This is a genomic window from Collimonas fungivorans, from assembly GCF_001584145.1.
In the GTDB taxonomy this organism is placed as follows: Bacteria; Pseudomonadota; Gammaproteobacteria; order Burkholderiales; family Burkholderiaceae_D; genus Collimonas; species Collimonas fungivorans.
Window position 1 is genome coordinate 1,897,158 of record NZ_CP013232.1, and the last position, 115,343, is coordinate 2,012,500.

96 protein-coding genes, 1 tRNA gene and 5 pseudogenes (2 of these 102 cut by a window edge) are annotated in these 115,343 nt (G+C 58.3%); 53 read left to right on the forward strand and 49 right to left on the reverse strand.

The features are described 5' to 3' along the window. Together CFter6_RS08115 and CFter6_RS25955 are read right to left on the reverse strand one after the other, a co-directional pair. Positions 1 to 1,582 carry the 5' portion of an MFS transporter gene (locus CFter6_RS08115; protein ID WP_061539498.1) on the reverse strand. Its footprint begins 104 nt before the window's first position, so 1,582 of the gene's 1,686 nt are visible here — the first part of the coding sequence; it begins with the start codon at positions 1,580 to 1,582; its stop codon lies off the left edge, out of view. A 330-nt stretch (positions 1,583 to 1,912) separates the two neighbouring features. Then, entirely contained in the window at positions 1,913 to 2,083 is a 171-nt protein-coding gene (locus CFter6_RS25955) for a hypothetical protein (RefSeq protein ID WP_167351369.1), read from the reverse strand. A gap of 85 nt (positions 2,084 to 2,168) precedes the next feature. Here CFter6_RS25955 and CFter6_RS08120 point away from each other — a divergent pair, with 85 nt between their 5' ends. Continuing rightward, entirely contained in the window at positions 2,169 to 2,810 is a 642-nt protein-coding gene (locus tag CFter6_RS08120; protein WP_061539499.1) for a 4'-phosphopantetheinyl transferase family protein, read from the forward strand. 76 nt (positions 2,811 to 2,886) lie between these two features. Next, positions 2,887 to 3,135, forward strand: a complete 249-nt coding sequence (locus tag CFter6_RS08125) for a hypothetical protein (protein WP_014005376.1) — start codon at positions 2,887 to 2,889, stop codon at positions 3,133 to 3,135. Positions 3,136 to 3,252: 117 nt separating this feature from the next. On the opposite strand, the gene CFter6_RS08130 is transcribed toward CFter6_RS08125, so the two are convergent. Beyond that, positions 3,253 to 3,474, reverse strand: coding sequence for a hypothetical protein (locus CFter6_RS08130; protein WP_041741441.1), 222 nt, complete (start codon positions 3,472 to 3,474; stop codon positions 3,253 to 3,255). 189 nt (positions 3,475 to 3,663) lie between these two features. On the opposite strand from CFter6_RS08130, the gene CFter6_RS08135 reads away from it, so the two are divergent. Beyond that, a complete protein-coding gene (locus CFter6_RS08135; RefSeq protein WP_061542266.1) occupies positions 3,664 to 4,026 on the forward strand; it encodes a hypothetical protein in 363 nt (120 codons plus the stop codon). A 169-nt stretch (positions 4,027 to 4,195) separates the two neighbouring features. Next, positions 4,196 to 5,236, forward strand: a complete 1,041-nt coding sequence (locus CFter6_RS08140) for an oxidoreductase (RefSeq protein ID WP_061539500.1) — start codon at positions 4,196 to 4,198, stop codon at positions 5,234 to 5,236. Positions 5,237 to 5,851: 615 nt separating this feature from the next. Here the strand turns inward: CFter6_RS08140 and CFter6_RS25960 are convergent. Both CFter6_RS25960 and CFter6_RS08145 read right to left on the reverse strand, forming a co-directional pair. Next, complete coding sequence (locus CFter6_RS25960) at positions 5,852 to 6,010, reverse strand: hypothetical protein (RefSeq protein ID WP_167351370.1); 159 nt, start codon at positions 6,008 to 6,010, stop codon at positions 5,852 to 5,854. Between the two features lie 60 nt (positions 6,011 to 6,070). Beyond that, entirely contained in the window at positions 6,071 to 6,940 is an 870-nt protein-coding gene (locus tag CFter6_RS08145; protein ID WP_061539501.1) for a LysR family transcriptional regulator, read from the reverse strand. A gap of 108 nt (positions 6,941 to 7,048) precedes the next feature. On the opposite strand from CFter6_RS08145, the gene CFter6_RS08150 reads away from it, so the two are divergent. Beyond that, positions 7,049 to 7,486 (forward strand): multidrug/biocide efflux PACE transporter, encoded by a 438-nt coding sequence (locus tag CFter6_RS08150; protein ID WP_061539502.1) that lies wholly within the window; start codon positions 7,049 to 7,051, stop codon positions 7,484 to 7,486. A 56-nt stretch (positions 7,487 to 7,542) separates the two neighbouring features. On the opposite strand, the gene CFter6_RS08155 is transcribed toward CFter6_RS08150, so the two are convergent. The 7 genes from CFter6_RS08155 to CFter6_RS08185 form a co-directional block, all read right to left on the reverse strand. Next, complete coding sequence (locus CFter6_RS08155) at positions 7,543 to 7,800, reverse strand: DUF1488 family protein (RefSeq protein WP_082814660.1); 258 nt, start codon at positions 7,798 to 7,800, stop codon at positions 7,543 to 7,545. Between the two features lie 183 nt (positions 7,801 to 7,983). After that, positions 7,984 to 9,039, reverse strand: coding sequence for an adenosine deaminase (locus CFter6_RS08160; protein WP_061539503.1), 1,056 nt, complete (start codon positions 9,037 to 9,039; stop codon positions 7,984 to 7,986). Positions 9,040 to 9,152: 113 nt separating this feature from the next. Next, on the reverse strand, positions 9,153 to 9,881 hold the full coding sequence (locus CFter6_RS08165) for an amino acid ABC transporter ATP-binding protein (RefSeq protein WP_061539504.1): 729 nt from the start codon (positions 9,879 to 9,881) through the stop codon (positions 9,153 to 9,155). Further along, positions 9,862 to 10,518, reverse strand: coding sequence for an amino acid ABC transporter permease (locus tag CFter6_RS08170; protein ID WP_061539505.1), 657 nt, complete (start codon positions 10,516 to 10,518; stop codon positions 9,862 to 9,864). The genes CFter6_RS08165 and CFter6_RS08170 overlap by 20 nt, the downstream gene beginning before the upstream one ends. Then, positions 10,515 to 11,195, reverse strand: a complete 681-nt coding sequence (locus tag CFter6_RS08175; RefSeq protein WP_061539506.1) for an amino acid ABC transporter permease — start codon at positions 11,193 to 11,195, stop codon at positions 10,515 to 10,517. The genes CFter6_RS08170 and CFter6_RS08175 overlap by 4 nt, the downstream gene beginning before the upstream one ends. A gap of 35 nt (positions 11,196 to 11,230) precedes the next feature. Beyond that, positions 11,231 to 12,010 carry a transporter substrate-binding domain-containing protein gene (locus CFter6_RS08180; protein ID WP_061539507.1) on the reverse strand — a complete coding sequence of 260 codons (780 nt, stop codon included), beginning with the start codon at positions 12,008 to 12,010 and terminating at the stop codon, positions 11,231 to 11,233. Between the two features lies 1 nt (position 12,011). Beyond that, on the reverse strand, positions 12,012 to 12,734 hold the full coding sequence (locus CFter6_RS08185; protein WP_061539508.1) for a GntR family transcriptional regulator: 723 nt from the start codon (positions 12,732 to 12,734) through the stop codon (positions 12,012 to 12,014). 226 nt (positions 12,735 to 12,960) lie between these two features. On the opposite strand from CFter6_RS08185, the gene CFter6_RS08190 reads away from it, so the two are divergent. Both CFter6_RS08190 and CFter6_RS08195 read left to right on the forward strand, forming a co-directional pair. After that, a complete protein-coding gene (locus CFter6_RS08190; protein ID WP_061539509.1) occupies positions 12,961 to 13,440 on the forward strand; it encodes a GNAT family N-acetyltransferase in 480 nt (159 codons plus the stop codon). Between the two features lie 223 nt (positions 13,441 to 13,663). Next, a complete protein-coding gene (locus CFter6_RS08195; protein WP_061539510.1) occupies positions 13,664 to 14,731 on the forward strand; it encodes a mechanosensitive ion channel family protein in 1,068 nt (355 codons plus the stop codon). Here the strand turns inward: CFter6_RS08195 and CFter6_RS08200 are convergent. Continuing rightward, a complete protein-coding gene (locus CFter6_RS08200; protein WP_061539511.1) occupies positions 14,728 to 15,648 on the reverse strand; it encodes a choline sulfate utilization transcriptional regulator in 921 nt (306 codons plus the stop codon). The two genes, CFter6_RS08195 and CFter6_RS08200, sit on opposite strands and share 4 nt — an antisense overlap. A 107-nt stretch (positions 15,649 to 15,755) precedes the next feature. On the opposite strand from CFter6_RS08200, the gene betC reads away from it, so the two are divergent. Both betC and choX read left to right on the forward strand, forming a co-directional pair. After that, complete coding sequence (gene betC / locus CFter6_RS08205) at positions 15,756 to 17,291, forward strand: choline-sulfatase (protein WP_061539512.1); 1,536 nt, start codon at positions 15,756 to 15,758, stop codon at positions 17,289 to 17,291. A gap of 17 nt (positions 17,292 to 17,308) precedes the next feature. After that, positions 17,309 to 18,253 carry a choline ABC transporter substrate-binding protein gene (choX, locus tag CFter6_RS08210; RefSeq protein ID WP_061539513.1) on the forward strand — a complete coding sequence of 315 codons (945 nt, stop codon included), beginning with the start codon at positions 17,309 to 17,311 and terminating at the stop codon, positions 18,251 to 18,253. Between the two features lie 107 nt (positions 18,254 to 18,360). On the opposite strand, the gene ppc is transcribed toward choX, so the two are convergent. Then, positions 18,361 to 21,234: a phosphoenolpyruvate carboxylase gene (gene ppc, locus CFter6_RS08215; RefSeq protein ID WP_150118679.1), complete on the reverse strand. Its 2,874-nt coding sequence runs from the start codon at positions 21,232 to 21,234 to the stop codon at positions 18,361 to 18,363. A gap of 264 nt (positions 21,235 to 21,498) precedes the next feature. Here ppc and hemC point away from each other — a divergent pair, with 264 nt between their 5' ends. The 11 genes from hemC (at position 21,499) to CFter6_RS08260 (ending at position 31,527) form a co-directional block, all read left to right on the forward strand. Further along, positions 21,499 to 22,440 carry a hydroxymethylbilane synthase gene (hemC, locus tag CFter6_RS08220; protein ID WP_082814661.1) on the forward strand — a complete coding sequence of 314 codons (942 nt, stop codon included), beginning with the start codon at positions 21,499 to 21,501 and terminating at the stop codon, positions 22,438 to 22,440. After that, positions 22,440 to 23,219, forward strand: coding sequence for a uroporphyrinogen-III synthase (locus tag CFter6_RS08225; protein ID WP_167351371.1), 780 nt, complete (start codon positions 22,440 to 22,442; stop codon positions 23,217 to 23,219). Before hemC ends, CFter6_RS08225 begins: the two co-directional genes overlap by 1 nt. Further along, entirely contained in the window at positions 23,216 to 24,400 is a 1,185-nt protein-coding gene (locus CFter6_RS08230) for a uroporphyrinogen-III C-methyltransferase (protein WP_061539516.1), read from the forward strand. Before CFter6_RS08225 ends, CFter6_RS08230 begins: the two co-directional genes overlap by 4 nt. A gap of 4 nt (positions 24,401 to 24,404) precedes the next feature. Next, on the forward strand, positions 24,405 to 25,601 hold the full coding sequence (locus CFter6_RS08235) for a heme biosynthesis protein HemY (RefSeq protein ID WP_061539517.1): 1,197 nt from the start codon (positions 24,405 to 24,407) through the stop codon (positions 25,599 to 25,601). A 188-nt stretch (positions 25,602 to 25,789) separates the two neighbouring features. Beyond that, positions 25,790 to 27,112, forward strand: a complete 1,323-nt coding sequence (locus CFter6_RS08240; protein WP_061539518.1) for a hemolysin family protein — start codon at positions 25,790 to 25,792, stop codon at positions 27,110 to 27,112. A gap of 461 nt (positions 27,113 to 27,573) precedes the next feature. Continuing rightward, a complete protein-coding gene (locus CFter6_RS26380) occupies positions 27,574 to 28,002 on the forward strand; it encodes a PAAR domain-containing protein (RefSeq protein WP_061539519.1) in 429 nt (142 codons plus the stop codon). A 23-nt stretch (positions 28,003 to 28,025) separates the two neighbouring features. After that, positions 28,026 to 28,838, forward strand: coding sequence for a hypothetical protein (locus tag CFter6_RS26385; protein ID WP_236904574.1), 813 nt, complete (start codon positions 28,026 to 28,028; stop codon positions 28,836 to 28,838). Between the two features lie 7 nt (positions 28,839 to 28,845). Beyond that, positions 28,846 to 29,352, forward strand: a complete 507-nt coding sequence (locus tag CFter6_RS25550; protein ID WP_150118680.1) for a hypothetical protein — start codon at positions 28,846 to 28,848, stop codon at positions 29,350 to 29,352. Positions 29,353 to 29,723: 371 nt separating this feature from the next. Next, positions 29,724 to 30,299 carry a hypothetical protein gene (locus CFter6_RS08255; RefSeq protein ID WP_150118681.1) on the forward strand — a complete coding sequence of 192 codons (576 nt, stop codon included), beginning with the start codon at positions 29,724 to 29,726 and terminating at the stop codon, positions 30,297 to 30,299. 99 nt (positions 30,300 to 30,398) lie between these two features. Further along, a complete protein-coding gene (locus CFter6_RS25555) occupies positions 30,399 to 30,653 on the forward strand; it encodes a hypothetical protein (RefSeq protein ID WP_150118682.1) in 255 nt (84 codons plus the stop codon). 217 nt (positions 30,654 to 30,870) lie between these two features. Beyond that, positions 30,871 to 31,527 carry a DsbA family oxidoreductase gene (locus CFter6_RS08260; protein ID WP_061539522.1) on the forward strand — a complete coding sequence of 219 codons (657 nt, stop codon included), beginning with the start codon at positions 30,871 to 30,873 and terminating at the stop codon, positions 31,525 to 31,527. Positions 31,528 to 32,191: 664 nt separating this feature from the next. On the opposite strand, the gene CFter6_RS08265 is transcribed toward CFter6_RS08260, so the two are convergent. After that, on the reverse strand, positions 32,192 to 32,770 hold the full coding sequence (locus tag CFter6_RS08265; protein ID WP_061539523.1) for a TetR/AcrR family transcriptional regulator: 579 nt from the start codon (positions 32,768 to 32,770) through the stop codon (positions 32,192 to 32,194). A gap of 156 nt (positions 32,771 to 32,926) precedes the next feature. On the opposite strand from CFter6_RS08265, the gene CFter6_RS08270 reads away from it, so the two are divergent. The 3 genes and pseudogenes from CFter6_RS08270 (at position 32,927) to CFter6_RS08275 (ending at position 34,542) form a co-directional block, all read left to right on the forward strand. Beyond that, entirely contained in the window at positions 32,927 to 33,679 is a 753-nt protein-coding gene (locus CFter6_RS08270; protein ID WP_061539524.1) for an SDR family NAD(P)-dependent oxidoreductase, read from the forward strand. A 17-nt stretch (positions 33,680 to 33,696) separates the two neighbouring features. Beyond that, a pseudogene (locus CFter6_RS26390) lies at positions 33,697 to 33,849 on the forward strand (NADP oxidoreductase coenzyme); the annotation flags it as partial. 60 nt (positions 33,850 to 33,909) lie between these two features. Continuing rightward, on the forward strand, positions 33,910 to 34,542 hold the full coding sequence (locus tag CFter6_RS08275) for a class I SAM-dependent methyltransferase (RefSeq protein ID WP_061539525.1): 633 nt from the start codon (positions 33,910 to 33,912) through the stop codon (positions 34,540 to 34,542). Between the two features lie 270 nt (positions 34,543 to 34,812). On the opposite strand, the gene CFter6_RS08280 is transcribed toward CFter6_RS08275, so the two are convergent. From CFter6_RS08280 to CFter6_RS08295, 4 genes are all read right to left on the reverse strand, one after another. Next, the gene (locus CFter6_RS08280; RefSeq protein WP_061539526.1) at positions 34,813 to 37,017 is read right to left on the reverse strand and encodes an OsmC domain/YcaO domain-containing protein; all 2,205 of its coding nucleotides are present in this window, start codon (positions 37,015 to 37,017) and stop codon (positions 34,813 to 34,815) included. Between the two features lie 172 nt (positions 37,018 to 37,189). After that, positions 37,190 to 38,146, reverse strand: a complete 957-nt coding sequence (locus tag CFter6_RS08285; protein ID WP_061539527.1) for a hypothetical protein — start codon at positions 38,144 to 38,146, stop codon at positions 37,190 to 37,192. A gap of 108 nt (positions 38,147 to 38,254) precedes the next feature. Further along, complete coding sequence (locus CFter6_RS08290) at positions 38,255 to 39,037, reverse strand: 3-hydroxybutyrate dehydrogenase (RefSeq protein WP_061539528.1); 783 nt, start codon at positions 39,035 to 39,037, stop codon at positions 38,255 to 38,257. 30 nt (positions 39,038 to 39,067) lie between these two features. Then, on the reverse strand, positions 39,068 to 39,808 hold the full coding sequence (locus tag CFter6_RS08295; RefSeq protein ID WP_061539529.1) for an acetoacetate decarboxylase: 741 nt from the start codon (positions 39,806 to 39,808) through the stop codon (positions 39,068 to 39,070). 563 nt (positions 39,809 to 40,371) lie between these two features. Between CFter6_RS08295 and CFter6_RS08300 the strand changes: the two genes are divergently transcribed. Then, positions 40,372 to 41,700: a dicarboxylate/amino acid:cation symporter gene (locus CFter6_RS08300; RefSeq protein WP_061539530.1), complete on the forward strand. Its 1,329-nt coding sequence runs from the start codon at positions 40,372 to 40,374 to the stop codon at positions 41,698 to 41,700. Positions 41,701 to 41,840: 140 nt separating this feature from the next. Here CFter6_RS08300 and CFter6_RS08305 read toward each other — a convergent pair whose 3' ends face one another. Then, on the reverse strand, positions 41,841 to 43,529 hold the full coding sequence (locus CFter6_RS08305; protein ID WP_061539531.1) for a peptide chain release factor 3: 1,689 nt from the start codon (positions 43,527 to 43,529) through the stop codon (positions 41,841 to 41,843). Positions 43,530 to 43,811: 282 nt separating this feature from the next. On the opposite strand from CFter6_RS08305, the gene hrpA reads away from it, so the two are divergent. The 4 genes from hrpA to CFter6_RS08325 all read left to right on the forward strand — a co-directional run bounded on the left by hrpA (position 43,812) and on the right by CFter6_RS08325 (position 50,062). Beyond that, positions 43,812 to 47,852, forward strand: a complete 4,041-nt coding sequence (gene hrpA / locus CFter6_RS08310) for an ATP-dependent RNA helicase HrpA (RefSeq protein ID WP_061542268.1) — start codon at positions 43,812 to 43,814, stop codon at positions 47,850 to 47,852. A gap of 121 nt (positions 47,853 to 47,973) precedes the next feature. After that, positions 47,974 to 48,540, forward strand: coding sequence for a dCTP deaminase (gene dcd / locus CFter6_RS08315; protein ID WP_014005410.1), 567 nt, complete (start codon positions 47,974 to 47,976; stop codon positions 48,538 to 48,540). Between the two features lies 1 nt (position 48,541). Further along, the gene (locus CFter6_RS08320; protein ID WP_061539532.1) at positions 48,542 to 49,762 is read left to right on the forward strand and encodes a DUF2863 family protein; all 1,221 of its coding nucleotides are present in this window, start codon (positions 48,542 to 48,544) and stop codon (positions 49,760 to 49,762) included. Between the two features lie 87 nt (positions 49,763 to 49,849). Beyond that, on the forward strand, positions 49,850 to 50,062 hold the full coding sequence (locus tag CFter6_RS08325) for a DUF1653 domain-containing protein (protein ID WP_061539533.1): 213 nt from the start codon (positions 49,850 to 49,852) through the stop codon (positions 50,060 to 50,062). Positions 50,063 to 50,200: 138 nt separating this feature from the next. Here the strand turns inward: CFter6_RS08325 and CFter6_RS26920 are convergent, their stop codons facing one another. From CFter6_RS26920 to CFter6_RS08335, 3 genes and pseudogenes are all read right to left on the reverse strand, one after another. Further along, positions 50,201 to 50,686, reverse strand: a complete 486-nt coding sequence (locus CFter6_RS26920; protein ID WP_417924803.1) for an Orn/Lys/Arg family decarboxylase — start codon at positions 50,684 to 50,686, stop codon at positions 50,201 to 50,203. A 36-nt stretch (positions 50,687 to 50,722) separates the two neighbouring features. Then, positions 50,723 to 52,410, reverse strand: a pseudogene (locus tag CFter6_RS08330) (Orn/Lys/Arg decarboxylase N-terminal domain-containing protein); the annotation flags it as partial. A 257-nt stretch (positions 52,411 to 52,667) separates the two neighbouring features. Next, positions 52,668 to 53,180: a dihydrofolate reductase gene (locus CFter6_RS08335; protein ID WP_061539534.1), complete on the reverse strand. Its 513-nt coding sequence runs from the start codon at positions 53,178 to 53,180 to the stop codon at positions 52,668 to 52,670. A gap of 363 nt (positions 53,181 to 53,543) precedes the next feature. On the opposite strand from CFter6_RS08335, the gene CFter6_RS08340 reads away from it, so the two are divergent. The 6 genes and pseudogenes from CFter6_RS08340 to CFter6_RS08365 all read left to right on the forward strand — a co-directional run bounded on the left by CFter6_RS08340 (position 53,544) and on the right by CFter6_RS08365 (position 64,147). After that, positions 53,544 to 55,097 carry a glucan biosynthesis protein G gene (locus tag CFter6_RS08340; RefSeq protein WP_082814662.1) on the forward strand — a complete coding sequence of 518 codons (1,554 nt, stop codon included), beginning with the start codon at positions 53,544 to 53,546 and terminating at the stop codon, positions 55,095 to 55,097. A gap of 131 nt (positions 55,098 to 55,228) precedes the next feature. Beyond that, positions 55,229 to 57,678 (forward strand): annotated as a pseudogene (mdoH, locus tag CFter6_RS08345) (glucans biosynthesis glucosyltransferase MdoH). Between the two features lie 34 nt (positions 57,679 to 57,712). Then, positions 57,713 to 59,308 carry an OpgD/OpgG family glucan biosynthesis protein gene (locus tag CFter6_RS08350; RefSeq protein ID WP_061539536.1) on the forward strand — a complete coding sequence of 532 codons (1,596 nt, stop codon included), beginning with the start codon at positions 57,713 to 57,715 and terminating at the stop codon, positions 59,306 to 59,308. A gap of 207 nt (positions 59,309 to 59,515) precedes the next feature. Continuing rightward, positions 59,516 to 61,387, forward strand: a complete 1,872-nt coding sequence (locus tag CFter6_RS08355; RefSeq protein ID WP_061539537.1) for an ABC transporter ATP-binding protein — start codon at positions 59,516 to 59,518, stop codon at positions 61,385 to 61,387. Between the two features lie 61 nt (positions 61,388 to 61,448). Then, positions 61,449 to 62,696, forward strand: coding sequence for an efflux RND transporter periplasmic adaptor subunit (locus CFter6_RS08360; protein ID WP_061539538.1), 1,248 nt, complete (start codon positions 61,449 to 61,451; stop codon positions 62,694 to 62,696). Positions 62,697 to 62,707: 11 nt separating this feature from the next. After that, positions 62,708 to 64,147 (forward strand): efflux transporter outer membrane subunit, encoded by a 1,440-nt coding sequence (locus CFter6_RS08365; RefSeq protein WP_061539539.1) that lies wholly within the window; start codon positions 62,708 to 62,710, stop codon positions 64,145 to 64,147. A gap of 71 nt (positions 64,148 to 64,218) precedes the next feature. Here CFter6_RS08365 and CFter6_RS08370 read toward each other — a convergent pair whose 3' ends face one another. Continuing rightward, positions 64,219 to 65,013, reverse strand: a complete 795-nt coding sequence (locus CFter6_RS08370; RefSeq protein ID WP_061542269.1) for a thymidylate synthase — start codon at positions 65,011 to 65,013, stop codon at positions 64,219 to 64,221. A 358-nt stretch (positions 65,014 to 65,371) separates the two neighbouring features. Between CFter6_RS08370 and CFter6_RS08375 the strand changes: the two genes are divergently transcribed. Continuing rightward, positions 65,372 to 65,899, forward strand: coding sequence for a bactofilin family protein (locus tag CFter6_RS08375; RefSeq protein WP_061539540.1), 528 nt, complete (start codon positions 65,372 to 65,374; stop codon positions 65,897 to 65,899). A 195-nt stretch (positions 65,900 to 66,094) separates the two neighbouring features. Then, the gene (gene purU, locus CFter6_RS08380; protein ID WP_061539541.1) at positions 66,095 to 66,964 is read left to right on the forward strand and encodes a formyltetrahydrofolate deformylase; all 870 of its coding nucleotides are present in this window, start codon (positions 66,095 to 66,097) and stop codon (positions 66,962 to 66,964) included. Between the two features lie 72 nt (positions 66,965 to 67,036). On the opposite strand, the gene tal is transcribed toward purU, so the two are convergent. From tal to CFter6_RS08405, 5 genes are all read right to left on the reverse strand, one after another. Then, positions 67,037 to 67,972, reverse strand: a complete 936-nt coding sequence (tal, locus tag CFter6_RS08385; protein WP_061539542.1) for a transaldolase — start codon at positions 67,970 to 67,972, stop codon at positions 67,037 to 67,039. A 171-nt stretch (positions 67,973 to 68,143) separates the two neighbouring features. Next, entirely contained in the window at positions 68,144 to 69,289 is a 1,146-nt protein-coding gene (locus CFter6_RS08390) for an ABC transporter ATP-binding protein (protein WP_061539543.1), read from the reverse strand. 85 nt (positions 69,290 to 69,374) lie between these two features. Further along, a complete protein-coding gene (locus CFter6_RS08395; RefSeq protein ID WP_061539544.1) occupies positions 69,375 to 70,268 on the reverse strand; it encodes a carbohydrate ABC transporter permease in 894 nt (297 codons plus the stop codon). After that, positions 70,258 to 71,136: a carbohydrate ABC transporter permease gene (locus CFter6_RS08400; RefSeq protein ID WP_167351453.1), complete on the reverse strand. Its 879-nt coding sequence runs from the start codon at positions 71,134 to 71,136 to the stop codon at positions 70,258 to 70,260. Before CFter6_RS08400 ends, CFter6_RS08395 begins: the two co-directional genes overlap by 11 nt. Positions 71,137 to 71,372: 236 nt before the next feature. Next, positions 71,373 to 72,626, reverse strand: coding sequence for an ABC transporter substrate-binding protein (locus tag CFter6_RS08405; protein WP_014005430.1), 1,254 nt, complete (start codon positions 72,624 to 72,626; stop codon positions 71,373 to 71,375). Positions 72,627 to 73,010: 384 nt separating this feature from the next. On the opposite strand from CFter6_RS08405, the gene zwf (CFter6_RS08410) reads away from it, so the two are divergent. Further along, positions 73,011 to 74,474, forward strand: coding sequence for a glucose-6-phosphate dehydrogenase (gene zwf, locus CFter6_RS08410; protein ID WP_061539545.1), 1,464 nt, complete (start codon positions 73,011 to 73,013; stop codon positions 74,472 to 74,474). 91 nt (positions 74,475 to 74,565) lie between these two features. Further along, on the forward strand, positions 74,566 to 76,539 hold the full coding sequence (locus tag CFter6_RS08415; protein ID WP_061539546.1) for a glucokinase: 1,974 nt from the start codon (positions 74,566 to 74,568) through the stop codon (positions 76,537 to 76,539). A gap of 285 nt (positions 76,540 to 76,824) precedes the next feature. On the opposite strand, the gene CFter6_RS08420 is transcribed toward CFter6_RS08415, so the two are convergent. The 6 genes from CFter6_RS08420 to pgi form a co-directional block, all read right to left on the reverse strand. Then, positions 76,825 to 77,955: a porin gene (locus CFter6_RS08420; protein WP_061539547.1), complete on the reverse strand. Its 1,131-nt coding sequence runs from the start codon at positions 77,953 to 77,955 to the stop codon at positions 76,825 to 76,827. Positions 77,956 to 78,336: 381 nt separating this feature from the next. After that, on the reverse strand, positions 78,337 to 79,302 hold the full coding sequence (locus CFter6_RS08425; protein WP_061539548.1) for a carbohydrate kinase family protein: 966 nt from the start codon (positions 79,300 to 79,302) through the stop codon (positions 78,337 to 78,339). Positions 79,303 to 79,345: 43 nt separating this feature from the next. Further along, positions 79,346 to 80,578: an AGE family epimerase/isomerase gene (locus CFter6_RS08430; RefSeq protein ID WP_061539549.1), complete on the reverse strand. Its 1,233-nt coding sequence runs from the start codon at positions 80,576 to 80,578 to the stop codon at positions 79,346 to 79,348. A gap of 42 nt (positions 80,579 to 80,620) precedes the next feature. Continuing rightward, positions 80,621 to 81,475, reverse strand: a complete 855-nt coding sequence (locus tag CFter6_RS08435) for an SIS domain-containing protein (protein ID WP_041741462.1) — start codon at positions 81,473 to 81,475, stop codon at positions 80,621 to 80,623. Between the two features lie 21 nt (positions 81,476 to 81,496). Continuing rightward, a complete protein-coding gene (gene zwf / locus CFter6_RS08440) occupies positions 81,497 to 82,969 on the reverse strand; it encodes a glucose-6-phosphate dehydrogenase (protein ID WP_061539550.1) in 1,473 nt (490 codons plus the stop codon). A 117-nt stretch (positions 82,970 to 83,086) separates the two neighbouring features. Next, positions 83,087 to 84,748, reverse strand: coding sequence for a glucose-6-phosphate isomerase (gene pgi, locus CFter6_RS08445; RefSeq protein WP_061539551.1), 1,662 nt, complete (start codon positions 84,746 to 84,748; stop codon positions 83,087 to 83,089). Between the two features lie 302 nt (positions 84,749 to 85,050). Between pgi and edd the strand changes: the two genes are divergently transcribed. The 8 genes from edd to CFter6_RS08485 all read left to right on the forward strand — a co-directional run bounded on the left by edd (position 85,051) and on the right by CFter6_RS08485 (position 94,621). Beyond that, positions 85,051 to 86,919, forward strand: a complete 1,869-nt coding sequence (edd, locus tag CFter6_RS08450; RefSeq protein WP_061539552.1) for a phosphogluconate dehydratase — start codon at positions 85,051 to 85,053, stop codon at positions 86,917 to 86,919. After that, positions 86,916 to 87,572, forward strand: a complete 657-nt coding sequence (locus CFter6_RS08455) for a bifunctional 4-hydroxy-2-oxoglutarate aldolase/2-dehydro-3-deoxy-phosphogluconate aldolase (protein ID WP_061539553.1) — start codon at positions 86,916 to 86,918, stop codon at positions 87,570 to 87,572. Before edd ends, CFter6_RS08455 begins: the two co-directional genes overlap by 4 nt. Before the next feature lie 329 nt (positions 87,573 to 87,901). After that, the gene (locus CFter6_RS08460) at positions 87,902 to 89,443 is read left to right on the forward strand and encodes a catalase (RefSeq protein ID WP_061539554.1); all 1,542 of its coding nucleotides are present in this window, start codon (positions 87,902 to 87,904) and stop codon (positions 89,441 to 89,443) included. Between the two features lie 650 nt (positions 89,444 to 90,093). Further along, positions 90,094 to 90,786 carry an ABC transporter permease gene (locus CFter6_RS08465; RefSeq protein WP_061542270.1) on the forward strand — a complete coding sequence of 231 codons (693 nt, stop codon included), beginning with the start codon at positions 90,094 to 90,096 and terminating at the stop codon, positions 90,784 to 90,786. Between the two features lie 27 nt (positions 90,787 to 90,813). After that, complete coding sequence (locus tag CFter6_RS08470) at positions 90,814 to 91,722, forward strand: glycine betaine ABC transporter substrate-binding protein (protein ID WP_061539555.1); 909 nt, start codon at positions 90,814 to 90,816, stop codon at positions 91,720 to 91,722. Between the two features lie 59 nt (positions 91,723 to 91,781). Then, positions 91,782 to 92,435, forward strand: coding sequence for an ABC transporter permease (locus tag CFter6_RS08475; protein WP_061539556.1), 654 nt, complete (start codon positions 91,782 to 91,784; stop codon positions 92,433 to 92,435). After that, positions 92,432 to 93,550: an ABC transporter ATP-binding protein gene (locus CFter6_RS08480; protein WP_061539557.1), complete on the forward strand. Its 1,119-nt coding sequence runs from the start codon at positions 92,432 to 92,434 to the stop codon at positions 93,548 to 93,550. The genes CFter6_RS08475 and CFter6_RS08480 overlap by 4 nt, the downstream gene beginning before the upstream one ends. 210 nt (positions 93,551 to 93,760) lie before the next feature. Next, entirely contained in the window at positions 93,761 to 94,621 is an 861-nt protein-coding gene (locus tag CFter6_RS08485; protein WP_061539558.1) for a DMT family transporter, read from the forward strand. 105 nt (positions 94,622 to 94,726) lie between these two features. On the opposite strand, the gene CFter6_RS08490 is transcribed toward CFter6_RS08485, so the two are convergent. The 4 genes from CFter6_RS08490 to gloB form a co-directional block, all read right to left on the reverse strand. Then, the gene (locus CFter6_RS08490; RefSeq protein ID WP_061539559.1) at positions 94,727 to 96,139 is read right to left on the reverse strand and encodes a DEAD/DEAH box helicase; all 1,413 of its coding nucleotides are present in this window, start codon (positions 96,137 to 96,139) and stop codon (positions 94,727 to 94,729) included. Between the two features lie 530 nt (positions 96,140 to 96,669). Further along, positions 96,670 to 97,452 (reverse strand): enoyl-ACP reductase FabI, encoded by a 783-nt coding sequence (fabI, locus tag CFter6_RS08495; RefSeq protein ID WP_061539560.1) that lies wholly within the window; start codon positions 97,450 to 97,452, stop codon positions 96,670 to 96,672. Positions 97,453 to 97,661: 209 nt separating this feature from the next. Then, on the reverse strand, positions 97,662 to 99,170 hold the full coding sequence (locus CFter6_RS08500; RefSeq protein WP_061539561.1) for a transglycosylase SLT domain-containing protein: 1,509 nt from the start codon (positions 99,168 to 99,170) through the stop codon (positions 97,662 to 97,664). Positions 99,171 to 99,384: 214 nt separating this feature from the next. Then, on the reverse strand, positions 99,385 to 100,185 hold the full coding sequence (gloB, locus tag CFter6_RS08505; RefSeq protein ID WP_061539562.1) for a hydroxyacylglutathione hydrolase: 801 nt from the start codon (positions 100,183 to 100,185) through the stop codon (positions 99,385 to 99,387). Positions 100,186 to 100,207: 22 nt separating this feature from the next. Between gloB and CFter6_RS08510 the strand changes: the two genes are divergently transcribed. The 4 genes from CFter6_RS08510 (at position 100,208) to CFter6_RS08525 (ending at position 102,420) form a co-directional block, all read left to right on the forward strand. Then, the gene (locus tag CFter6_RS08510) at positions 100,208 to 100,993 is read left to right on the forward strand and encodes a class I SAM-dependent methyltransferase (RefSeq protein ID WP_061539563.1); all 786 of its coding nucleotides are present in this window, start codon (positions 100,208 to 100,210) and stop codon (positions 100,991 to 100,993) included. A 42-nt stretch (positions 100,994 to 101,035) separates the two neighbouring features. Beyond that, the gene (gene rnhA, locus CFter6_RS08515) at positions 101,036 to 101,470 is read left to right on the forward strand and encodes a ribonuclease HI (protein ID WP_014005453.1); all 435 of its coding nucleotides are present in this window, start codon (positions 101,036 to 101,038) and stop codon (positions 101,468 to 101,470) included. Positions 101,471 to 101,539: 69 nt separating this feature from the next. Further along, a complete protein-coding gene (gene dnaQ / locus CFter6_RS08520) occupies positions 101,540 to 102,277 on the forward strand; it encodes a DNA polymerase III subunit epsilon (protein ID WP_061539564.1) in 738 nt (245 codons plus the stop codon). 66 nt (positions 102,278 to 102,343) lie between these two features. Further along, positions 102,344 to 102,420, forward strand: a tRNA-Val gene (locus CFter6_RS08525). Positions 102,421 to 102,572: 152 nt separating this feature from the next. Here CFter6_RS08525 and CFter6_RS26925 read toward each other — a convergent pair. Continuing rightward, positions 102,573 to 103,130 (reverse strand): annotated as a pseudogene (locus tag CFter6_RS26925) (site-specific integrase); the annotation flags it as partial. Between CFter6_RS26925 and CFter6_RS08530 the strand changes: the two are divergent. Then, entirely contained in the window at positions 103,104 to 103,322 is a 219-nt protein-coding gene (locus tag CFter6_RS08530) for a hypothetical protein (RefSeq protein WP_061539565.1), read from the forward strand. The pseudogene CFter6_RS26925 and the gene CFter6_RS08530 overlap by 27 nt on opposite strands. A gap of 162 nt (positions 103,323 to 103,484) precedes the next feature. On the opposite strand, the pseudogene CFter6_RS26930 reads toward CFter6_RS08530, so the two are convergent. Then, a pseudogene (locus tag CFter6_RS26930) lies at positions 103,485 to 103,634 on the reverse strand (Arm DNA-binding domain-containing protein); the annotation flags it as partial. Between the two features lie 353 nt (positions 103,635 to 103,987). Here CFter6_RS26930 and CFter6_RS08535 point away from each other — a divergent pair. Further along, a complete protein-coding gene (locus CFter6_RS08535) occupies positions 103,988 to 104,386 on the forward strand; it encodes a hypothetical protein (RefSeq protein ID WP_061539566.1) in 399 nt (132 codons plus the stop codon). 91 nt (positions 104,387 to 104,477) lie between these two features. Here CFter6_RS08535 and CFter6_RS08540 read toward each other — a convergent pair whose 3' ends face one another. Together CFter6_RS08540 and CFter6_RS08545 are read right to left on the reverse strand one after the other, a co-directional pair. Further along, a complete protein-coding gene (locus CFter6_RS08540; RefSeq protein WP_061539567.1) occupies positions 104,478 to 104,714 on the reverse strand; it encodes a hypothetical protein in 237 nt (78 codons plus the stop codon). 49 nt (positions 104,715 to 104,763) lie between these two features. Then, on the reverse strand, positions 104,764 to 104,991 hold the full coding sequence (locus CFter6_RS08545) for a hypothetical protein (protein ID WP_061539568.1): 228 nt from the start codon (positions 104,989 to 104,991) through the stop codon (positions 104,764 to 104,766). A gap of 745 nt (positions 104,992 to 105,736) precedes the next feature. Between CFter6_RS08545 and CFter6_RS08550 the strand changes: the two genes are divergently transcribed. Beyond that, positions 105,737 to 108,067, forward strand: a complete 2,331-nt coding sequence (locus CFter6_RS08550) for a P-loop ATPase, Sll1717 family (protein ID WP_061539569.1) — start codon at positions 105,737 to 105,739, stop codon at positions 108,065 to 108,067. Positions 108,068 to 108,347: 280 nt separating this feature from the next. Here CFter6_RS08550 and CFter6_RS08555 read toward each other — a convergent pair whose 3' ends face one another. The 6 genes from CFter6_RS08555 to CFter6_RS08585 all read right to left on the reverse strand — a co-directional run. Continuing rightward, on the reverse strand, positions 108,348 to 109,550 hold the full coding sequence (locus tag CFter6_RS08555; RefSeq protein ID WP_082814666.1) for a TIR domain-containing protein: 1,203 nt from the start codon (positions 109,548 to 109,550) through the stop codon (positions 108,348 to 108,350). Positions 109,551 to 109,868: 318 nt separating this feature from the next. Further along, complete coding sequence (locus CFter6_RS08560; RefSeq protein WP_061539571.1) at positions 109,869 to 110,732, reverse strand: DUF4231 domain-containing protein; 864 nt, start codon at positions 110,730 to 110,732, stop codon at positions 109,869 to 109,871. 15 nt (positions 110,733 to 110,747) lie between these two features. Beyond that, the gene (locus CFter6_RS08565; protein ID WP_061539572.1) at positions 110,748 to 111,218 is read right to left on the reverse strand and encodes a TIR domain-containing protein; all 471 of its coding nucleotides are present in this window, start codon (positions 111,216 to 111,218) and stop codon (positions 110,748 to 110,750) included. 86 nt (positions 111,219 to 111,304) lie between these two features. Continuing rightward, a complete protein-coding gene (locus CFter6_RS08570; RefSeq protein ID WP_061539573.1) occupies positions 111,305 to 112,198 on the reverse strand; it encodes a hypothetical protein in 894 nt (297 codons plus the stop codon). 673 nt (positions 112,199 to 112,871) lie between these two features. Next, a complete protein-coding gene (locus tag CFter6_RS08580; RefSeq protein ID WP_061539575.1) occupies positions 112,872 to 114,134 on the reverse strand; it encodes a PAAR domain-containing protein in 1,263 nt (420 codons plus the stop codon). A gap of 414 nt (positions 114,135 to 114,548) precedes the next feature. Beyond that, positions 114,549 to 115,343: the 3' portion of an MBL fold metallo-hydrolase gene (locus CFter6_RS08585; protein WP_061539576.1), read on the reverse strand. 198 nt of this gene lie beyond the right edge of the window; only the last 795 of its 993 coding nucleotides appear in the window; its start codon lies off the right edge, out of view; it ends in the stop codon at positions 114,549 to 114,551.

Sequence of the window (115,343 nt, forward strand, 5' to 3'; positions counted from 1 at the left end):
AGTAGATATCGCCCTTGAACGCCACCAGGGCGAAGGCGGTGGTCGGCAGCAAGCCGCCGAACCAGCCGTTGCCGATGTGGTAAGGCATGGACATCGAGGTATAACGGATGCGGGTAGGGAACATTTCCACCAGCATCGCCGCGATCGGGCCGTAGACCATGGTCACGTAGATCACCAGGATGAACAGCAGCAGCAGCACCATCGGCTTGTTCATCTGCTCCGGATCGGCCTTGCTTGGATAACCCGCGCCCTTGATGTCGCCGGCCAGTTCAGCCGAGAACGCCTTGTCCTTGGCGGCGGCGTCTTCTTTCGACAAGCCCTTGGCGTCATACGAAGTCAGGATCTTTTCGCCGATCTTGATGGTGGCCACCGAACCGGGAGCGCCGATGACGTTCTCGTAGTTCACCGAAGCCGCCGACAGCTTGGCTTTGGCGATATCGCAGGACGACGTGAATTTCTTGGTGCCGGTAGGATTGAACTGGAACTGGCAAGTGGCCGGATCGGCAGTGACGATCACCGGTGCGTTTTTCAGCGCGGCTTCCAGCGCCGGATTGGCGTAGTGGGTCAGGCCGGAAAAGATCGGGAAGTAGGTCAGCGCTGCAATCAGGCAGCCGGCCATGATGATCGGCTTGCGGCCGATCTTGTCGGACAGCGTGCCGAAGACCACGAAGAACGGCGTGGCCAGCAGCAGGGCCAGTGCGATCAGGATGTTGGCGGTCGACATATCCACCTTCAGCGATTGCGTCAGGAAGAACAGCGCATAGAACTGGCCGGTGTACCAGACCACGGCCTGGCCGGCGGTCAGGCCGATCAGGGCCAGGATCACCAGCTTCAGGTTTTTCCATTGGCCGAAAGCTTCTGTCAGCGGCGCCTTGGAGGTCTTGCCTTCAGCTTTCATCTTGGCGAAAGCCGGCGATTCGTTCATCGACAGCCGGATCCAGACCGATACCGCCAGCAAGACGATCGACACCAGGAAAGGAATGCGCCAGCCCCATGACGAAAACGCTTCTTCACCGACTGCGCTGCGCACCCCCAGGATCACCAGCAGCGACAGGAACAGGCCCAGCGTCGCGGTAGTCTGGATCCATGAAGTGAATGCACCGCGCTTGTCGTCCGGTGCATGCTCGGCGACATAGGTCGCCGCGCCGCCATACTCGCCGCCCAGCGCCAGGCCTTGCAGGATGCGCAGGGTGATCAGGATGATAGGAGCGGCAATGCCGATCGTGGCGTAGTTCGGCAGGATGCCGACGATGAAGGTCGAGGCGCCCATGATCAGGATCGTCACCAGGAAGGTGAACTTGCGGCCGATCATGTCGCCCAGGCGGCCAAACACCAGCGCGCCGAAGGGCCGCACGATAAAGCCGGCGGCAAACGCCAGCAAGGCAAAGATGAAGCCGGTGTTTGGATCGGTGCCGGAGAAGAACTGCTTGGCGATGATGGCCGCCAGCGAACCGTACAGGTAAAAGTCATACCATTCGAATACGGTGCCCAGCGACGAGGCAAAAATGACTTTGCGCTCCTCCGGTGTGATGCCTCGTGCAGCAGGTTTAAGCCCGCCAGCGGTAGGTTGTGTTGTGGCCATGCCGGTCTCCTTGATTATTTATATTTGGTACAGCTGAGTTGGAGTGTGCAGCCAAAACCTTACGCGGGACTTGCTTGAAACTTACGAGAAACTTACGTGGTGGAAATGCTCAAAGGGAAAAGTTGCTACCTGTTAACAATAACAGCTGTGCAGGCCTGCCGGGAACGCTACAATGGCTACGTCTTCTACAACTCTCCCGAGTTTGGATTCAGCCCGTGACCGCAAGGTTCACGGGCTTTTTTTTGCTGGTCCGGCATAGGTAAAACCGGCAGTTGTCATGGCGCAGTCATGCCGCTGTCATGTTAGGCGGGTAGCATACGAGGTGTTGATTTAGTGCTCACTTATAAAGCCCGGCCAGGGTTTTTCGAAGAGTGTTTTGCCATCAGCAGGTTGGCCGGTAGCCTCGATCACCGGCACCAGTTTTGTTGCATCCAGATTAACCCGCTGCCGCAAGGTGCGCGGGTTTTTCGTTTTCGGGCCGTTATAATGTTTTGTCCACACGCCACAGCCGTTTATCCCGGAAACCCATGCAAATTCCTGCTGATGATTTGAGCCAGATTGTTTTGCCGGAAATGCCCGAATCGATTTGCCGGCCGGCTTGCGTTATACGGTCGACGCCGCTCAACTGGAGCGGCTGCAGGCCAGCGGCATTGTCTTGCCGGATACCCTGGGGCGCGCGGTGCTGAAACGCCAGGTGGAGTTCGCCGCCGGCAGGTTCTGCGCCCGCGAGGCGCTGCAAAAGCTCGGCCACGACAGCCAGGCGACGCTCGCCATCGGCCAGCATCGGGCGCCGCTGTGGCCCGCCGGCTACCTGGGCTCGATCAGCCACGGCGACGGCCTGGCGCTTGCGGTCGCGGCCAGCACCCGGGATTGGCGCGGGCTGGGCATCGATATTGAACGGATCCTCACCGACGAGGCGGCACGGCCGCTGCACGAACATCTGATGAAGGCGCCGGAGCTGGCTATAGGCGAAGCTGCCGGCCTGGCTCTCGGAGAATGGCTGAGCCTGGTTTTTTCGGCCAAGGAAAGCCTGTTCAAGGCGCTTTATCCTTTTGTCGGGCGTTATTTCGATTTCCTCGACGCCGAAGTGTGCGAATTGCAAGAGCGGCAATCCTGCATCACGCTGAGGCTGGCGCTTACCTTGTCGCCGTCATGCGTCAAAGGCAGCCTGTACGACGTCCGCTACAGTTATTTTCCCGGCAATGTAGCGACGCTGTGCCTGCTCTGACAGCCGCGGCAATTGGCGCCAGGCACTGGATATTTGCGGGGCGGCATCTATAATAAAAAGTCTTCTGGAGGGTTTTATGAAGGCTGCCAAGATCATCGAGATGTGGGGTAGGGCAAGTCGCCAGGTACCGCTCACCAGCGACGACGATATCGTACAGATGTTTGCCAACGAAATCGCAAAATTGTCTTACAAGCTGACAGAGGAAGAACTTTACCGGCTGATCGCGGTGGGGGCGCTGGTTTACCAGCGTGGTTTCCGCGAATTCGACGGCAACATCATGGCGGACCTGCTGATCAGGACTTTGCGCGACGGTGGGCGAGCGTAGGGCGGATCCGGTTCCGATACATTCCCGTTTCTCCAATAAAAAAGCCTGCTTCCTCATCGGTCGCAGGCTTTCAGAATGTTGGCTAAAGCTTAGACGGGGTCGCCTAGACGGGATCGCCTAGACCCGTACGATTTTTTCGCCGGTCTGGTCAATCACGAATTTTCCTTCCGCATACGGAGTCAGCGCACGTCCGTCCGCCAGCTTGTAGATTTCACGTCCCGGCAGGGAAGCGACGGTGCCGTTTGCTGCAGCCCTTTCAATTGAGTCTTTATAGCACTCGACATGATAGGCGTTCCCTGTTTCTTTGCCTTTGGCGTCGAATTTTTCTGTTAAATCCATAAAATGTCTCCTTGTGCGCGAGGTTGGAATACCTGCGGTAACGATACCAGATTTTATTTAACGGCGGAGTAATCAATCCACTGTAATCAATGCGCCGCGCCCTCCGCTTTGCTGCTGGCGATTGCCGCTATCCTCGGCGGCGCGTACCATGAGGGTCTCAGCAAGGCAAATTCTACAGAGGAAGCAGTAATGAACGACGGTTTGACAAGAGATGAATACGACGCCCTGGAACAGATCCGCAAGGGCGCGCACGGCAGGGTGACTGCTTGCGTGGCAAGGAACACCAAGCGCCTGGCCGGACTCAAGTACATTGCATATGAAAAGAACGGCGGCCTGTCATTGACCGAGAAAGGGCAGCAGACCCTGTTCATCAGGAATTGCATTGAAGGCCTGCGCGCGGTGGCCAGCGATCCTGGCGCCAAGCTGGCGGCTGACGTCGCCATGTTCCTCGGCAAAAAAGGGCATGTCAGCGCCCGGCCTGCCGGCGACGGTTACGATATCACCGAAAAAGGGCGCGAATCCCTGGCGGATATCGATTCTTCGGCGGCTTGAGCGGCCATACCGGCGCGGCACAGCTTATGCTCGTGGTATCAAGTTTGTGCGCTTAGTAAAAAATCATATAAATCAAACACTTGATTAAAATTCTTGATGGTTATCCACAGGACTGTCCACAATTTCTGTGGGTAACTTTCGGTCCATCATGCAATTGAAAGAGAAACCCATGTTGAACATAGGCCTATTAGGCTACGGCTTTGCCGGCGCCACTTTCCACGCACCGCTGATCGGGCATTCCGGCCGCACCGCGCTCGGCGCGATCGCCAGCAGCCAGGCCGAGGCCGCCGCCCAGGCTTGGCCAGAGGCGCGCATCGTTGCCGATCTCGACGCCTTGCTGGCCGATGGCGGACTCGACTGCATCGTGATCGCGACGCCGAACGATACCCATTTTGAATTCGCCCGGCGCACGCTGGCTGCCGGCAAGCATGTGGTGGTCGACAAGCCGGTCACCCTGAGCGCGCAAGAGGCGCGCATCCTGGCGCGCACGGCAGCCGACAGCAAGCTGTTGCTGGCGCCGTTCCATAACCGGCGCTGGGATGGCGATTTCCGCACCGTGCAGGCGCTGATCGCCAGCGGCCGGCTGGGCCACGTCACGCATTTCGAGTCGCATTTCGACCGTTTCCGGCCCGCGGTGCGGCAGCGCTGGCGCGAAGACGCCTCAAACGGTGGCGGCCTGCTGTATGACCTTGGGCCGCACCTGGTCGACCAGGCACTGACATTGTTTGGCGCCCCGCAAAACGTCAGCGCGACTATCGGCACCTACCGCGAACACGCCAAGGCTGACGATTATGTCCACTTGCAGCTGGGCTATGCGGACAAGCAGGTGGTATTGCATGCCAGCGCCCTGAGCGCGCTGGAGGCGCCGCGTTTCACGATCCACGGCCGCCGCGGCAGTTATCTGAAAACCGGGCTCGACAGCCAGGAAGACCAGCTCAAGGCTGGTTTGCGCCCCGGACATCCGGGCTGGGCCAAAAACCCGCCGGGCTTGATTCGCGAAGTCGACGGCGAACTTGACCTGCGTGGCGAACTGGCCACCCTGGATGGCGCTTACGTGGAATTTTACCGGGCCCTGGCTGCCTCGATCCAGGAAGGCGCGCCGTTTCCGGTCACTGTGGACGCCGCGGTCGACGTCGCCGAAATCCTCGAGCTGGCGCGCCAAAGCGCCACGGAAGGGCGCCGCCTGCCTTATGTGGCGACTGGATGGTAGCGCTATCATCCTGGTGAATAACTGTTATGCGTTAAATAAATTGGCTGTCCCCGGGCCGGGTCTATATAGTTGCACCTGTCTCCTCCAACACCTCCCAAGGTTTGGATTCAAGCCCGCGCCGCAAGGTCTCGCGGGCTTTTTTTTGCCTGCGGGATTTGTGGCGATGTGGTGTAAATACACACGGCCTTTGGCTTTAGCTTGCATTTCCTGAAAGTTCTGTGTATAATTCAGAAATTGCCTGTCGCATATCAAGTAATTCAATGCGATCCGGGCCAATACAAGAGTAGATTCGTTACACGTCGGGGCCACTTTCCAGATAGGACTGGGTTTCGGGAATCTTCTCCTGTATTGAAGAATATGAAAACCTGCTTACCTCACGGTCGCAGGTTTTTTTGCGTCTGGTACCGTATTTTTACTATATTGCGGTGCGCCATATTTCACCTTATAGTGGATTTGTCTCCTCCAACCCCCTATGGTTTGGATTCAGCCCGCGCCGCAAGGCTCTGCGGGCTTTTTTTTGTCCGTCGGAAAAGAGAAATCAAGCCAGCCTAGGTATCGGCATTTGTTGGCAGGTAGTGACGTTAACTTTCACGCATCGCAGTTGCCTATATCGCTTCACTGGTGCGGCTTGGTCGTCCGGCTGCGTTGCAATCGGGCGTCGGAACGGACGTTGCGGTTGTAGCTCGACAGGAAACCGCGTGTCTTGAGTTCCTTGTGCAGCAGGAAAGCGGCGAGCAGGGCGGCAAAAGTGATGGAGGCGAGGATGATTAACATTTTTTGTCTATCTTTCGAGTGATACCCGATAGCAGCAAAATTCGCGCCAGCTATGCCGTTTCAGCTTTCCTGGCGCGCCATCAGGGTATCCAGCAGCCAGCTGCCGGCCGGCCCCAGCCCGCGCTGGCGCGACCAGACGGCGTCGACCTGTATGCTTTTCGGCCAGCCGCGCACTTGCAGTTCGAGCAGGCTGCCGGCGGCAAAACGCTTGGCCATCCAGTGCGGCAGTTCGGCCCAGCCAAACCCCAGTTCCGTCATTTCCAGCAGCAGCAGGTAGCTGGACGCGGTCCAGCATTTGCCGCGCCGGCGCTGCACCGCGTCATCGGCAAAGGTGCTCAGGCGCAGTTCGCGCGCCGCATGCAGCATCTCGGTCGAGATATGCCTGGCTTTTGCCAGCGGGTGCTGCTTGCCGACATACAGGCCGATCGCCGAGCGGTCAGGCACCGACTCGAAGCCGATATCCGGCGGATAATCCGCCTGCGCCGCCACCAGTCCCAGGTTGGCGCGCCCTTCCTGCACCAAAGACACCACGTCGTTACGCTCCGCAATCATGCACTCCAGCTCCAGCTCGGGATAGCGCTGTTCGAAACTGGTGAGGATATGCTCGAAGCGGTCCGACTGGTAGGTGTCGGACAGCACCAGCGTCAGTTGCGGCTCCAGTCCGCCTGCCAGCCGGTGCGCCGATCGTTCCAGCCGGTCGGCAGCTTCCATCACCTGCTGCGCGTGGACCAGCATGGCCCGGCCTTGTTCGGTCAGCGTCGGGCGGCGGGTGCTGCGGTCGAACAAGGTCAGTCCGAGGTCGATTTCCAGGTTGGCGATCGCTTCGCTGACGGTGGACTGCTGTTTGCCCAGTTTGCGCGCCGCGGCGGAGAACGAACCCAGCGTGGCAGCCTCGGCAAACATGAAGAGCGTTTCCAGCGAATGGCGCATGGCTGCTGATTCCTATATATCGGTTTATCCGATGGTTATCAGTTTTATAGTATCAGGAAAATCGAAGAAAATAAGACCATCAGATCTTTCTGTGGCAATGGAGCTTATATGAATGCAAATAAAACATGGCGCGAGCGTGCTGTCCACGCGCTGATTTTCGAGGTGCTGGCGGTGGCGCTGACCGCGCCGGTATTGTCGTGGGTGATGAAGATGCCGATGGCGCACGCAGGTTTGCTGACGCTGATGATCTCGCTGGTGGCGATGACCTGGAACATGATTTTCAACAGCCTGTTCGACCGCATCGAGCGCCATTGGCGCCTGGTGCGCACCATGGCCATGCGGATGGTGCACGCCACCGCGTTCGAAGCAGGGCTGGTGGCGATCGTGGTGCCTTTGGTGGCGTGGTGGCTGGACATGAGCCTGCTCGACGCCCTGATCCTGGATATCGGCTTGCTGCTTTTTTTCCTGCCTTACACCTTTGTCTTCAACCTGGTGTACGACAAGCTGCGCGCTTCCCTGCTGAGGAAGCGCATGTTTGCCGGCTAGCGATCATCCATCGCATGCACGTAATGCATGCGGCGGACCAAAGCAGGGTTTTGGAGTTACTGGAAATAGCCGCTGCCGATAACCAGCGGCTTGCCGACGATGCCGGCGCTGATCAGGCGTCGTGCGACGCCTTCGATTTTTGTCTGGAACGCCCGGTAGGTGCCGAGCAAATCAAGCTTGGGGTCTTTCGAATGCGACAGGTCCGAGAGTGTGGTTGCCGGCACCAGGCACTGATACTGCTGGAATTCGACCGTCACCGAAAACAGGATGCCGGCGTTGGTCAGGCGAGGTGCGGCAAGTACGTTGTCCATCATGGTCTCCACGATAATACGGTTGCGCAGAGTCAGACGGGATCGGATAGGGCAGGTTATCTGGCTGCTTGTCCATGGTGCCCGGAAACCGGCCGGCTGGCAAGGACAATACAGGGCCGGCGTCTGGTGCCGAGTAGATTTATCACGGGCGGCGGCTTGCGGGCCGGGGCTGGAGAGGCTGCCGGCTCAGTGCGCCATGCAGTAGCCATCCAGCTCCAGCAACAGTTGCCTCTTTGCTGCCGCCGGCAGGAATGTCGCTTCGAACGCATTCCGCGCCAGCATCACCAGCTCGGTGCGGCTCAAGCGCAGCGACGCCGCCACCGCCAGGAAATTGGCGTTCATGTAGCCGCCGAAATAGGCCGGATCATCGGAGTTGACGGTGACTGCCAGGCCGGCATGCAGCATGCGCGCCAGGTTGTGCTTGCGCATGTCGTCGACCACGCACAGCTTGAGGTTGGACAGCGGGCACACCGTCAGCGGAATGCGCTGCTGCGCCAGCCGCTTCATCAGGGCAGGGTCTTCCTCGCTGCGCACGCCATGGTCGATGCGCTCTACATGCAATACATCAAGGGCGTCCCTGACGTATTCCGGCGGACCTTCTTCGCCGGCGTGGGCCACCAGGTGGAAACCGAGCTCGCGGCAGCGCGCGAAGACGCGGGCAAATTTTTCCGGCGGATTGCCGCGTTCGGCCGAATCCAGGCCTATGCCTATCCACAGGTCGCGGTACTGGGCGCGCAAGGGTAGCGCTTGCTCCAGCGTGGCGAACGCTTCTTCTTCCGACAAGTGGCGCAAGAAAGACATGATCATGGCGCTGCTGAAGCCGTACCTGTCGCGCGCTTCGCGCAGGGCGCGGGCGATGCCGGCGAACACGACGTCGATGCCGATGCCGCGTTCGGTATGGGTTTGCGGATCGAAGAAAATCTCGGAGTGGCGCACATTGTCTGCCCGTGAGCGTGCAATGTAGGCCATCGTCATGTCGTAGAAATCCTGTTCAGTCTGCAGCACGGCGGCGCCGGCGTAATACAGGTCGAGAAACGATTGCAGGTCGGTGAAGGCGTAGGCGGCGCGCAGCTCTTCTACCGAGGCGTAGGGCAGTTCGACATTATTGCGTTGCGCCAGCGCAAACAGCAATTCAGGTTCCAGCGTGCCTTCGATATGCAGGTGCAATTCCGCTTTCGGCAAACCTTCGATGAAGGAGATCAGGTCGGCAGCGAGCGGCGGGGTGGTGCTGATTGAATTCATGGGTACGTCCATGGTTAACGGGAGAAAATCAGGAGAAAATCAGGAGCCAATCCTCAATTTTACAGAATTGCGATACGGCCCCCTCCGTTTACCAATTTCCAGTCAACTTTTCTTCAATGCGATGCCCCCAGAAACTGCTGCAGTTCGATGGTCTTGGGGTTGGCGAAAATTTCTTCCGGCGGACCGATTTCATGCACTTTCCCTTGATGCATGAACACCACGCGATCGCAGACTTCGCGCGCAAACCGCATTTCATGGGTCACCATCAGCAAGGTCATGCCTTCCTCCGCCAGTCCGCGCACCACTGCCAATACTTCGTTCACCAGTTCCGGGTCGAGCGCAGAGGTGATTTCATCGCACAGCAGGGCTTGCGGCTGCATCGTCAGCGCACGGGCAATCGCTACCCGCTGCTGCTGCCCGCCTGACAGCTGGTCCGGATAGGCGTCGAATTTTTCCGCCAGGCCGACCCGCGCCAGGTTCTCCTGCGCCGACTTGCGCGCTTCGCTCTCCGTGGCACCCTTGACGATTATCGGCGACAGCATGACGTTGCGGCCGACCGTCAGGTGCGGAAACAGGTTGAACTGCTGGAAGATCATGCCGACCTTCAGGCGCAGCGCCCGCAGCTCCAGCTCGGTCTTGCCCAGGTGTGCGCCGGCGACGCTGATATTGCCTTCGTCTATGCTTTCCAGGCCGTTGATACAGCGCAGCAGGGTGCTCTTGCCGGAGCCACTCTTGCCGATGATGGCGATCACTTCACCGGCTTCGACGTCGAGTCTGATGCCCTTCAGCACCTGGTTGTCGCCGAAGCTTTTTTTTACATTGTCAATGGCGATTAGCGGCATTGAATTTCCTTTCCAGAGACTGGCTGTATTTGGACAGCGGCCAGCACAGCGCAAAATACATCAGCGCCACCAGTGCATACACGGTGAACGGCTGAAACGTGGCGTTGGTGATCATGGTGCCGGCTTTCGACAGTTCGACGAAGCCGATGATGGAGGTCACCGCCGTGCCTTTGACGATCTGCACGCTGAAGCCGACCGTAGGCGGAATCGCGATGCGCAGCGCCTGCGGCAGGATCACGTGGCGCATCTGCTGCAGGTAGCTCATGGCCAGGCAAGACGAGGCTTCCCACTGGCCGCGCGGGATGGCGTCGACGCAGCCGCGCCAGATTTCCGCCAGGAAGGCGCTGCTCCAGCAAGTCAGCGCCAGCGCGGCGGCCAGCCAGGCCGGCACTTCCAGGCCAAACAGGGCGAGCCCGAAAAAAGCCAGGAACAGCTGCATCAGCAAGGGCGTGCCTTGGAACAGCTCGATGTACATCTTGGTCAGGCGCCGCAGCCAGGCTTGCTTCGAGGTGCGCATGAAGAGGACGATCAGCCCCAGCAGGCCACCCAGGGCAAACGAGGCCAGCGACAGCAAGACAGTCCAGCGCAGCGCCAGCAGCAGGTTGCGGACGATATCCCAGACAGAGAATGAAATCATGCGGCCTCCTTGGCGGCGGGCCGGCCGAACAGGCGGTCGCCGGCCAGCCGCAACAGTTGCCGCAAGCCGATCGCCAGCAGCAGGTAGATCGCGGTCGACAGCAGGTAGGATTCAAATGAGCGGAAGTTGCGGCCCTGGATGAAGTTGGCGGCATACGCCAGTTCTTCCACCGCAATCTGCGAACATACGGCGGAACCGAGCATCACGATCACTACCTGGCTCGACAGCGCCGGCCAGATTTTCTGCAGGGCGGGCGGCAGGATCACATGCCGGAATATCTGCATCCTGGTCATCGCCAGGCTGAGGCCGGCTTCGATCTGGCCGCGGGCGACGGCGGCGATGCCGGCGCGGATGATTTCGCAGCTGTAGGCGCCGAGATTGATCACCATCGCCAGCAGCGCTGCCTGCATTTCGCCTATCTGCACGCCTATCCCCGGCAGTCCGAAGAAAATGAAAAACAGCTGGATCAGGAACGGTGTGTTGCGGATCAGCTCAACATAGGCGCTGACCAGCGGCCGCAGCCAACGTGGTCCCTGGGTGCGGGCCCAGGCGCCGAAGATGCCGACCGCCACCCCCAGCACGCCGCCGATGGCGATCAGTTCGATCGTCACCAGCACGCCTTTGACCAGCACGGCGGGGTAGTCGAACGGCGCCAGGAAATCGAAGTGATAACTCATGTCTGCCTTAGGCTAATCGATGCGGCAAGCGGCGCTTACAGGTTGGCCGGCAAAGGCAGGCCCAGCCACTTCACGCTCAGCGCGTTCAGTTCGCCGTCCTTCTTGGTTTGCGCCAGGATGGCGTTGACCTTGTCGAGCAGTTTCGGTTCATCCTTGCTGAGGCCGATCGAGCACGGCGAATTCTTGATCAGGAATTTGGTTTCCGGTTTCTTCGGTGGATTCTTGGCGATGATCGCTGCCGCCACCACGTTACCGGTCGCTACCAGCTGCACCTGGCCCGAGAGGAAGGCGCTGATGGTGCCGTTGTTGTCTTCATAGCGCTTGATGGTGGCGCTGGCGGGAGCGATCTTAGTCAGTTCCAGGTCTTCCACCGCGCCGCGGGTCACGCCTACGGTCTTGCCGGCCAGGTCGGCCGCGCTGCTGACCTTCTGGTCGGCGCCGCCGAACACGCCGTTATAAAACGGCGCGTAGGCGTCGCTGAAGGCGATCACTTTTTCGCGTTCCGGATTTTTACCCAGGCTGGAAATGATCAGGTCGACTTTCTTGGTTTGCAGGTAAGGCACCCGGTTGGCGCTGGTGACCGGGATCAGTTCGATCTTGACTCCCATTTTCTTGGCGATCAGGGTGGCGACATCGATGTCCAGGCCCTGCGGCTTGAGGTCGCTGGTGACCGAACCGAACGGCGGGAAATCCTGCGGCACGGCGACCTTCAGTACGCCGCTCTTGACGATGTCGTCAAGCGCATCGGCTCTGGCCGTGCTGCTGAAAAGGGCTGCGGCGGCGGCCAAGGCGAGCAAAATCTTTGGAAATTTCATCTTAAAACTCCTTCAGCGGGGGTGATGTTGCAAAGTCGGCATTCTCGGAAAGTGGGGCCAGCGCCTGTCGTAGCGGCGACAGGGAATCGCTGCGCAGCGATTGGTCCAGGCCTGCTTCGACATTGCATAAATGGTTGTGCATCAGTTGCTCCGCCAGCTCCAGGTCGCCGCCTTCCAGCGCGGCGACGATGCCGACGTGTTCGGCGCAGGATTGCCTGGCGTGGTGCGAGGACTGGTATTGCATGGCGGTCAGGGTGGTGCGGGTAGTGAGGTCGCGCAGGGTATCGGCCAGCAGGGTATTGCCGAACGATTCGCACAGGCAGACATGGAAATCGCCCAGAAGGAAGCTGCGGGTGGCGACATCGTCGCCTTCCAGCGCAGCCTGTTCACGTTCGACATGCTGGCGCAGTTTGCGGATGGCATCGGCGCCGATCGGCCGCGCATGGCGCAGCAGCCCCAGCTCCAGCACCCGGCGCGCTTCGAAAGCGTCGCGCGCATCTTCCGGCGTCGGTTCGATCACATACCAGCCGCGGCGCGCGCTGACGGTGACGATGCCGCGTGTCACCAGGCGCGTCAGGGCTTCGCGGATCTGGGTGCGGCTGACCCCGAACAGTTCCGCCAGCTGCTGCTCCCCCAGCCGGGTGCCGGGGGCGAGCTTGCGCGCCAGCATCGCTTCGGTAATCCGTTCGGCGATTTGGGTGGACGATTTGGCGGCGGCGGTCATGCTGCTGTATCAGCAAGTCGTATGCCAGGCGCCTTCCCGGACTGATGCACCAATCTGATATACAAGTTTGGTGTATCAGTTCACCAAATTGGTAAGCGCTGCCGCTTATTGACACTTAATGTCACTAAAAAGGGGCGCGGCTGCGCTTTTTTGGCACTCGCCCGGCATTGCCCGCCGCTGATATAAAATCGGAAACATCAATCAATACTGAACCAGGAGCAGGAACATGACTCAGATAGTGAATGCCGATTTTGCCAATGCCCGCCACGCCAGCGCCATCGTGGAACTGCTGGACGGCTACGCCATGGATGCCATGGGCGGCGGCCAGCAGCTGGCCGATTTCGTCAAAAGCAACCTGATCGCCGCCATCAGCAAAAGGAACGATGTCCACGTGGTGCTGGCTTTTGTCGATGACGAGCCAGCGGGGGTGGCGATCTGCATCGAAGGATTTTCGACATTCGCCTGCCAGCCGCTGCTGAATATCCACGACCTGGCGGTCGCCGCGAAATTTCGCGGCCGCGGGATTTCCAAGCTGCTGATGGCGCAGGTCGAGCAGGTGGCGCTTGGCCTGGGCTGCTGCAAGATCACGCTCGAAGTGCTGGAAGGCAACCTGCGCGCCCAGGCGCTGTACAAGTCGACCGGGTTTGCCGGCTACGAACTCGATCCGGCCATGGGCAAAGCCATGCTGATGCAGAAAAAACTTTAGTGTCCTGAGTTAGAAGTTCGTCGAAGAAAAGCGATGAAATCGGTGCCATACGTCGTTGCAAATACTCGCAAGGGGCCACACCCTTGCTCCGTTTTGCGCCTAGCCTGACACCGATTTCATCACTTTTCTTATTCAACGAACTTCTAACTCAGGACACTAATCCGACGCCAGCCGGAAACAATGGGGGCGGCGCCGGATTCGACCAACCAATGGGAGTCCATGGATGAATCTGAGCATTTTCCCCGAGTTGCAATACCTGGAAACCAGCCTGTACGTATTCGGCGCTGCCTTGCTGGCAGCAGTACTGGCCGGCGTGCTGCATCGCGTGGGCATCATGCTGCTGCGGCGGCTGGTGCGCAACCGGCCTTACATCACCAACGCCAGCTTTATCGCTTACCGCGCCAGCCAGGTGTGCCTGATGCTGTTCGCGGTGCGCCTGGTGCTGACCGGGGCGCCGGACGATACGCCATGGCTGGTGCCGCTGTCCTACCTGACCTCGGTGGCGCTGATCATCGCCTTGACCTGGCTGGCGATGCGCTGCATCCGCACCTTGAGCGCCACCGTGGTCCAGCTCAACCCGGTGAGCGCCGCTGATAACCTGAAAGCCCGCCGCATCCTGACCCAGACCAGGGTCCTGACACGCAGCGCCTACTTCATTGCGGCGCTGCTTGGCCTGGGGTTTGTCTTGCTGACCTTGCCCGGTGCGCGCCAGTTCGGTGCCAGCCTGCTGGCCTCGGCCGGGGTGGCGGGCCTGGTCGCAGGGATTGCGGCGCGGCCGGTGCTGGGCAATTTCATCGCCGGCATGCAGATTGCGTTTTCGCAGCCGATCCGCATCGACGATGTCTTGATCGTCCAGGGCGAGTGGGGGCGGGTCGAGGAAATCACCGGCACCTTCGTGGTGGTGCGGATCTGGGATGAACGGCGCCTGATCGTGCCTTTGCAGTGGTTTATCGAAAATCCTTTCGAGAACTGGACCCACACCTCTTCCACCATCCTCGGCACGGTGTTCCTGTGGCTCGATTTCAGCGTCCCGGTGCCGGCCGTGCGGACCGAATTCGAGCGCATATGCAAGCAATCTTCCTTGTGGGATGGCCGGGTTTGCGTCTTGCACGTGACCGACGCCAATGAACGCGCCATGCAATTGCGGCTGCTGGTCAGCGCCAGGGATTCCGGCACCGCCTTCGATCTGCGCTGCGCCATCCGCGAGGCCATGCTGGCTTTCATTGCCGGGAACTATCCGGACAGCCTGCCGCGGTTGCGCGCAGCGCTCGATCCCCGGCCTGCCGCTTAGGCGGTTGCGGCAGGATCGCCGCACTCACCGATGATCCACTGGCGGAACAAGTCGATGGCGGCGGTCGTCCGCTGTGCGTTGGGGCGCACCAGGAAGTAGCCATTATCGGTCTGCACCGGGTTGGCAGCGGCGCGCACCAGCTGGCCGCCGCGCAGCAAATCCTCGACCAGCGGCAGCCAGCCCAGCGCCAGGCCCTGTCCGGCGATGGCGGCCTGGATCACCAGCGGGTAGTTGTTGAAGCTGAGGTCGTGCGCGCCATCGCTGGCCGCCAGCTGGTGCCGGGCGAACCAGCTGTCCCAGCTCAGCCAGCGCATCGGTTCCTCGCTTTCCAGGTGCAGCAGCGGCAATGCCGTCAGTTCGCTGATATCTGCGCCAGCGGCATGGCTGGCCAGGAAACCCGGGCTGCACACCGGAACCACGATTTCGGGGAACAGCAGTTCTGCCTCGCAGCCCGGCCACCGACCGGCGCCGAAAGCGATCGCTACGTCGACCGCTTCCTCGCGGATGTCGAAAGCTTTCTGTGACGTGACTATGCGCACGTCGAGGTCGGCCACCAGTTTGCGCAGGGCGCCCAGCTGGGGCATCAGCCAGTAAGCGGCGAAGCCGAAGTCGGTTGCCACCGTCAGCATCCGGCGCGAACGCTGCGCGCGGATTTGCGCCACGGCGCTGCCGATGGTGCCTAGGCTCTCGTGCACCGCTTCGAACAGGCGCACGCCGTCAGCGCTCAATGAGACGCCGCGGTGGGCGCGCTTGAACAGAGGTACGCCCAGGTCTTCTTCCAGCATGCCGATGCGGTGGCTGACCGCCGGCTGAGTGGTGCCGAGTTCCTGCGCCGCCGCGGTGAAATTCAAGTGACGAGCCGCGGCTTCGAAGAACACCAGGTTTTGCAAGGGCGGCAATCGGTGCGGCTTAGCCATAAGCTCTCTTTATGGTTGCATAACGATTTACGGGCTTCACACCCATGAAATCACGATGCTAGACTAATTCATTACATAAAGCCAATCAATGCCAGGAGAGAAAAACGATGAGCCGCAAGCCGAATATTCTGATCCTGATGGCAGACCAGCTGACGCCAGCCGCGCTGGCGGCTTACGGCAACCGTGTCTGCAAGACGCCCAATATCGACGCGCTGGCGGAGGATGGCGTGGTATTCGATTCCGCCTACACCAACAGCCCGCTATGCGCGCCGTCGCGTTACGTATTCATGGCCGGCAAGCTGCCGTCGGCGATCGGCGCCTACGACAACGCCGCCGAGCTGGGCGCGGAGGTGCTGACCTTCGGCCATTACCTGCGCCACGCCGGCTACCGCACCATCTTGTCCGGCAAGATGCATTTCTGCGGCGCCGACCAGCTGCACGGCTTTGAAGAGCGCCTGACCACCGACATCTATCCCGCGGATTTCGGCTGGACTCCTGACTGGGACCATCCGCAGCAGCGCCCGAGCTGGTACCACAACATGAGTTCGGTGATCGACGCCGGGCCATGCATACGCACCAACCAGCTCGATTTCGACGAAGAGGTAGTCGCCGCCGCCCGGCAAAAACTGTTCGACATTGCACGCGATGGCGATGAGCGCCCGTTTTGCATGCTGGTTTCGATGACCCACCCGCACGACCCCTACGCCATCCCCGAGCAATACTGGAACCTGTACCGGGACGAAGACATCGACATGCCGCGGGTAAACCTGGCGCCCGAACAGCTCGATCCGCACTCGCGGCGCCTGCGCCACGTCAGCGACATGGACCGCACGCCGGTCACGGAGCAGCAGGTGCGCAACGCCCGCCGCGCATACTACGGCGCGGTTTCCTATGTCGACGAACAGATCGGCCGCATCCGGCAGACGCTGGAGCAGACCGGCATGGCCGGCGATACCGTCATCCTGCTGCTGGCCGACCATGGCGACATGCTGGGCGAGCGCGGGCTCTGGTACAAGATGAATTTCTTCGAAGGCGCCGCCCGCATACCGCTGATCGTGCATGCGCCGGACCGCTTCCGGCCGCAGCGGGTGGCGGCGTCGGTCTCGCTGACCGATATCTTGCCGACCCTGGTCGACCTCGCTTTCGACGGCGCCGCGCCGCCGTATCCCGAGGCAATCGACGGCCGCAGCCTGCTGCCGCACCTGCAAGGCAGGGCGGGGCACGACGAAGTGATCGGCGAGTATTGCGGCGAGGGTGCGCTGGCGCCGATTGTGATGATACGGCGCGGTCCCTACAAATTCATCCACTCGGCGGTCGATCCCGACCAGCTATACCACCTTGTGCGCGATCCCGACGAGCTGGAGAACCTGGCGACCGATCCAGGCTCCCTGGCCGCGCTTGAACAATTCCGCCAGGAAGCCGGTCATCGATGGAACCTGCCCAAGCTGCACGACCAGGTAGTCGCCAGCCAGCGCCGGCGGCGCTTCCACTTTGCAGCGCAAAGTACAGGCACGGCCCGGCACTGGGATTACCAGCCGGTGCAAGACGCCAGCCTGCGTTTCATGCGCAATCACATCGACCTTGACGCACTGGAGGCGATGGCGCGTTTTCCGGCGGTTTCGGGTAAAAGTTCGAGTAAATAAGCTGGAGGAGAAACATCATGCCGAGAAAAGCTGTTCCGTCGATACTGGCTTGCCTGCTGTTTTTGCATCACAGTGCTTTTGCGGCTGAGGCCGACGCCTGCAAGCTGGTGCGCATGGCCGATCCCGGCTGGAGCGACATTACCGCAACCAATGCCATCGCCGGCATCTTGCTGGGCGCGCTCGGTTATGAGCAGAAGGTGGATCACCTGTCGGTTCCCATCACTTTCGTCGGCTTGAAAAAGGGCCAGGTCGATGTCTTCCTCGGTAACTGGATGCCGGCGCAAAAGCCGCTGGTGGAAACACAGCTCAAGGATGGCGCCATCGACGTCTTGCATGCCAACCTGGTCAACGCCAAGTTCACGCTCGCCGTTCCCAGCTACGTCGCCGCAGCGGGCGTCAAGTCTTTCACCGACCTGGCCAGGTTCGCCGGTAAATTCGACAGCAAGATTTACGGCATCGAAACCGGTGCGCCGGCCAACCAGAACATCCAGGCGATGCTGGCAGCCAAGTCGTTCGGGCTGGACGGCTGGAAACTGGTGGAGTCGAGTGAACAAAGCATGTTGAGCCAGGTCGCACGCAAGGTCTCGGCCAAGGAGTGGATCGTATTCCTGGCCTGGGAGCCGCACCTGATGAATACCCGCTTCCAGCTCACTTACCTGGATGGCGGCAATGCCTATTTCGGCCCCAACTACGGCGGCGCCACCGTGAACACCTTGGCGCGCAAAGGCTACGCGGCGCAGTGCCCGAACGCAGGCCGCCTGTTCAGCCAGATGGAATTTACCGTCGACCTGGAAAACAAGATTATCAACGAGGTGCTGACGCAGAAAGTGGATGCGAAGACCGCCGCGGCGCGGCAGTTGAAACAGCACCCCGAGCTGTTGCAGGCATGGCTAAATGGCGTCAAGACACGTGGCGGCGAAGATGGTTTGCCGGCAATGAAGAAGATGCTTGGCTTGAACTAGCGGCAGTCTCGCAGTAGGGTGGGCAGGTTTTTCTGCCCACGCGGACGCTCTAGCTCAAACGAGCAAGATTCCGCGTGGGCACAGGTGCTCACCCTACATGGAGCGCGTCAGCCGGTGTTGCGCAGACCGGCGGCAATGCCGTTGATGCTCAGGTGGATGCCGCGTTTCACCCTTTCTTCCGTCGTGCGGCCGGCGGCGGTCACGCTGCGGTGGCGCTTGATCAGTTCGACCTGCAAGTGGTTCAGCGGATCGAGGTAGGCGAAGCGGTTTTTGATCGAACGCGCCAGCAGCGGATTGCCCGACAGGCGGTCCTTGGAGCCGGTGATGGCCGACAGGATGCTGCTGGTGCGCTCATGTTCATCGACGATGCGCTTGAAGATGCTGTTGCGCAGCTTGCGGTCGGTGACCAGCCCGGCGTAGCGCGAGGCCACCGCCAGGTCGGTCTTCGACAGCACCATGTCCATGTTCGACAGCAGGGTGGCGAAGAACGGCCATTCCTTGTACATGGCGCGCAAGGTCGCCAGCTTCTGGGTCTTGAGCTTGCTGTCCTTTCCTTCTTCCAGCCAGCTTTCGATGGCGCTGCCGAAGCCGTACCAGCCCGGTAGCAGCAGGCGGCACTGGCCCCAGGAAAAGCCCCAGGGGATCGCGCGCAAGTCTTCGATGCGGCGCGTCGATTTGCGCGAGGCAGGGCGCGAACCGATGTTCAGTTCGGCGATCTCGGCAATTGGCGTCGCTGCAAAGAAGTAGTCGGTGAAACCGGGGGTTTCATAGACCAAGTTGCGATAAGACTGGTAAGCGCGCTCCGACAAGCCGTCCATCAATTGTTCAAATTCGCCCAGCTGCTTGGCCTGTCTGGTGTTGGCATTGTTGGGCATCAGGCTCGCTTCCAGCGTCGCCGCCACCAGCAGCTCCAGGTTGCGGCGGCCGATTTCCGGGTTGGAAAACTTGGAAGCGATGATCTCGCCTTGTTCGGTCAGGCGGATCTGGCCGTTGACGGTGCCCGGCGGCTGCGCCAGGATCGCCTGGTAGCTCGGGCCGCCGCCGCGGCCGACGGTGCCGCCGCGGCCATGGAACAGGCGCAGCTTGACGCCGGCGCGGTCGAACACGCGCACCAGCTGGATCTCGGCCTTGTACAGCTCCCAGTTGGAAGTCAGGAAACCGCCGTCCTTGTTGGAGTCGGAATAACCCAGCATCACTTCCTGCAGCTTGCCTTGTTTGGCGATCAGCCGTTCCACCGGCGCCAAAGCCATGAACTGCTCCATGATGGCGGCGGCGCGGCGCAGGTCGGGAATGGTTTCGAATAGCGGGATCACCATGACTTCCAGCTCGCCGACGGCAGCCTTGCCCTTGCCCGCAACGGCATCAGGCCGCAGCAGGCCGGTTTCCTGTTGCAGCAGCAGGACTTCCAGCAAGTCGGACACGGTCTCGGTGTGCGAGATGATGTAGTTGCGGATCGAACGCGCGCCATAGCGCTGGCGCATCTCGCCGGCCGCGCGCAAGATCGACAGTTCGGACACGGTTTCGTCCGAATACTCGATATAGGGCGAGTACAGCAGGCGCGGCTTGGCCAGTTCGCCCAGCAGCAGGTCGATCTTCTGTTCTTCGCTGAGCTTGTCGTAGGCACCTTCCACCTGGGCTTGGGCGAACAGCTCTGTCAGCACCCGCTCGTGGACGTCGGAGCTCTGGCGCATGTCGAGCGAAGCCAGGTGGAAGCCGAAAATCTCGGAAGCGCGCTTGAGCGTCGCCAGCCGCGGCTTGACCAGGGCGCTGCCGTGGTGGGCGCGCAGCGAGTCTTCGACGATCTGCAATTCCTGGGTGAATTCCTGCGGCGTCGCATAGTGGGCGGCGGCGCCGACTTCCTGGCGCAGGATGTTGGTGGCGCCGAGTTCGCGCGCGGTCGAGGCCAGCCGCGCGTAGATGCCGATCAGGGCGCGCCGGTAGGGTTCGTCGGAACGATGGTCCGAAGTGTCGGGCGAGCTTTCCGCCAGCGCCAGCAATTCCTGGTTGACGTTGACCATCAGGGTCGAGACCGACAGCTCCGCACCCAGGGCATGTACTTCTTCCAGGTAGAAATCGAAAATGGTGGTCGATTGCCGCGACAGGGCGCGCTGCATGGTGCCGGCGTTGACATTGGGATTGCCGTCGCGGTCGCCGCCGATCCAGCTGCCCATCTGCACGAAGGGCGCCAGTTCGGTGCTGGCGCCGCCGCTGGCCTGGCGCGCACGGGTCGGGAACTGGGTGGCGATTTCACCTTCGATGTCGTCATACAGCGCCGGCAGTTCGCGCAGGAAGGTGATGCGGTAGTAAGACAGCGCGTTCTCGATTTCGTCGGCCACCGTCAACTTGGTATAGCGCAGCATCCGGGTTTGCCACAGGGTGGCGATGCGGCCGCGCAGCAGTTCGGTGTTGTCGCGCAGTTCTTTCGCGGTCAAGGGGCGGTCGCGCTCAGCCAGCAGGCGAGCGATCTCGCGCTCGGCATCGAGGATGCTCTTGCGCTGCACTTCGGTCGGGTGGGCAGTCAGGACCGGTGAAATCAAGGCGTCTTTCAGGAAGCTGCGCACGGTAGCGCCGGAGACGCCGGCGTCGTCCAGCTTGCTCAGGGCATGCGCAACGCTGCCGGGCTGGGCTGCCGATCCGGCCAGCAAGTGGGCGCGGCGGCGCCGGTTGTGGTGCTGGTCTTCGGCGATATTGGCCAGGTGCGAGAAATAGGAAAACGCGCGCACCACCGAATTGGTCTGGTCGCGCGTGAGTTTTTTCAGCAGCTTGTCGAGGTCGGCGCCGGCCTGCGGATCCGATTCGCGGCGGAAGCGCACCGCGGTCTGGCGTATGGTTTCCACGACTTCAAATACCGCGTCGCCCTCCTGATCGCGCAGCACATCGCCCAGCAGGCGGCCCAGCAGACGGATGTCTTCTTTGAGCGGAGCATCTTTGTTGGGAGCGGGTTTTTTTACCTGGACAGCAGAATTCAATTGTTTTGCCATAATGGACGAGTGCAATCAGCTTTTCTGGGGTGGGGGACGAAGGATTCGGAACCTGTTAACTTGTTAAGCGGGCGCTGTCTATATAAGTCTTTTGATATAAGCTGTACAACTGAGACAGTACACGGCGCATGCTAAAATCCGCCGCGAAAATGTTGCATTTTGTGCCGCGTTTTGACGAACAGCCTTGGCGGTTGGGTAAACCTGCCTTGGCGCTATCGATATTGACCGCGTTGTCTGGTGGCTAGCTAAAATCTGAAAGAACTTGTGTCGAAAATATCCTCCCCTTCCAAGTTGGTGATCGCATCGCGTGAAAGCCCGCTGGCCATGTGGCAAGCGGAACACGTGCGCGAACGGTTATCTGCATTATATCCAGACTGTAATATAGAAATCCTCGGTATGACCACCCGCGGCGATCAAATTCTTGATCGTACCTTGTCCAAGGTCGGCGGCAAGGGCCTGTTCATCAAGGAACTGGAAGTGGCGATGGAGGAAGGCCGCGCCGACCTGGCCGTGCATTCGCTGAAGGACATGCCGATGGAGCTGCCGCCAGGGTTTGTGCTGAGCGCGGTGCTGGAGCGCGAAGATCCGCGCGATGCGTTTGTGTCGAACGACTACGCCAGCCTGGAGCAGCTGCCTGCCGGCGCCATCGTTGGCACCAGCAGCCTGCGTCGCCAGGCCTTGATCGCTGCGCGCTTCCCCTTGCTGCAGATCAAGCCTTTGCGTGGCAATCTCGGTACCCGCCTGGCCAAGCTCGACCGCGGCGAATATGCCGCCATCATCCTGGCCGCGGCTGGCCTCAAGCGGCTTGGCCTGGCCGACCGCATCACAGCCCCGATCGAGCCCGAGCAGAGCTTGCCGGCGCCGGGGCAGGGCGCGATGGCGATCGAGATCCGCGCCGACCGCGCCGACCTGCAGGAGCTGCTCGCGCCCCTGAACCATTTGCCTACGGAACTGGCGGTCACAGCTGAGCGCACCTTGTCGCGCGCCTTCGGCGGCAGCTGCCAGGTGCCGCTGGCGGCGTTTGCCACCATCGACGGCGACCAGATGCGCTTGCGCGCCATGATCGCGACGCCGGACGGCCTGCGGGTTGCGGTTGCCGACGCCAGCGGCGCCGCCGACGCGCCGGAAGTACTGGGAGAAACCATCGCCGCAGCACTGGAGGCGCAGGACGCCGGAGCCATCCTGGCGCTGTGCAAGGAGGCCTAGTGCCACCTGCCTTGCGCCCGGTCGTCATTACCAGGCCGCTGCAGCAAGCCTCGGCGCTGGCGCAGCAGATCGCGGCGCGCGGCCGCCAGCCGGTGATTTTTCCCTTGCTGGAAATCCTGCCGCTAAGCGACAGCACACCGTTGCAAGCCGTCCTCGGCCAGCTCGCCAGCTTTGCACTGGTGGTGTTTGTCAGCCCCAACGCGATCGACGCCGCGTTTCGCCACATCGCTGGCTGGCCCGGGCAGCTGCCGGTCGGCATCGTCGGCGAGGGCAGCAGGGCGGCGCTGGCGCGCCACGGCCTGACGGCGCACAACACCACCATCTTCAGTCCGCCCGATCCGGCCAGGACCGATTCCGAAGGTTTGCTGCAAGCACTTGACCTGGACGCCTTGCGCGGCCGCCAGGTGCTGCTGGTGCGCGGCGAAAGCGGCCGCGAATTTTTTGCCGACAGTTTGCTGGCGGCGGGTATCAAGGTGCAGGCCGTAGCTGCTTACCGACGCCAGGCGCCGGTGCTCGATGCCTCCTTGAGAACCCGCCTGCAATCCTTGCTGGATAGCGAAAACGACTGGATATTGACCAGCTCGGAAGCGCTCAGGCACCTGGTCGACCTGGTGCAAGCGCTTGCGGGCGGCGCCGGTGTTGCAAAAATCCAACAGCAGAAACTCCTTGTCCCGCATGCCCGTATTGCCGAAACGGCACATGTGCTTGGATTTACTGACGTTACTCTGACCGGCTCAGGCGACGAACGGCTACTCGACGCGTTACAATTCCCGCTATGAACGAATCGATACCCACTCCAGAATCGAACCAGCCTGCTGGTCCTGCCGTCGGCGCCACGGCATCGCCATCGTCGCAGCCCTTGCTGCAGCCTTACAAGGTCAACCAGGACAAGGGTTCCAAACGCTCGCTTGGCCTGGTGTACGGCATATTGCTGCTGCTGGCCCTGCTGCTGGCGGCGCAATGGTGGGCGACGCGCAACGAGAACGGCAAGCTGCGCCAGGAGCTGGCGCGCCGCCTGCAGGTCGGCGACAGCACCAATACCGAAACCAAGGTGCTGGTGAAGTCGGTGCAGGACGAAGCCAAGGAATTGCAAGGCAAGGTCAGCGTGCTGGAAAACAAGCAGGTCGAGTCGCAAAGCCAGCAACTGGCGCTGGAGCAGCTGTATAAGGACCTGTCGCGCAACAGCGATGACTGGACCCTGGCGCAGGTGGAAGACGTGCTGTCGACCGCCAGCCAGCAATTGCAACTGGCCGGCAACGTCCAGGGCGCGCTGATCGCGCTGCAGAATGCCGACAAGAACCTGTCGCGTTCCGACAAGCCGCAATTCATCATCGTGCGGCGCGCCATCGCCAGCGATATCGAAAAACTGAAAGCCTTGCCGACGCTGGACGTCACCGGCATCGCCGTGCGCCTCGACAGCATCATCGGCCAGATCGACGGCATGCCCTTGCTGTCCGATGAAAAACCGATCGTCGGCATCAGCAAGCCGAACAACCAGGCGGTGGCCAGCAGCAAGCCAAAGGCCGCCGGTTCCGGCAATATCGCCAAAACCCAGGTGGTGGCGGACGCCGTGGTGACCGACTGGAAGAACAGCCTGAAGGACAAGTGGCAAAGCTGGAGCAGCGAGATGTGGACCGAAATCAGCCAGCTGATCAGGGTGCGCACCGTCGACACGCCCGACGCCTTGCTGCTGTCGCCGACCCAGGCTTATTACGCCCGGGAGAACCTGAAGCTGCGTTTGCTCAATGCTCGCCTCGGCCTGCTGTCGCGTAACGAGTCGGCATTCCGCAGCGACCTGATCGCCGCCCAGGAAACCATCACCAAATATTTCGACACCCGGGCCAAGCAGACCCAGACCGTGCAGACCTTGCTCAAGCAGGTCCAAAGCAGCAATCTTTCGATCACCATGCCGGCGCTGGATAGCCCCGCGGCGATCCGTACTTACAAAGGCAAGCCATAGTCCTATGCGATTCTTTCTCCGGCTTGTTGCTCTGTTTGCAGTCGCCATCGGCCTGGCCGTGCTGGCGCGTTACAACCCCGGTAATGTGGTGATGTTTTTCCCGCCGTACCGGATCGACCTGTCGCTGAACTTCTTCGTCATCTCGCTGGCGATCCTGTTCATCATCCTGTACGTGCTGATCCGGGCGATCCGGGTTACGCAGAAATTGCCGGGCCGGGTGATCGGCTACCGCCGCCACAAACGCGAAACCACTGCCAACAACGCCTTGCGCGATGCACTCAAGTCCTTGTTCGAAGGCCGTTTCGGCCAGGCTGAAAAAGCCGCCACGCGCGCTGCCGAACTGCAGGATAACCTGGGCGTGGCAGCCTTGATCGGCGCCCGCGCCGCCCATCGCATGGGGCAGCCGGAACGGCGCGACATCTGGCTGGCCAGCATCGAAGACGACGAGCCGCTGAAAACCGCGCGCCTGATCACCACGCTGGACTTGCTGGTGGACGAGCACAAGTCGCAGGACGCGTTGCATGCCGTGAATGAGCTCAACGCCCGCGGCACGCGCCACATCCACGCCTTGCGGCTGGCGCTGAAAGCCAACCAGCAAGCCAAGAACTGGCCGGAAGTGCTGCGCCTGGTGCGCACCCTGAACAAGCACGATGCCTTGCATCCGGCCTTGTCGACACGCTTGCGCGAGCTGGCTTACGACGGTTTGCTGTCGGACGAAGCGCACGACGCCGAATCGATCATCCGGCTGTGGGGCACGGTGCCGAACGAAGACCGTACCAAGCCCTTCATCGCCATGCGCGGCGCCCAGGCTTTCAACAAGAGCGGTTTGCACGCGGAAGCGCGCGCCCTCGTCGAAAAATCGCTGGCGACAGAATGGGACCAGCGCTTGCTGGCGGTCTATCGTGATGCGGCTGCAGCCGAGGCCTCGCCCGAGCTGCTGTCGCAAATCGAGCATTGCGAACACTGGGCCGTCAGGGCGCCCAACGACCCCGAGCTGGCGCTGACTTTGGGCACGTTCTGCTTCAAGCAAAAATTATGGGGCAAGGCCCAGCGCCACCTGGAGCAGGCTTTGTCGGATGCGGTAGCGCCGGCCACGGTGCGCGAAGCGCATCTGAAACTGGGGCAATTGCACGAGGCGATCGACCAGCAGGCGCTGGCAGCCGAGCATTATCGCCAGTGCGCGCTGGCTACCACGCTATAACGGGAACATCGCCGTAGCCTTGCGCTACGCTGAAATGGGGCAGGGTTGATTACGCAGTCTGGCAGCGTAAGACCCTGTCCCTTTTTTCTTGGCTGCCGCTATTTTCAAAGATGGAATTGCCGCGATTTTGTTGAAAGCACAATCGTCGCCTATACTTGTAATCCGTCATTACCCATGAAAGAGATTCATTGAACAACCTGTTATTGGTTATCGCAGCATTATTTCTGGTAGCACTCAACGGTTTTTTTGTTGCTGCCGAATTCGGTTTAGTCAAATTACGCCAGACCCGTATCCGCGCCATCGCCAAGACCCAAGGCTTGCGCGGGCGCATCCTGGCGCTAGTGCATCGCCAGCTGGACGCTTATCTGTCCGCCTGCCAACTCGGTATTACACTCGCCTCGCTGGGCCTGGGCTGGATCGGCGAGCCGGCGTTCGCCGGCCTGCTGCAGCCTGTATTCGGCTGGGTTGGCATCAGCTCGCCGGAACTGATACACGGCATTTCCTTCTTCTTCGCTTTCTTCCTGATTTCCTTCCTGCACATCGTGATCGGCGAACTCGCGCCCAAGACCGTCGCGATCCGCAATCCGGAAGTGATAGGCCTGTGGTGCGCCTTGCCACTGTACGGTTTTTACTGGGCCATGTACCCGGCGATCTGGGCGCTCAACGCCAGCGCCAACTGGATCCTGCGCCTGGCCGGCCTGGCCGGCGCCCATGGCCACGACGCCCAGTATTCGGCGGATGAGCTGAAACTGATCCTGCGCGGCAGCCACGCCGGCGAAAAATTCAACCGCGACGAATGGAACGTGCTGGCGCAATCGCTCGATTTCAGCGAGCTCGAAGTATCCGACCTGATGCGCCCCATCAACGAGATCACGGCCCTGCACCAGGCGCGCAGCCTGCAGGAAAACCTGCAGACCATCTATCGCCACCGCTTCAGCCGTTATCCCTACTTTGACCAGAGCGGCGTCAATGTACTGGGCGTGATCCATCTCAAGGATCTGTTCATCGCGCAGCAGGAAGGCAAGTCGATCGAAAGCCTGAACGCTTATCTGCGCCCGGTGGAATATGTATCGTCGCGCATGCCGGCGCTGGAACTGTTCCGCCGCTTCCGTACCGGTTCGCCGCATTTCGCCATCATCGGCAAAAAAGGCAGCAAGCCGGAAGGTTTCATCACCTTGGATAACCTGCTGGGTGCGATGGTAGGGGAGATCCGCGATGAATTCCGGCGCAACGACAACGAATGGAGCCGCCTCGACGACGGCACCTTGCTGGGCAAGGGCAGCCTGCCGATCTTCAGCCTGGAGCGCATACTCGGCATCGACGTCGCGATCGACGGCGACGAAGACGTCGACTCGGTAGGCGGCCTGATCATGGCCAAGCTGGGCGACCTGCCGCATGAAGGACAGAAGATCGAATTCGACGGTTTCGACATCGTGGTCAAGAAGATGAACGGGCCGCGGATTGTGCTGGTGAAGGTTTATCCTGCGTCGCGTACGGTTGATGCTGAATAGGCACTATGCCGATTGCGATCATATTGAAGAATCTTTATGGTTGATTCGTTCGCGAAAAAGAACGCGCAGGATTGACATCCTGAACTGCAAAAATCGTCCAAGCCGCGCCACGCGATAGTGGGGAGCTTTAGGGCGTTGGTTTTACATTTTGCGCCTGTCTGTCAACCTTGCCATCTGCCGCCCTCCCAGTCTGAAAGCGGAAAGCGACCTTGCAGCAACTCTGGAGATCGCCATGACTTGCATCAACACGTCCCCCCCAACCAATGATGGACAGATGGGGAAATAAGGTTTTATGGGGGTAGGTGCTTGTGTGCAATTGGTATCAACGAATTGGACCATTGGGCCTTGTTGGCCGACATTGGATAGGTGACTGTCCATTTCAGGTAGATGCCAGCAAATTTACTTGCAAAATAAATAATATTCTGTAAGGATAGCCTAGGAGCAATTTTCAGGGGCTATCAATGGCAATGCGAAAGATTGTTGTCGTAGGGGATAAAACGACGACAAGTGGTGTGGTCCTGCCGAACGCGAATTCAACTTTTTCAGTTGGCGATGCTGGTCATAAGGTTGCGCTAATCGGGGGCCAAGCAACCTGCCTGGCTTGCAAAGGCGTGGGAATCATTGCCAAGGCAGGCGGTCCGCGCAGGATGGACTTCATGGGAGAAGTAGCTTTGGAGAACGACATCGTTATTTGCGGATGTCCGATCCATCCGAAGCTAGTGTCTAATCTCCACCAAACTGCTACTCACGATGACCAAGCCGAGTCTCAAGGCACAGTGCCGCCCCCAGCCGCAGCTTCTGGCGCCAGCATACCTGCAGTTAACGATCAACCAGCGGCTCAAACGAAACGCTATGACGAGCAGATTAAATTCCTGCTTGGTTCAGGGTAGCGCTGGCTGGTGCGGCTTACACATTGACGCTTGATGATGGCAGCAAGGTTACCGGAACAACCGATGCCGATGGTAAAACTGAGCGAATTACAACACCTGAGCCGCGAATGATCACACAAGCTAACTTGCAGCCGAATGTGGCATTTTGTTGCGCCCGGCAAGCTGAAAATTCTGGTGGTGGCGGAGATAGTATCGATGTCAAATTGAGTGGAGTCAAAACAAACGCCAATGCTCTTGGCTCATCTGTGACAGAACACAAAGTGGAAGAAAAAGTCCGACCGTTGACGGCCGGAGAGATTGATCTGGCAAAAAAAATATTTCGTGACTCGGTCGACTACTCCAAGGTCAAAGTCCACAACGGCGCTTACATGATAGGTGCCGGTGACAATGCCATGACGCCGAATGGCGAAATGTATTTTCCAAGCGATTTTTACAAACCTGATTATTCGACGGGGAAAAATTCAGATAAGGTCTGGTTTATTCACGAAATGACCCACGTTTGGCAGTATCAGCTGGGGTACAGCGTCAAATGGGGAGGCATCAAAATACAAATCAAAGGGGGATATAAGTATGACCCCGGCCAAGATGTCGCACGGGCGTATAAATACAATCCCACGGTTGATCTTGATAAGCCAATGTCAGATTTCAATATGGAGCAGCAAGGAGATTTAGTTTCACACTATTTTGATGGTATGTTTCTTGACGACGATGGTTCAATCCGAGACCATTTGCGACATGTCGCAAATATGAATTTTTACGCGCGTTCACTGATCAACTTCCTGAGAGATCCTAAAGATGCATCGTCTCTTCCAAAAACAACTCATATTGAAGACTAACTTAGGCTTGGCGCTGACCATCACGGCCATGTCGGGCGCGATGGCGATGTCGGGTCCTTTCGAGCATCCGGCTCAGGTAATTCTGAAAGATGGATCTCCGTGTTTTTTCTCGGATTTTGGAGAAAGGCCCTGGAATGGTTACAACTTGACCGTGGAAATCAACAAAGGCAGTTCAGCAGGCATGGTTTGGGTAATCAGTACAGCTGAAACCGTTGAAAAGCCTTCCACTGTCCAAAGTTGCGTTCGGTACGGACAAGCTGTCGGGCCGGCCAAAACGATCAAGCCGGCAGTCCCGCTGCGTGATGGCCTGCCATATTTAGGGATTATGGATACAGGCGATCGCGCACGATATGGGATTCCGTTTTGCATAGGCCGAGATTCTCAAGCTAACCCAATCCTTACGAAATGGAACGAAAATGGTGATGGATGCACAGAAGTGCCATTGAACGGGCAGGCAAGCCATCGTTATTCGAGCGATGGTTCAGTAAGTGAGAACACTATTGCAGGAAGATGAGGATCGGGCCTTGCAGTGACACATCCATGTTCTCCCGTTTATCTATGGCCATTACCCACGTACTATCAATCCAAAAAGAAGCGATTGCACTGACTACCAACTGGTATCCACACTTGGACTACTGACCTCAGTCGGTGTAGTAATACTAGCCTTCAAAATCTGGCCATAGGCGAATCTCCGTAAAACTGTACGGAAGATAAGGATCAAGGAAAGACGGGAGTGGGTCTTGCAGCGACACCTTCATGTTCACCCATTTATCATTGCAAGACCTGGCTCTGGGCTCGGCCCCATATATTGATGCCGGAATACTATCTGGCGCGGTGATTCATCTGCGTTGCACAAATTCACTACCGTCATCGGAGATTCACTTCGTGCACAAACTCATCGCCCGCGCTCTTCTATTTTTATTCCTTGCTGCCTGTACATTTTGCGCGATCGCTTCAGAAAGGGAAGTTGTCGCAAAAATCTACGGACGAGCTATCTATCGCGACGAATTACAGGGTAACGACAAGAATCTCGAATCGCTATTGATTGCCCCTTTGTTTGAACGGTTTGCCGCCGAGAATCACATCCGCGCGACCGAATCAGAGATCGAAGAATTCATCACAGCGACGGCAGGAATTTCACCCTCCGCCACACTCCCTGAACAGCGCGCCGTGATGCATGACATGGGCAAGAATTTCGTGCTCGGCTGGAAGATTAACAAGGCGCTCTACAAAAAATATGGTGGCGACGTGATCTTCCAGCAAGCCAATCCGTTGGAGCCAGTTGGGGCCGAGCGTCGTTTCCTGGAGGAGCAAGAAAAATCCGGCTCTTTCCAAATCCTGGATGCTAAAGAACGTGCGAAATTCTTCGAATACTATGTTCGGCCGCAACATTTCGTCATTCCACCGTCCGAGGTAAATTACGATTTACCTTGGTGGAAGGGAGTAAAGTCGAGACAGTAAAGCCTGATGTTATCGAATATCCGCGAAGAAGTTCGGTTTTTTAGCTAGGCGTTCTCAAAGACCAAGTGCAGCACTAATTTCGTTTTGAAAGGTATGTTTATGAATAAAATGAGTAAAAATACAATTTCAATAATTGGCGCGGTCTTAATTGGCGCTCTTGTTTTATATGTTGGAGGACCTGGAAATCTCTTTCATTCGCCCGCTAAATCAACTCCTGAACTTAGACAAAAATGTATTGATGATATGAATCTAAATCATGTTACAGATGATTCTTCGTTAAAACGATGTGACGATGCGCAGTTCGCTAAACAAATTACGGCCTCTGACGCTGCTCGTGTTTCACCAACCAACTAATTGACTTTGATATCCGATCTTGGTTTTTTGGATCGGCCCCGGATAGATTTCGAGAAAACTCAAATATTTTTGATAAAGTTCTCTAACTTGAAAGGCCGCATCCGGCCAGAAGCGGACATCTCTGCGACACCCTCGGATGACACTCGCACATCCGACTTACAATATCTTCATCCATTAACGCCACCTGACGACAGGTGCCATGCCATGAGGTATTGCCATGAATAACGCTTTGAAAATCGATTTCGTCTCCGATGTTGTATGCCCCTGGTGTGCGATCGGGCTGGCGGGTCTCAATATCGCGCTCGAACGCCTCGCTCCGGAGACGCACGTCGACTTCACCGTCCATCCGTTCGAGCTCAACCCTGGTATGCCCGCGGCCGGGCAGGAGCAACTTGAGCATATCACCGAAAAATACGGCATCACCGCCGATCAGGCACGCATCAACCGTGAACAGATCCGGGCCAGGGCGGCTGCCGTCGGTTTCACCATGAACCGCGATGACGCCAGCCGTGTCTACAACACTTTCGACGCGCATCGTCTGCTTGCCTGGGCGAAAGAGGCGAATGCGCAAGCAACGCTCAAACTGGTCTTGCTCAAAGCCTATTTCACCGACGGGAAAAACATCGCGGACAGGAATGTGCTGGCGGAACTTGCCAGGCAAGCCGGCCTGGATGGCGCCGAAGCCGACGAAGTACTGGCATCGGATCGGTTTGTTCAGGAAGTGAAGGAAGAGGAAACGCTGTGGGCCCAGCGCGGCATCAGCGGCGTGCCCGCAGTCATCGTGAATGATCGCTACCTGATCTCGGGCGGCCAGTCGCCGGAGGTATTTGAAGAGCAGCTTCGGGCGATCCTGGCGAGCGACGAGCGGGAGTGATTGTCGCGGGGGAGTGTTCACGAACTGGCGCTGACCGGGAATGGCCGGCGCCGGCCATGGCCCGACGTTCACTTGTCAAAGCTCGATGTCTCAAAGCGGACGTTAGGAACAGAATCAACGCTGAAAGATCTCGAGGACCAATGGCTCTCCACAACACCGCTCACTGTTATTCAGTCCGGCACCAGTTGAAGCACAGCGCGCCGTCAGGAAGAGCAGCATCAAGACGACCAACAGTGAGCGCTGAAGCCCAATCCAGCAGCACACCCGCTCGACGATGCGGGTCGAACCCGAGGCTCAGTGTCAAACGCTGATCCCAGTCGACGAGCGCGCGTTTCGTCGACTGCTGCCTGTACCTGACGCCGAGAGTTCGGCGAGCGCTGAAGAATTCGGCCGGACCGGCAGTTAGCCGCAATCGTGCGCGGCGGCGGAGGTGACTTGGGAGATTGGGCGGCAGCGTATGCCAGGAATTGGATAACACGCAGCTCTGTCCACGGTTCGGGATCAGTCTTCCACACGGCCCCAATCGTCTGAGTGGCGTGTGCGTGCGACAAAACGTAGGACGGGCTGTTGGTCTCGGCGATTCTCAAGCGGGTCCGTTGATCGCCCTACATTGCACACTCGCTCGCTCAACGTCTCGGCAATGGCCATTCGATGCCGATCCGATTCAATATACTGCCTTTTTGATATTGCTGCTCGACCGATTTGGCAGGATGGCGCTAGTAACAATGTGAACGAGATGATCAGCCCGTGGCGCGAATGACGGTAGGTCGACGAGCCAGCCGAGCGCCGCCATCAGGCCGAACAGGTCGTCCCCATTCATATCGGTGCGCGCCGTTCCTTCGGCCTGAGCACGGAGCAGTAGTCGCGCGCTCGCTGAGTGCACCGCTGCGCATGAAGCATAAAGAGCGGAGTCCGGGTTCGCGTGGGCGGCCGCCATCAGGGCGACGACGCCCCTATAGCTTTGGGCGAATGCCATCCATTCGCAAAACCAAGACACGAGCGCTTCGCCAGGTGAATTCGACGTTTCGAGTTCGTCTGCCTTCTGCGTCAGTTCGTCCAGATTCGTACACAACAACGCTTCAAACAAGGCTTCTCGCGTCGGGAAATGACGCAGCAGTGTAGCCAAGCCGACGCCAGCCCGGCGGGCGATATCTCGCATGGACGCATCGACACCGTGCTTGGCGACAACGTCGTGCGCGACTGCAAGTAGATGGCTGTAATTTTTTTTGGCGTCGGCTCGCATGGGGCTCCTTGACAAACGGATCGCTGATCCATATAATTGGATCACTGGTTCAGATGCTGTGAATCAGGATCTGGATCTGTGATCCGAATGATACAGCGCCTTTGCCCCAATGGGAACAGCGGCGCTGCCTTACAGCACAAACAATGGTGAAAGATTATGAAAAAATTAGAAGGTAAGGTTGCAGTTATCACGGGCGGAAGCAGCGGGATTGGCTTGGCCACAGCCAAGCGCTTCGTGGAAGAAGGTGCGCACGTCGTGATCACTGGACGACGAGAGAAAGAGCTGAAGGAGGCCGCCGCCGCCATCAAGAGAAACGTTACGACGGTCGTGGGCGACGTGTCGCGCTTGGAAGATCTGGACCGGCTCTATGCCGTCGTGAAAGAGAAACATGGTCACATCGACGTTCTCTTCGCGAACGCGGGCGCAGGGACAATCGCACCGCTCGCGGTAGCTGCTGAGGCCCATTTTGACCAGACCTTCGACGTGAACGTGAAGGGAATGTTCTTTACGGTACAGAAGGCCCTTCCCCTCTTCAAAGACGGCGGTTCGATTATCCTGAACTCTTCGGTCTCAAACGTCCTCGGGCTTCCAGGATTTACTGCTTACGCCGCGAGTAAGGCGGCTGTGCGCAACTTCGCACGCGGCTGGACTTTGGAATTGAAAGACCGCAAGATCCGCGTAAATAGTATGAGTCCCGGAGCAATCGACACCCCGGCCTTGGCGACGACGACGGGCCTTACCGCTGAACAGGCCGAGCAAGCAGTCGCACAGTTCACCACGCAGATCCCAATGGGCCGCAGAGGCATGCCCGAGGAAATCGCGGCAGCAGTCGCGTTCCTCGCCTCCGATGAAAGTTCTTACATCACCGGTGTGGATCTTGCCGTCGATGGAGGCATGGCGCAGGTCTGACCCCGGCGCGCTCCTGTGACGACGCAGCAACGGAAATTGATGCGCTTGCGGAAAATCTCGGTTTCTCGCCGATCAAACTTGGCGGGCTTTCGGAAGGTGCACTGCTTGTGCAGGCGCGCGGAAATAGCTGGGGTCAATTGATCTTTAAGGACCTGGTCAAGTTCGACTGATGGATCGCGATCGCAGATGTCGCTGCAATTACCTATACCCAACCGTAACGGAGATTCCCGATGTACGAACAATCCAAACTATCCGAGTTGATCCAGTTCGCACGAGTTGTTGCGGGCTCTACCGTCATCGATGTTTACCCAGGCGACGGCGACTGGACTCGTCTATTCTCCGACATCGTGGGACCCGGAGGACGGGTCTACAGCTTCGTGCCGGCCGAAGTTGCCAACTTCAAGAACGATCCGCTAGGCCGCATGCGGACGCTCACGAAGGAGCCGGGCCGAGAGAACGTCGAAGCCGTCTCCGCGGACCTCGTGGCGATGCCGAAGGCTACGCAACCAGCGGACGTCCTGTGGTTGCACCTGTTCTACCACGATCTCCACACCGAGCTGATGCAGGCCAGGGGCGCAACGGCGGCCCACTTCAATCGAGCCGTCTACGAGCGGTTGAAGCCCGGTGGGTCCTACGTCATCGTAGACCACGCCGCCGCCGTCGGGGCGGGCACGAGCGGCGCTCAGTCGCTGCATCGGATTGAGCCGGCATCCGTTCGCGAGGAGGTGGAGGCGGCCGGTTTCGTACTGGACGCGGAGAGCACCATGCTCGCGAACAATGGCGATCTGCACTCGATCAAGGTGTTCGATCCGTCGATCAAGGGCGAGACCGATCGCTTCGCCTATCGGTTCGTGAAGCCCTGACAGGTCTCGGCACTGACCCTGCCTGGTCCGGTTGCGGATTTCGCTTCCCGAAAGCGGACACCCGTGGCCGTCTCCTTGGGGCCGTAAGCTACCTATCACCAGTGACTGTTATCGGCTGTGGATTCAACCGGTGGAGGCCGCAGCTCTCAAGATAGAAACATTAAAGCGAAAGCCGTCATCAACACCGATCCACGCCGGCACAGCTGGTCGCTCCGGCATCGAACGCAGGGGGATGAACTGCGTCAGCGCATCCCGCCATGACTCGTCACCCTAACGGGCTGTAGCCGTCACCTTGGCCCGAGCCCTATGCAATTTCTTGTAGCTGTCGATAAGTCGCTGGTGCCTGTCGAGACCCTCCAGTTTCATGCTCGTCGGCGTTAACCCGAAGAAGCGCACGCTGCCGTCCACTGACCCCATTACGGCGTCCATCCGTGCATTGCCAAACATCCGGCGGAAATTGGCCACGTAATCGTCTAGTTCCAGGTCCTCATCCAGCAGCACTTCCAGCACCACATTCAAAGCCTGATAAAACAATCCGCGCTCGACCGTGTTGTCGTTGTACTGCAGGAAGGCTCCCACCAGTTCTTGCGCTTCCTCAAATTGCTGTAAGGCGAGATGAATCAGCAGCTTCAACTCGAGAACTGTCAGTTGCCCCCAGTCCGTATTCTCGTCAAATTCGATGCCGATCAATGTGGCGATGTCGGAATAGTCATCGAGCTCATTGTTATCCAGGCGCTCCAGCAGCGCTTCCAGCCTCGCATCGTCCAGGCGATGCAGGTTCAAGATATCGGTGCGGAACAACAGCGCCTTGTTGGTGTTATCCCAGACCAAATCTTCTATCGGGTAAATTTCCGAATAACCGGGCACCAGAATACGGCAGGCTACGGCGCCTAAATTGTCATACGCCGCCACGTACACTTCTTTGCCCATGTCTTCGAGAATGGCGAACAAGGTCGCAGCTTCCTGGGTATTGGAGTTTTCCCCCCGGCCGGAAAAATCCCATTCGACAAAATCGAAATCCGCTTTGGCGCTGAAAAAGCGCCATGACACAATGCCGCTGGAATCGATGAAGTGTTCGACAAAGTTATTTGGCTCAGTCACGGCTTCACTTGCAAAGGTGGGCCGGGGCAATTCGTTCAGGCCTTCAAAACTGCGGCCCTGCAGCAATTCCGTCAGGCTGCGCTCCAGCGCCACCTCCAAGCTTGGGTGCGCGCCGAATGAGGCAAACACACCGCCTGTCCGCGGGTTCATCAAGGTGACGCACATCACCGGGTACACACCTCCCAGCGACGCATCTTTCACCAGCACCGGAAAGCCCTGTTCTTCCAAGCCCTGAATGCCGGCCAGAATTCCGGGGTATTTCGCCAGCACTTCCTGCGGCACATCAGGCAATGTGATTTCACCTTCCAGAATTTCGCGTTTTACCGCCCGTTCGAAAATTTCCGACAGACATTGCACCTGCGCTTCGGCCAGCGTGTTGCCGGCACTCATGCCATTGCTGACGTACAGGTTTTCGACCAGGTTGGACGGAAAATACACCACCTCGCCATCTGACTGTCGCACAAACGGCAGTGAACAAATCCCGCGCTGCACATTACCGGAGTTTGTGTCAATCAGATGCGAGCCAAATAAATCGCCGTCGGGATTGTAAATTGGCAGACAATACTCATCCAGAATTTCAGCCGGCAGCGCATCTTTACGGCCAGGCTTAAACCAGCGCTCGTTCGGGTAATGCACAAACGCGGCGTCGGCGATGTCTTCGCCCCAAAACGTGCCGGCGTAGAAATGGTTGTTATTGAGCCGCTCGATATACTCTCCGAGCGCCGACGCCAATGCGCTTTCCTTGGTCGCTCCCTTGCCGTTGGTGAAACACATCGGCGAGTGCGCATCGCGGATATGCAGCGACCACACATTGGGAACAAGATTGCGCCACGAAGCGATTTCAATCTTGATGCCCAAGTTCGCCAAAACGCCCGACATATTGGCGATGGTTTGCTCCAACGGCAGATCCTTGCCTGCAATATAGGTGCTGACGTCAGAAGCCGGCTTCAAGGTCAGCAGGGCCTGGGCATCGGCATCCAGGTTCTCTACCTCTTCAATGACAAATTCGGGGCCGGCTTGCACCACTTTTTTCACGGTACAACGGTCGATGGAGCGCAAAATGCCCTGGCGGTCTTTGGCAGAGATATCCGCCGGCAACTCGACCTGAATCTTGAAAATCTGCTGGTAGCGGTTTTCCGGGTCAACGATATTATTCTGCGACAGGCGGATATTCTCGGTAGGAATGTTGCGAGTTACGCAATACAATTTCACAAAATACGCTGCGCACAAGGCTGACGAGGCCAGAAAATAATCGAAAGGGCCAGGCGCCGAGCCATCGCCCTTATAGCGGATAGGCTGGTCGGCCACTACCGTGAAGTCATCGAACTTGGCTTCAAGACGTAGCTTATCGAGAAAGTTGACCTTGATTTCCATGGGGGAACTTTAAAAATGATGTAGCCGCTATTATCCTTCGCCGCACCGGTACCGTGCAATGTATCGATGGTTTCCTCAAACGCGGCCGCATACGGATAAATGGTCAGAGCCAGACAATTACTGCAAAGGCTTGCTCAGCTACTTTGCCGCCGCAGTTGAATATGAGCGCTCCTTACGGAAAAATCGCCCCTAGACGCACAGCCCATCCGGCCATCGGTGTCCCCGACCAGACATTCCGGTTATACAGATAAAGCCGCTGGCTGCGCAGCTTGTTCGGCCATGGCTGTTCATCCAGCGACAAGCCCAGGCTGGGCTGGCACTCCGGACGCGGGAAGTGGCCTTCGTGATTCAGGACGTCGCGCATGCGGCCGGCATCGCCGGTCATGCGGAACGCGATCGGTACTACTTCGTCGGCCGGCAGGTCGGCCAGCCAGGCGTCGCCCACGCACCATGAGGCCAGCGCCGTGATCGACAAGGCGACATTGGCCGGCAGGGCGTCGCGGCTGCGTTTGACGACGTCCGCCAGGAACGGCTTCTGGCTATGCATGACTTCGAAATCCAACTGCACCACCTGGCTCGGACTGCGGGCCGCAGCGGCTACCACGGCGTTGACGATGGTCTTTTTCTGTTTTTCGTTCAGCTGCGGCTTACGCGCGCCGCGCGCCATGTCGATATGGACGATGGTGACCAGCGGCGCTTTTTGCTGTACGCCGTTTTGCGCATACCAGGCCGGCGGCAGCTGCAAAGGTTGCTGGCGGCGGCGCACAGTGGCGCTGCCGTCGCGCAGCAGGATGGTGGTGTCCAGCACCGCAACGCCCATGCGCTGGTCCTGGATTGACGGCGCCGGCTGATTATCGGCGCTGCCTTTCTGCGTTGCCTGGCGGGCGCTGCCGCTGATCCAGGCGCGCACGTCGTCCGGTCGTTCTCCTACCCACAGCATCAGCGGCGGCAAGGCCGACAGCGCAGCCTGGCGGCTGGCGAATGGCAGCGCTGCTTCGACTGCAGCCGGTTTGGCCGGCTCGTTTTTGGCGAGCAGGGCGCTGCTGCCGGCCAGCAGCAACAGGCAGGACAGGCAATGTTTCAGGCGCAGGCGCGGCGCTGGCTTCGGCAGGAAATAAGTTGTGCTCAAGATGACTTTCAGGATTGAGTGCGGCTGCCGGCTTGTACCTGATAAAAAGGGCAAGACGCATTGTTTCCCCGTCTTACCCTTTTGGTCCGGCTCGGCAACCGCAAGCTGTTACTGCATGAACCAGCCGTGGCTGACCACGATCGACTGCCCGGTCAGCGCATTGGATTCGAAGCCGCCCAGGAAGATCGCGGTTTGCGCGACATCGTGGGTAGTGGTGAATTCGCCGTCCACGGTGTCTTTCAGCATCACGTTCTTGATCACTTGCTCTTCGCTGATGCCGAGTTCCTTGGCTTGCTCGGGAATCTGCTTTTCCACCAATGGCGTGCGGACGAAGCCGGGGCAGATGACATTGGCGCGGATCTTGTCTTTCGCGCCTTCCTTGGCCACCACTTTCGCCAGGCCGATCAGGCCGTGCTTGGCGGTGACGTAGGGCGCTTTCAACGGCGAGCCTTCATGCGAGTGCACCGAACCCATGTAGATGATGGCGCCGCCGTTGCCCTTCTTGATCATTTCGCGCATTGCCGCGCGCGTGGTCAGGTAGGCGCCGTCGAGATGGATCGCCAGCATTTTTTTCCAGTTGTCCAGGGTCGAATCGACCACCGGGGCGATGATCTGGATGCCAGCGTTGCTGATCAGGACGTCGATGCTGCCATAGGCGGCTACGGCATCGGCGATGCCTTTGTCGACCTGCGCTTCGTCGGTGACGTTCATGGCGACCGCCATGGCGATGCCGCCGGACTGGCTGATCTCGTTGGCAGTAGCGGTGGCGGCGTCGAGCGCCAGGTCGGCGATCACGACCTTGGCGCCGGCGCGGGCGTATTCGATGGCGATTTCCTTGCCGATGCCGCTGGCGGAACCGGTAATCAGGGCAACTTTATCTTTGAGTGACATGGCTATTCCTTTACTTGTTTATTGACTTGCTTATTTGGCGAGGTAATCAAAAGCGACGGTGCCCAGAGGCAGGGTCAGGTCTGTCAGGATATGTACTGCGGAGATCACCTCCAGCACCGGCAGGTCGGCGATGGGGGCCAGCGCATGCGGATGCAAGTCTAGCGCGCCGGGGCCGCTCCAGGCGCCTTTGACGGTGATGTCGGTCAGGCTGTACTGTACCAGTTCGCAGATGCGCGGGGTGCCGTCCACATGCGGGATGATTTTCAGCAGGAAGCTGGGCGCCTCCAGCGATTTTTTTACCGCAGCGCTGTCGAGTGTCTTGTGCTTGTAGCCCATGGTGCCGGTGGCGATGCGGAAATCGCTGTAGTCGAGCGTGCCCATCAGGGTGTCGGTATGGACCTGCAGTTCCGGACTGCCGAGCTTTTTCGGGAAACCCCACAGTTCACGGCCGCCGGCGATCGGCGGGTGGTCGTTCAGGTACATGTTGTGGACGTAGCCGCCGGCGACGCCGTCCAGGGTTACCGGTATGACCTGTCCCGATTCGCAGTAATGGCCGAAGCCGGTCGAGTCAGGCATCTTGATGAATTCGAACTTGACGATAGGTTCGACGAACTGCAGCGGTGCCGGGATGAGCTTCTTGAGTGCTTCCGGATCGGTGCGGTAGGTGATGATCAGGAATTCGCGGTCGACGAAACGATAGGGGCCGGGTGGGAAGGCCGGATTGTGGATCGGCATTGCAAAGGCGTTGTCGCGTACTTCGTTTTCAGTCATGTTTCTTCCTCGCTATGAAAGGACTTGCTGTAATACGGCTTGTCTGAGACAGGTAAAACAGGCGAAAGGTTGCGATTACTTTTCCGCGTATTTCACCAGGCAAAAATTCCGGCTCCGGCGCAAACCGCGGGATTGGTAAAAAGCAATCCAGCCACATACGTCTGCACCTAAGCAAGATACACACCCAATATGACAAGACCATCTCAGGTATTGCCTGATAAATATCCCATGAGGAATTTACTTAAAGATCAATACAGAACAGAATGATGGCCAAGGTTGCCAATTCAAGAGATTGCGGCAAACGTATCCAACAATGATTGCACAAAATGCAATTTCATGCCGGCGGACGTAAATAAGCTTGAGTGATGTTAGCGTTATCAGCTAAAGTTGCGCTCTTTTTTCTATCTTTTCCTGCTTGGGCTATCCAGGGAAGATGCAAGGACAAGACCGCTGATGGACGTAGGCGGTATGATCAGCGCTGGCTGCATGTGCGCAATACTGTGGTCAACAGCGTGGCCAGCAGCGATATTCTAAAAAAAACGTAATCTAATTGGAGAGGACAAATGGCAAAACCAGCGCTCTACAAATCCCTTTATGTGCAAGTCTTGACCGCCATCGTGATCGGCGTCGTGCTTGGACATCTGTACCCGGAAACCGGGGCGGCGATGAAGCCGCTCGGCGACGGTTTCATCAAGCTGATCAAGATGATCATCGCGCCGGTGATTTTCTGCACCGTGGTGATCGGCATTGCCGGCATGGAAGACATGAAAAAAGTCGGCAAGACCGGCGGCCTGGCCCTGCTGTATTTTGAGATCATGAGCACCGTGGCCCTGATCCTTGGCCTGGTGGTGGTCAATGTCTGGCATCCTGGCACCGGCATGCACGTCGACCTCAGCTCGCTCGACACCAAGAGCATTGCCGCTTACACCGGCCCGGGCAAGATGGAATCGACCAGCGATTTCCTGTTCCACATCATCCCGAGCAGCTTTGTCGATGCGTTTGCCAAGAACGAAATCCTGCAGGTGCTGCTGATCGCGATCCTGTTCGGCTTTGCGCTGCATAAGTTCGGCGGCCGCGGCACCCTGGTGTTCGATTTCGTCGAAAAATTCTCGCATGTGCTGTTCGGCATGGTTGCCCTGATCATGAAGGTCGCTCCAATCGGCGCCTTCGGTGCAATGGCGTTCACCATCGGCAAATACGGCGTCGGCTCCCTGCTGTCGCTGGGCCAGTTGATGGGCGCGTTCTACCTGACCTGCCTGCTGTTCATCTTCGGCGTGCTGGGCGTGGTGGCCCGGGTGCACGGCTTCAGCATCTGGAAATTCGTCAAGTACATCAAGGAAGAACTGCTGATCGTGCTCGGCACCTCGTCGTCGGAATCGGTGCTGCCGCGCCTGATGGGCAAGATGGAAAACCTGGGCGCCAAGAAATCGGTGGTCGGCCTGGTGATCCCGACCGGTTATTCATTCAACCTGGACGGCACTTCGATTTACCTGACGATGGCGGCGGTATTCATCGCCCAGGCTACCGATACGCCGATGAGCCTGTTCCAGCAATTGACGCTGCTGGCAGTCTTGCTGCTGACTTCCAAGGGCGCAGCCGGCGTCACCGGCAGCGGTTTCATCGTGCTGGCGGCGACTTTGTCGGCGGTTGGCCACGTGCCGGTTGCCGGCCTGGCGCTGATCCTCGGCATCGACCGTTTCATGTCGGAAGCGCGCGCGCTGACCAACACCATCGGCAACGGCGTGGCGACGATCATCGTGGCGAAATGGACTGGTGAGCTGGATGAGCAGCAGTTGCATCGCCAGCTGGATAACAAGGGCATCGACGCCGAGCAGGAACTGGCGATTCACGACGCCGCGGTTGCGCAGGCTGACCAGCGCGATCATTCGTAAATTGCAGGATGGGCAGATTTTCTGCCCACGCTGAATTCGCTGCTCGAACGAGCGACGTTCCGCGTGGGCACAAGTGCCCACCCTGCATAAAAAAGGAGATGCATTTGCATCTCCTTTTTTTACGCCTGCAGTTCGCCGGATCAGTTCAGCTTGACCGCATGCTCCCGCGTTTCATGGAACACCACCTGTGGCCAGCGCTCCTGCGTCAGGCGCAGGTTCACGCCTGAGGTCGCCAGGTAAGCCATGTTGCCGGCGGCGTCATAGGCGACGTTGTGGCCGGCTGACGATTTTTCGAAATCGGCCAGGATCTTCTTGTCGTCGCAGGTGATCCAGCGCGCGCTGCTGATGCTGGTGCCTTCGAATACCGCATCGACGCCGTACTCGTTGAGCAGGCGGCTGGCTACCACTTCGAACTGCAGCACGCCGACGCCGCCCAGCACCAGGTCGCTGCTGGTGACCGGCTTGAAGACCTGGATCGCGCCTTCTTCGCCGAGCTGCTGCAAGCCCTTGTGCAGCTGCTTGATCTTGAGCGGGTTGCGGATCCGTACCGAGCGGAAGAAATCCGGCGCGAAGTAGGGGATGCCGGTGAATTGCAGCAGTTCGCCTTCGGAGAAGCTGTCGCCGATCTGCATGTTGCCGTGGTTGGGCAGGCCGATGATGTCGCCGGCGTAGGCTTCTTCCACCTGTTCGCGGCTGGAGGCCATGAAGGTCACCACGTTCGATACCTTGATCTCGCGGTTCAGGCGCAGGTGCTTGATTTTCATGCCGCGCTGGAAATGGCCGGAGCAGACGCGCAGGAAAGCGATGCGGTCGCGGTGGGCCGGGTCCATGTTGGCCTGGATCTTGAACACGAAACCGGAGAAGCTGGCTTCTTTCGGTTCCACGGTACGCACGGTGGCGTCGCGCGAGCCTGGCGGCTGTGCCCAGTCGATCAGCGCATTGAGGATCTCGCGGATGCCGAAGTTGTTGATGGCGGAACCGAAGAATACCGGGGTCTGCACGCCGGCCAGGAATGCTTCCTGGTCGAACGGATGGGAGGCGCCATGCACCAGTTCGACTTCCATCCGCAGCTGTTCGATTTCGCGCGGGAACATTTCATCCAGGCGCGGGTTATCGATGCCTTTGATGACTTCAAATGTCTGGTCAGCCTTGTCGTTGCCGGCTGCGAACAGCAGGATCTCGTCGCGCAGCAGGTGGTACACGCCGCGGAAGGTCTTGCCCATGCCGATCGGCCAGGTCACCGGCGCGCACTGGATCTTCAGCACCGATTCCAGTTCATCCAGCAGTTCCAGCGGGTCGCGGGTTTCGCGGTCCATCTTGTTCATCAGGGTGATGATCGGCGTGTTGCGCATGCGGCAGACGTTGAGCAGCTTGATGGTCTGGGTTTCCACGCCCTTGGCGGCGTCGATCACCATCAGCGCCGAGTCGACCGCGGTCAGCACGCGATAGGTATCTTCCGAGAAGTCCTGGTGGCCCGGAGTGTCGAGCAGGTTGACCACGTGGTCGCGGTATTCGAACTGCATGACCGAGCTGGCGACCGAAATGCCGCGCTGCTTTTCGATGTCCATCCAGTCCGATGTCGCATGGCGGCCGCTCTTGCGGCCCTTGACCGTACCGGCCAGCTGGATCGCGCCCGAAAACAGCAGCAGTTTTTCGGTCAGCGTGGTTTTGCCGGCATCCGGGTGGGAAATGATGCCGAATGTGCGGCGGCGCGCCACTTCGCCGGCGATCTGTTCGACGGAGACGTTATGGGCGACGATGTCGGCGCTATCGGCCGCGTCATTGTCAACGCCATTCAGGTTCGGCTGTTCGGAGACGGGTTCTTGCATGATGCGTGGTTCAGGCGGTCTCGGCCGCCTGCCTTGAGAATAATGAATGCGGGAAAAAAGAGAAGCTGCCTGCCGGCTGTTGTTGCAGCTGCAAATTGGCAGTTTCGATAACCCTCGATTATAGCGTATGTCGTGTGCCGCCAGTATTGGCAAAACGGCCATGGCTGAAGCCCGTTCCAGGGCATCGTTACAGGTATTGTCGTTTTGGTAATTGCGAGATGGGCAAAACAGTTGACGATATGCCGCGGCTTCATCTATGGCGGTCTGTATAATTCCATCCTCATGTCAGTATCAGAATCCAACAAACCGTCGCGGTCAGCCGATCGCCCAAGTTCCCAGCGCACTGCTGGCCGTCCATCCCAGCCGCGTCCGGCATCGCCACGCGCCGAGCCTGTGCGGCCGTTGCCTGAACGTAATCCTTTGCCGCCGGTCGTGTTTCCCGAGGAACTGCCGGTTTCCGGCAAGCGCGGTGAAATTTCGGCGGCGATCGCGGCCAACCAGGTGGTTATCGTCTGCGGTGAAACCGGTTCGGGTAAAACCACCCAGCTGCCGAAGATTTGCCTGGAACTGGGGCGCGGCCAGAGCGGCCTGATCGGCCATACCCAGCCGCGCCGGATCGCCGCATCCTCGACTGCCAAGCGCATCGCCCAGGAGCTCAACTCGCCGCTGGGCGAACACGTCGGCTATAAGGTGCGCTTCAACGACACCCTGAGCAAGGGCGCCTGGATCAAGCTGATGACCGACGGCATACTGCTGGCCGAGACCCAGACCGATCCCTTGCTGCGCCAGTACGACACCATCATCATCGATGAAGCGCACGAGCGCAGCCTGAACATCGATTTCCTGCTGGGCTACCTGAAGCAGCTGCTGCCGAAACGTCCGGACCTGAAAATCATCATCACTTCGGCCACCATCGACGCCGACCGATTTGCTCGCCATTTCGGCACCACCGACAAGCCGGCGCCGGTGATCGAGGTGTCCGGCCGCCTGTACGCGGTCGAAGTGCGCTACCGGCCGGTCGACAATGCCGACCGCAGCGGCCTCAATCCAGCCGCAGGTACGGCGGCAGCCAAACCGAACGCACCGCAAAATGCCGCCCAGCGCGACCGCGAGCAACGCGACCTGATGGATGCGGTGGTGGATGCGGTCGAGGAGCTGGCGCGCATCGGCTCCGGCGACGTGCTGGTGTTCTTGCCGGGCGAACGCGAAATCCGCGATACCGCCGAAGCGCTGCGCAAGCACCATCCTGCCCACGTCGAAATCCTGCCTTTGTTCGCCCGCCTGTCGGCGCAGGAGCAGGAGCGCGTATTCAAGCCGTCCAACGCGCGCCGCATTGTGCTGGCGACCAACGTCGCCGAAACTTCGCTAACCGTGCCTGGCATCCGCTATGTGGTGGATGCCGGCCTGGCGCGGGTGAAACGCTACAGCTACCGCAACAAGGTCGAGCAGCTGCAGATCGAGCCGATTGCGCAGTCGGCGGCCAACCAGCGCGCCGGCCGTTGCGGCCGGGTCGCCGCCGGCGTCTGCATCCGCCTGTACGAAGAGCAGGATTACCTGCAGCGGCCGAAATTCACGGAGCCTGAAATCATGCGCTCGTCGCTGGCTTCGGTCATCTTGCGCATGAAATCGCTGCATTTGACTGATGTCGAAACCTTCCCGTTCATCGAACCGCCGCCGGGCCGCGCTATCGCCGACGGCTACCAGCTGCTGCAGGAACTGGGCGCGGTCGACGACAACAACCAGCTGACCAAGACCGGCCGCCAGCTGGCCAAGCTGCCGCTCGATCCGCGCGTCGGCCGCATGATCCTGGCGGCGCTGGACAATGTCTGCCTGAGCGAAATGCTGGTCATCGCTGCCGCCTTGTCGGTGCAGGATCCGCGTGACCGGCCGCTGGAGGCGCAGAGCGCAGCCGACCAGGCGCACAAGAAATTCGCCGATGAAAAATCCGAATTCCTGAGCTACCTGAAAATCTGGAAATGGTTCGAAGACGCGATCGAGCACAAGAAAACCAATCGCCAGCTGATGGATAACTGCCGCGCCAATTTCCTGTCGCAACTGCGTTTGCGCGAGTGGCGCGATGTCCATTCGCAGCTGCTGACGATCGTGCGCGAGCAGGGCTGGCGTCTGAACGATGCGCCGGCTACCTACGAGCAGCTGCATTGCGCCTTGCTGACCGGTTTGCTCGGCAACGTCGGTTTCAAGGCCGACGAAGATTCGCATTACCTGGGCGCGCGCGCTATCAAGTTCCACCTGTGGCCGGGTTCGCATTTGTCGAAGAAGGCCGGCAAGTGGGTGATGGCGGCCGAACTGGTCGACACCAGCCGCCTGTATGCACGCTGCATTTCCCAGATCCAGCCGGAATGGCTGGAGAAGGTCGGCGCCCACCTGCTGAAGAAATCGTACGGCGAGCCGCGCTGGGAAAAACGCACGGCGCAAGTCTCGGCCTCGGAGCGTGCTACCTTATACGGGCTGGTGGTGTATAGCCAGCGCCGCATCAATTTCGGCTTGATCAATCCGCAGGAAGCGCGCGAGATATTCATCCGCGATGCGCTGGTCGGCGGCGAGTTCGAGACCCGGGCGCCGTTCTTTGCGCACAACCAGAAACTGATCCGCGAGATCGAGAACCTGGAGCACAAGTCGCGCCGGCTGGATGTGCTGGTGGACGACGAGCTGATTGCCGCGTTCTACGACAAGCTGATCCCGGCCGATATCTGCAACGGCATCGCGTTCGAAAAATGGCATAAAGATGTCAGCGTGCAGACGCCCAAGATGCTGTTCCTCAATCGCGACGACCTGATGCGGCACGAGGCGGCCGGCATCACCACCGAGTTGTTTCCGAAAGTGATGCGGGTGGCTGGCATCGAAATGGCTCTGTCCTATCATTTCGAACCAGGCACGCCGCGCGATGGCGTGACGCTGACGGTGCCGCTGTATGCGCTCAACCAGGTGTACGTCGACCGCTGCGACTGGCTGGTGGCCGGCATGCTGAAGGAAAAAGTCCATCTGCTGCTGAAATCCTTGCCGCAAAAGATACGCCGCAATTGCGTGCCGCTGCCTGACTATGCCGCCGGTTTCTGCGAGCGGATACAGGCGCGCCACGTATTCGGCCACGGTAACCTGCTGGATGCCTTGATGGCGGACATCCGCACTGAAACCAGCGTCGCCGCGCGCAGCACCGATTTCAAGCTGGAAACCTTGCCGGCCCATCATTCGATGAACTTCAAGGTGGTCGACGAGCATGGCCGCCAGCTCGACATGGGGCGCAACCTGGCTGCGCTGCAAGCCGAATTCGGCGGGCAGGCGCGCGAGAGTTTCCAGAGGCTGGCGAGCGTGACGGTGGCCGACGACAATGCGGCCGCAGCGAGCGCTGAAGCGGAACCAACGGGGAAAACGGCGGCGCCGGCAGCTGTCCGGGTTAGCGCCCAGCCGGCGGCAAAATCGCCTGTGAAACCTGGCGACGGCGCCAATGCGCAGTTCAGCAACCTGACCGGCTGGACCTTCGGCGAACTGCCCGAACTGCTGGAAATCCAGCAGGGCAAGCAGACTCTGATCGGCTTTCCGGCGCTGGTGGATCGGGGCACGCATTGCGACCTGGAAGTCTTCGACGATCCGAACGAGGCGGTGCGCATCCATCATCTTGGCCTGCGCCGGCTGTTCGCCTTGCAGCTCAAGGAACAGTTGAAGTTCCTCGAGAAAAACATCCCCGGCCTGCAGCAGATGGGCATGCAGTTCCTGGCGCTGGGGTCGCAGGAAGAACTGCGCGACCAGATCATCCATGCCGGACTGGAACGCGCCTGCCTGCAGCTGCCGTTGCCGAGGACTGCGGCCGAGTTCGCCCAGCGCAAGGATGAGGGCAAGTCGCGCCTGGGTTTGCTGTGCAATGAGATTGCGCGCCTGGCGGCGCTGATCCTGGCCGAGTATCACGGCTTGCCGAAACGTTTGCAGGGCGCCAAGGGACATCCGCAGGCGGTGGCCGATATCCAGGCGCAGATGCAGTCGCTGGTCAGCAAGCGTTTCATTGCCGACAACGACTACGCCAACCTGACCCATTTCCCGCGCTACCTGAAGGCGGTCAATATACGGCTGGAGAAATTGCGCGCCGACCCGAGCCGCGATACGCGGCTGATGGCGGAGTGGGCGCAAGTGGCGACGCCATGGCAGCGCGCGCAAAAAGACCGCAGCGGCAAAAGCGATCCGAAACAGGCTGAATTCCGCTGGCTGCTGGAAGAGCTGCGAGTGTCGCTGTTTGCCCAGGAGCTGCGGACGCCGATGCCGGTGTCGGTCAAGCGTTTGCAGAAAGTCTGGGAAACCATGCAGCGTTAGAAGCAATCGCCAGCCGGTAGCGGGCAAATCCCTGCTTAAATCCCTGTTTTAAAGGGGTTTTCGCGTAAAATTGCGCCAAATACACACCATAAACTGTTGCAGTAAAAGAAGGAAATACGCGATGAGCATCAAATCCGACAAATGGATACGCCGCATGGCGCAGGAAACCGGCATGATCGAGCCGTTCGAGCCGGGCCAGGTGCGCGAGGCCAACGGCCAGAAAATCGTGTCTTACGGCACCTCGTCGTACGGCTACGATATCCGCTGCGCCAACGAATTCAAGATTTTCACGAATATCAATTCGACCATTGTCGATCCCAAGAATTTCGACGAGAAATCGTTTGTCGATTTCAGCGGCGACGTCTGCATTATCCCGCCTAACTCGTTTGCTCTGGCGCGCACCATGGAGTACTTCCGCATCCCGCGTAGCGTGCTGACTATCTGCCTCGGCAAGTCGACCTACGCGCGTTGCGGCATCATCGTTAACGTGACGCCGTTCGAACCTGAGTGGGAAGGTTATGTCACGCTGGAGTTTTCCAACACGACACCGCTGCCAGCCAAGATCTACGCCGGCGAAGGCTGCGCCCAGGTGCTGTTTTTCGAGAGCGATGAAATTTGCGAAACGTCGTACAAGGACCGTGGCGGCAAGTACCAGGGCCAGCACGGCGTAACATTGCCGAAGGCCTGAGATGCCGAAGAACAAGCGTCCCGTACCACGCAAATCCAGCGTCTCCCCTGAAGACAAGGACGAAGCCGTCACCCAGCAGCTGTGCGACCTGGCGATCGACCTGGCCGAGCAGGATGGGGAAGAAGCCGAAGGCGTTGCCGCCAGCGCCGTCTTGCAGCAGGCCGGCATCGATTTCCACAAGATCATCAAGAAGAACCTGCAGCAAAAGAAGGATGACATCCTGTATGACGCGATCGAGCGCACCAAATATGCCGATCTCGACGCCTGGCGGTTCCTGAAGGAGCAGGTCGAAGAAGCATCGGAGATTTTGCTGGTGCGTCGCGATGAAGGCAAGGTGCTGGAGCTGAACGCCTTCGTGGTGCCATTCTTCGCGCACGCCCGCGGCGGCCTCAAGCGCGAGCAATGCTTCCAGGACCAGGAAGCCTTCGATGCGCTGTCAGCCAGCTTCAAGCGGGCGCAGCTGGAAGGGCCGGACGCCACCGTGGTGCTGGTTAGCCATGCCTACCACCTCGATGAAATCGACAGCATCCGCTACAGCCATCTGTTTGAAATGAACCGCGATGCATTCGGCGCCATGGCCGACAAGAAGCTGGCCGAGACCACGGCGATTGAACGCAGCATCAGCGGCTGGCCGGAAAACCTGTTCGGGGCGGACGACGATGCGGTCGAACTGCGTTTCTTGCTGGGTTTTTCGCTGAAGGCGACCAACGACGCGTTTTATGCGGTGCCGGAAGATGAAGCCGGCGCCGACGCTTACTTCGGTGCGCGGGAAGAGCGTTTCCAGGGCTGGACTGAACAAGTCGCGCCTTTGCTCAAGCGTTGCCTGGTGACCGACGGCAGCGAGATCGATCTGCATTTCCTGTACCAGGACCTGTTCCACGGCGGCAAGGAGCGCGGCATCGCCGAGTACTTCACGCTGCAGATGATGTCCGAGCTGAACCACGGCCTCGACCAGCACGGCGTTGCCTCTTTCGACGCCAGCGCAGTGGTCGGTCCGGCCGATGTGCGTGGCGAGATGGTGTTGCGGGTGAATTTGTACGGCAAGGACGGCGCCGTGCTGGCTTCTTCGGAGAAGCCGCTGGCTGCCGGCGCCGACTTGCAGGTAGAAGTGGATGATACCTACGACGCGCTGCGCACCATCGGCGTCACGTCGCTGGCGGTGGCGGTCAGGTTTGAAGCCGACGGTCAGCCGTTGGAAGTGCAGGCTTACGGGGTCGCCTAGACGAGGCAGCTTGACGGATAGGGTGGGCAAGAGTCTTGCCCACCCTATCAGGATTGTTTAGAGATGCATCACATGTTGGAGAAGCGAGTGACTGAAGAAGACGCACAGAAGATTGCTACCCACCGCCATTACAAAGGTGGTTTATACCGCTACATCGGCCTGGCAAGGCATTCGGAAACTGAAGAAGCCATGGTGGTCTACGAACACCTGTGGCCGCATGCGCCGGGCCTGTGGGTGCGGCCGGCGGAGTTGTTCAACGGTTTGCTGGAAAACGGCGCGCGGCGGTTCGCACCGCTGTAAAGCCAAAGCCAGAATCGGAGATATAAAAAAACCGGGACGCTCAACTGAGCCTCCCGGTTTTTTATTGGCCATGCTTGCTGCGAGGTTACTGCCGCACGCAATCCACGAAGTAGTCGCGCTTGCCATTCACTTCGCGCTTCACCAGGCCGTGCACATCTGTTTCAAAGCCGGGAATTTCTCGTTGAAATCGCGCGCAAACTTGAGGTAGTCGACGATAGTCTTGTTGAAGCGTTCGCCCGGGATCAACAATGGGATGCCCGGCGGGTAAGGCGTCAGCAGGATCGAGGTGACGCGGCCTTCGAGCTGGTCGATAGGCACGCGGTCGATTTCGCGGTGGGCCATCTTGGCGAAGGCGTCGGATGGCTTCATGGCCGGCTGCATGTCGGACAGGTACATTTCGGTGGTCAGGCGCGCCACGTCGTATGACTTGTAGGTTTCATGGATCTGCTGGCACAGGTCGCGCAGGCCGAGCCGCTCGTAGCGCACGTTCTTGCCGTGGTTGGCGGCTGCGAACTCAGGCAGGATGCGCCAGATCGGCTGGTTCTTGTCGTAGTCGTCCTTGAACTGCTGCAAGGCGGTCAGCAGCGTGTTCCAGCGGCCCTTGGTAATGCCGATGGTGAACATGATGAAGAACGAATACAGGCCGCATTTTTCGACGATAACGCCATGCTCGGCCAGGTATTTGGTGACGATCGAAGCCGGAATCCCGCTCTCGCCGAACTTGCCTTCCAGCGACAGGCCGGGCGTGACGATGGTGGCCTTGATCGGGTCGAGCATGTTGAAGTTCGGCGCCAGGTTGCCGAAACCGTGCCAGTCGTCCTCGGCGCGGATGACCCAGTCTTCGCGGCTGCCGATGCCGTCTTCCGAGAAGCTGTTCGGTCCCCAGACCTGGAACCACCAGTCCTTGCCCCATTCTTCGTCGATCTTCTTCATGGCGCGGCGGAAGTCCAGCGCTTCCAGGATGCTTTCTTCCACCAGCGCAGTGCCGCCGGGGCTTCCATCATGGCCGCGGCGACGTCGCAGGAAGCGATGATCGAGTACTGCGGCGAAGTCGAGGTATGCATCAGGTAGGCTTCGTTGAAAGCATCCTGGTCCAGCTGCACGCTCTCCGATTCGCGCACCAGGATCTGCGAGGCCTGCGACAGGCCGGCCAGCAGCTTGTGGGTCGACTGGGTCGAGAAGATCATCGATTTCTTGGCGCGCGGGCGGTCCTTGCCGATCGCGTGCATGTCTTTGTAGAAGTCATGGAAGGTCGCATGCGGCAGCCAGGCTTCGTCGAAGTGCAGGGTGTCGATCTCGCCGTCGAGCATGTTCTTCAGTGTTTCGACGTTATAGATCACGCCGTCGTAGGTCGACTGCGTGATGGTCAGGATGCGCGGCTTCTTGTTGGCGGCTTCGCGCGCAAACGGATTGGCTTCGATCTTCTTGCGGATGCTTTCCAGCGTGAACTCTTCCAGCGGGATCGGGCCGATGATGCCGAGGTGGTTGCGGGTCGGCATCAGGAACACCGGAATCGCGCCGGTCATGATGATCGAGTGCAGGATCGATTTGTGGCAGTTGCGGTCGACCACCACGATATCGCCGGGAGCAACCGTCGAGTGCCACACCATCTTGTTGCTGGTGCTGGTGCCGTTAGTGACGAAGTAGCAGTGGTCGGCGTTGAAGATGCGTGCCGCATTGCGTTCCGAATCGGCCACCGGGCCGGTATGGTCGAGCAGCTGGCCGAGTTCTTCCACCGCGTTGCAGACGTCGGCGCGCAGCATGTTTTCACCGAAGAACTGGTGGAACATCTGGCCGATAGGCGATTTCAGGAAGGCGACGCCGCCCGAGTGCCCCGGGCAGTGCCAGGAATAGGAACCGTCTTGCGCATAATGCACCAGCGCGCGGAAAAAGGGCGGCGACAGGCCGTCCAGGTACGATTTGGCTTCGCGGATGATATGGCGCGCGACGAATTCCGGCGTGTCTTCGAACATGTGGATGAAGCCGTGCAGTTCGCGCAGGATATCGTTGGGGATATGGCGCGAGGTGCGGGTTTCGCCGTACAGGTAGATCGGGATGTCGGCGTTCTTGTGGCGGATTTCTTCAACAAAGGCGCGCAGCGATTTCAGCGCGTGGTCGGTTTCCTCGAACGAACCGGCGCCGAACTCTTCGTCGTCGATCGACAGGATGAAGGCCGATGCCCGCGATTGCTGCTGGGCGAACTGCGACAGGTCGCCGTAACTGGTGACGCCCAGCACTTCCATGCCTTCTGCCTCCATGGCGTCGGCGAGGGCGCGGATGCCCAGGCCGGAAGTGTTTTCGGAACGGAAGTCTTCGTCAATGATGACGATGGGGAAGCGGAATTTCATCAAGGTCTCCAGGAGACGGTGGTTGATAACAAGGCTGCGCGTAGGGTGGGCACATCGTGCCCATGCGTTACCGTCATAACCGGAGTGCGGGCCCGTGTGGCGCCGAAACAGGTATGTACGTCGAGTGAATTCACGCGTGGGCACGATGTGCCCACCCTACGAGAAAGCCGAATTTTCGCAGATATGCACGGATTAGGGGATAAAGATGAGGGAAATCCTGCAGAAAACAACAGATGTCATTCCATCATCGGCCCGGGTCAGCTGCTGGCCACGCTAAGCTCGGGTGCAAGCCGTTGGTAAACCACAAAAGCGTAGTCGAAACCGTTGGCCTCGGAATGATGGGTTTCGCGCGAAATTTCCTGCCATTGCCGCGCATCGCGCGTCGGGAAAAAGGCGTCGCAGTCGAAGCTGTGCTGGATTTCGGTGACGATCAGGCGCTGCGTCAGGTCCTGCGCCGCGGCATAGATCTCGGCGCCGCCGATGATGAAAGCCTCGGCGTCGCCGACCATGGCGGCGGCGGCGGCCAGCGAAGGCGCGCTTTCGACGCCGTCGTGGCGCCAGCCGGGATTGCGGGTAATGACGATATTGCGCCGCTGCGGCAGCGGTCGGCCTATCGATTCAAAAGTCTTGCGGCCCATGATGATGGGGTGGCCCGAAGTCGTGCGTTTGAAATGCGCCAGGTCCTCCGGCAAATGCCAGGGCAGGGTGTTGCGGATACCGATGCCGTTGCGGGCGTCGGTCGCGACGATAATGGTGAGGCGAGGAGTCATGGGCGCTGGTGCATGGGCCTGCTGATTTACAGGCTGGGTAAAAAAAGGTGATCTTACTATAAAGTCTTAAAAGGAACTTTGTCGGCTTGGCATTGCTCTTAAATGCCAGGGCCTGTTAACCTAGGGCAGGGATTTTTCATCATTTTGCACTCGTACGACGTATTTTGCTGCCGATTTGGCAATATTTGCCATGGCGCAGTCCTTGCATGGCTGGTGATGCAGGCGTCAATACAAAGTGCTGCCAACTAGTTTCTTGATGGATATAAAAAATTATAGAACACTGATAAACTACCGCCTACTCTCGAGGCTGCCAGCGCTGGCGCACTCGGGCAGGTCATAACAGCAGTGTCAGATGGGAATCCAATGCATTTAAATTTGTTTCAGCGGACGCCGTCTGCTTTAGCGGGGGTACGCTCAATCGTCCTGCCGGTTGCCTTGTTGCTGCCATGGATAGGCGGCAATGCTTTCGCCTTCGATTTCAATAATGTTGCCAAGCAGGCAAAGGAACTGGCGGCCAATTCCTACAGCAAGCCTGAGGGCAACCTGCCGAAAGAAATCAGCAATCTCGATTACGAGCAGTACAAGGATATCCGCTTTCTGCCGGAAAAATTCACCTGGCGCAGCCAGAAGCTGCCGTTTGAACTGGCGTTCTTCCACGAAGGATATGCCTTCGACCAGCCGGTCAAGATCAGCGAGATCAATGGCCAGAGCGTGAAGGAAATCCGGTTCGACCCGAATGACTTCGATTACGGCGGCAACAAGGTCGATACGCGCAAGCTGCGCGGACTGGGTTTCGCCGGCTTCCGCGTGCATTACCCGCTCAACACCAGCAAATACAAGGACGAAGTATTGTCCTTCCTCGGCGCCAGCTATTTCCGCGCCTTGGGCAAGGACCAGACCTACGGCCTGTCGGCCCGGGGCCTGGCGATCGATACCGGCCTGAGTTCAGGCGAGGAATTCCCGCGCTTTACCGAATTCTGGATCGAGCGGCCGAAAGCCAGCGACAAAGAACTCACCATCTATGCCTTGCTCAATTCGCGCCGTATCACCGGCGCCTATCGTTTTGTGCTGAAGCCGGGTTCGGACACCACGGTCGATGTCAAGGCCCAGCTGTATCTGCGCGAAAATGTCAGCAAGCTGGGATTGGCGCCGCTGACCAGCATGTATCTGCATGGCGACAACCAGCGCTCGCAAAGCGAGGATTACCGGCCTGAAGTGCACGACTCGGACGGTTTGTCGGTAGCTTCCGGCACCGGCGAGTGGATCTGGCGGCCGCTGGTCAATCCGAAGCGGCTGCTGGTGACGTCTTATTCGCTGAGCAACCCGGCCGGTTTCGGCCTGATGCAGCGCGACCGCGATTTCGGCAGCTACCAGGACCTGGACGCCAAGTACGAACGGCGCCCCAGCGCCTGGGTCCAGCCCAAGGGCAACTGGGGCAGCGGCAGGGTAGAGCTGGTGCAGATCCCGACGCCGGACGAAACCAACGACAACGTGGTGGCTTTCTGGGTGCCGGAAAACGTGCCCAAGGTTGGTCAGCCTTTCAATCTGGAATACACTTTGTCATGGCAGAAGGAAGCTGAAAAGCGGCCGCCTCTGTCATGGGTGACGCAGACCCGGCGCGGTTTCGGCTACCAGAAGAAGAGCGACGACAACAGTATCGGCCTGGTGGTCGATTTTGACGGCCCGGTATTCAAGAAACTGTCCGACAAGGTACAGCCGGAGGGCGTAGTCAGCGCCGACGACAACGGCAAGGTGCTGGAAACCAAGGTGTTCCGCAACGAGGCTACCGGCGGCTGGCGCATGACGGTGCGGGTGCGGCGCAATGAAGACAACAAACCGGTCGAACTGCGCGGATTCTTGCGTGGCGGCAGCACAACCTTATCTGAAACCTGGAGTTACATATTACCGCCCAACTAGACAGGCAGTTGCCCACAGCTTTAGATATGGACCTGCCGGATAATTGTGATCGCTATCTGGATCGCCTGCCTTTGTCGGCAGAGCGGCGCGCGAATTTGTCCAAACAGCTGGCGGCGGCTGGCGATGCGCCGATGGCCACCTTGCATCAGGCCCTGGCCGGAGCTGCTGGCGCCGGTGCGGCGACGGACCTTGCCAATCCTGCTTATGCATCGGTGGCGGCACGTTTGCAGCTGGCTTTTACGCAGGCGCCGATTACGGGCCAGGCCGAGCCAGCTGGGCCGCATCAGATGGCGGACATCAGCACCGACGACAGCGGCCGCGCCCGCATCGCCATCGCCCCGCCGCTGCAACGCACGCCGATCGTGGCCCACCCATGGGGGACCCTGAATCCGCTGGTGCGCTGGATCGAAACCGCCAACAAACAATTCGACCTGCGGCCGCGCGCCAAGCAGCGGCGCCATAAGAAGCCCGCGCGCTCGACCGAGCTGCCGCAGCCGGAGCCGCTGCCGGTAGCCGAGGTCGACAGCCATGACCAGCACAAGAGCAAGTCGCGCGGCAACCTGCGGCGTATCGTGCTGCTGTTGCTGATGCTGGCGCAGACAGCGATGGCGACGTATTTCATGAGCGCGGTGCTGCCGTATCACGGCGACAAGCCGCTGGAACTGGTCACACTGGGCCTGTTCGCCCTGTTGTTCTGCTGGGTCTCGGCCGGATTCTGGACCGCCATGGCCGGGTTCCTGGTGCTGATGCGCGGCACCGACCGTTATGTGATTTCGCGTGAAGAGGCTGCCCGGGGCCGATCCCGGCCAGCGCCAGGACGGCGATCGTGATGCCGATCTGTAATGAAGACGTCACCAGGGTCTTTGCCGGCCTGCGTGCAACCTACGAATCGGTTGCCGCCAGCGGCGAGCTGGACCGGTTCGATTTCTTCGTGTTGAGCGACAGCGGCGACAGCGATATCTGCAGCGCCGAACTGGACGCCTGGGCCAGCCTGTGCCGCACCATAGGCGGCTTTGGCCGCATCTTCTACCGGCACCGGCGGCGCCGCGTAAAACGCAAGAGCGGCAATATCGACGATTTCTGCCGGCGCTGGGGCGCCAACTACAGCTATATGATCGTGCTCGACGCCGACAGCGTCATGAGCGGCAGCTGCCTGACGACGCTGGTGCGCCTGATGGAAGCCAATCCGACTGCCGGCATCGTGCAGACCGCGCCACGCGCGGCCGGCCGCGATACCTTGTATGCGCGCATCCAGCAGTTTTCGACACGCGTCTACGGCCCCTTGTTTACCGCCGGACTGCACTACTGGCAACTCGGTGAATCACACTATTGGGGGCACAACGCCATCATCCGGCTGCAGCCGTTCATGGAGCATTGCGCACTGGCGCCGCTGCCGGGCGAGGGCGCCCTGGCGGGTGAAATCCTGTCGCATGATTTTGTCGAAGCGGCGCTGATGCGGCGCGCCGGCTGGGGCGTCTGGATCGCCTACGACCTGGCCGGCAGCTACGAGGAAATGCCGCCCAACCTGCTCGACGAACTGAAACGCGATCGCCGCTGGTGCCAGGGCAACCTGATGAACTTCCGCCTGTTCCTGGCGCGCGGCATGCATGCCGTGCATCGCGCGGTGTTCGTGACCGGCGTCATGGCTTACCTGTCGGCGCCGCTGTGGTTCCTGTCGCTGATGCTGTCGACGGTATTGCTGGCGGTACATACGCTGGTGGCGCCGGAATATTTCGTGACGCCTGGCCAGCTGTTCCCGGTATGGCCGGAATGGCATCCGGACCGGGCCTTGGCCTTGTTCAGCGCCACCGCAACCTTGCTGTTCCTGCCCAAGGTACTGAGCGTGGTGCTGATCTGGGCCAAGGGTGCGCGCGAATTCGGCGGCGCCATACGCCTGACGCTCAGCATGATCATGGAACTGCTGTTTTCGATGCTGCTGGCGCCGGTGCGCATGCTGTTCCATACACGTTTTGTGATCGGCGCTTTTCTGGGCTGGACCATCAGCTGGAAATCGCCGCCGCGCGAGGATGCCGAGACCAGCTGGGGCGAAGCGATGCGCCGCCACGGCGGCCATACGCTGCTGGGCCTGCTATGGGGCGGCGGCGTGTATTGGCTGGAGCCGGGTTTCCTGTGGTGGTTGTTGCCTATCGTCGGCTCGCTGATGCTGTCGATTCCTTTGTCGGTGTTCTCCAGTCGGGTGACGCTTGGCCGCAGCTTCCGCCACGCCCGCCTGTTCGTGATTCCGGAAGAGGTCGACCTGCCGCCTGAACTGGCGGCCACCACCGTGTACAACGACAATGGCAAGGTGCTGGCCAAGTTCAACGATGCAGTGATCGACCCGGTCATGAACGCTTTGGTGTGCGCGGCGGTGAGCGCGCGTCCGGCGGTGCCGGCCGGCGCCCTGGCGGCGCGTGCGGCGCTGCTGCAGGCGGCATTGAAAGGCGGTCCCGACGGTTTGTCGCCGCGTCAAAAGAATGCACTGCTGGACGATCCCTTGACCTTGTCCCAGCTGCATTTCGAAGTCTGGAATTCGGAGCAAGCCAACCGGCGCTGGCAGTCCCTGACGACCGCAGCGCGCTGAGCCAGCTCATCGTTCTAATTCAATAAGGAGCACCATGTTACGACGTGATTTTCTGAAGGCGTCGGCGGCACTCGCCGCCGCCGGTTTTCCCGCAACTTCGCTGCTGGCCGCGGGAACCGCGCCGGCACAATTGAAATTCCTGGGCCAGCCGCAAGCCTTTGATTACGCCTGGCTCAAGGGCCACGCAAAACAACTGGCGGGCAAAGCCTATGAACCGCCGGTGAACCATATCCCGCCTGAAGTGAAGGCGCTCGACTGGGACCAGTACCAGGCGATCAGCTACCGTGACGGCCATGCCTTGTGGGGCGACGACCAGCTGCGTTTCCAGGTCAAGTTTTTCCACCTTGGCCTGTTCTTCAAGAGTCCGGTGCAGATCTACGAATTGAAGAACGGCCAGGCGCAAGAGCTGGCTTACGACTCGGCGATGTTCAACTACGGCAAGAGCGGCCTGAAGGCGGACCACATGCCGAAGGACCTAGGTTTTGCCGGCTTCCGCGTGAATTTCCATACCGACCTCGAACGCGACATCACGGCGTTCCTGGGCGCCAGCTACTTCCGCGCGGTCGGCGCCGAATGGCAGTACGGATTGTCGGCTCGCGGCCTGGCGATCGATTGCGGCATGGACAAGCCGGAAGAGTTTCCGATGTTCACCAGTTTCTGGCTGGAGCGTCCGGCCAAGGATTCCGGCAAGCTGGTGGTCTACGCGCTGCTTGATTCGCCCAGCGTGGCCGGCGCTTATCGCTTCGAGATCCAGCCTTCTGCCACCATGGTGATGGATGTGGATGTCGCGCTGTATCCGCGCAAGACCATCGAACGCATGGGCGTGGCGCCGCTGACCAGCATGTTCCAGTATGGCGAGAACGACCGCCGTATCGGCGCCAGCGACGACTGGCGTCCGGAGATCCACGATTCGGACGGCCTCGCCATGCAGCGCGGCAACGGTGAATGGATCTGGCGGCCGCTGACCAATCCCGAGCACCTGCGCTTCAACGCCTACCAGGATGAGAACCCGCGCGGTTTCGGCCTGCTGCAACGGGACCGCAATTTCGATCATTACCAGGATGACGGCGTGTTCTACGACCGCCGCCCGAGCCTGTGGGTGGAGCCGAAATCAGGCTGGGGCAAGGGCGCGGTACAATTGGTGGAAATCCCGACTGCCGACGAGACCTTCGACAATATCGTCGCCTTCTGGAACCCGGCCGACAAGCCGCAGGCAGGGCAGGAGCGCTTGTTTGCCTATCGCCTGCACTGGGGCAGCAAGATGCCGTTCTCGCCGCCGCTGGCGCAGGTCGCGGCGACGCGTACCGGCATGGGCGGCGTGGTCGGCCAGAAGCGCACTTATTACTCACGCCGCTTCGCGATCGATTTTGCCGGCGGCGACCTGGCCTTGCTGGGCAAGGACGCCAAGGTCAAGCCGATGATCAGCGTCTCGCGCGGCAAGGTTGAAATTACCTCGGCGCGTCCGCTGGATGCGATCCACGGCTATCGCGTGATGTTCGACCTGAAGCCGACCGACGATAGCGTCGAGCCGATTGATATCCGGGTCTACCTGGCGGCGGATAGCCAGCCGCTGAGCGAGACCTGGCTGTACCAATGGACCCCGCTGGCGCCGGCCAAGCGCATTTACTAGGTAGGGTGGGCACCTATGCCCACGCATGGCCGCGATAGTCGGAGTACATGCCTGCGTTGTACCGGAATGGCATGTACGTAGCGTGAATTCACGCGTGGGCACGATGTGCCCACGCTACGCGCTTGCATTCGGAACCGCCTGCTAAATTTACAATATACTGTTGGGCTTGGGCTAGGTTTTTGCCCTGCCTATTTTTGGAGCATTTCCATGTTTGGTTGGTTCGAAAGACTGTTGTATCCATATCCGGATACGGTCATGACGCCGCCGCCGCGCGGTTTTTTTGCGTTTGTCTGGGCCTGCACCAAGGGTCTGCGTCCCTACATCATTGCGATGACCTTGCTGACTGCCGTCACCGGCGCGTTCGAAGCCTTGCTGTTTGCCATGATGGGACGGATCGTCGACTGGCTGGGCCATGTGCAGCCGGCGGACCTGTGGCGCCATGAAAGCGGCAACCTGCTGTTGCTGGCGGGGATACTGCTGGCCAGCCCGGTGATCGTCGCCTTGCAAAGCATGTTCAAGCAGCAGGCGCTGGCGGGTAACTTCCCGATGCTGCTGCGCTGGAAATTCCATCGCCTGATGCTGAACCAGAGCATGCATTTCTACCAGGACGAGTTTGCCGGCCGGGTTGCCACCAAAGTGATGCAGACTTCGCTGGCAGTGCGCGACGTCTGCATGATCCTGTGTGACATCCTGGTGTTCGTGATGATCTATTTCGTCACCATGGTGGCGGTGGTGGGCAGTTTCGACGGCTGGATGCTGGTGCCGTTCCTCGGCTGGCTGGCGCTGTATGGCGCTGCGCTGCGCTATTTCGTGCCGCGCCTGAGCAAAGTCGCCAAGGCCCAGGCCGATGCCCGTTCCCTGATGACCGGTCGCATTACCGACGCTTACACTAACATCGCTACCGTCAAGCTGTTCTCGCATGCAGGCCGCGAGGCTGGGTATGCGCGCTCGGCGATGCAGGAATTCCTGCAGACGGTGCACGGCCAGATGCGCCTGGTGACCGGGTTTGAAATCGTCAACCACACCTTGAGCATGCTGCTGATCCTGAGCACCGCCGGCGTTGCGCTGTGGCTGTGGACTCAGGGCCAGGTCGGCATCGGCGCGGTGGCGGCGGCGACCGCCATGGCCTTGCGCCTGAACGGCATTTCGCACTGGGTGATGTGGGAATTTGCTTCCTTGTTCGAACAGGTGGGTACGGTGCAGGACGGCATCAACACCTTGTCGCGCCAGCAGGCGGTGCTCGACCAGGCTGATGCCAAGCCATTGCAGGTCAAGCAGGGCACGCTCGATTTCGACCGCGTCGGTTTTGCCTATGGCGGCCAGCGGCCGGTGATCGACCAATTGTCGCTGCACATCCGCTCCGGCGAAAAGATCGGCCTGGTAGGCCGTTCGGGCGCCGGCAAATCGACTATCGTCAACCTGCTGCTGCGCTTCTACGACGTCGAACAGGGCCGCATCCTGATCGACGGCCAAGACATTGCGCATGTCACGCAGGACAGCTTGCGGGCGCAGGTCGGCATGGTGACGCAGGATACTTCCTTGCTGCACCGTTCGGTGCGCGACAACCTGCTGTACGGCCGTCCCGACGCCACCGACGCCGACATGCTGGTGGCGGCGCAGCGGGCCGAAGCGCATGATTTCATCCTGACGCTGACCGATCCCAAGGGCCGCACCGGCTACGACGCCCACGTCGGCGAACGCGGCGTCAAGCTGTCCGGCGGGCAGCGGCAGCGGATTGCGATCGCGCGCGTGATGCTGAAAGACGCGCCTATCCTGCTGCTGGACGAGGCGACCAGCGCGCTCGATTCGGAAGTCGAAGCAGCGATCCAGGCCAGCTTGTACCGGCTGATGGAAGGCAAGACGGTGGTGGCGATTGCGCACCGCCTGTCGACCATTGCCGCCATGGATCGCCTGATCGTGCTCGACAAGGGCCGCATAGTGGAAGAGGGCGATCACCGCAGCCTGCTGGAACACGGCGGCCTGTATGCACGCTTGTGGGCGCACCAGAGCGGCGGTTTCCTCGGCGAGGAAGTGGATGAAGACGTGCTGCCGGGCGAAACCCAGGCTGCGCTGGCTTGAAACAAACTCAAAAAACGTTGTTCATTGTTCCTGAAATTTGATTATTCCTGAGTTTGCTCCGATGACTGTTGAACCGACCGATAAATCCGCTTTGCCAACCGCGTTCGGCCATTCCGGCCGGCGCTGGCTGACTGCAATCCTGGCGCTCCTGATTGCAGTGGGGGCGGGCTTCCTGGTATGGAAGGCGTTCGGCCAGCGGCCGCCGCCGGCGCCCAAGCCGGCGCCGGTGCGGCTGCAGACGGAAACGGTGCGGCGCGGCGATATCGAACAGGCGGTGTTTGCCAACGGCAAGCTGCAATTGCATAAATACAGCGACGTCGTGGCCCAGGCATCGGGCCAGATCAAGGATGTGCTGGTATCGGTGGGCGATGACGTCAAGGCTGGCAAGATGGTGGTCGAGATCACGCCGACCCTGCCGTCGGCGCGGCTGGAAAGCAACCGCGCGCAGCTGGCGCGGTTGCAGGCGGAACTGGCGGACCAGCGGGCGCAGCTTGATTTTGCCGAGCTGCAGTACAAGCGCCAGACCCAGCTGAAAGCGGAAAACGCCACGCGCGAGGAATCATTCGAATCGAGCCGCATGAGCATGTATTCGGCGGCGGCCCGGGTGGAAGCGATCAATGCCCAGATCCGGCAGACTGAAAGCACCATGAAGGACGACGAGGAAACACGCAGCCATACGCAGGTAACGGCGCCGATCAGCGGCACCGTGGTGTCGGTGGCGGCGCGTCCGGGCCAGGCGATAGGCCCCGGCCAGACCGTGGCGCCGCTGCTGCGGATCGCCGACCTGAGCCGGCTGACGGTGCAAGCCAGGGTTGCGGAAATCGATGTGCCGTTGCTGCGCAAGGGAATGACCGCCTATTTCACCACGCCGGGTTATCCAGGCAAGCGCTGGACTGGCAAGTTGCGGCAAGTGGTGCCGGTGCCGGCCGACAGTTCGGGCGAACAAGGCAAGCAGACTTTCTACAACGTCCTGTTCGAAGTCGACAACCCGCAGCAGGAACTGATGAGCGGCATGAGCGCGCAGGTGCGCTTTGTGCTGGCGCAGGCGCGCGATGCGGTGCTGCTGCCGGCAGCGCTGCTGGGCAAGGCGGACGCTGACGGCAGTTATCTGGTGAATGTGGCTGGCGCCGGCCAGCAAGTTAGTCCGCGCAAGATAAAAATCGGCATTCGCAACGAGCAGATGGCGCAGGTGCTGTCGGGCCTGGAGCCGGGCGAACAGGTGGTGGCAGGCGCGGCGGCAGCTGCAGTGGCGCCGGCTGCGGTCAAGAACGCAGCATCGGCGGCGGCATCCGCGCCTAAAGCACGCTGACGGAGCCGCCGATGAATCATTCATTCTCTCGTCGCTGGCCATCCATGGCAGCCTGCGCCAGCGTGCTGCTGCTGTCGGCCTGCGCCAGCCAGATCGAAATCCGGGAGCCGACGCCCAGCGTCGAGATCCCGCAGAGCTGGGATCTGTCGGCCAACACCGGCGAGCAGGACTGGCCCGACAGCGGCTGGTGGAAACGTTTCGGCAGCGACGAATTGAGCCAGCTGGTGGCGCAAGGGCAGTCCAGTAACCTGGAAATCGCCGCTGCCATCTCGCGCGTGCGGCAGGCCGAGGCGCAGGCACGGATTGCCGGCGCGCCTTTGCTGCCGAATGCGGATTTTTCGACCAGCGTCAACCGTGCGGTGCCGCTCGCCTCCAGCGGCAGCGCCGTGACCTCTACCAGCGGCCTGGTCGAGATCGGTTATGAAGTCGATTTCTGGGGCAAGAACAGGGCCGGGCTGGCGGCCGCGGAAGCGTCCTTGCAAGCCAACCGCTATGACCGGGAAACGGTGGCGCTGACCGTCACCAGCGGCATCGTCTCGACCTACCTGCAAGTATTGTCGCTGCGCGACCGCATCGAAATCGCCCAGCAAAACGTCGACAATGCGGAACGCGTGCTGAAGCTGGTGTCGGCGCAAAGCCGCGCCGGTTCTGCCTCGCCGCTGGACCTGGCGCGGCAGCGCTCGGCGGTGGCAGGACAGAAAGCCGTGATTCCCGACCTCAAGCAGCAAGAACGCGAGGCGCAAACCGCGCTGGCGATCCTGCTGGGCCGGCCGCCGCAGACCTTTACCGTCAACGAGCCGGGACTCGCCAAGATTTTACTGCCGCAGGTGACGCCTGGTTTGCCGTCGGAACTGCTGTCGCGCCGTCCGGATATCCGCCACGCCGAGGCTGAGCTGGCGGCCGCCAACGCCAACGTCGCCAACGCCCGCGCCGCGCTGTTTCCCAGCATTCGCCTGACCGGCTCGGCCGGCGGCCAGAGCAATGCATTGCTGTCGTTGTTCAACGGCCCCAACATGCTGGCCAACCTCGGCGCCGGACTGGTGGCGCCGATTTTCGACGCCGGCCGCCTGAACAGCCAGCGCGACCTGGCGATTGCGCAGAAACAGGAGCTGGTGCAGATCTATCGCTCAACCGTGATTGCGGCGTTGTCGGAAGTCGATACGGCGCTGGGGCAGATCCGCAGCCTGGATGAGCAGCGCAAGCTGAAAGTCACGGAAATGGAGCAGGCGCGTTTTGCTTTCGAATTGTCGGAAATCCGTTACCGGGTCGGCGCCGAAGATTTGATGACGGTGCTGGATACCCAGCGTTCGCTGTCGGAAGTGCAGAACGAACTGGGCCAGATTAAGCTGAAGCGCCTGAAAGCCACGGTATCGTTGTATAAAGCCCTGGGCGGGGGCTGGCAGGATGTGCACGTCAGCCCAGCCGCCGAACCGGTGACGCAGGGCAGCTAACCAGGGTGGGCAACTGCCCACCGTTCAATGGTGGATTTGAGGTGACGCGTGGGCACAGGTGCCCACCCGCCCTACACCGCGACCGGCGCCTTGATGTGCGCTTGCGGGTGGTAATCGACGATTTCGAAATCCTCGAAACGATAATCGAAAATCGAGTCCGGATGGCGCTTGATTTCCAGCCGTGGCAACGGGCCCGGAGTGCGCGACAGCTGCAGCTCGACCTGCTCGGTGTGGTTGGAGTACAGATGGCAGTCGCCGCCGGTCCAGATAAAATCCCCCACCTCCAAACCGCATTGCTGCGCCATCATGTGGGTCAGCAGGGCGTAGGACGCGATGTTGAAGGGCACGCCGAGGAAGATGTCGGCGCTGCGCTGGTACAGCTGGCAGGACAGTTTGCCGTCGGCCACGTAGAACTGGAAGAAGGCATGGCAGGGCGGCAGTTTCATCTGCGGGATATCGGCGACGTTCCAGGCCGAGACGATCAGCCTGCGCGAATCGGGGTTGCTCTTGATCTGCTCGACCACTTGCTTGATCTGGTCGATATGCTCGCCGCCCGGCGCTGGCCAGGAGCGCCACTGATAACCGTAGATCGGCCCCAGGTTGCCGTCGCCGTCGGCCCATTCATCCCATATTTTTACGTCATTGTCTTTTAGATACTGGATATTGGTCGAACCGTTGAGAAACCAGATCAGTTCATGGATGATCGACCGCAGATGCAGCTTCTTGGTGGTCAGCAAGGGAAAGCCCTCTTGCAGGTTGAAGCGCATCTGGTAGCCGAACACCGAGCGGGTGCCGGTGCCGGTGCGGTCGGTCTTGACGGTGCCATGCTGTTGCACATGGCGCATGAGATCTAGGTATTGGCGCATTTTTTTGTAATAGCTGAAACGGATCATGAGATTGTAACGCATTGCCGCCGGCAGATCGCCGGCGCGGCCGATCTGCCGGGTCCTGGCATTGCCATAGCAATATCAGCGACGTCGTTTTGCTCTTGCCGCCTATCTTTGTCGTGCGCACAGACGATAAATGATTGATAATCAAAAACCGATGCGGGTGATTTTTGCCGGCCACCGCATTGGGGCGTCGGTTACAAATTAATGATTTTAGCTATGAACTTTTTGCGGAGGGTCTTCTCGAAAGCTGTGTGACCTTTGTCTTATATGGTCATTTTCATTGTATATCGAAGCGCTGACCCGTTAGTGCAAGCAACACCTTCCAGGAGACCCCATGCTTAAATCAGAGAATTCGTTTTTCGGCGGCAAGCGAGAAACACCGACACCAAACTCCCCGTTCAGCGCCAGCAGCAACCTGACTTCCGGCAGCACTTCCATTCCAAAGGCGAACAATCCTGTGAGCACTCCAGCCAGTCATTCCGCATCCAGCACCAATGAAGTCGGCAGCAAACTGATCGTCGGCCCGAACATCAAGCTCAAGGGCGTCGAAATCACCGATTGCGATACCTTGGTGGTTGAGGGCCGGGTTGAGGCGACGATGAATTCGCGCGTGATCCATATCGCGGAAAAAGGCGCATTCAAGGGTTCGGCTGAAATCGACCTGGCTGAAATCTACGGCGAATTCGACGGCGACCTGACCGTCCGTGAAAAACTGGTGATCTATTCGACCGGCAAGGTTTCCGGGAAAATCCGTTATGGCAAGGTTGTCATCGAAGAAGGCGGCCAGCTGACCGGCGAAGTGCAAGTCGGCACCTCGTCGTCGTCCAGCAGCAAGCCAGCTGCGGTTACCGCCGTAGCTTAAGGCGGTACCCCGGCTGAGCGGCCTTCGAGCAAGGCCGGCAGCCCGTCCGGCCGTGGATAGCGGCCGGCGTTGTCTGTTTGCGAAAAAACCAGGATGGCGACAATGCTGCCCTGGTTTTTTTGTCATGTGCATGCAGGCATGCGACAATAGTAGTTTTAGCGCAACGCTAAAGCGCTTCCTGCTTTACACAAAAATATGAGCTATCCAGAATACATCCTCACCTTGTCCTGCCTCGACCAGCGCGGGATCGTCCATCGCGTCTCCGGTTTCCTGGCTGACCACGGCTGCAACATCATCGATTCGGCCCAGTTCGGCGACGCGCAGTCGCAGCTGTTTTTCATGCGCGTGCATTTTTCGTCCGAAGACGCAGCGATTGTCGAAGAGCGCCTGAGAGCGGAATTCGCCGCGCTCGCCGACACCATGCAGATGCAATGGCAGCTGCATGATGCGCACAAGAAGCCGCGTCTGATGCTGATGGTGTCGAAAATCGGGCATTGCCTGAATGACTTGCTGTTCCGCTACAAGAGCGGTTTGCTGCCGGTGGAAATTTCAGCCATCGTGTCCAACCATACCGATTTCTACCAGCTGGCCGCCAGCTACAACATCCCCTTCCATCACCTGCCTTTGGCTGCCGGCGCTTCCAAGGAAGCCAAGCAGGCGCAGGAAGCCAAGGTGCTGGATATCGTCGAAGCCAATAACATCGACCTGGTGGTGCTGGCGCGCTACATGCAGATCCTGTCGCCGGCCATGTGCACCGCGCTGACGGGGCGCGCCATCAATATCCATCATTCCTTCCTGCCCAGTTTCAAAGGCGCCAAGCCCTACTACCAGGCGCATGAACGCGGCGTCAAGCTGATCGGCGCGACCGCCCATTTTGTCACCGGCGACCTCGACGAGGGACCGATCATCGAACAGGATGTGGCGCGCGTCGACCACGCGATGGAACCTGACACATTGACGGCAATCGGCCGCGATGTCGAATGCGTGGTGCTGGCGCGGGCGGTGAAATGGTTTGTCGAGCACAGGATCCTGCTCAACGGGCACAAGACGGTAGTATTCAAGTAAGCAAAAAAATGGCCCCAATTCAAATCGGGGCCATTTTTTATTGCATCGCTTGATGCATGGCTGTGAGGCTGCTTAGCGCAACGCATCCACCAGTTTTTCCAGCTTGACCGCATCGGCGCTGAACTGGCGTATGCCTTCCGACAGTTTTTCAGTAGCCATCGCATCGTCGTTCAGCATGGTGCGGAAAATGGTTTCGTCCAGGTCGATTTTCTTCAGGTCGCTCTGCTGCGCTTCTTCAAGGCTGAGCTTGCGGCCGACTGGCGCTTCGCTCTCCGCCAGTTTCTGCAGCAGGTCGGGGCTGATGGTGAGCAGGTCGCAGCCGGCCAGTTCGACGATTTGCGAGGTATTGCGGAAGCTGGCGCCCATGACTTCGGTGGCGTAGCCGAATTTGCGGAAATAATTGTAGATCTGCTTGACCGACTGCACGCCGGGATCGTCGGCGCCGGCGTAGTCCTGGCCGCTGGATTTTTTGTACCAGTCGTAGATGCGGCCGACAAACGGCGAGATCAGCTGCACCTTGGCTTCGGCGCAGGCAATCGCCTGCGGCATGGAAAACAGCAAGGTCAGGTTGCAATGGATGCCGGCCTTCTGCAGCACTTCGGCGGCCCGTATGCCTTCCCAGGTGGAGGCGATCTTGATCAGCACGCGCTCGCGGTCTATCCCGGCTGCTTCATACAGCTTGATCAGGGCGTGTCCTTTGTCGATGCTGCCTTGGGTATCGAACGACAGGCGCGCATCGGTTTCGGTGGAAACCCGCCCCGGAATGATTTTCAGGATTTCCTTACCGAATGTGATCAGCAGGTGGTCGATGATGTCGGCAGTCGACAGCTGCGCGTGTTCCTTGACTGTCTGGCTCAGCAGCGGCTGGTATTCCGGCTTTTGCACCGCTTTCAGGATCAGCGACGGATTGGTGGTGGCGTCGCGCGGCGCAAATGCCTTGATAGACTGGAAATCGCCGGTATCGGCAACAATGGTGGTGTATTGCTTGAGTTGTTCGAGTTGGTTCATGGCAGCGTAGAAGGGCAGGGACGGTTAGTCGGAAGTACTGCGCGGAAATACTGCGCCGGGATACAGCGCGAGAATACTGCGGAAATGCCGTCCTTCCATTCTACGCAATTTACAGCGGTTTGCCACGCATGGACAGATCAGCAATATCCTGCGTGGCTACGGTCCATTCATTCAACTGATGCGTTCTTCGGTCTTGGCGTCAAACAGGACTGCTTTCGACAGGTCGAACGCCAGTTGCATCTGGTCCTTCGGCTTGGCAGCTGCGCGCGGGTGGGTACGGCAAGTCACGCGAGCATTGTTGAAAGTAGTAAACACCAGCGTGTCAGGGCCGGTCGGTTCGGTCAGTTCCACGGTGCAGCCGACTTCGGTCGGATGGTAACTGCCGTTGCTGTCGCTGACTTCCGAACCGCGCGCGCTCAGGGCGTCCGTAACATGTTCCGGACGGATGCCGAGGATGACTTCACGGCCGATCCAGGAAGCGATTTGCGGATCCTGCGCTTGCACCGGCGCCAGCGGCAGCAGGGTTTTTTGCCCGGCGTGCTCGAGTTCGAATGCCGGGCCATGGCCGTTGGCGACCAGGTTGCCGCGCATGAAATTCATGGATGGGGAACCGATGAAACCGGCGACAAACAGGTTGCTTGGATTGTCGTAGATTTCCTGCGGGCTGCCGAACTGCTGCACCACGCCATCCTTCATCACGGCGATACGGTCGCCCAGGGTCATCGCTTCGATCTGGTCATGCGTAACGTAGACGATGGTGCTGCCCAGGCGCTGATGCATCAGCTTGATTTCGGCGCGCATCTCGACCCGCAGCTTGGCGTCCAGGTTGGACAGCGGCTCATCGAACAGGAACAGCGACGGATCGCGCGCGATGGCGCGGCCCATGGCGACGCGCTGCCGTTGTCCGCCCGACAGCAGGGCTGGCTTGCGGTCCAGCAGGTGGGTGATCTGCAAGGTGGTGGCGACGCGGTCGACGATCTGTTTCTGTTCCGCTTTCGGCACCTTGCGGATGCCCAGGCCAAACGAAATGTTCTCGCGCACCGTCATGGTCGGATACAGGGCGTAGGACTGGAACACCATGGCGATGTCGCGTTCTTTTGGCGCAACATCGTTGACGCAGCGGTCGCCGATCATGATCTGTCCTTCGGATACCGTTTCCAGCCCGGCGATCATGTTCAGCAGCGTCGATTTGCCGCAGCCCGAGCCGCCGACCAGAATCAGGAACTGGCCGTCTTCGATTTCCAGGTCGATGCCCTTGAGGACTTCATTGCCGTTCGGGTAAACCTTGCGCACATTGCGAATTGATAAGCTTGCCATCTTTAGATGATTCCTTAAATAATTTATTTATTAGCAACCGCGGTTAGCAACTGCGTGCCGCGGCGCAGAGCCGCAGCAGCTGCTTTTAGCCCTTGACCGCACCAGCAGTCAGGCCGCGCACAAAATATTTACCCGCCAGCAGATACACCACCAGCGTCGGCAAGGCGGCAATGATGGCCGCCGCCATGTTGACGTTGTATTCAGTCACTCCGGTGGACGTATTCACCAGGTTGTTCAGGGCCACTGTGACCGGCTTGGCGTCGGAGCCGCCGAACACCACGCCGAACAGGAAGTCATTCCAGATTTGCGTGAACTGCCAGATGAAGCAGACCATGAAAATCGGCAGCGACAGCGGGAAGATGATTTTCCAGTAGGTCATGAAGAAACCTGCGCCATCGATGCGGGCAGCCTTGACCAGTTCTTCCGGCACCGTCACATAGTAGTTGCGGAAGAACAGCGTGGTGAACGCGATACCGTAGACGATATGGACAAACACCAAGCCAGGCGTGGTGTTGGCCATGTCGGCCATGCCCAGCAGGCGCGCCATCGGCAGGATCACTACCTGGAACGGGATGAAGCAGCCCACCATCAGCGCGGTGAACATGATTTCCGAACCGCGGAAACGCCAGTGCGCCAGCACGTAGCCGTTGAGCGAGCCGACGAAGGTCGAAATCAGGACCGCCGGCACCGCCATCTTGATCGAGTTCATGAAGAACGGTTCAAGGCCGTTGCAGTCGACGCCGGTGCAGGCGGTGCTCCAGGCTTTGCTCCAGGCCGCGCCGGTAGGCGACAGGGGAAAGGACAGCAGGTTGCCGGAGCGGATTTCATCCAGCGTCTTGACCGAGGTGCTCAGCATTACATACAGCGGGGCCAGGTAGTACAGCGCACACAGTACCAGCAGGGCGTAAATGACGACGCGGCCGATGCTCAGCTTGCTGTTTTCGTTATAGATGGTGTTGCTGGTGCTGTCAGCGGCCATTGCGCGCTCCTTTGGTTTCCAGGTACATCATGGGCACCAGCACTGCCAGTACGGTGGCCAGCATCATCATTGCCGATGCCGCGCCAAGGCCAAGTTGACCGCGTGTGAAAGAAAACTGATACATGAAAATTGCCGGCACGTCGGAAGAAGTGCCAGGGCCGCCGGCAGTCAGCGCCATCACCAAGTCGAAGCTCTTGATGGCGATATGCGCCAGCACCAGCAGCACGCTGAAGAACACAGGACGCAGCGCCGGGATGACGATGCGGCGATAGATGGTCGGCAAGCTGGCGCCGTCGACCATGGCAGCCTTGATGATGCTGTCGTCGATGCCGCGCAGGCCGGCCAGGAACAAGGCCATCACGAAGCCTGAGGATTGCCAGACGCCGGCGATCACCACGGTATAGATGGAAAAATCGGAATTGACCAGCCAGTCGAAATGGAAATTGGCGAAGCCCCAGTCGTGCATCATTTTTTCCAGGCCCAGGCCTGGATTCAAGATCCACTTCCAGGCGGCGCCGGTGACGATGAAGGACAGAGCCATCGGGTACAGGTAGATGGCGCGCAATGCGCCTTCAGCGCGGATTTTCTGGTCCAGCAGGATCGCCATGAAGAGGCCGATCGCCAGGCAGAACAGAATGAACAGACCGCCGAAAATGCCCAGGTTGGCGGCAGCTACCCACCAGCGGTCGAGGGCGAACAGCGTAGCGTATTGATTGAAACCGGAAATCTCGTAATTCGGCATCATGCGCGAATTGGTCAGCGACAGCCAGGCGGTGACGCCGATGAAGCCATACACGAAGACCAGCGACAGGATGATGGTGGGTGACAATACCAGGCGTGGCAGCCAGGCATCGGCAATTGCCGCAATACGCCCTTGCTGCTTGGGCGTGTGGCTTGGACTCCCGGCAGCCGCAGCTGTATAGGGGAGGGTGTGATCGGACATGCAAATCTCCTGAAGCAGCATCAGAGCCGTGTCCGGCGGTGCAGCATTGGCATCGCCGGACACGGCGGGGGCCGAATCGATGTTACTCGCTTCGGCCCCGCTTCTCTTTTACTCTAAAAAATACACTAGGCAAACAGCAAAAATACTCATCTACCAGTAAATTATTGTGTTTTTGCTGCTTTTGCCAGCGCCTGTACTGCGGCCTGCGAAGTCATGTTCGAATGCATGAACTTGGAAACGACGTCGAACATGGCGCCCTGTACCGCGGAGCTGACTGCCATGCCGTGCGCCATGCTTGGCTCCAGCGTGCCGGCTTTGCTGGACGCGGCCATGTCGTCCATCGACTCGATGGCGCAGCTGTCGAACTTGGTGCGCGGGATGTCAGGGCGGACCGGGATCGAACCCTTGTTCAGGTTGAACACTTCCTGGAATTCCGGGCTCATGATGGCGGTGGCCAGGGTCAGCTGAGCTTTTTGCGAATCAGGATTCTTGACCTTGAACATGGCGATCGAATCGATGTTGTAGGTATACGACTTGGCGGTGCCGGGAGCCGGTGCGCACAGGAAGTCCTTGCCTGGCTGCTTGCCGGCAGCGGTGAATTCGCCCTTGGCCCAGTCGCCCATGAACTGCATGCCGGCCTTGCCGTTGATGACCATCGCGGTCGCCAGGTTCCAGTCGCGGCCAGGAGCGTCCTTGTCGATATAGCCCTTGATCTTGCCCAGCGTGTCGAAGGTCTTGACCATGGTCGGACCGGTCAGGGTGGCCGGATCGAGCTTGACCAGCGCCTTGTTGTAGAAGTCGGCGCCGCCTACGCCCAGCGCAACGGTTTCAAACACGGTTGCATCTTGCCAAGGCTGGCCGCCTTGGGCGACGGCGATGAAGCCGGCTTTCTGGATCTTGTCTGCAGCATCGAAGAATTCAGGCCAGGTGGTCGGCACTTTGGCGCCGGCTTTTTTCAGGACTTCAGGATTGATCCAGAGCCAGTTGACGCGGTGCACATTGACCGGCGCGGCCACATAGTGACCTTGGTATTTCATGGTGTTGGAGACTACCTTAGGCAGCAGCGAATCCCATTTGCCCGCGGTAGCCGCGGCATCGATGTTAGCCAGCACGCCTTCCTGGCCCCATTCCTGGATCGATGGCCCCTTGATCTGGGCTGCCGTCGGAGGGCTGCCTGCAATCACGCGGGCTTTCAGCGCGGTGGTAGCGTTTTCGCCAGCGCCGCCGGCAACCGCAAAATCCTTCCAGGTGACGCCCTTGGCTTCCATGATCTTTTTCAACTCGGCGACTGATTTGGCTTCGCCGCCCGATGTCCAGTAATGCAGCACTTCGACTTCAGCCGCGTGCACCGCGGCGGCGCTGGACAGCAGTGCAGTAGTTGCGAATACCGATTTTATTATTTGATTCAGTTTCATTCTTGTCTCCTGTGTTGAGAAATAGTCTGCAATAAATACTTAACCTGATACTTAACCCGATACTTTATTACCTGATGATAATCCTTGCAAAAGCTTGCCGGCACCCTATTGTGGCTGCCGCCAGGCCAGACACTGCTTTGTTGCTCCCACTTCAAACCCGCATGTACATAACGGCCGAGAAATGCCGCAAGGCTGCGTTCTTTTACCTAGTTCGAACCCTGCGCAATTATCTACCCATGTGTATCATGTGAAAAACTAGTAAAACTACATGCGATCTTGAGTTTCCCTGTAAATATGAAGGAATTACTCCTTACGCCGCTTGTAATTGTAGTAATGCTACATTAATATTGCAATATAAGTTTTTTATTTATTACAAAAATTTTGATGCAACCCACTATTCCTTTTACTTTCACGCTGTTCGGAGCGACCGGCGACTTATCGATGCGGAAGATACTTCCGGCGTTGTTTGTTGCCCATCGGGAAGGGAAGCTGCATCAGGATGGTCGCATCATTTGCGTCGCCAAGCAGGACTTCAGCCAGGAGGATTACCTGGCCTGGGTCAGCAAGAGCGCTATCCCGTACGTAAAGAGCGGGGTGGACGAGGCGCACTGGCAGGGATTCCTGGCGCGTATTACCTACCTGCCGCTGGATCTGCTGGACCGTCCCGGTTACCAGGTGCTGGCAAATGCGCTGGCCGACAGCAAGGCGGTGTCAGTGTTTTACCTGGCGACATCGCCCTCGCTGTTCGAGCCTATCTGCGCCAATCTTGCCGCCAGCGGGATCGACCTGTCGCAGGCGCGGCTGGTGCTGGAGAAGCCGCTGGGCCACGATTTGCTGTCGTCGCGAGCGATCAACGATGCGGTAGCCCGGGTCTTCGCCGAAGAGCAGATTTATCGCATCGACCATTATTTAGGCAAGGAAGCGGTGCAAAACCTGCTGGCCCTGCGTTTTGCCAATTCCTTGTTTGAACCGCTGTGGCGGCGCGAATCGGTGGCGCATGTGCAGCTGACGATCGCTGAACAACTAGGAGTCGAAGGCCGCGGCGAGTTCTATGACGGCACCGGCGCCATGCGCGACATGGTGCAGAACCATCTGCTGCAATTATTGTGCATGGTGGCGATGGAGCCGCCTACCTCGCTGGATGCGGACGCCGTGCGCGACGAGAAATTGCGGGTGTTGCGCGCCCTCAAGCCGTTTTCGGCGGAAGACATGGAACTCAAGGCGGTGCGCGGCCAGTACGTGGCGGGTGCAGTCGACGACAAATCGGTCGCGGCATACCGGCAAGAACCGGGAGTCGGGGCGGAATCGCAGACGGAAACCTTTGTCGCCCTGCATGCCGAGATCAACAACTGGCGCTGGGCCGGCGTGCCGTTTTTCCTGCGCACCGGCAAGCGCCTGGCGCAGCGTACGGCGGAAATCGTGATCACTTTCCGGCCTATCCCGCACGCCATCTTGCCGATGCCGGGCGGCCTGGCCGGGGGCAGCAGCAATCGCCTGGTGATCCGCCTGCAGCCGGATGAATCGATTCAGCTGCATTGCCTGGCCAAACAGCCGGGCGACGGCATGACAGTACAGCCAGTGGCGCTGGACCTGGCGTTCGACCAGGCGTTCAAGCAGCGCCGGGCAGAGGCCTATGAGCGTTTGCTGCTGGATGCCATCCGTGGAAATTTGTCTCTGTTCGTGCGGCGCGACGAGCAGGAAGCCGCCTGGCGCTGGGTCGAGCCGCTGCTGCGTCATTGGCAAGGCAGCTCGTCTCCGCCTAAGCCGTATATGGCAGGCAGCTGGGGGCCGACCGCATCGTTCGCGATGATGGCGCGCGCCGGCGCCCAGTGGCCGGAAGACCGTTGAATTCCTGGTCGAAAAATTTGAGAAGCGTGGCATGGCGAAACAATCGCCGCCGCCCATCCTACTAACAGTATTTAAGTGAAAGTTTTACACCATGTCTTCATCCACGATCATGAGCGCTAGCGAGAATCCGGCAACTAGCTATCTGGATGGCCCGCGTCTGCTGGCGGACGTCGGCGGCACCAATGCGCGCTTCGGGCTGGAGCGGGCGCCGGGCCAGATCGATTCGATACAGACCTTGCGTTGCGCCGATTACGCCGAGTTTGCACTGGCGGTGGAAGCTTATTTGTCCGGCAGCGAGCATCCGCAGGTGCGGCATGCGGCGATCGCCATCGCCAATCCGGTGCAGGGCGACGATATCAAGATGACCAATCACGATTGGGAATTTTCGATAGAAACCACGCGCCGCCGCCTGAACCTCGATACGCTGCTGGTGGTCAACGATTTCACCGCGCTGTCGATGTCCTTGCCGCACCTGGAGCAAGCGCATTGCATGCAAGTCGGCGGCGGCAGGGCGCTGAGCGGCGGCGTGGTCGGCCTGGTCGGCGCCGGCACCGGGCTCGGCGTCGGCGGCCTGATTCCTACCGAGGGCCGCTGGATCGCGCTGGGCAGCGAGGGCGGCCACGTCACGTTTGCGCCTAGTGATGCGCGCGAGGCAGCGGTGCTGGCTTACTGCTGGCGTACTTATCCGCACGTTTCGGCCGAGCGCCTGGTTTCCGGCCCCGGCATCGAAATGATTTACCAGGCCTTGTCTGATATGCAGGGCATCGCCAAGCCTGAACCTCTGCAGACGGCGCAGATCGTCGAACGCGCGCTGCAAGGCCAGGATGGCCTGTGCATGGAAGTGGTAGAAGTCTTTTGCGCCATGCTGGGAACGGTGGCGAGCGACGTCGCGGTGACCCTGGGTACACTGGGCGGCTTGTACATCGGCGGCGGCGTGGTGCCGCGCCTGGGCGAGTATTTCGCGCGTTCGCCGTTCCGCGCCCGCTTCGAGAGCAAGGGGCGCTTCAGCAACTACCTGGCAAGAATCCCTACTTTTGTGATTACCGCGCCGTATCCGGCGTTTGTCGGCGTCGCCGCGATTCTTTCCGAGCATCTGGGCGGCGGCAACGCCGTGCCTATCCTGGAGAAGATACGCAAGGCGCGCGACCAGTTTTCGCCGGCCGAGCAGAAGGTCGCCAGCCTGATCCTGGCCCATCCGCGCGCCGTGATGAGCGAGCCGATTTCGGAAATCGCCAGGCGCGCCGACGTCAGCCAGCCGACCGTGATCCGTTTCTGCCGCACCATGGGATGCCAGGGCCTGGCCGATTTCAAGCTGAAGCTGGCTTCCGGCGTCACCGGCACGGTGCCGGTTGCGCACAGCCAGGTGCATGTCGGCGACTCCTCGCTGGATGTTGGCGTCAAGGTGGTCGACAACACCATTTCCGCGATGATGGAAGTGCGCGACAACCTCAACGCCGATACCTTGTCGCGTGTGATCGAAGTATTGAGCCAGGCCAGCCGTATCGAGTTCTACGGCTTCGGCAGCTGCGGCCTGGTGGCGGAGGATGCGCAGCAGAAATTCTTCCGCCTGGGGATTCCATCCTCGGCATATACCGATCCGCAGCTGCAGGAAGTTTCCGCCGCCATGCTGAAGAGCAGCGATGTCGTGGTGGTGATTTCGAATTCGGGGCGTTTGCGCCACCTGGCGCCGGCAGTCGAGGTCGCGGTGCATTCCGGCGCCACCATCATTGCCCTGGCGCCCAGCAATTCGCAACTGGCCAAGCGCGCGCACTATACTCTGGCGGTCGAGCACGACGAGAGCAGCATGATGCACATCCCGATGGTGTCGCGGATCCTGCTGCTGCTGCTGATCGATGTGCTGGCGGTAGGCGTGTCGCTCAACCGCTCCAGCCCGTTTGCCGAACTGCAGCGCCAGGCCAAGCGCGGCATCCTGACCCATATCGCCTCGCTGGGCGAGTCGGACAGCGACAAGATCACCGCCGAAGGCGATGGCAAGCCGGCGCAATCGAAGCGCAGCGACCAGGAAGTGACCTTGTCGCCGAATGTCATTTCCCATATCAAATAACAGCCCGTAGCCGCTTATTTTCTTGTTTCGGGGAAATAAGCGGCAGCACCCGCTCCGGGCGTTTCCGCCATTCCCCGTACGCTTCTGGCGCCTTGCATTGGTTCAAGCAAGCGTGTAAACCGTTCGCCCATAAAAAATGCCCATTCGCACGCGAATGGGCAAAGTCTGGGAGTTACCCAGGGACGTCTCTCACTAATGCCACTCACGCGGCAAGCACAACGGTAGTGCTGGCAGGCTCAACCGACGCGCCGAGCTCAAGCGGCGCGCAGGTTGTTGTCTGCTGTCTTAGAACGAGTGGCTGATACCAGTGTAGAACGTGCTTTGGTTCTGTCCAACCAAACCATCGCTGCTGCCGGTCTGAACTTGGAAATCGGTGTTCGAACCGTTGCGGATGGTACCAACGCTTGCGTACAGCAGAGTGCGTTTCGACAGGCTGTAGTTGGTGCCGACCATGAACAGGTTGGCGCTGCCGACGTCGTGGTTAAGCTTGACGTGGTAAGCCGCGCCGATCAGTGTCAGGGCTGGTGTCAGCTGGTAGTTTGCGCCGAGCCAGAACTGGTTGGCTTTGTTGGCTGCTGCCATGGTGCCGTCAGTCGTGACGATCTGAGCAGGCGCCGACAGGTTTTGCCAGCCAGCATACAGTTTCACCTTGCTGATGGTCACGTTACCGCCGACGGTGATTTCCTTCGAACGCGAGAACAGGTCGTTGTATTCGCCGCTTTGGCTGCGCGCTGTATCGTACATCGCCAGCAATTCATAGTTTGGCTGTACGAAACCGACTGCGATGCCAGTGCTGTTGCCGATGTTGGAACCGGTTGGTCCGCGTGTGAACGATCCTGCAGCTTCGCCGGCGCCGTACATGACGTGCACGTAGAGGCCGCCCATGTCAGGCGTGATGTACTGGATCTGGTTGCTGGTTTGCGGCCAGTTGCGGCCTTTGAACAGGGTCGAAGTACTCATGTTCTGTTGGCCGGTAGGATCGATGCTCCATACCCGGTCGCTTGGCAGTGCCAGGTCGCGACCGATTTTTACAGTACCGAGGCTGCCGTTCAGGCCGACGAAAGAGCGACGTGTCCACAGGCCGGAACCGCCGTTGACTTGGCCGTTGCTGGCGTCAAAGCCGTTTTCCAATGTGAACAGGGCTTTCAAGCCGCCGCCCAGATCTTCAGTGCCCTTGATACCGAACATGCTGGTACCCCATTCGTTGCCGCCGATGCCCCATTGGCCGCCGCGAGTGATGCTGCCATCTGCGTTTCTGTTGACTTGATTGCTTTGATAGTTGATGCCAGCGTCAACGCGACCGTAGATGGTCACGCTGGTTTGCGCTTGGGCTTGGCCGACGAGGGCGCAGGCCAGTGCAGCTGCAACCGCGAGTGGCTTGGCCAACGGTAGGGCTTTCAGAACAGATTTTCTCATTTCATCTCCTAAGTAAAAATGTGGCGTTGACCACTGCTTTCCGAGTCTTGTGTAGCTCGAAATTCTTGAACCGGGCTTTCGTTATTGCTTGCGCTGTTACTTGTTGTTATGCCGATTTCTTTGTTGTTAAGGATGGTAAACTGGTTTGTGAAATTTTTGTTTTATTTGTGTAGTTTTACTATATTTCTGTTGCTAATTTACAGCACCGGCAAAATTTTCATGCATCGTTTGCATAGTTGTGGCAACAGAAAGGCCTATCAAAAATGCCCTTGTTTGGTGATTTTTTTATTTGTTTTTCTGTGGAAATTTTTTTGTCTGTATTTTTACTACAAGTAATTTAGATACATTTATCTTGCACTGCGGGGTAAGCGGATCGCCGCCTCAGATTTTTTCCAGCAAGGCGCGAACCTGCGCCAGTTGCGGTGGTTTGGCCCCGGCATTGAGGCAGGCGGCAGAACCGCAGGCGATCGAAAAACGCAGATGCTGCAGCCAGTCGGGCGCCGCAGGCCGGCCCGATGTTGCAGGTGCAGCAGCGGTTTCCTGGGTTTCCTGTATCAGCGAATAGATCAGTCCGGCAATGCCGGCGTCCCCCGCGCCGACCGTATCGACTACGGTGATCGGCGGCGGCGCCACTTGCCAGTACTGGTCGCCGGCATGGATGGCGGCGCCTTGCGAACCCAGAGTCAGCAACACGGTTGCGGCTGGATTGAAGCCGCGCAGTGTCGCCAGGGCGGCTTCGGTGTCGTCGGTGCGGAACAGGCCGGCCAGGTCTTCGTCCGAGACCTTGATTACATCGGCCAGCTGCGCCATTTTTTTCAGCACCGGATCGTAACGCTGGTCCATGACATTGCGGAAATTCGGGTCGTAGCTTATTTTCACGCCGCGGCTGTGCAGATCCTCGGCCAGTTCGATCAAGTGCTCCGCCAGCGGCGAGCGCGTCAGGCTGATGCCGCCGAAGTGCACCCATGACGCCGCCTGCTGCCAGCCGTCCGGCAGCAGGCTTGGGTCGAACGACAGGTCGGCGCTGTTGTCGCCGATGAAATTGTATTGCGGCGGCGTGGTTTCATAGACCACGGCCAGCAGCGGCGAGCGCGCGGCGCGCTGCAGGAAGCGCAGGTCGAGGCCGGCTGCCTGGCTGGCGGCGTACAGCTCGTCGCCGAACCAGTCCTGGCTGATGGCGCCGGCAAACGCCGAAGAAACGCCGAGGCTGGCGGCGGCACGAGCTACGTTCCAGGTCGAGCCGCCGGTCTTGCTCAGCCACTGGTCGGCGCCGACCCGTATCAGGTCGGTCAGAGCTTCGCCGGCGCTGATGAATTGAGGGAAGGGGAGAACGGGTTTGTCAGACATAACGGCATCCATGCAATGTTTAATGTGATTTTTTTAGTGCGGTTTATTCGAGCGGACTGCCGGCCGCGGCCAGTGCTTCCAGGTAGGCGCCCATCGGATGGTAGAAATCGGTCTTGCCGTGCGGCGGTTTTTCCGGGCCATAGCGCAGGTTGTCCTGGCGCAGGATGCGGTACCAGCCGCCGCGTTCCTGGTCTATCAGGTGCGCGGCGCTGTATGCCCACAGTTTGACGTAGCTGTCCCAATAAGCCTGGTCCCCGCTGCGCGCCGCCAGCAAAGCCGCGGTGGCCAGCGATTCGGCCTGCACCCAGAAATACTTGTCGCCATCGCAGACACTGCCGTCCGGCGCCAGCCCGTATACCAGGCCGCCCGATTCCTGGTCCCAGGCGGCCGGCATGGTGACGTCGAACAGCGCCCGGGCGCGCGGCAGCAGCCAGCCGGCATCGCCTTGCAGGTGTGCGCGATGGCGTTCCAGCAGCAGCAACAGCTTGGACCATTCGGTCATGTGGCCGGGCTGGAACCCCCACGGCCGGAACATGTTGCTGCTGTCGTGGCGGTTGTATTCCCAGTCCACGCTCCAGTCGGCGTGGTAATGCTCCCAGATCCAGCCGTCGGCCAGCGCTGCCTGGCGCACCGTGATGTTGTGCGCCAGCAGCTCGGCGCGCTGCAGGTAGCGCTGCTCTCCGGTCGCTTCAAAGGCGGCGATCAGGGCTTCGCAACTGTGCATGTTGGCGTTCTGGCCGCGGTAAGGCGACACCGCGCCAGCGGGCGTTGCTTCATCGGCGTACAAACCATCCGCTGCCGACCAGAACAATTTTTCCATCAGGTCAAAAGTCGCGGCGACGCCGTCGGCGGCTTCGCTGATGCCTATGCGCAGCGCGTGGGCATGCGCCAGCAGCACGAACGCCAGGCCGTAGCAATGCTGGGTGCGGTCGACGGCGACGCCGTTTTCCAGCACCCAGGCATAACCGCCGTAAGACGGTTGCCAATGCCGCTGCTGCAAGAAGCGCAAGCCATGGCGCGCTGCCTCGCGGTATTCTTCCTTGCCGTCGAGGCGCCAGGCCAGGGCGTAGCAAAACACCATCCGGCTGCTGTTGACCAGGTGCCGGCTGGCGCTGTCGTAGACGCTGCCGTCGTCGTTCAGGTAATGGAAAAACCCGCCGGCGGGATCGATCGCGCGCGGATGGAAGAAGGCGATGTCGCGCCGCATCCGGTCGCGCAGGAAATCCGGATCGCGGTAGTCGGCTGGGGTGGAAGCCGGGGTGGGGTCTTGTCTCATGTTTATATTTTTTATGGATCCATCGCTGGCGCTAAAGTAGCGTCAACGAAAAAACGAATCGAACTGCATGTCGAACTGTTGCAAGGCTTTTTGCGCGTTCTGCATTTTCTTGCGGAATTCCGGGCCGCGCTTGAGCGCCAGTCCGACCGCCAGTATGTCGATCACCACCAGGTGCGCCAGGCGCGCCGAGATAGGCGTGTAGGGATCGGTGTTGAAACTGAGGTCGATCGGCACCAGCACCGTGGCCAGTTCCGCCAGCGGCGTGCCGCTCGGTCCCAGCACGATGATGTCGGCGCCGCCTTTTCTTGCCAGCTGCACGCTGCGCAACAGGGCGGCATTGCCGCCGCGCTGCGAGATGGCGACCACCGCATCGCCCGGCTGCAGCAGCGATGCGGCGATGCTGTGGATGTGCGGGTCGGAGTAGGCGACGGTGGGGACGCCGGAACGGAAGAATTTGTGCTGGGCGTCGGCTGCCACGATACCGGAAGTGCCCTGGCCGTAGAACTCGATCTTGTTGGCCTTGAGCAGAACGTCCAGCGCCTTCTGGATTGCATCGGCGCTCAGGTGGTTGCGCAAGTCGAGCAAGGTGTTGATCGAGCGGCTGCAGATCTTGTTGACCAGGTCGGCTGCGATATCGTCCTGCGCCAGCATCTCGTTGGCGCCAGGCAGCGCCACCGCCAGGCTTTGCGCCAGCTTCAGCTTGAAATCGTGCCAGCCTTCGTAGCCGATGGCGCGGCAAAAACGCACTACCGTCGGTTCCGATACCTGTGCGTTCTTGGCCAAGGCGGTGATGTTTTCTGCCAGCGCCAGCTGCGGATTATCGAGAATCGTCAGCGCGACCTTTTTCTCCGACTTTGACAGCAAGTCGATCTGGGTCCGGATCGCGTCCAGCAGCATTGTCATTCGAGTTCGGCCCGGTCAGAGTTCTGGCAGCGCTTCTTCGCGCCATTGCAAACCGTCGCGTGCAATCAGGGCGCTGGCCGCGGCCGGACCCCAGGTGCCGGCGGTGTAAGGAATCGGATCGTCTTCTTCCTGGTCCCAGAATTCCAGGATCGGCTCTACCCATGCCCATGCCGCTTCCAGTTCGTCGCTGCGCATGAACAAGGTCAGCTGGCCGCGCAAGACATCCAGCAGCAGCCGTTCGTAAGCTTCCATGCGCGGCGATTTGAAACTTTCGCGGAAATTCAGTTCCAGCTCGACCGGCTTCAGGCGCATGCCGTCGCCGGGGGTCTTGGCCATCAGGTTCAGGGTCAGACCTTCGTCCGGCTGCAGGCGGATCACCAGGCAGTTCGGCTCAAAGCTGCTGTTTGGCTGGGCAAAGATCGAATGCGGGATGGTCTTGAAGCGGATCACGATTTCCGCCAGCGAATCGGCCATGCGTTTGCCGGTGCGCAGGTAAAACGGCACGCCGGCCCAGCGCCAGGTATCGACTTCGGCCTTGAGGGCGACAAAGGTTTCCGTCCGCGATTGCGGATTGGCGTCGGCTTCCTTGCGGTAGCCCGGCACGGCGACGCCTTCGACGTGGCCCGAACGGTATTGGCCGCGCACTACGTTTTGCGCCAGCGTGGTCGGCGTGAAAGGTTTCAGCGAACGCAGCACTTTCAGCTTTTCATCGCGCACGGCATCTGGCGTGATCGATACCGGCGGTTCCATGGCGACGATGCACAGCAGCTGCAGCAAGTGATTCTGCAGCATGTCGCGCAAGGCGCCTGAAGTCTCGTAGTAGCCCATGCGGTTGCCGACGCCCAGTTCTTCGGCAATCGTGATCTGCACGTCGGAAATCCATTCGCGGCGCCACAGCGGCTCGAACAATACATTGCCGAAGCGCAGCGCCAGCAGGTTTTGCACCGTCTCTTTACCGAGGTAATGGTCGATACGGAAAATCTGCGATTCGGCAAATACCTCGCCGACTTCGGCGTTGATCTGCTTGGCGCTGGCGAGGTCGCGGCCCAAGGGTTTTTCCAGCACCACGCGCGAGTTGGACGTGGCCAGGCCACAGGCCGCCAGGTTCTTGCAGATTTTCGAAAACAGGCTGGGCGGCGTCGCCAGGTAGAACACATTGGTGATTGCATGGTCGGGCCGCATGGCTTCCACCAGCGCCTTGTAGGAGGCGGCGTCGGTGGCGTCCATGGCGACATACTTGATGCGTTTGCAGAAGCGCTGCCAGACCGCGGCATCCAGGCTTTCCTTGCTGACGTGCGGCTTGGCGTCCTGCTCTACATGCTTGAGGAAATCCGCGTCGCTGCTCTCATGTCGCCCGATGCACAGGATGCGCGCTCCCGGCGGCAAGTCGTTAGCGCGGTCGCGCGCATACATTGCCGGCAGCAGCTTGCGCATTGCCAGGTCGCCGGTGCCGCCAAAGATTGCCAAATCGAATTCTGCAAGAGCCATGATGATTAAACCTATAAGTTGCTGCCGCTAGTGAGAGATAGATGCAGGACGGTGGGGCGCGGTCTTGTCAGCGCCTTTTCATCTTGCCAAGAAAATATAACCCGATTTATAGCTCGGTTATGACAAAGCCGTACGCGCCATCGTTATCAAGCCGTTGGTCGAACTGTCATGCGCATTTCCCTGAGGAGCCGGGACTGCGGTCAGTTCGCCCAGGATATTGCTGGCCAGGACCTTGCCCAGCTCGACGCCCCACTGGTCGAAACTGTTGACGTCCCAGATCACGCCCTGGACGAACACTTTATGTTCATACAAGGCGATCAGCGCGCCAAGGCTGGCCGGCGTCAGTGCTTCCATCAGGATCGTGTTGCTAGGCCGGTTGCCGGGGAAAGTACGGTGCGGCAGCAGGGCGGCGATCTGGTCGGCCGGCATGCCTTTGGCTTGCATTTCGGCTTGCACTTCGTCCGCATGCTTGCCGCGCATCAGGGCTTCCGACTGGGCGAAGCAGTTGGCCAGCAGCGCGGCTTGATGGCCTGGCAACTGGTGGCTGGCGTGCAAGGTCGCGATGAAATCGACCGGCGTGATGTCCGTGCCCTGGTGCAGCAATTGAAAGTAAGCGTGCTGGCCGTTGGTGCCGACATTGCCCCAGATGACCGGGCAGGACTCCGCCTCCAGCGTGCGGCCGTCAAGGCTGACGCGCTTGCCGTTGCTTTCCATTTCCAGCTGCTGCAGGTAGGACGGGAAGTTGCCCAGGTCCTGGTGGTAGGGCGCGATCGATACTGAACGGTAATCGAAGAAATTGCGATACCAGACGCCCAGCAAAGCCAGGATCACCGGCATGTTCTGTTCCAGCGGCGCGTCCTGGAAATGCTGGTCCATGGCGTGGGCGCCGGCCAGGAATTCGCTGAACTGCTCGAAGCCGACCGCTAGCGCCACCGGCAGGCCGATAGCCGACCACACCGAATAGCGGCCGCCGACCCAGTCCCAGAACGGGAACATATTGGCGGCATCGATGCCGAACGCGGTGACGCCCTCGACATTGGTGGAGGCGGCGACAAAATGCTTGCGCAGATCGGACTCCTGCGCGCCGGCCGCATTCTGCAAAAACCAGTTGCGCGCGGAATGCGCATTCATCATGGTTTCCGCGGTGGTGAAGGTTTTCGAGGCAATCACGAACAGCGTGGTTTGCGGATCGACTTGCTGCAGCACGGCGTCAAGGTCGTCGCCGTCGACGTTGGACACGAAGTGCAGCTTGAGGTCGGCCCGCTGGTAGGGACGCAGCGCCTGGCATACCATCTTGGGGCCGAGGTCGGAGCCGCCGATGCCGATGTTGACGATGTCGCTGATCGGTTTGCCGTTATAACCCAGCCATGCTCCGGAACGAACCGCGGCGCTGAAAGTCTTAATTCTTTCGAGCACTGCGTGGACGTCGGCGCTGACCTGTTGGCCATCCAGTTCCAGCGCAGGTTGCCGCGGCGCCCGCAGGGCGGTGTGCAATACGGCGCGGTTTTCGGTTGTGTTGATTTTTGCGCCGGCAAACATCGCCTGGCGCCGGGGTTCGAGCTGGCGTTCGCGCGCCAGGGCAAACAAGTGGCCCATGGTCTCGGCGCTAACGTTGTTTTTTGCATAATCGAGGAACAGGCCGGCCGCCTTGAGAGAGAACTGTTCAAAGCGCGACGGAGAGGCGGCGAACAGCTCGCGCAACGAGGTTTCTTTGATTGCTGCGTAATGTGCATGCAAGGCTTGAAAGCTGGCGGTAGTATTAAGCGCTGGTTGTGGCATATCCGGAGTCTTTATTGTCGGTCGGGAATTTATACGACTATACAACAGTTATCGGTAATTTCACTACAAAATATTTTGCAGCATGCTTGTTTAGCGTGGCTTTGCGGTCCGCGCTGGCCAGGCAGCCTGTGGTTTTCTCCAGATAACGGTCATGGCTTGTCGTATGGCTAAGGGTGTTGCTTCGCAGGTAGCGTGAGCTCGTCGTAAAAGACGAGCAAGGGTGGAAAAAAGGGCGGTAAATTAGCGTTGCTGCATTATTTTGTAGTAAAATTTCAAATTCCTACTGTTTCAAGGATCAAATCATGTCTGTTCAAGCCAGCGTCGCCAAAGTCACCGAACGTATCGTTGCGCGCAGCCAGCCTTATCGTAGCGCTTATCTGGCGCGCCTGGAGCATGCGCGTCGTCAGGATGTGCAGCGCGGAGCGCTCTCATGCACCAATCTTGCACACGGATTCGCCGCATTTCCAACGAATGACAAATTGAGGTTGAAACAGGACAAAAGTTCATCGGTCGCGATCGTATCTTCGTATAACGACATGTTGTCCGCGCACCAGCCGTTCGAGCACTATCCGCAAATCATCAAGGACGCGGTCCACGCGGCCGGCGGCGTCGCCCAGTTCGCCGGCGGCACGCCAGCGATGTGCGATGGCGTGACCCAGGGCCAGCCAGGCATGGAGCTGTCCCTGTTCTCGCGCGACGCGATTGCGATGGCGACGGCAATTGCGCTGTCGCACAACATGTTCGACGCCGCAGTCTACCTTGGCATCTGCGACAAGATCGTGCCGGGGCTGCTGATCGGAGCGCTGCATTTCGGCCATCTGCCGGCGGTGTTCATCCCCGGCGGGCCGATGACCAGCGGCATGACCAACAAAGAAAAGGTAAAGATCCGCCAGCTCTACGCCGAAGGAAAAATCGGCCGCGCCGAATTGCTGGAAGCGGAAGCCAAGTCTTACCACAGCGCCGGCACCTGTACTTTCTACGGCACCGCCAACAGCAACCAGATGCTGATGGAAGCGCTGGGACTGCATCTGCCGGGCTCGGCGTTCATCACGCCGAACACGCCGCTGCGCGCTGCGCTGACCGCCGAAGCGGCGCGCCAGGCCTTGAAGATCACCGATCGCGGCGACCAGTATCTGCCGGTCGGCCACGTGGTCAGCGAGAAGAGCATCGTCAACGCCATCGTCACCTTGCTGGCGACCGGCGGTTCCACCAACCATACCTTGCACCTGGTGGCGATCGCCAAGGCGGCCGGCATCGTCATCGACTGGAACGATTTCGATGCGCTGTCGGCGGTGGTGCCGCTGGTCACCCGCATCTATCCGAACGGCGACGCCGACGTCAACCATTTCCACGCTGCCGGCGGCACCGGGTTTGTGATCCGTGAACTGCTGGATGCCGGCCTGATGCATGAAGATGTCAAGACCATCCTCGGCGACAGCCTGCGTGCGCATTGCGCCGAGCCTTTCCTGCAAGGCGAATCGGTGGTGTTCAAGCCGGCGCCGGCAGTCAGCGGCGACGATTCGGTGCTGCGCACGGCGACCGCGCCGTTTTCCGCCGACGGCGGCTTGCGGCTGCTGACCGGCAACCTGGGACGCTCGGTCATCAAGATTTCCGCGGTCAAGAAAGAACATTGGGTAGTGCAGGCGCCGGCGCTGGTGTTCCATTCGCAAGAGGCGTTCATGAAAGCGTTCCGCGCCGGCGAACTGGACCGCGATTTTGTCGCGGTGCTGAGCCATCAAGGCCCGCGCGCCAACGGCATGCCGGAATTGCATGCATTGACGCCGGCGCTGGGGATTCTGCAGGATGCCGGCCGCCATGTCGCCTTGATCACCGACGGCCGCATGTCGGGCGCTTCAGGCAAGGTGCCGGCGGCGATCCACGTGACGCCGGAAGTGCTGGCCGGCGGCCCGCTGGGCCTGGTGCGCGACGGCGACATGATCCGCATGGATGCCGAGCAGGGTATACTGGAAGCCTTGGTGCCGACCGAAGAATGGGCGCAGCGCCAGCCGCTGACGCTCGACCTGACAGCCAACCACGTCGGCATGGGCCGCGAACTGTTCGCCATGTTCCGCACGACAGTGAGCGCTGCGGAAGAGGGCGCCACCAGCTTCGGTTTGCCGCCGGTCCTGCATGAAGCCGCCGAACAACAACCACAGAAAGCCACGATATGACATCCACAAACCTCCTTTACGGCAACCAGCTGCTGGACATCATGCGCGCATCGCCGGTGATCCCGGTGATTGCGATCGACGATATCGAGCATGCGGTGCCGCTGGCCAAGGCCCTGGTCGCAGGCGGGATTCGCGTACTCGAAGTGACGCTGCGCACGGCGCATGGCTTGCCTGCCATCCGCGCCATCGCCGAGCAGGTGCCGGGCGCGATTGTCGGCGTCGGCACCTTGACCCAGGCTGACGAGTTTGTCGCCGCGCGCGACGCCGGCGCGGTGTTCGGCGTTTCTCCTGGCTTGACGCCAGCCTTGATCGCCGCCGCCAAATCCAGCGGCCTGCCGTTGTTGCCTGGTGTGATGACGCCGTCCGAAGTGATGGCGGCGCGCGAAGCCGGCTTCCGCCAGTTGAAGCTGTTCCCGGCAGTGCCGGCGGGCGGCGTCGGCATGCTGAATGCGATTGCCGGTCCTTTAGGCGACGTCACGTTCTGCCCGACCGGCGGCATTTCGCTGGAAACTGCGCCGGATTTCCTGGCCTGCAAGAACGTTGCCTGCGTCGGCGGCTCCTGGCTGACGCCGAAAGACCTGCTGAAGTCCGGCGATTGGGCGCGCATCACCGCGCTGGCGGCCGCTGCCAGCAAGCTGCGCAAGGCGCTCTGATCTTTTCCCCTCCCGCCGCTACAGCGATGGTTAACTAATCATCGCTGTAGCGGCGACCGCTTGAATCCGCCTAGTACTCCTTCTTTCTCCTGTTTTTCCTGATGCTGCGCCAATCCATGGCGGCAATCCGATCGCGCCCGCTGGTTATCGGCCAGTGCGTTTTCAGCGTATCGCCCGCCGGATGATATTCATTGTTATAAATTGAATTGTGTATATCGATAGTATTTAACTATATTTCCCATTGGAAATTATCAATATGCAAAGATGTTTTGGAACTCCATAATTTATCGGCGTATCCCCGCACATGACAAAAACATTGAGGCCAAATCATGAAGATATCCAGACAGTTCCCTCTCGCGCGCATCGCGGCATTGGGCTTAGGCGCATTGCTGGCGTCCGGCGTCGGCGCCCAGACCATGACGCGTGACAACGGCTCGCCGGTCGGCGATAACCAGAATTCGCAAACCGCCGGTCCGAACGGCCCCGATGTACTGCAAGACACCCACCTGATTGAAAAGCTGCAGCGCTTCGACCGCGAACGGATTCCGGAACGTGTGGTCCATGCACGCGGCACCGGCGCTGCCGGCGAGTTTGTCTCTGCTGGCAACCTGTCCGGGTTGACGCGCGCCAGCGTGTTTGCCGCAGCCGGCAAGAAGACGCCCGTATTCGTGCGCTTCTCCACCGTGATCCATCCCAGCGGTTCACCTGAAACGCTGCGCGATCCGCGCGGCTTTGCCACCAAGTTCTACACCGACCAAGGCAACTGGGACCTGGTCGGCAATAACCTGCCGATCTTTTTCATCCGCGACGCCATCAAGTTTCCCGACATGATCCATTCGCTGAAACCGTCGCCGATCACCAATGCGCAGGATCCGAACCGTTTCTTCGATTTTTTCAGCCACCAGCCGGAAAGCACTCATATGCTGACGCGGGTATATTCCGACCTCGGCATCCCGGCTTCTTACCGCATGATGGACGGCAACGGCGTCCATGCATTCAAGATGGTCAACGCCCAGAATCAGGTCAGTTATGTGAAATTCCACTGGAAGAGCCAGCAAGGCATCAAGAACCTGACCCGCGCCGAAGCAGCCAAGGTGCAAGGCGAAGACTTCAATAACCTGACCGACGACCTCTACGGTGCGATCAAGCGCGGCGAATTTCCGAAATGGGATTTGTACATACAGGTGGTGAAGCCTGAAGACCTGGGAAAATTTCCTTTCAATGCACTGGACGACACCAAGATCTGGCCTGGCATTGCCGAAACCAAGATCGGCACCATGACCTTGAACAAGGTGCCGGAGAACTTCTTCGAAACCACCGAATCGGTCGCCATGGCGCCGTCGCACCTGGTGCCAGGTATCGAGCCGTCGGAAGACCGCATGCTGCAAGGCCGCCTGTTCTCATATGCTGATACGCAGTTCCACCGCCTGGGCGCAAACAACCAGCATCTGCCGGTCAACCAGCCGCTGGCGAAGGTGAATAACTACAACTCCAACGGCGCCGGCACTGCCGTCAATCCGGCTGGAGACGTCAATTACCAGCCCTCGCGCCAGGCCGGCAGCTATGCCGAAGATGCGCAATACAAGGGGGTGCAGACACCTTTGAGCGGCACTACGCAACAGGCGCGTATCACTGTCACCGACAACTTCACCCAGGCCGGCGATTTCTATCGCTCATTGTCCAAACAGGAGCAGGAAAACCTGATCGGCAATCTGGCCAGCGACCTGGTCAAGGTCAGCAATCCTGAAATCAAGCAAATCATGCTCAGCCATTTTTACAAGGCCGACGCCGACTACGGCACCCGCCTGACTGCCGCGGTAAAGGGCAACCTGGCTGATGTCCAGGCGCGGGCTAAAAAGCTCGAGGGTTAATCCGCAGGTTTAACCCGCCTGGTGCACGACCAGGGCGCCAGGTTGCTCCAGGCGCCTGGTTATTTCCCCCTCAAGACGCCGCCAGTTGGCCATGGCGGCGTCTTCGGCAAGCTGCATCCATCTTTTACTTCACTTGCTCTTTATTGTCATAAAAATCAGATTTTTCTGACATTCATTCCGTAAATCCTATGCTATCGTGGTCTTCAGACATTCGGGTAATAGCTTTTGCAAATCCCATTACTGGACGTCATCAAGAAAATTGGCTATAATGGCAAACGCTCAACAATATGGTGCCGCCTCAACGGCACCTTTTTGGGTTTCGTGACTCGCGTCAGCGGGTTGTCTCACGCTTCGGCTACGCCGGAGTTTCACCAAAGTCGGGGAATTCCTCGCATTCTTTGCCGCCCCATGCGGCAGTCGGCTTGTTCAATGTCCTCCCCGCGGGAAGACCGGACGAGATCATAAAAAATTGATTTGTATGTCGCGCTGACAGGTTTCGTGTCGTTTCGTGTTTCGCGGTCATGCAATACGCAGCGGAAAAGAAAAACCGTTTGCGCGCCCGCAGGCAAAAAAGCCGGCGTGCCGCACCACGAGTTTTCAGCCGCTGCCTATGCAAGGGAGTAAGCATGACGAATCGCTATCGCAACGCCATGATCGGCGCCGCCGTCACATTGCTGGTGGTGGCTGCCATCGGCTGGTCGATCGGGCCCGCAGTGATCCATCAGTACCAGGGCGACCTGATTTATTACACCGGACGTCACCTGGTCCTGGTCGGCTGGTCGATGTCGCTGGCGCTGCTGTGCGGCATTCCGGCCGGCATCCTGCTCAGTCGTCCTTACTTTTCGCGCCATGCCGAAAAGTGGATGCAGATCTTCAATATCGGCAACACCATTCCCTCCATGGCGGTGCTGGCGCTGGCGCTGGCCCTGTTCGGCATCGGCGACAAGCCGGCTATCCTCGCCTTGTGGCTGGCTTCGCTGCTGCCCATCGTGCGCAATACCTATGAAGGCTTGAAGCAGGTTTCGCCGGCGATGAAAGAGGCGGCCAAGGGCATCGGCATGAAGCCGCTGCAAGTCTTGTTCCGGGTCGAGCTGCCGAATGCCTTGCCGATCATCGTCGGCGGCATCCGCACCGCGCTGGCGATCAATGTCGGCACCGCGCCGCTGTCGATCCTGATCGGCGGCGAGAGCCTGGGCGGCCTGATTTTCCCTGGCATCTACCTGAACAACCACGGCCAGCTGCTGCTGGGCGCCACCGCCACTGCGGTGCTGGCGCTGATGCTGGATGCGATCGTCTCGCTGGGCAGCAATGCCTACCTGAGCAAGCGCGGTTTGCTGCGTTGATCGCCACCTATCTGACAAGGAAACAAAATGCATAAATTCCGTATAACGGCGTTGCTGGCTTTCACGCTCAGCCTGTTCGGCACGGCGCCGGCCAGCGCGGCCGACCTGGTGGTCGGCGGCAAGAACTTCACCGAGCAGTTGATTCTGTCGTCCATGACGCAGCAGTACCTGAACGCCAAAGGCTATGCGGTCGACCTGAAGAACGGCCTCGGCACCACCATCATGCGCCAGGCGCTGGAAAGCGGCCAGATCGATATCGTCTGGGATTACACCGGCACTGCGCTGGTGGTGTACAACAAGATAGACGAGAAGCTGGACCGGGACCAGTCCTATCAGCGGGTCAAGGAACTGGATGCATCGAGGAAGCTGATCTGGCTGCAGCCATCCGAGCTGAACAACACCTATGCATTGGCGGTGCCGCGGCAACGCGCCGAGGAAGAGGGCTTGAACACTATCGAAGACCTGGCGAACAAGATCAGGCAGGCGCGCCAGCAGGATCCCGAAAAAAAATATCTGATGGGGATGGATTTCGAATTCGCTTCGCGGCCCGATGGCCTTGAGCCGCTGCAGGCGCTGTACGGCTTCAGCCTTGACCGCAGCGAAGTGAAGCAGATGGATGCCGGCCTGGTATACACCGCCTTGCATAACGACCAGCTCAATGTCGGCCTGACCTATTCATCCGACGGCCGGGTGCAGGGCTTCAACCTCAAGCTGCTGGAGGATAACAAGGGCTTCTTCGCTTTTTACAGTGCGGTGCCGGTAGTGCGCAAAGAAATCCTGGACGCCAATCCCAAGCTTGCAGAACAGCTGAACGCGCTGTCGGCCAAGATCGATACCGCCAAGATGACCGAGATGAATAAAAAAGTGGATATCGACCAGTTGCCGATAGCCCAGGTCGCCGCGGATTTCCTGCGCGCTGAAGGCTTGACGCAGTGAACGCGCAGTGAATGTGCAGTGAATGTTTAAAGCATTGAACGCTTAATTTAGGACGCCATATGAATTTTTTTGATTACCTGTTGAGCGCCTGGCCCGAAATCCTGCATCTGACGATCCAGCACCTGATGCTGGTGGGGATAGCGGTTGGCCTGGCGATCCTGATCGGCGTGCCGCTCGGCATCGTCATGATTCGCCACCGCTGGCTGGCCAGCCCGATGATGGGCCTGGCGACAGTGATCCTGACCTTGCCCTCGATCGCCTTGTTCGGCTTGATGATCCCGCTGTTTTCCCGCTTCGGCCAGGGACTGGGGCCGCTGCCGGCGATCACCGCGGTATTCCTGTATTCCCTGTTGCCGATCATGCGCAACACCTACCTGGCGCTGGACGGCATCGACCACGGTATCAAGGAAGCCGGGATCGGCATCGGCATGACTTTCTGGCAGCGCCTGCGGCTGGTTGACTTGCCGTTGTCGGTGCCGGTCATCCTGGGCGGCGTCCGCACCGCCGTGGTCATGAACATCGGCGTGATGGCGGTGGCGGCGATCATCGGCGCCGGCGGCCTCGGCGTGCTGATCCTGCATGCCATCAGCCAGAGCAATATGCAAAAACTCGTAGTCGGCGCGGTATTGATCAGCGTACTCGCGATTGTCGCCGACATGCTGCTGCAAGTCCTGCAGCGGCTGCTTACACCGAAAGGAATGCAAAAATCATGATTCAACTCGACCAGCTCAGTAAAGTATTCACGCAAAATGACGGTAATCAGGTCAAGGCAGTGGACCAGGTTAACCTGACGGTTGCCGAAGGAGAGATCTGCGTATTTCTGGGGCCATCCGGCTGCGGCAAGAGCACTACCTTGAAAATGATCAACCGGCTGATCGCGCCGACTTCCGGCCGTGTACTGCTGGATGGCGAAGACACCACCGGCCTGGACGAAGTCAGCCTGCGCCGGAAAATCGGCTACGTGATCCAGCAGGTGGGCTTGTTTCCCAACATGACCATCGAAGAAAACATCACCGTGGTGCCGCGCCTGCTCGGCTGGGACAAGAAGCGCTGCCACGAGCGCGCTACCGAACTGATGGCGATGGTGGCGCTCGATCCCAAGCGTTTCCTGAGCCGTTATCCGCGCGAGATGTCGGGCGGCCAACAGCAGCGCATCGGCGTGATCCGGGCGCTGGCGGCCGATCCTCCGGTATTGCTGATGGACGAGCCGTTCGGCGCGGTCGATCCGATCAACCGCGAATCGATCCAGAATGAATTCTTCCAGATGCAGCGCCAGCTGAACAAGACCGTGATCATGGTCAGCCACGACATCGACGAAGCCATCAAGCTGGGCGACAAGATCGCGATTTTCCGGGCCGGCAAGCTGGTGCAGGTGGATCGCCCGGATACCCTGCTGGCGCGTCCCAAGGACGAGTTCGTCGGCTCCTTCGTCGGCCAGGATGCGACTTTGAAGCGGCTGTTGCTGGTGCGCGCCGGCGATGCCGCCGCCACTTCGGCGACGGTGCTGGAAGACGCCAGCATGGCGACCGCCTATGGCGTGATGGACGATAACGATTACCGTTATGTCACTGTCACCAATGCCGCCAACCACGCGCTCGGCTACGTCGCCAGGCGCGACGCGCGCGGCGGGCAGGGCGCATGCATCGACAAGATGAAGCCGTTCACGGTCAGCGCCGCGCCGGACGAAAACCTGCGCGTGGTGCTGTCCAAGATGTACAAGCACAGCACCAGCTGGATGCCGGTGATCGACCAGGACAACAGCTACCTGGGCGAGGTTACCCAGGACTCGATCGCCGATTACCTGAGTTCCGGCCGCACTCGCGCGTAGGGTGGGCATGTAATGCCCACGCGTGACCTCTGATTCACCTGTGACGCTGGTGCCAGTAACGCGTGGGCAATAAAAACCTGCCCACCCTACAAAAATGTGAGGTTCCTGCTGCAGGCGAAGACCTGGCATACCATTTACAATGTGTGGTTTTGCCAGCCTCATTTCAAAACCCATGATCAGGTACCCAAGGTATTCCCACGGAGCTAGCGCATGACGGCTGGCGTGATTGCTTTGGTATTGTGCGCAGCCTTGCTGCACGCGTCCTGGAACGCCATGCTGAAAAGCAGCGGCGACCGTTTATGGGCCATCACCCTGATGACCATCGGTTCCGCGCTGGCGTCTGTCCCCATCGTACTCTGGGCGCCGCTGCCGGCGCTTGCCAGCTGGCCTTATATCCTGATGTCGGTGGTCCTGCATGCCGGCTATAACCTGTTTTTGGTACGCGCTTACCGGGCTGGCGATTTCGGCCAGTCTTATCCGATTGCGCGCGGTTCCTCGCCATTGCTGGTTTCGCTTGGCGCGGCCTTGTTCGCCGGCGAACAGTTGGGAGTCCTGACGCTGGCCGGGGTGGTGCTGATCTCGGCCGGCATCATCAGCCTGGCGCAAATCAAGTTCAGGCGCGGCAGCAGCGTGGCCGGCAGCCGCCAGTGGGATGCGCCGTTGTCGGCGTTTACCACCGGCGTTTTCATTGCCGGTTATACCATCGTCGATGGCCTCGGTTCGCGCCTGGCCGGCAGCGCCGCATCCTACGCCGGCTGGATGTTTCTCCTCGACGGCTTGCCCTTGCTGGTGATTTACCTGTCGATGCACGGCAGCCTGAGGATTGCCTTGCGCGAGCGCGCAACCTGGAATGCGCTGGGCGGCGGCGCTATGTCGCTGCTGGCGTATGGCATCGTGATCTGGGCGATCACGCTGGCGCCTATGGGGCCGGTTTCAGCCTTGCGCGAAACTTCCGTGCTGTTTGCAGCGCTGATCGCCCGCATGTTCCTGGGCGAGGCGCTGACCTTACGCCGGTTGCTGTCATGCGTGGTGATAGCGCTGGGCGCCGTGATGCTGGGGTGGTCGGCTTGAATTGACGCCGGCGACGAGCCAATAAAAAAGGCCGCTGGAAATTTCCAGCGGCCTTTTTGTTTATTGCGGGGATTGCCAGGCAATCATCACGATCGCCATTGCTGCTTAGCGGTCGCCAAACGAGCGACGGGCGCCGCTGTCGTTCGAACGGTTGCCTTTGTAGCCGCCGCCACCGCCACCGCCGTCTTTGCGTGGTGCGCCTGGCTTGCTGAAAGTACGGCCGCCTGGTTTAGCAGGACCGCCGCGGTTGTCGCCTGGTTTCCAGCCGCCTGGTTTGTGGTTCGAGCGCGGAGCCGAAGCCGAACGCTTTGGTTCGAAACCTTCAACTACATCGACCGGGATCAGTTGCTTGGTGAAACGTTCGATGCGCTTGACGTTGACGCCTTCAGCGTGGTTCACCAGCGAGACTGCAACGCCGTTACGGCCGGCACGACCGGTACGGCCGATACGGTGGACGTAGTCTTCCGGGAATTTCGGCAGATCGTAGTTGAATACGTGGGTGATCGCAGGGACGTCGATACCGCGAGCGGCGACGTCGGTAGCAACCAGCACACGGACTTGGCCGCGACGCAGGCTGTCCAGGGTGCGGTTACGCGCGCCTTGGTGCATGTCGCCATGCAGGGCAGCAGCAGCGAAACCGGCGATGTTCAGGCGGTCGGCGATAGTGTCGGCATCACGCTTGGTAGCAGTAAACACAACTGCCTGGTCCATGGTGACGTCGCGCAGCAGGTGGTCCAGCAGGCGATTCTTGTGCGACAGATCGTCGACGAAGTGAACCTTCTGTTGGATGTTTTCGTGCTTGGTGGCGGAACCGGCGATCTGGATGATCATCGGGTTCTTGGTGATGCGTTTTGCCATGTTGCCGACAACGCCGTCCAGCGTGGCCGAGAACAGCATGGTCTGGCGCGATTCAGGCGTAGCGTCAACGATTTTTTCGATGTCGTCGATGAAACCCATGTCCAGCATGCGGTCAGCTTCGTCCAGCACCAGGATCTGCAGTTGCGAGAAATCGATCTTGCCCGATTCCATGTGGTCGATCAGGCGGCCAGGCGTAGCAACCAGGATTTCCGGGTTCTTGGCCAGCAATTGCATCTGTTTAGGGTAAGGCATGCCGCCCAGGATCGAGATCGCCTTGACGCGCTTCATGTGCGAACCGTACTTGTCGGTTGCAGTAGTTACTTGCAAAGCCAGTTCGCGGGTCGGTGTCAGGACCAGCATCTTTGGCTGTGCCGGCTTGAAGCGTGGACGCTCGCCGCGTGAACGGGAGGCTTGCATTTCTTGATTCGGAGTCTTGCCTGCGGCGGCCGGAGCAACTTGTTGCTCGGAGGCGAATTTGTGCAGCGCAGGCAGCATGAATGCTGCGGTCTTGCCGGAGCCGGTTTGCGAGGAAACCAGCAGGTCACGGCCTTCGATGGCAGCAGGGATGGCTTGTTCTTGAACGCTTGTCGGTTTTGTGTAGCCAGCTTCGGTCAGTGCTTTGATAACGGACGTGTGGAGGCCTAGTGATTCAAAAGTCATTTTTTTCTTTCGTAAAGTGCAGCGTCATGAACTACAGCCATCGACCATGCGATGAATGCAGCGAACGCAAAAAAGCAACGCCAACCAACGAAATGACTAAGAAACAAATACAAAGAAATTTCGGCACAAAAGCTTTGCGCCGGGACGGTGTCAGGATCGACACACAAGGCGGGAGGGCTTTTACAATGCGATGTCCCAATTTGAGGCCAGGACACGCTTAGGCTTGCGCAGCTACTTATTGTTTTTTACAGCGCCGCCGGATCCGGGACCTGGCAACTTGCTGTCTGCGTTCGTTATTGCAACGCAGCACAGAATAATACAATACTTTTACAATCGGCGCACCTTATTCATGCGATTGCCGCAAATTAGCCCTGGTTTGCGGCTGCACCGTTGTTTGTGGCGCATTTTCAGGTGTCGAGGGTTGAGATACAAACAACTATTTTCAGTTTGGCAATAATGCCTTTTGGAGAGTTGTAAAAAAACGCCCAGCTATGCCGGGCGCTTTAAGCATACCGCGGCCGCTCGCCGGATTATTCGGCGATGCCGCCCACTACTTGCGAGAAACCGCCGTCGACATAGGTGATTTCACCGGTAATGCCGCTGGACAGGTCCGACAGCAGGAAGGCGGCGGCATTGCCGACGTCTTCAACCGTCACATTGCGGCGCAGCGGTGCGTGCTCGGCGACAAAACCCAGGATCTTGCCGAAACCCTTGATGCCGCTGGCGGCCAGGGTCTTGATCGGGCCGGCCGAAATGCCGTTCACGCGCACGCCCTTGGGACCCAGCGAACCGGCCAGGTAACGCACGCTGGCTTCCAGCGAGGCCTTGGCCAGGCCCATTGTGTTGTAGTTGGGGACCACGCGCTCCGAACCCAGGTAGGTCAGCGTCAGCAGCGCCGAATTCGGGCGCAGCATCGGCAGCGCGGCTTTTGCCATCGCCGGGAAGCTATAGGCGGAAATGTCGTGCGCGATCTTGAAGCCTTCGCGCGACAAGCCGTCGAGGAAATCGCCGGCGATCGCGTCGGCAGGAGCGAAGCCGATGGCGTGCACCAGGCCGTCCAGGTGGTCCCAGGATTTGCCGAGGTCGGCGAACAGGGCGTTGATTTGCTCGTCGCTGCCGACGTCGCAGTCAAAAATCAGTTCGCTGTCGAATTCCTTGGCGAAATTGGTGATGCGCTCCTTGAAGCGCTCGCCTACATAGGTGAACGCCAGCTCGGCACCTTCGCGCTTGCAAGCTTGGGCGATGCCGTAAGCGATCGAACGGTTGGATAGCAAGCCGGTGATCAGGATTTTTTTGCCTTGCAGGAATGCCATATTGACTCCAGATGTGCGCGCCATTGATGCTGCGGGCGCTGGGTGTGATTCTTGTTGAACAGGGCAAGATTGTAGGGGTTAGCCGCGCTCACGGCAACTCTGGCAGTTTTACCAGTAATCATGCATTTTTGATATCGGATCCGGATTTAAAAAAAGACCCATACGCACCAGGCGACTGGGTCTTTCTGATCCGGCGTTGCGGAAATATATCAGCCGCGCGCCCCGCGAGAGGAAGCCAGGACCACCGGCTTGGTGTTCTTTTTAGCCGCCACCTTGTTCTTGCTGCTGCGCGCTGTGCTTGCGGTAGCCTTGTGGTAGCGCACGTTGCCGGCTTTCCTGCTGCCGGAGTTCGACGCCACCATCCGGTTCGGCACTTGCAGCTGCAGGCTTTGGCCGCGGCTGACGCCGTCGCGGTGCAAGCCGTTCCAGGCTTTCACCTGCGCCACGCTGACGCGATAGCGCGAGGCGATCGAAGCCAGGGTGTCGCGCTTGCCGACCTTGACATAGATGCGGCGGGTTTCGGGAGCGTCCGGGGTGACTGCCATGGTGGCGTTGTCAGCCACTTCGGCGGTGATGTCGCTGCTGGAGGCTTCGGTTTTCGGCACCAGGATGGTGGAGCCGGCCTTGAGCAGCATGCGCGGCGGAATGTGGTTCACTTCGCGGATGATGGCCGGCGTCGTGTCGAAGCGGGCGGCGATGGTTTCAATCCGTTCGCGGGCGCTGCTGACGGTATGCGAGGTCCAGGAAGAAAGCGTCTGGGTCCATTTGGTCAGGTTGTTCTTGAATTTCTCTGCATTGCTTTCAGGCAGCAGGATCTTGGTGTCGCTGCTGCCGATGATCACAGGGCGGTTGAACTGCGGGTTGAGGGCCTTGAATTCATCCAGCGACAGTTCCGCCAGCTGGGCGGCTACCTTGACGTCGATGTCGCGGGTCTTGCCGATGGTGACAAAATAAGGCTGGTTGTCCACCTTGGGCAAGGCGATGTTGTACATCTCCGGCGCTGCAATGATGTTCTTGACTGCCTGCAGCTTGGGAACGTAATTGCGGGTTTCCGCCGGCATCAGCGGCGCCAGGCTGTTGAAGTCGATCGGCAGGCCGGCTGCCTGGTTCTTGTTGATGGCGCGCTGCACCGAGCCTTCGCCCCAGTTATAGGCAGCCAAAGCCAGTTGCCAGTCGCCGAACATGCCGTACAGTTTTTGCAGGTAAGTCAGGGCGGCGTCGGTAGAGGCCAGGACGTCGCGGCGATCATCCTTGAACATGTTCTGCTTGAGATTGTAGTCGCGCCCGGTAGCCGGCACGAACTGCCACATGCCGGCTGCCTTGGCGCTGGAATAGGCTTGCGGGTTGAACGCCGATTCGATGAACGGCAGCAAAGCCAGTTCGGTCGGCATGCCGCGCTTTTCCAGTTCCTGCACTACGTGGAACAGGTAGCGCGAGGCGCGCACCGTGGTGCGTTCGAAATATTCCGGGCGGGCGCTGTAAAAATCGGTCTGGCTGACTACCTGCTGGTTGTCCAGGTCAGGGATGCCGAAACCCTTGCGGATGCGCGCCCAGATATCGACCTGTTCCATGCCGAGCATGCCGGCGCTGGGGTCGTTCGGGTCGATCAGGCTGAAAGTGGGGGTATAGATGGAAATGTCGTTGGCCTGGGCCAAGAGCGGAGTGCCGAAAAAAGCGAGCGCGGCAAAAGCGAAAGTCTTGAGTTTTAGCTGGTACATGGGTTCAATTTATGTAACCGGGATGTAATCAACCGGTAATAATGGATTAGACGCAGTGTACGTAAGGCGGTTTTCTCCCGTCAAGCAAAAATTGCACTGTTACATGAGATAAGTGATTGATTTATCAGGTATTACTTTTAATAAATCGATATGCGGAGACTATCTAACCAACAATCACAATAAATGACGTTGATAGGTCTCCCGGCCAGCCGGATCACTTGAAATTGTTTTTCCATTCGCGCAGGGCGGCGAATGCCTCCACCGGATCGGATTGCCGGCCGTCGATGCGGCCGCTGGCCTGCAGGCTGGCGAGGATGGCCGGCTGCCGGTAACGCAGGAAGGGGTTGGTGGCGATTTCCAGGGCGATGGTCGACGGCACGGTCGCTTGCTGGCGGGCGCGTTTGGCCTGTTCGCTGGCCATGCGGGCGACCAGGTCCGGATTGTCCGGTTCCACCGCCAGCGCAAAGCGCAGGTTGGCGACGGTGTATTCGTGGGCGCAATACACCTGGGTGTCTCCCGGCAAGCTGCTCAGCTTGCCCAGCGAATCGACCATCTGCGCCGGGCTGCCTTCGAACAGGCGGCCGCAACCGCCGGCAAACAGCGTGTCGCCGCAAAACAGCCAGGGCTGGCCATGCGCCACATAGGCAATGTGGCCACTGGTGTGGCCCGGCACTTCCAGCACCGACAAGGTCAGTCCCAGTTGCGGGACGACGGCGGTATCGCCTTCGCTGAGCTTCTGGCTGACGCCGGCGATGTCTTCGCCGGCAGGGCCGAATACCGGGATGTCGAAGTGCCGCAGCAAAGTTTGTACGCCGCCGACATGGTCAGCATGGTGATGTGTCAGTAAAATAGCGACAAGTATCAGGTCGTGGGCAGCGAGCGCGGCCAGGATCGGCTGGGCATCGCCGGGATCGACCACCGCCGCATGGCGGCCATCGTGAATCAGCCAGAGATAATTGTCGTTGAATGCCGGCACCGCCAATACGCTTAACGACTTATTGAATGGTTCTCTCATTGATTTATCAATTAAGGCAGGCATGGCAAATCCGTCGTCAGAAAAGTCCATTATAGCGCTCGGCCCCTGGCTGCAGACGCCCACCGGCAGTTACATGCTGGAGTGGGAGCAGGCGCGCCTGGACGCGATGACGGCGGATATCTTCGGCTTCAACGCGATGCAGATCGGCGTGCCGCAAATCAAGTCCCTGCAAGCGAACCGCATGCGCCACAAATGGCTGACGGACAGCCGCCTGCCGGCAGCGGGCGAAGCGCAATCCGGCGTGGTGGTGACCCACGATTTTGCCGAACTGCCGTTTGCCTCGCAAAGCCTGGACCTGGTGGTGTTGCCGCATGTGCTCGAGTTCGCCGCCGAGCCGCACCAGATCTTGCGCGAGGTCGAACGGGTGCTGATTCCGGAAGGGCAGGTTATCATCACCGGTTTTAATCCGGCCAGTTTGTGGGGCATCAGGCAAACCGCGGGCCGCATGTCGGGCGTGCATTTCCTGCCGCAGAACGCCGAGTTCATCAGCCTGCTACGCCTGAAAGACTGGCTGAAGCTGCTGAACATGGAAGTCAACCGCGGCCACTTCGGCTGCTACGCGCCGCCGTATACCAGCAGCAAGTGGCTGCATCGCTTCGCCTTCATGGAAAAGGCCGGCAACCGTTGGTGGCCATATTTCGGCGCGGTATATATCGTGCAGGCGATCAAGCGGGTGAAGGGCATGCACCTGGTCGGCCCGGCTTTCAGCAAACAGCTGATCAAGGCAGCGCGCGGCGTGCCGGCCACCAACAAGATACACAAGACGGACCGCAACGGCGCTGAGTAGTCAGGGCAGGGGTCTCACATATAACAAGCAGCGAAAGACAGTATGGACAAAGTAGAGATATATGCCGATGGCGCCTGCAAGGGCAATCCCGGCACCGGCGGCTGGGGTGCGCTATTGGTGGCGGATGGCAAGGAAAAGGAATTGTTTGGCGGCGAACGCAATACAACCAACAATCGGATGGAGCTGAAAGCGGTGATCGAGGCCTTGACCGCCCTGACTCGTCCCTGCGAGGTGACGGTGTATACCGACAGCCAGTATGTGCAAAAAGGGATCAGCGAATGGATCCACGGCTGGAAAGCGCGCGGCTGGAAAACCGCGGCGCGCGAACCCGTGAAAAACGTCGACCTGTGGCAGGCGCTAGACGCCGCCCAGGCCCAGCACAAGATCGAATGGAAATGGGTCCGGGGCCATGCCGGCCACGTCGGCAACGAGCGCGCCGACCAGCTCGCCAACCGCGGCGTGACCACGGTTGTATAACACCGCCACGGCCGCATTGGCTGCGGCGCGCTATTATTAACATATGTTTGTATTGAAAATTAAGTGACCATGCGACAAATCGTTCTGGATACCGAAACCACCGGCCTCAACCCGCGCACCGGCGACCGCGTCATCGAAATCGGTTGCGTCGAGTTGCTGAACCGGCGCCTGACCGGCAATAACTTCCATCGCTACATCAACCCCGAGCGCGATTCGGAAGAAGGCGCGCTGGCAGTCCACGGCCTGACCACCGCCTTCCTCAGCGACAAGCCGAAGTTCGCCGAAATATTCGACGAGCTGCGCGAGTACACCCGCGGCGCCCAGGTCATCATCCACAACGCCCCGTTCGACCTGGGCTTCCTCGACGCCGAATACAAGCTGCTAGGCAAGGGCACGTTTTCCGGCGATGTCGCCGGCGTCATCGACACCCTGGTGCAAGCCAAGGAAATGTATCCAGGCAAACGCAATTCGCTGGATGCCCTGTGCGACCGCTACGGCATCTCTAACGCCCACCGCACCTTGCACGGCGCCTTGCTTGACTCCGAATTGCTGGCCGAGGTGTACCTGGCGATGACGCGCGGCCAGAACAGTTTCAGCATCGACCTTGGGGCAGGGCACGGCGATGCGGACGGCGGCGGTGCGGCGCTGGAACTGCTGCCGCTGGCGGAGATCGTGGTGCGCACGGCGAACGCGGAAGAACTGGCCGAGCATGAGCTGCTGCTCAACGGTTTGGACAAGGATGCCAAAGGCGCCTGCATATGGCGCCAGCCGGCGGCAGATGCAACGGAAAACCCGCCGCAAAACTGATCTTGTAAAAAATTCACACAAGACACTAGCCACGAACGAGATTTGCCATTATAATTTCGCTTCTTTAGGCGCGTAGCTCAGCTGGTTAGAGCACTACCTTGACATGGTAGGGGTCGTTGGTTCGAGTCCAATCGTGCCTACCAGTATTCTCAACGTTTGCGGGGATGCTGGGACAAATTCGGGACAAATTCGAATTTGTTTGTAAGTGAATATCAGTGGAATGGAAGCGCAGTACGGCTTCCATTTTTGCTTTCTCCCTCCCGCGATCTGCGGAATCAATCCACTTTGCATAGACCGTAAATAGCATTTTTGCATTTGCATGCCCTAGCTGGCGGCTGATGTACGTCGGGTTCACGCCGGCCATTAATGCTGTTGTCGCGTAAGTGTGCCGGGTTTGGTAAGCGCGGCGTGTGCGAATCCCCAAACGTTTCAACGTTGGCTTCCAGTAATGGTCCCTCTGGCTGCGTTCGTCATGCCATGGCTTCTCGGTAACCGGGTTCTCAAATATCTCCGCCGATTTCATATAAGTGAAGGATTTTTGCGCCTGAAGCACCGCAATTGCTCGGTCAACCAGGTCGACGTCACGAATTTCATGCGTTTTTAGGCTTTTGAGCTGCCCCATAAAAGTTCTCGCCTGTTCGACCCTAACGGTGCCGTGATTCCAGTCGACGTCTCCCCAGCGCAGTGCGATCAGTTCTTCTGGCCGCATGCCCGTCATAAATGCGAATTCAAAATAATTCGCTATCCGACGATCATAGTGTTCGCGCATGCTTGAGAGAATCCACTCCATCTCTTCTGTAGTGAGCGGATCCGGCGCAGCTTTCTGATGTTTGCCATTCTCAATACCTTGCATTGGATTGACGAGCTCATGTATTTCCCGTCCTGCCAAGGTAAAGACACCTCTAAGTGGAATCAGATAATTATTGCAAAGCTTCGCGCTTGGCCAAGGATGCGAGCCAACGATCGCTACAATTTTTCCGTAACTCAGGGTTTCGATCGGGCTGTCGGCGCCAAGCTTGCTCTGCCAGAATTTCAGTGCATTTGAATATTGCGAGAGCGTGGCAGCCGCCAGTCGACCTTTGGTCTTAAGCCACATGTCGCACATGGCCCCAAACGTTCTGACTGTGGAGCCCATTTTCTCGGCATTGGGTGAATTCGGGAAAAACTCGCCATAGACAAAATTGCCCATCTGGATCTTGTGTTTGATCTGATCGACCAGCCGCTCCGCGAATTTGATGTTCGGTGCGGTCGGTCTCAAGTCGAGCGTCTCCCTACAACGACGCAACCGCCAGCTAAAAGACACGCGAATTGATGCTTCGCGAATCTCTACGCCGTTACCTTTACGCCCTCTACCCATTTGTAATACTCCTGCATATTCATGTTTATGTGGCCGTCTGGCGCACGACGGTAGTGAATTCCCTCAACCCAGATACCGTCTCGATTTTTCGCCGAACGGCTTTGTCGGTATATCCGGTGAGGGTGCAAAACACCGGTATTAGTACTAAGTGTACGTGGATGCCGGTCACTGCCGTCATCTCACTTTACCAGTACTTCTGCGACATTTCACAACTTGCACAAAGGAGGCCGCATCCTTCTCTCCGATGCGCGACTCGCGTTGCGGCGCGGCCAATGCAGCGTCGTCAATGTACTTAACTGGGTTTGTTGTCATGATAGGATTCTCGAATAATTAGTACTAACAGGGAGGCGGGAATGGCAACAGGTCAAATTGAAGATTTTTTCAAGGCAATGAAGGAGCGTCGCACCAGCGTCATATTTGCCGGTATCACGGCCGCTTGTATTTTTTTGTGGGCCTTCGTGGATTGGGCGACGCCTGCGGATGCCATTAAGGGACACTCCGTTCTGTTCGCGAAAATGGCTCTGGTCGCCGTGGGCGTAATTGCGTTTCTTGCTATCTGGGTCTATTTTCTGTATCCCAGGTATGAATGGGATGCTCAATTGCAGTGCTTTAAGCGAAAAAAAGACGGATTGTTTGTTTGTCCGTCGTGCCAAGGATCGAATATTGAAACGGTTTTGCGCCGCGGCTACCAGTTCTATAGTTGTCCGCGAACCGGGTGTACTGCCCGGCTGGCTCACAAGCAGGACAAATAAATGTCGCCGAATGAGCGAGAGCATACTAACGCGGTCTGATGTTGTGGCCCCTCTAGCAATCTCGCGCTTATGGGCGAAGTTAGATTTCATATCAGTACTGCTCAATTCCTGCAAGCGCCTTGATTTCTCTCGTAGTCATACCTGTCGCTTCATGCAGCTTCACCAACAACGTTGGCCCAACGGGTAGAACGTTGTTGCGAACTTTGCTGATCACTGGCGCTGCCACCTTGAGTACTCGAGCAAGCGCTGCGTCATTCTCTAAATTTTGATTTGAGATCACGACGTCCAGCATATGGGCAGGGTTGTTGGTCGTATGATTAATTTGCATAGCATTTCTCAGTAGTTGGATTTGTGTTTGAATGTAGTGGGCTCAGTTTTTACTGACTTAACTCGGATTGGTAGGCGCGTTCAAATGCCAACTTGCTTTGCCCTTCGTCTGGCCAGCTATCTGCGTTACAGAGATCCGCGCGCTGGGTTTGTATATCTGCTTCGATTTCTTCTGCAGTAGGGGTGGCATACTCGCCGGCGTTAGTAGCCATTGCGTTAGCAAAGCCATATGCGGCGATGAAAGCGAAGGCGCCAAGAACGTTTCGGAAGGTACTCATTGCTGTCTATCGGATATGCCGTTGAAATCGATCGTGCCATTTAACTTTTTCCAGGTACTGACGATGCCTGAAAATGGGGCGAGCCTTCTTTTCGTCGGCTCTACATTTTGTATTGCTACGTGTGTAGCCGAGGCCGCCACCGTTCAGAAATACGCGACGCCATTGACGAGATATTTCGCTCAGCACCATGTTTGCTATGTCCCCCCCATTGCATTACCTCGTTGATTCATTTGTGTCGATCTTGAACAACAAAAGCAGATGCAAAATTTACTCCACATGTTGCTGCTTCGATAAAATAAATTATGCGCAAATGGATAAATAAATCAATGCGCGAACGAATAAATATTTTGCTTGCAGATATCTATCGGAGATGGGGGGAGCCGAATCGAGGTTTTAAGGAAAGAAAAAGAGCAGTGAGGAGATTTCAGAAAAATAGCGTAATCAAAAAAACGCCATAATTATTAGCCGTTATTCTTGTTGCTGTATGTTAATTCCGGTGCGACTATGTCTTATTGGCAATGCCGTTGGGAATTCGAAGGATAGTTGACATCCCCTGACGACCATGCTGGGAACGTCATCGGCCTAAGCTGCCGTTCACTAACTTGCTGGTTTTTTGATCAATTGATAGGTTGATCATGCTCCGAGACGATGTTAGCGGTTTTTTTTAAAGATCGTCTTGCACATTACCACTTAAATTTAGTCGCAGAACATTGGCGCTGATCGTTGGAAAACGGGGGTAACAAAAATGAATAGAACAGGGTTCTTCGCCTATACAGCAATGCCGGTCGCTCTGGGCGAAACCATCGAGAGGGCTCTCAATCAAGCGCGATCACTGAACGGATTGACTCAAATTTTCTCGTGGAAAGCTCTCGATATCGCGGGCCATTTTATACCCCTGGAGATTGAGAAGCAGCTAGAAGAGGCCAGCTACTTAGTGGCCGACATTACGTTTCTCAATTTTAATGTCACTTATGAAATCGGATTTGCAATAGGCAAGGGGAAGCGAATCTTTCTAGTTCGAAATCGGAGCTTTCAAGAGCAACCTCCTAACATAAGGGAGGTTGGCATATTTGATACGCTCGGCTATAGCGAATATGCAAATGCTGACGACCTTAGGCAGCTGGTTTCAAATTTCACTTCGGATGATCCGATCGGACTCTCAACAACATTGAATAAAAAGGCGCCTGTTTACCTTCTCGAGGCGAAACACAAGACGGATTGGATGTCCAGAGTGGTTTCTCGGGTAAAGAAGGCGCGCTATACCTTTCGAAATTTTGATCCGAATGAATCGCCTAGGCTTTCCGCTCACGACGCGATAAGTCATGTCTGTCAATCGTATGGCGTTTTGGTGCCGCTGATCTCAGCGGCACAAGACGGTGCGACTGTTCACAATTTGCGCGGCGCATTTATAGCTGGTTTGGCGGCGGGTATGGGGAAAGCTCGTTGTATATTGCAACAAGGCGATGGGCCAGTGCCGGTGGATCTTCGTGATGTTGCTGAAACGGCACAACGAATCGAAGAGGTAAATGAGATCGTAGCCGAATTTGCTTCGCGCGTTGCAGAGGCGTTTCAAGATGATCACGTTGCTTTAGATACCCCCAAGGCAACGTTCCTGCAAACGATGGATCTTGGATCGTCGTCCGCCGAAAACGAAATGCGGACGCTTGCAAAATATTATTTGGTAACGGACGCGTTTCTAAAGTCCATACGAGGTGAGGCTCATCTCGTGGTGGGTCGGAAAGGTTCAGGGAAGTCAGCTGTGTTTCTTCAGCTAAGAGACCGTGAAAGATCAAGAAATCCGAGCCAAAATATTGTTTTGGATCTCAAGCCCGAAGGTTACAAGCTTGTTAAATTCAAGGAGATGATGCTCAGTTTTATGAAGGAGGGCACGCTGCAACATACCATCACCGCATTTTGGAATTATGTATTGCTTCTCGAAATCTGCTACAAAGTGCTGGAAAAAGATGAAAAACGCCATCTTAACGATCACGATCTCTTTGACTCATACAAAAAACTTGAAGATCTCTATCATGTGCAAAAGTATTTTTCGGAAGGGGATTTTTCCGAGCGGATTGGCGCGCTGATAGAAAAAATACAAGCAAATTACAACATAAAATATGGTGGAGAGTACGACGTCGAACTTGATTCGGCACAGGTAACCGAACTGTTATATCAACACGATGTGAAGCGTCTAGAAATAGAGCTGACAAAGTACATGAAGCACAAAGGTGCTTTGTGGCTTCTGTTTGATAACGTAGATAAAGGCTGGCCGACAACCGGACTTCAACACGCGGACCTTATGATAATAAGAGGACTAATTGACGCCTCCCGCAAAATAGAACGCGAATTTTCGAAACAAGACGTTGCCGTAAGTACAGTAGTTTTTCTTCGCAATGACGTTTACGAGTTACTTGTTCAAGAAACATCTGATCGGGGCAAGGAAGGTAATGTCATGCTTGACTGGACAGATCAAGATTTGTTGCGGGAGGTAGTTCGTCTGCGCATCGTGGCCAACGGAATTAAGGATTCTCTACCTATTGAGACCGTATGGCCAATGATTTGTGTGTCTCATTATAAGGGCGAGGACAGCCTGCAATATCTGATCGATAGGTCTCTTATGAGACCAAGATTTTTGCTTAACTTGATTAACCAATGTAAAGCGTCAGCCGTAAATCATCGTCATTCTAAAATAGACGAAAGCGATATTGAAAAAGGTCTCAAAACCTTCTCCGTGGATATTCTCGCTGACGTGGAATATGAAATTAATGATATCTCTCCAAATTCTGGAGAAGTACTTTATGCATTTATTGATTCTCCAAGCATTATGGACAGTAAATGCTTGGTGGAGCTATTGGAAAGATTCGGCATTTCTTCAACGAGTACCGCCGGTGTTATTGATCTCTTGTTATGGTACGGATTTCTAGGAGTTCAAGTTGATACAGAAGAGGTCCGATATATATACGACTTTAGTTATAGCACGCGTATGTTAACGGGATTCTTGAAAGCTAAACCGAGTGCGGCCTATGTAGTAAATCCTGCGTTCTATCAAGCACTGACGATAACGAGGAAACCGTAGACGCTAGCTCTCATTTGTTCGGTTGCTGCAGTTTGCAGACAATTAGGTGTGTCAAGAATGAATGCATCTGCTTTGGATCGTGATCAGTCATTGTTGGTAAAGTGCGGCGGATTAAATATGAATATTTTATTGCGAGAAATACAAGCCAATAGCGGGAGGCTAAGCTCGCACGTAATCGTTGATTTTTGATCGACTTCCATTCTCCAAAGCGTCATTTAACGTCCGAATTAAGCGAAGAGCTAGGATGCCATAGTTATCATGCTGAAAATTAGGCATGCCTTTAATCGTCTACGAGTTTCGTGGCACGCTTCTTCTGCCAGGCGATATGTTCGATTTCTAATGCACTTTGATATTCAGGACGGATAAATTCAATCAACTCGATGTACGGAACTTCAGCAAACTGTGGACCACATGCATATGCTGCCACTTGGTAGGGAGCAAATAAGAATTCGATACAATCTTCTTTGAAAATGAATGAATTAAAATCACTCCAGTTTTGCGTTCCTAAAGCAATGCCGTTCGAATCAAGACAAACCTGATGTTCCTCTTCTGGGCTGCCGAGTTTTATGGCCATAAGCTTGTTACGGACGGAATTTTGTACGTTTAGAAAGGCTTCCGATGACGTAATGAAAATTTGTTCAAGTGACTCAATTAAGATTAAGGGGGCCATTACGAAAGAATAGGTGCAAAAATCTATATTCGGATGTGCTGCGCCCGCGCCGTACCAGTGGATTGCGTATTGAATGGTCAGAACTCTCCCTTTTATGACCGGATCGGAGCAATGCGCGTCATATGTGTTTGTTCTGCGATATTTTTCTTGGCCGAAGTTGTATTGGCTAGGAGCTTGATCGAGCATCGAACTCCTAGAGGAAAAGAGACTTTCAAGGAGTCGGCCTTGTATGTATTCTCCCGCTTCATAGAGTGCGGGGTATTTGGTTGATTGCAATCTAATAAATTGTAGTTCTGTTTCGTAGCCAGGTAATCCATCGCATATCTCTTTCTTTGTTTGAAATGACCAGGATAGTTCCTCTTTTACTTGAAGCTTTTGTGTCTCAACTCCTAGCTTGTTCAATTGCAAGTTCAGCGCTTCCACGACACCAATCATGCAATTTGACGCATTCGCCGAAATGCACTGAATTCCCTGCAATTGATCTGGTATGAGAATCCCGTCGTCCAGCATTACAGGGATGAGGTAGATGTCATCAATAAGTTTTTCAGAAAGCTTATCTAGCGCGATCTTTATTTCTCTTTGCGCATAGCCCCTTCTGTTTATTGAATTCTCGGATAAAAATGCAATTACAATACTTGCTTTGTCAAGTGCACGTTTGATTTCAAAGTCCCAGTTCTGGCCGGGTTTTAGTCTTTTGCAGTCATACCAGACGTTAAATCCACTCTTCTCCAATGATTCGAAAAATGGAGTTACGCGATGCTGATCCGGTTTTGCATAACTTAGGAAAACTTGAGGAGGGTCTTGATCATGCATATTAGTCTCTTCTTCTATCTGGGGACATCCGTTCTAAGGCCCTACCCTGGATCAGCGATCATGTAGGTGTGATCCTGCTCAATTGCTTGACCGGCTGCGAAGCTACTTGTATCACTGTCAACATCGATTGGATCGTGGCAAGAATGTGCTGTCAATGCAATATTAAATCTACGGAGGGACTTTAACGTCCAAAAAGACTCTGACTGACACTCTGGACGACTGCCTATGTCTGTGGACGGGCAAAAAAAGAACGTTCACGGTTAGCCAAAACGTTAGAATCAAGCGGCGCCACATTGTAGCGTCTGCTTGCGCGAACTGTCAGACATCCTTCCTTGCCACCCATTGAGTGTGTTCACGTGAGAACGCATTCTCCGCGTCACCGACAAATAACGAAAACTCTGTATCACTGTTAGGTAGAGACGCCTGCTCTCGTATTAAACTTATCTCATGTGCAGCCAGCGCGTAAGATGCCGCAAGTTCAGAGAACCTTTTGGCCTGCATCCAGCTCAGTAGGCTGGCAGCGGCGGCGACGAAAACATCTGTCGGCCAGAACGGAATTTCCACCAATTTGATCCTTAGGATTGCGCAGAGAATAGCTGCTCCATTTGTCGCTATCAGAACCCAGAAGAAGCCGTTGGAAGTACGTCTATTAAAGGCTGCTTTTTTTGCGTACCAAGTGAGTTGGTTCTTGATGCGGCCGGTCGCGTAGGCCATCTTCCTCTCATCAAGCGGATGCGCACGCATCTGGGTCATGACACTGGATATCTGTGACGCCTCCAGGTAATCAGAGAGGGACTGTGCGACGTCCTTATTTTGGTCCACTATAGCCTGCAACCTCTTTTGGAAGTCGCCTCTTGCCGTCACGTCGTCACCTTGGAACGGCTCTGCGCGACAGACGTAACGCCAGGTGATAGTCTTGATCGACTCTGCAACTGCCCGGCTGGCGTACCAGTAACGCTCAGGACGCCTCGCGAACAAATAGATCGAACAAGACATGGCCCCTAGTAAGACCAACAATTGGAACATCGCAACTGACCAGTGTGGGATGTTCGTGATCGACAGAATTGCAGTTATCACCAATAAGGCTAGATTCACTTTTAATGCGCGGAAGAAGTACGTTTGGTACTCGAGTGAACGATTGTTGGCAGACCTGTATAAGGCCGGAAAATCTTGCTCTTGCATATATCTGCCTCTTAGTTAATAGCCGAGCCGAGCATAAATCTCGTCCTTGTAATGGTAATCGTCATTCGGCGCCATCTGGTAGTTCGTCAATGCATACGCAACTATTTTGGGAGAGAACGGGACGAAGATTGCGCCGATATTTCTGATGATTGGCGGACAGACAGCATCAACGACTTGCCTGGATTTATCGAGATTGATACCGATAATTCTGCACTTCTTTTCAAGTGCAACTTCCATCTCCCAGCGGACATACTTGTGCCTTGATCTAGTATCCCGTCCAATCAGCACTGCAAACGTACCGGCCATGTTGATGCGTTCTCGGCACTTGCGCTTGATGTATGCTTCGTCTTCCGAGTTGATTTCGCTACCAAGCTGGCAATTTGTGAAATCGAAGTCAATATGCTCGTTCGCTTTCCAGGCCAGCATCAGCCGATAATAGTGAATATCGGTACTGCTGAAACTGACAAATGTCCTTGGTAATGGCATTTTTTTCCTCTTATTTCTTGGGCTAGATACGGGGGCGCTAATGTAGAGCTAAGCGGTGCCACGCGATTTTGGCGCGCAGCATCCTGTTAGAATTCCTCGTCGGCCTTTCGGTAGAATTCAGGTGAGTTAGCGAAAAAGGAGTCGCTCCATATATTGCAATCTAATATTCTTGCGCTGACATTTGTTCCCTGGTGTGCATACCAACTGTAGCCGTCATGTAAAGCGTCACACAGTTCCTGTTCGGTGAAGGTGGGTGTCTCTCCGTGGTGATGAATCAAATCGATTGAGATGTTAATATTGCCGCGCTTGTCGTCATGCCATATCTTTCGCAGTTGAAGAAATTCTTTATCTGTTACTTTTGCCTCAAGTGCTTGCACATCCTCATAGACTTCCTCGAAAAACTGCTTGAACCCGGCGTGGACGTCACCGCTCCGAGCGCAGAGGTGAATAAACTGATTGCGATAGCGGAGCGTCGCTAGCGATGGATCAGGTGTGTAGCTAATAACAATGCCCTCTAAAGAGTCATTTGTGGGTTTGTATTCAACCGCATCTTTTTTCGGTTTCCACGCTAGAGCGCGATCAGAGTCGGCCAATACGGCGAGGATGGTCTTATGAATTGCAGTCTCAAGTTGCTTTGCCCAATCTACTTTGGCACGGTCATAGACGATTACCCGAAGATGTCGATAATCAAACGGGACATCGGTCACCGACTGCGTGATGATAATTGCAGGTTTTTGCAGTGCGTGCGCAACGCCTAGTTCATAGTTCACGTTCGGATTCTTTCCGGTGACATCGCATAGAACCAGTGTCGCACTTGAAATTGCAGCGAATATGTCATCGATAATAGCGCCTGTGTTGTAAACCTCGTCACCACGAATGGGTTGGAGATCAGCTTTGGCAATTGCAGGTTGATAAATTTTTTCGTAGTAATCATCAAACGGATCGCCAAATGGTGAAACAACGAAGCAGAATGGGTTCATAAGATTTGGTTGAGTCTTTAACTTAGTGTGAAAGATTTCTGCTTAGTCTCAGCTAGCTGGTGCCGCTGGCTGATCCGGACTTGAACTACTCTTTGTATTGGATCAAATTTGAGCTAGTTAATGTTCAGGTTTGTCTTAAATGCAAGCATCTTTGGGTCGTCAATTAACAACCGGTTAATCGGGTCCTTTTAATGGCAACCTGGTGCAACGATTTCCGTCCTCTGCCCACTTTGTGAGAAATGTCTTCCCACCCGCGTCCTGGGATAGACAAAATTCAACACGAAAACGCACTTTGGTCTCGATGTCGGCATAGTACGGGACGTCGTATTGGAGCGGCGTCGGCGCTGTCGCCGTCACCCCAGTGCGCCACGATGTCCCATACTTGACGCAACGTTCAGCGCTGGCCGGCAATGCCTCCGTGCCGTGCTCGTCGTCTATCCGCCATGCCGTCGTTGTTCCTCGATTGCTCTTTACTGTCAGTGTCTGGCCAGCCGGTGTCGGTTTGTCGTCCGCCATGGTCGCAAAAAAACAAGGCGTGTCGTCCTTTAGTATTACCTGTGCCGGCGCCGAGTATCCGCGCGATGTTGCTGTCGACTGATTTGTACAGCCGAGGCCCGTCGCTAGCAAGCAAACGCTTAGTCCTATCCATGCTAGGTTTGTGAGCGCCATTCGGTCATTCCTCAATTTTGGTTGAGTTGGGTAACAAGGAAACATCGGAGGGATTCTTTATAAAGCCAGTCAGTATCTTTTGCAAGAATGGCAGATTCGTCACGTGGGTACGGTGGGTTGCCGTGTTTTCCGACAAGTACACCGCGTCGAAATAGTGGGAAACCAAATCACCTTGCTGCTCCATGTTGAAATCTGTCATGGATTTATCGCCATCTTTGGCCGGGTCGTATACGTACGCTCGCGGAGTGTCTTGCCCTGGGGCGTACTTATATCCGCCTTTGATCTGAATTTTTATGCCGCCCCATTTGACGCTATAGCCTAGCTGGTACTGCCAGACGTGCGTCATTTCGTGGATAAACCATATCCGGAACGTATCGTCCAAAGTTGAAAAATCCGGCTTGTAGTAATCCTTCGGGAAATACATTTCGCCGTTGGGCGTCATTGCATTTGAGCCGGCGCCAACCATGTAGGCGCCGTTGTGAACTTTGACCTTAGAGTAATCCACCGAGGTACCGAATACCTTCTTGGCCAAATCGATCTCGCCTGGTGTCAACGGCCGGACTTTTTCTTCCACTTTGTGTTCTATCACCGATGAGCCAAGGGCGCTCGCGTTTGTTTTGACGCCACTCAATTCGACGTCGATACCACCTTCACCACCACCGCCAGAATTCTCAGCTTGCCGGGAGCAACAAAATGCCACGTTCGGCAGCAAGTTAGCCTGCGTGATCGTACGCGGTTCTGGCGTTGTGATCCGCTCAGTTTTGCCATCGGCATCCGTTGTTCCGGTAACCTTGCTGCCGTCATCAAGCGTCAATGTATAAGCCGCGCCAGCCAGCACCGTCCCTGAACCTAGCAGGAATTTAATCTGCTCGTCGTAGCGATGCGTTTGAGCCGCTGGCTGATTGCCGGCCATAGATACGCTGGCGGCAGAGGCGGCAGCTGGAGGCGGAACGACACCTTGAGACTCTGCCTGGTCGTCGTAGGTCGCAGTTTGGTGAAGATTGGACACGAGTTTCGGATGGACGGGGCATCCGCAGATAACAATATCGTTCTCCAGCGCCACTTCGCCCATGAAGTCCATCCTGCGCGGACCACCTGCCTTGGCGATGACTCCCACGCCTTTGCAGGCCAGGCAGGTTGCCTGCCCCCCGATTAGCGCAACTTTGTGGTCAGCATCACCAACTGAAAAAGTTGAGTTCGCATTCGGCAGAATTACGCCGCTAGTAGTCGTCTTGTCGCCTACAACGACGATCTTCCTCAAAGCCATGATTATTCCTGTTGAATTGCTATTAAACCAATTTAACAGAATATTGCTTAAGCGCAAAATATTGCAATAGTGCTCAGATGGGTTTGTGATCACTGAGATACGGCTTCAGCTTCGCGCTCAAAAATACCAAGTGAGCAGATTCTGGCTTTTCTGATGAGATTGCTTAAAGTAAGCATGGTATTCGTTCATATATTGAACTTGAACCGACCGATCATCCTACTTGCGATTGAACAGCGCACGGGAATTACCGCTGAGCGGTCGCAGAACTTTATTCACTCATGATGCATCAGGGTGATAAATAACGGCCACAAATGGAATTGAGCGTAGTCTATACATGGCACTTCTTATGTGAAGGAAATACTGGCAAGTGCAAGTGCTTCGAGCAACGCCGGAGGGCGTTGCTGGTTCTGTTGATTACTTGGCGTCAGCAGTCTTGGAGTAATCGTTTACGTAAGGAATGGCGACCCAGCGGTATCCCTTCCCATCCTGGCGCAGGTGGCCAATACCGGGAAACGAGATATGGTCGCCAGCGACCCAGTAACGCCCCTTGACGGCATCGGTAAAGGCAGCCTTGCGCGTCGCCGCTGCCTTGGCGGGATCGACGTCGAATGCGATCGTGACAGCCGGGTCTGGCATCTGGACATCGGCCACGTGCACGAGGTCGCCCCAGAAGAGCAATTTGTCGCCCTTGCTCTGAATCTCATAAAAACTGTGGCCCGGTGTATGGCCCGGACTGGCAATCGAGCGAATGCCGGGAAACAGCTGGGTCGTTCCGTCGAAGATCTGCACTTTTTCGGCATCCACATAAGGCTTCACCTTGGCAAGCGCCTCATCGAAATACTTCTTGTCTGCAGCCGATGCCTGTTCCCGGTTCACAGGGCTGAGCCAGTAATCACGTTCCCGTCTATCCATGTGCAAGGTAGCATGTGGAAACACCATGCGGGCGCCATCCATCAGGCCGCCAGTATGGTCTGTGTGAATGTGGGTGACCAGAATATCGGTGATTTGTTCCGGCATGACGCCGGCGGCTTTCAAGCTCGCTTCCAGCTTGTTAAGGGTAGGACCGAGCAGTTCACCGGTTCCTGCATCGACCAGCATCAGCCGTGCATTCGATTTGAGCAGGTAAGCGTTGATCGATGTGTTGACTGATGATGCGATTTGATAGGCCTCGCCGAGCCGCTTTTCAACTTCGCCGGGATGGGTGTTGGT

Excerpts from the sequence above, each read along its gene's own strand:
- CFter6_RS08420 (WP_061539547.1), bottom strand. The coding sequence starts at position 77,955 with ATGAGAAAATCTGTTCTGAAAGCCCTACCGTTGGCCAAGCCACTCGCG.
- CFter6_RS08360 (WP_061539538.1), top strand. The coding sequence starts at position 61,449 with ATGACTGTTGAACCGACCGATAAATCCGCTTTGCCAACCGCGTTCGGC.
- ppc (WP_150118679.1), bottom strand. The coding sequence starts at position 21,234 with ATGGCAAAACAATTGAATTCTGCTGTCCAGGTAAAAAAACCCGCTCCC.
- CFter6_RS08430 (WP_061539549.1), bottom strand. The coding sequence starts at position 80,578 with ATGAGACAAGACCCCACCCCGGCTTCCACCCCAGCCGACTACCGCGAT.
- CFter6_RS08460 (WP_061539554.1), top strand. The coding sequence starts at position 87,902 with ATGAAGATATCCAGACAGTTCCCTCTCGCGCGCATCGCGGCATTGGGC.
- CFter6_RS08165 (WP_061539504.1), bottom strand. The coding sequence starts at position 9,881 with ATGCCGCTAATCGCCATTGACAATGTAAAAAAAAGCTTCGGCGACAAC.
- CFter6_RS08425 (WP_061539548.1), bottom strand. The coding sequence starts at position 79,302 with ATGTCTGACAAACCCGTTCTCCCCTTCCCTCAATTCATCAGCGCCGGC.
- CFter6_RS08185 (WP_061539508.1), bottom strand. The coding sequence starts at position 12,734 with ATGACCGCCGCCGCCAAATCGTCCACCCAAATCGCCGAACGGATTACC.
- zwf (WP_061539545.1), top strand. The coding sequence starts at position 73,011 with ATGCAACCCACTATTCCTTTTACTTTCACGCTGTTCGGAGCGACCGGC.
- CFter6_RS08560 (WP_061539571.1), bottom strand. The coding sequence starts at position 110,732 with ATGCAAGAGCAAGATTTTCCGGCCTTATACAGGTCTGCCAACAATCGT.
- CFter6_RS08195 (WP_061539510.1), top strand. The coding sequence starts at position 13,664 with ATGAATCTGAGCATTTTCCCCGAGTTGCAATACCTGGAAACCAGCCTG.
- CFter6_RS08230 (WP_061539516.1), top strand. The coding sequence starts at position 23,216 with ATGAACGAATCGATACCCACTCCAGAATCGAACCAGCCTGCTGGTCCT.
- CFter6_RS08305 (WP_061539531.1), bottom strand. The coding sequence starts at position 43,529 with ATGCAAGAACCCGTCTCCGAACAGCCGAACCTGAATGGCGTTGACAAT.
- tal (WP_061539542.1), bottom strand. The coding sequence starts at position 67,972 with ATGAACCAACTCGAACAACTCAAGCAATACACCACCATTGTTGCCGAT.
- CFter6_RS25960 (WP_167351370.1), bottom strand. The coding sequence starts at position 6,010 with ATGTTAATCATCCTCGCCTCCATCACTTTTGCCGCCCTGCTCGCCGCT.
- CFter6_RS08465 (WP_061542270.1), top strand. The coding sequence starts at position 90,094 with ATGATCGGCGCCGCCGTCACATTGCTGGTGGTGGCTGCCATCGGCTGG.
- CFter6_RS08300 (WP_061539530.1), top strand. The coding sequence starts at position 40,372 with ATGGCAAAACCAGCGCTCTACAAATCCCTTTATGTGCAAGTCTTGACC.
- CFter6_RS08295 (WP_061539529.1), bottom strand. The coding sequence starts at position 39,808 with ATGACTGAAAACGAAGTACGCGACAACGCCTTTGCAATGCCGATCCAC.
- CFter6_RS08350 (WP_061539536.1), top strand. The coding sequence starts at position 57,713 with ATGTTACGACGTGATTTTCTGAAGGCGTCGGCGGCACTCGCCGCCGCC.
- CFter6_RS08490 (WP_061539559.1), bottom strand. The coding sequence starts at position 96,139 with ATGACTTTTGAATCACTAGGCCTCCACACGTCCGTTATCAAAGCACTG.
- CFter6_RS08260 (WP_061539522.1), top strand. The coding sequence starts at position 30,871 with ATGAATAACGCTTTGAAAATCGATTTCGTCTCCGATGTTGTATGCCCC.
- CFter6_RS08235 (WP_061539517.1), top strand. The coding sequence starts at position 24,405 with ATGCGATTCTTTCTCCGGCTTGTTGCTCTGTTTGCAGTCGCCATCGGC.
- CFter6_RS08180 (WP_061539507.1), bottom strand. The coding sequence starts at position 12,010 with ATGAAATTTCCAAAGATTTTGCTCGCCTTGGCCGCCGCCGCAGCCCTT.
- CFter6_RS08265 (WP_061539523.1), bottom strand. The coding sequence starts at position 32,770 with ATGCGAGCCGACGCCAAAAAAAATTACAGCCATCTACTTGCAGTCGCG.
- CFter6_RS08405 (WP_014005430.1), bottom strand. The coding sequence starts at position 72,626 with ATGAAACTGAATCAAATAATAAAATCGGTATTCGCAACTACTGCACTG.
- CFter6_RS08335 (WP_061539534.1), bottom strand. The coding sequence starts at position 53,180 with ATGACTCCTCGCCTCACCATTATCGTCGCGACCGACGCCCGCAACGGC.
- CFter6_RS08370 (WP_061542269.1), bottom strand. The coding sequence starts at position 65,013 with ATGCGCCAATACCTAGATCTCATGCGCCATGTGCAACAGCATGGCACC.
- CFter6_RS08280 (WP_061539526.1), bottom strand. The coding sequence starts at position 37,017 with ATGGAAATCAAGGTCAACTTTCTCGATAAGCTACGTCTTGAAGCCAAG.
- CFter6_RS26920 (WP_417924803.1), bottom strand. The coding sequence starts at position 50,686 with ATGTTCACCATCGGCATTACCAAGGGCCGCTGGAACACGCTGCTGACC.
- CFter6_RS08415 (WP_061539546.1), top strand. The coding sequence starts at position 74,566 with ATGTCTTCATCCACGATCATGAGCGCTAGCGAGAATCCGGCAACTAGC.
- choX (WP_061539513.1), top strand. The coding sequence starts at position 17,309 with ATGCCGAGAAAAGCTGTTCCGTCGATACTGGCTTGCCTGCTGTTTTTG.
- CFter6_RS08125 (WP_014005376.1), top strand. The coding sequence starts at position 2,887 with ATGAAGGCTGCCAAGATCATCGAGATGTGGGGTAGGGCAAGTCGCCAG.
- CFter6_RS08485 (WP_061539558.1), top strand. The coding sequence starts at position 93,761 with ATGACGGCTGGCGTGATTGCTTTGGTATTGTGCGCAGCCTTGCTGCAC.
- CFter6_RS08475 (WP_061539556.1), top strand. The coding sequence starts at position 91,782 with ATGAATTTTTTTGATTACCTGTTGAGCGCCTGGCCCGAAATCCTGCAT.
- CFter6_RS08270 (WP_061539524.1), top strand. The coding sequence starts at position 32,927 with ATGAAAAAATTAGAAGGTAAGGTTGCAGTTATCACGGGCGGAAGCAGC.
- fabI (WP_061539560.1), bottom strand. The coding sequence starts at position 97,452 with ATGGCATTCCTGCAAGGCAAAAAAATCCTGATCACCGGCTTGCTATCC.
- CFter6_RS08510 (WP_061539563.1), top strand. The coding sequence starts at position 100,208 with ATGGCAAATCCGTCGTCAGAAAAGTCCATTATAGCGCTCGGCCCCTGG.
- CFter6_RS08500 (WP_061539561.1), bottom strand. The coding sequence starts at position 99,170 with ATGTACCAGCTAAAACTCAAGACTTTCGCTTTTGCCGCGCTCGCTTTT.
- CFter6_RS08530 (WP_061539565.1), top strand. The coding sequence starts at position 103,104 with ATGTTTGCCATTCTCAATACCTTGCATTGGATTGACGAGCTCATGTAT.
- CFter6_RS08290 (WP_061539528.1), bottom strand. The coding sequence starts at position 39,037 with ATGTCACTCAAAGATAAAGTTGCCCTGATTACCGGTTCCGCCAGCGGC.
- purU (WP_061539541.1), top strand. The coding sequence starts at position 66,095 with ATGAGCTATCCAGAATACATCCTCACCTTGTCCTGCCTCGACCAGCGC.
- CFter6_RS08480 (WP_061539557.1), top strand. The coding sequence starts at position 92,432 with ATGATTCAACTCGACCAGCTCAGTAAAGTATTCACGCAAAATGACGGT.
- CFter6_RS08455 (WP_061539553.1), top strand. The coding sequence starts at position 86,916 with ATGACATCCACAAACCTCCTTTACGGCAACCAGCTGCTGGACATCATG.
- CFter6_RS08200 (WP_061539511.1), bottom strand. The coding sequence starts at position 15,648 with ATGGCTAAGCCGCACCGATTGCCGCCCTTGCAAAACCTGGTGTTCTTC.
- CFter6_RS08470 (WP_061539555.1), top strand. The coding sequence starts at position 90,814 with ATGCATAAATTCCGTATAACGGCGTTGCTGGCTTTCACGCTCAGCCTG.
- CFter6_RS08555 (WP_082814666.1), bottom strand. The coding sequence starts at position 109,550 with ATGCATGATCAAGACCCTCCTCAAGTTTTCCTAAGTTATGCAAAACCG.
- CFter6_RS08565 (WP_061539572.1), bottom strand. The coding sequence starts at position 111,218 with ATGCCATTACCAAGGACATTTGTCAGTTTCAGCAGTACCGATATTCAC.
- edd (WP_061539552.1), top strand. The coding sequence starts at position 85,051 with ATGTCTGTTCAAGCCAGCGTCGCCAAAGTCACCGAACGTATCGTTGCG.
- CFter6_RS08355 (WP_061539537.1), top strand. The coding sequence starts at position 59,516 with ATGTTTGGTTGGTTCGAAAGACTGTTGTATCCATATCCGGATACGGTC.
- CFter6_RS08190 (WP_061539509.1), top strand. The coding sequence starts at position 12,961 with ATGACTCAGATAGTGAATGCCGATTTTGCCAATGCCCGCCACGCCAGC.
- dnaQ (WP_061539564.1), top strand. The coding sequence starts at position 101,540 with ATGCGACAAATCGTTCTGGATACCGAAACCACCGGCCTCAACCCGCGC.
- CFter6_RS08535 (WP_061539566.1), top strand. The coding sequence starts at position 103,988 with ATGGCAACAGGTCAAATTGAAGATTTTTTCAAGGCAATGAAGGAGCGT.
- rnhA (WP_014005453.1), top strand. The coding sequence starts at position 101,036 with ATGGACAAAGTAGAGATATATGCCGATGGCGCCTGCAAGGGCAATCCC.
- CFter6_RS08160 (WP_061539503.1), bottom strand. The coding sequence starts at position 9,039 with ATGAATTCAATCAGCACCACCCCGCCGCTCGCTGCCGACCTGATCTCC.
- CFter6_RS26380 (WP_061539519.1), top strand. The coding sequence starts at position 27,574 with ATGGCAATGCGAAAGATTGTTGTCGTAGGGGATAAAACGACGACAAGT.
- CFter6_RS25555 (WP_150118682.1), top strand. The coding sequence starts at position 30,399 with ATGAATAAAATGAGTAAAAATACAATTTCAATAATTGGCGCGGTCTTA.
- betC (WP_061539512.1), top strand. The coding sequence starts at position 15,756 with ATGAGCCGCAAGCCGAATATTCTGATCCTGATGGCAGACCAGCTGACG.
- CFter6_RS08135 (WP_061542266.1), top strand. The coding sequence starts at position 3,664 with ATGAACGACGGTTTGACAAGAGATGAATACGACGCCCTGGAACAGATC.
- zwf (WP_061539550.1), bottom strand. The coding sequence starts at position 82,969 with ATGGCTCTTGCAGAATTCGATTTGGCAATCTTTGGCGGCACCGGCGAC.
- CFter6_RS08365 (WP_061539539.1), top strand. The coding sequence starts at position 62,708 with ATGAATCATTCATTCTCTCGTCGCTGGCCATCCATGGCAGCCTGCGCC.
- CFter6_RS08150 (WP_061539502.1), top strand. The coding sequence starts at position 7,049 with ATGAATGCAAATAAAACATGGCGCGAGCGTGCTGTCCACGCGCTGATT.
- pgi (WP_061539551.1), bottom strand. The coding sequence starts at position 84,748 with ATGCCACAACCAGCGCTTAATACTACCGCCAGCTTTCAAGCCTTGCAT.
- CFter6_RS08130 (WP_041741441.1), bottom strand. The coding sequence starts at position 3,474 with ATGGATTTAACAGAAAAATTCGACGCCAAAGGCAAAGAAACAGGGAAC.
- gloB (WP_061539562.1), bottom strand. The coding sequence starts at position 100,185 with ATGAGAGAACCATTCAATAAGTCGTTAAGCGTATTGGCGGTGCCGGCA.
- CFter6_RS08435 (WP_041741462.1), bottom strand. The coding sequence starts at position 81,475 with ATGCTGCTGGACGCGATCCGGACCCAGATCGACTTGCTGTCAAAGTCG.
- CFter6_RS08175 (WP_061539506.1), bottom strand. The coding sequence starts at position 11,195 with ATGAGTTATCACTTCGATTTCCTGGCGCCGTTCGACTACCCCGCCGTG.
- CFter6_RS08395 (WP_061539544.1), bottom strand. The coding sequence starts at position 70,268 with ATGGCCGCTGACAGCACCAGCAACACCATCTATAACGAAAACAGCAAG.
- CFter6_RS08275 (WP_061539525.1), top strand. The coding sequence starts at position 33,910 with ATGTACGAACAATCCAAACTATCCGAGTTGATCCAGTTCGCACGAGTT.
- CFter6_RS08580 (WP_061539575.1), bottom strand. The coding sequence starts at position 114,134 with ATGGCTTTGAGGAAGATCGTCGTTGTAGGCGACAAGACGACTACTAGC.
- CFter6_RS08540 (WP_061539567.1), bottom strand. The coding sequence starts at position 104,714 with ATGCAAATTAATCATACGACCAACAACCCTGCCCATATGCTGGACGTC.
- CFter6_RS08155 (WP_082814660.1), bottom strand. The coding sequence starts at position 7,800 with ATGATGGACAACGTACTTGCCGCACCTCGCCTGACCAACGCCGGCATC.
- CFter6_RS08550 (WP_061539569.1), top strand. The coding sequence starts at position 105,737 with ATGAATAGAACAGGGTTCTTCGCCTATACAGCAATGCCGGTCGCTCTG.
- CFter6_RS08375 (WP_061539540.1), top strand. The coding sequence starts at position 65,372 with ATGCTTAAATCAGAGAATTCGTTTTTCGGCGGCAAGCGAGAAACACCG.
- CFter6_RS08570 (WP_061539573.1), bottom strand. The coding sequence starts at position 112,198 with ATGAACCCATTCTGCTTCGTTGTTTCACCATTTGGCGATCCGTTTGAT.
- CFter6_RS08320 (WP_061539532.1), top strand. The coding sequence starts at position 48,542 with ATGCCGAAGAACAAGCGTCCCGTACCACGCAAATCCAGCGTCTCCCCT.
- CFter6_RS08170 (WP_061539505.1), bottom strand. The coding sequence starts at position 10,518 with ATGATTTCATTCTCTGTCTGGGATATCGTCCGCAACCTGCTGCTGGCG.
- CFter6_RS08145 (WP_061539501.1), bottom strand. The coding sequence starts at position 6,940 with ATGCGCCATTCGCTGGAAACGCTCTTCATGTTTGCCGAGGCTGCCACG.
- dcd (WP_014005410.1), top strand. The coding sequence starts at position 47,974 with ATGAGCATCAAATCCGACAAATGGATACGCCGCATGGCGCAGGAAACC.
- CFter6_RS08390 (WP_061539543.1), bottom strand. The coding sequence starts at position 69,289 with ATGGCAAGCTTATCAATTCGCAATGTGCGCAAGGTTTACCCGAACGGC.
- CFter6_RS08140 (WP_061539500.1), top strand. The coding sequence starts at position 4,196 with ATGTTGAACATAGGCCTATTAGGCTACGGCTTTGCCGGCGCCACTTTC.
- CFter6_RS08545 (WP_061539568.1), bottom strand. The coding sequence starts at position 104,991 with ATGAGTACCTTCCGAAACGTTCTTGGCGCCTTCGCTTTCATCGCCGCA.
- CFter6_RS08340 (WP_082814662.1), top strand. The coding sequence starts at position 53,544 with ATGCATTTAAATTTGTTTCAGCGGACGCCGTCTGCTTTAGCGGGGGTA.
- hrpA (WP_061542268.1), top strand. The coding sequence starts at position 43,812 with ATGTCAGTATCAGAATCCAACAAACCGTCGCGGTCAGCCGATCGCCCA.